Genomic DNA, 115,343 nt, shown 5'->3' with positions numbered 1-115,343 from the left:
GCAGTCTATAAAGAGCTGTATCAGCTGTTCAACGATGAACTGCCGATTATTTTCACCAATTACAAGAAAACAGTATATGCCTATAACGGCCGCATCCAGAATCTATCGGTCAGTCCGTTCATCGGTCTTGCCGGCAGCCTGCCAAACTGGACTCTGAAATAAAGAATTGTTCATCCCCTGCCTGCGTCATGGGCAGGGGATGAATCCTAAGGAGCCGATCATGAGCACTTATCTGACCAAAAGAATGCTGTATATGCTGATCATCCTGTTTGCCGCATCGCTGCTGATCTTCTGCCTGTATGCACTTACCCCGGGTGATTTCATTACCGGAAATATTAAGCTGACTGCAGAGCGCAAAGCGGAGCTGCGGGAGATTTACGGCCTGAACAAGCCGGTGCTGGAACGTTACGGGACTTGGATGAACAATGCTTTTCACGGGGATTTCGGATATTCACTTGCCCAGCAGAAGCCGGTGCTTCAGCTGTTCGGTGATTATATCTGGAATTCTTTTTTGCTGGCCGCTGTCTCTACGTTCCTCACCTGGCTGATTGCTGTGATCATCGGTGTCATTTCTGCCTATAAGCAATACTCCTGGTTCGACACGCTGGTAATGATTGCGATCTTCGCGGCGATGTCGCTCCCGTCGTTCTTCATCGGCCTGTTCCTGATCAAGATTCTGGCCGTTGACCTGAAATGGCTGCCGCCGGGGGGAATGATGACTACAGGCAGCAATGCCACCGGGTTCGCCTACTTCAAAGAAGTGGTGCATCATATGACCCTGCCGGTCATCGTCATGACGCTGCTGGGTCTGGGTTCATTAACCCGTTATTTCCGCAGCAATATGATCGATGTGCTCAAGCAGGACTATATCCGTACGGCCAGAGCCAAAGGGCTGAAGGAGCGGAAGGTGCTGTTCACCCATGCACTGCGCAATGCGCTGCTGCCTGCGATCACCCTGGTCGGCTTCGAGCTGCCCGCGCTGTTCGGGGGTTCCATTATTATTGAGCAAATCTTTAACTGGCCGGGCATCGGCCAATTGTATATGAAGTCCTTCGGACTGAGGGATTACCCGCTGCTGATGGGCTTTACGATGTTTCTGGCTATTCTGACCGTAATCGGAACACTGCTCTCGGATATTCTGTACAGGGTGGCTGATCCGCGTGTCCGGTTATAGGAGGGGGAGGATCTTATGGCAGCTGACAGCAGAGTAAGCGAAATAACGGGACCACAGGCTAACCTGAGGAAATCTTCCCTGTTCCGGCAATCCCTGCTGAGGCTTCTGCACAACAAGCTGGCGGTGGCGGGCTTCGCGGTGGTCTTATTTATGTTTGTGTTATGTTTCATCGGACCGTTCTTCTCGCCGTATACGGATAACAAAATCAATATGGCGATGATGAACAAGGCCCCGAATTTACAGCATTGGCTGGGGACAGACGCGCTGGGACGGGATATCTTAACCCGGGTCATGCAGGCCGGGCGTATCTCTCTTACGGTGGGTCTGGCTTCCATGGTGCTGTCTGTGTTCCTGGGAGCGCTGCTCGGTGCGGTTGCCGGATATTACGGCGGTCTGCTGGACCAGATCATTATGCGGATCGCCGATCTGCTGATGACCATTCCCGGCCTTCCGCTGCTGTTCATCTTCGGTGCGCTGCTCTCGGAATGGAAGATTCCAACGGATTACCGGATGTACATTGTCATGCTCATGCTGAGCATGGTGAACTGGCCGGGGCTGGCGCGGATGGTACGGGGACAGATGCTCAGCCTGCGGGAACGCGAATTCATGCAGGCCGCCGTGGTGCTGGGTCTGCGCGACCGCAGGAAGCTGTTTGGCCATCTGCTGCCGAATATTGTTCCGCTGCTGATCGTTATGGCTACGCTGAATATTGGCGGTGCGATTCTCAGCGAATCGGTGCTCAGCTTCTTCGGGCTGGGGGTTATGCCGCCTACGCCGACCTGGGGGAACATGATTGATGCGGCGAATAATATCCTCGATTTCCAGGACCGGCCATGGCTGTGGATTCCGCCGGGGTTATCGATTTTTGCAACGGTTATTGCGATTAATATCTTTGGTGACGGCCTCAGAGACGTGCTTGATCCTAAACAGAAGAGGTAGGTGGCCATAACGATGAAGCCTTTAATGAATATAGACCGTCTAAGCACCGTGTTCTTCACAGAGGACGGGAAGGTGACCGCAGTTGATGAGGTAAGCTTCAGTATCCGGGAAGGCGAGACGGTCTGCATTGTCGGTGAATCCGGCTGCGGCAAAAGTGTCACCGCCATGTCGATTATGGGGCTGGTGGAAGAGCCGGGCGGTAAGATTGCCGGGGGAAGCATTGATTTCCGGGGAGAAGATTTACTCCGGCTGGACAAAAATACACTGCGCAGCATCCGCGGCAATGAGATCGCTATGATTTTTCAGGAGCCGATGTCGTCACTGAATCCGGTCATGAGAATTGGCGAGCAGATTATGGAGCCGCTCCTGGTTCATCTCAGAATGAACAAGAAGCAAGCCCGGGCCCTGGCCATTGAACTGATCACCCAGGTGGGGATATCCCGTCCGGAACAGATTATGGGCAGCTATCCCCACGAGCTGAGCGGAGGCATGCTGCAGCGGATTATGATTGCAATCGCAATCTCCTGCGGGCCCAAGCTGCTGATTGCGGACGAGCCGACGACCGCACTGGATGTGACGATTCAGGCGCAAATCCTTGATCTGCTGCGCGGGTTCAAGGAGCACTCGGGCATGTCAATCCTGCTGATTACCCATGATCTTGGCGTAGTGGCCGAGATGGCCGATTATGTCATTGTCATGTACTCCGGCCAGATCGTTGAGGAGGGCGGTGTGGTAGAGCTGTTCCGGAATCCCAAGCATCCGTATACGCGGGGGCTGCTGAAGTCCAAGCCCGTCATGGGCCAGCGCCTGGAGGAGCTCTATTCCATTCCCGGCCAGGTGCCCAGTCCGCTTGCGCTTGAGCCTTCATGCTACTTCCATGACCGGTGCGGACATTGCATGGACGTCTGCCGCACCCGCCAGCCGCAGCTGCAGGAAACCGGAAGCGGGCAGAAGGTAGCCTGCTGGCTGTATGAGGAGGCGGAAGTGTATGTCTGAAGCGCTGCTGGAAGTTAAATCTCTGAAGAAGTACTTCCCGGTAAAACAAGGGCTGCTGGGCCGCACAGTGGGGCATGTGAAGGCTGTGGACGACATCAGCATTACGCTTCAGCCGGGCGAGACCTTCGGCCTTGTCGGCGAATCCGGCAGCGGCAAAAGCACGGTGGGACGGACAGTGCTGCGGCTGACGGATAAAACGGACGGTGAGGTAAAGTTCAAGGGAGTGGACATCCACAGCCTGTCCGCTGCGGACATGCGCCTGATCCGGCCGCAGATGCAGCTGATCTTCCAGGACCCTTACAGTGCGCTTAATCCGAGAGTGAGGGTTGGCGATGCGATAGGCGAAGCGCTGCTGGACCATGGATTATGCACGAGGGGGGAGGTGCGGGATCTGGTGCTGGAGGCCATGAAGGCCTGCGGCTTATCTTCTTATCATATCGACCGCTTCCCGCATGAATTCTCCGGCGGACAGCGCCAGCGGATCGGCATTGCCCGGGCGCTGATCCTGAACCCGGAGCTGATTATTGCGGATGAGCCGGTGTCGGCGCTCGATGTGTCTATTCAGGCGCAGATTATCAATCTGTTCAGCAAGCTGCAGCAGAGCAAAGGCCTTGCCTATCTGTTCATTTCCCATGATCTTAGCGTAGTGGAGCATCTATGCTCCAGGATCGGCGTGATGTATCTGGGATCGATGGTGGAGACCGCCTCCAGGGACGAGCTGTTCCAGCATCCGCTGCATCCCTATACGAAGGCGCTGCTGTCTGCCGTACCCGTGCCGGTCCCCCGGCTGAAGCGGGAGCGGATCGTGCTGAAAGGCGATATTCCAAGCCCGGCGAATCCGCCTTCAGGCTGCAAATTTCATACGCGCTGCCCTTTTGCCGTAGAGGTCTGCAAGGCGGAGATTCCGCTGTTCCGGGACGCTGGCGCAGGACATTTTGTAGCCTGTCATTTAGTATAATAAATATTAAATATGGATTTAAATTGAATATCAACCTATTTTGACTTGCCTACTTCCCAGTGCTATACTGATTCCACAGCAGGCAAATATGGTTAATAAGAGACTGATTAGACTTAAGACATCTAATTGGTCTTGTTTTTTATTACCTGAGCAATAAGCCAGTTTTGTACGAAGAACCATCACTTGCAGCTATGCTGACACCACTTGGCGGATGCTTGCAGGGCCAGCTTTGTTCAGCATTAGGAGCAGCCCCTGAAAGTATGCACCGCTAAAAAACCTTTAGGAGGAATATCATGAATACCACAGTACGCTTGACAGAAAGATCCGGCTCTACCTCTTCCCAGCGCAGCAAAGGCCTTGTACCGGTCGTCGTCTACGGTGCAGGTTCAGATACCCAGTCCTTTACAGCAGAAGCCAAAACACTCAATGAGATTCTCGGCAAAAACCCGCGGGCGATCCTGAAAGTGGAATTCCCCGGTTCAGGCTCCAAAAATGCGGTCATTCAGGAAGTACAGCGCCAGCCGCTGTCACGTTCTTTGCTCCATGTAGATTTGCAGCAGATTGATATGAAGGCAGAACTCGACACCAAGGTTGCATTCCACTTCACCGGCGATCCTGTCGGTGTCAAGAGCGGCGGCGTCCAGCAGGTAGAGCTCTATGAGCTGGATATCCGTACCTTGCCGGACAAGCTGACCGCTTCCTTCGAGGTGGATATCAGCGGACTCGACATCGGTGATCAATTGCTGGTCTCCGATCTGCCGAAGCATGATGGCTGGGAGATCCTTACCCCTGAAGATACGCTGATCGTGCGGATCTCACCTCCGCTTGTTCTTGAAGAGCCTGCTGATACAGATGCTGCTGAACCAGCAGCGGCAGAAGCAGCTGACGAAGGCAAGACAGAAGAGTAACTTATTATGTATTTTATAGTCCAGTTCATTGGACAAGCCGCACCACAGCCCGTTTAGACCGGCTGATATGCGGATCATAAGCTTGATCAACCGGGAGCAGACATATCCTCATCAGGGAGTTGTCTGCTCCTTTTTGCTAAATAGCGGAATCCTGCAATCATCTATTATACATTGTGAAAGTAAGGGAGAGTGCATTCATGAATCTGAATATCGTTAAGCTGGTCACCGGCTCTAATGCCAAGCTGGATGAAGCCTCGCCGCAGGCGACGGTGAAGATTTCCTGCAGCAGTTCGCCGGCGGAGCTGGATATCAGCTGTTTCATGGTCGGGGAGAACGGCAAGGTTACGTCCGATGATTATTTCATTTTCTACAACCAGCCCGCCGATCCCAAACGGATCGTAGAGTTCAACGCCATCGACAAGTACAGCGGCGAGTTTGCCATCGATCTGCATGCGCTGCGGCAATCTGCGGTTGCCAAATGCGTTTTCGCAGCCACGCTGGACGGGCCGGGGACTTTTGCTGATGTCAGGGGCTGCAGAATCAGTGCGGCTGCGGCCAACACGGAGCTGGTGTATGAAATAAATCAGAGTAATGCCGAGACCTCGCTGGTGCTGGCAGAGTTATACCGTCACGGCGAAGGCTTCAAGCTTAGAGCCGTCGGCCGGGGATTTCACGGCGGTCTGAAGCCGCTGGCTGAAGCGCACGGAGTCGAGGTGGAGGACGAAGAGCCGGAGAACAGCAGCAAGACGGAGGCTGAAGTGATGCAGGGTCACACGGAAGCTGCTGCTACATATAGCGGAACCGAGGGAAGTGTGGCGGAGGAGACGGCTTCCCGGCCCACGCTGAACTTAACGAAGATTGACCTGCTGAAGCAGAAGGTCGGAATCTCGCTGCGCAAGAAGAATCTGGAGCAGGAGAAGGCCAGGGTGGCCGTTGTGTTCGATGCATCAGGTTCCATGTCCGGCTTGTATTCGAGGGGCGTTGTTCAGCGGGCATTTGAGCGGATTCTGGCCGTGGCAGCCAGCATGGATGACGACGGCAGGCTGGATGTATGGTTCTTCGCGACCAAGAGCAAGCGGATGCCGAGTGTAGATGAGCACGGGTACGAGGATTATGTGAAGAGAACATACCCGGGGCCGAAGATGTTCGGCGGGCTGGGCATCGGCAATAATGAGCCGGTGGTTATGGCTGATATTATCAAGAAGTATACGAAGGAAGAGCCGGGCGCTCTGCCTGCTTACATTGTGTTCTTCAGTGACGGCGGAATTTATGAGACACCGAAGATCTCGAAGCTGCTGATCCAAAGCTCGAAGCATAACATCTTCTGGCAGTTTGTCGGGCTCGGCAATGCGGACTATGGTGTGCTGCGTGAGCTCGATGATCTGCAGGGCCGTTATGTCGATAATGCCGATTTCTTTGCGCTGGACGATCTGGATGAGGTCAGTGATGAGGATTTGTATGACCGCCTGTTTAATGAGTATCCCAAGTGGCTGCGTGAAGCCCGGGAGAAGGGTGTCCTGCGCTCATAGAGCTCAGCTGATATAAGAGTAAGGCTCCGGAGCGTTAATCAACATTCCGGAGCTTTTTTTGCATGCCTTGCTGTCAAAAAATGCATATTAACGAATTCCGCAGAAACCTATTCAGGACTTTCGCTTTGTCGAAAAAAGGGGCGAACGGGTGTTTCGCCTCATTTAGTAAAAATGTCCCAGTTTTAGATTGACGAAAGCGCTATCAAAGCTGAGAATGAGGATAATTACCATGGTATGGCATAGCTTCACCCGCTTTTCCGCCCTTTGAAAACGCTTTAGTAATAGATCGACCAAGGAGGAATATGGATGAAAAGAAAGCTGATTCTCTTCCTGATGACCGCCGTGCTGATTCTGGGCGCTTCGCTGCCCGCTGCCGGTATTGCCCGCGCGGATGCGGTAAGTGATGCTTCAAACCGGGCACTGACCTGGCTGCAGGTGCAGCAGGATGCAACGGCCGGATATGCGTTTGACGGATTGGTTGACAGCTTCGAGGATTTCTGGGGTCCGAACAATCCCAAGCAAATTGTCTATACTTATGATCAGGCCGTCGCAGCCATCGCTTTCATCGTCAAAGGGGAACGGACCCGGGCGGAGAAGGTGCTGAACAAAATGCGTGACATCCAGGACCCGTCCGGCTATTGGCTGAACTCCTACTGGTATAACAATGGCTATGGGGAAGAAATCCGCAAGCATGTCGGACCTGTATCCTGGATGGCCATGGCGGCTATGGCTTATGAGAAGCAGTATAATGATACCCGCTATCGTCCGATGGCGCTCAAGGCGCTGGACTGGTGCCTGACATACTCCAAAGCAAACGGCGGGATCGCCGGTGGCTGGAGCGCATGGAGCAATTCGGATGAGCCCTGGAGCTCGACGGAGCATAATATCGATCTGTACCGCGTGCTGCAGTACTATGCTTCTGTTGATTCCGGCAAAACGGCATCCTATACAGCAGCGGCAACGGGTGTGAAGAGCTTCATGGACAATGTGGTCTGGGATGATGCGGCTAAGCGCTTCAAGGGCGGCTGGAAGAATGATACGAATCTGATCGATCCCAAAATCCCGCTGGATGTAAATCCCTGGGGAGTGCTCGCCCTCGGGCTGAACGGAACGCGCAACTACGGGGCAAGCCTGACCTATGTGGAGAACGCGGCCGGTACACCGGGAACACTGGCTAATCCGCGCTATAAGCAGACCCTGACCTATAACGATGCCGGAAATACACTTTCCGGGTATGATTTTGACTGGACGGATGAAGTGCTCCCGGCGTATGACGACAACGGCAATCAGATTGGCAATACGGGGGCGGATGTGTGGCTGGAGGGAACGGCTTTTATGTCGCTTGCCTACTACATGCAGGGAAATACAACGAAGGCGAATGCCATCAACACGGAGATTATCAAAAAACAGGGAACCAGCGGCCCGTCGCTCGGCGGAATCCCTTATTCCCTCAAGGGTACAAGCAACAGCTACTGGGTGATGGCCCAGCAGAACTGTGTATCAAGCACCGGGTGGCTGATCCTCTCGCTGCACCGTTTCAACCCGTTCACCGGCCAGTATCTGACCGGGGGCAGCACTCCTGGAGATACTACAGCACCTACGGTACCAGGGAATCTGGCCTCAACAGGTAAAACGGACACTACGGTCAGCCTAAGCTGGTCGCCATCCACCGATAACACCGGAGTCACCGGATATTACGTGTACCGCGGCGGCACCCAGGCGGCTTCTGTTACCGGAACTACAGCAACCGTCAGCGGACTGACGGCTTCAACGGCATACACCTTCACGGTAAAAGCGGCCGATGCCGCAGGCAACCTCTCCGCTGCTAGTAATGCCGTGACCGTAACCACGAACGCTTCCGGCGGCAGCGGGAATCACGTGACAGCGGATTATACGGCAGGCGTAACGAAGGTGTCGGCTGCTGAGGCCAGCATCTTCATCACACCGGTAACGTCCGCGCTGTATGTGGATGTCCACTATAAGGTGAACGGCGGCGCACAGCTGAATTACCGCATGACGCTTGCCTCGGGAACCTGGCGCCAGACCGTAAGCGGCCTCAGCACAGGCAGCAGCATTGAATATTGGTTCACCTACGAGAAATCCGGCCCGCAGTATGATTCGCCGCATTACACTTATGTGCAGTAAGCAGCATTAGCGGCGGTGCGGAATAGAGCTATTGTCATGAAGTGAGCAAGAATAGCCAGGCAGCCAATGGGTTGCCTGGTTTTTTGATGCCTTTGTCACCGGATTTCCACCGCGAACAGCGGTAATCATCAAGAAATCCGGGGGCGGGCAGCGGCCGGAAGTCCAAAAGTTCACCGCAGTGACGACTAAGCTTCATGCTCAAATCTTATGTGCGTCTTCTCTATATGGGCTATATTTAAGGGTTATCATAAGATATCAATCCTTAATGCTTGCAAATAATTGCGCTTCCGGGCGGCTGCTTTTGCCGCGGGAATTTCCCCGTTTATCCGCTTTCCGGGGCAGGGAGCTGGCAGCTTCTCCTAGCCGGATGTTTCTAGCTGACTTTTCCTGAAATCCTGCACATAATACAACTTTTCCCTCCATATGCCGGCCCAAATCCAACATTGTTGTATAAAATACAGGATTTCACCTGATTCAAGCGACTGATCGGGAGGATTGTTGTATTCCATACAACAATCCTCCCGATCAACCGGCTTTCCAGGAATCAAAGTTGCAAAACGTACAACATTTACGTCTACAGTGCTTCCTGACTCTAAGAAGTCCCAAGTCAGCCGGTAACGAATCAAGTGTAAGAAATTGAAATTGATCCGCCAGTCCCATAGCGGCTAACCGGCAACTTGTACTGACAGGGAAAAGCGGTGGAGAATTATGGAACTGGAGGAGTGGGGTGTCAGTCCTTGTCTGCTGAATTCCACTGTGAACCTCAGTATGAATTCAAGAAAGTATATAAAGCGAAAGCGATGCTTGTTTATTTACAACGTAACAGTGTTATGTTACGATGGTTGCAAGGAGTGATCGTATGGAAGAGGATTTAATCTCCAAGAAGGAGCTGCTGGATGAAACCGGCATCTCATACGGCCAGTTATACCGCTGGAAGAGGAAACAATTGATTCCTGAGGAATGGTTCATCCGCAAGTCCACGTTTACCGGACAAGAGACTTTTTTCCCGCGGGAACGAATACTGGGACGGGTGCAGCATATTTTGCAGAAGAAAGATGACCTTTCTCTCGATGAACTTGCCGGAAAGCTGTCAGAGCCGTTGTCTCAGCACCAGCTCATATTAACAGTAGCACAGCTAAGGGAACGTAACATTGTTTCGAACAGTAGCCTGGAGCGGTTCGGCAGGCCGGACAGTGAAGGGATGCAGCTAACCTTTGAGCAGATTCTGAATCTGTTCACTGTAGATCTGCTGCTGAGTAAGGGGGAGCTGAATCTGGAGGAAGCAGACCGGCTCTATCTGACACTTGGAGTGCATACCCCGGGATTTGCGGGAAAGAACTGGGAGCTGTTTTTTGTACGGAAGATGGGGGTCAGTTTCTATCTGATGGCGCTGTCCGGGGCAGAGCTGGCCTTCGATGAAGGAGTCCGGGTAGTCAGCAGGCTTAGTCTTGCCGACCTGACAGAACAATTGAAAGTAAGATTAAGCTAATGGGAGGACTGGCAATGGAGAAGAATGAGCTGCCGGATTTGCAGATGGATGGGGTCAATACAGCCGCCGGAGGCAAATATAACAAGGTGAATATCAACGGCGTAAGCAAGATTAACGGAGCGCTGAGCGCGCATACCTATAAATGTGACGGCGTAATGAAGATGAACGGTGATCTTACTGCGGAAGAGATGGAGATTAACGGTAACTTCAGACTGAAGGGCAACCTCCAGGCTGGTGTAATGAAGCTGAACGGTGTGCTGACCGGTGACGGCAGTCTGCGTGGAGAGCGCTGTGAGCTGGACGGCATGCTGAAGCTGAAAGGCAATTGTGAGGTTGAGGAACTGATTGGTGAAGGGGTATTTACTGTAGGCGGGCTGCTCAGTGCTGGTCGGATAGAATTCGGGCTTCATGGTTTGGCAGAGGCGGGCGAAATTGGGGTGGAGAGCCTGATTATCCGCAAAACCGGCTCCGCAGCGTGGGGCAGGCTGTTAGGAGGGATCATTCCCAAGTTCAAACTGGAGCTGCGGGCCAAGCTCATTGAAGGCGATTATATAGATCTGGAATATACAACGGCGGATGTGGTCCGGGGCGGCACCGTCATTATCGGGGAAGGCTGCAGCATCGGCCGGGTCGAATATAGAACGGGACTGACTGTACATCCCGGAGCCCGTGTGGAGAAGGAGGAGAAGAATGGTGCATGATTCCGTAACGCGCAATGATCTGAAGATATTGGGGACCTCCAGTTCTGTTGGCGGGCATTTCAAGGATGTCAAAGTGACCGGAGAATGTAAATTTACCGGGGATGTGGATTGCCTGAAGTTCAGCCAGACCGGAGAGATCAAAGTGGACGGCAATCTGCGGCTGCAGCATATGAAGATTACCGGAGAGTGTGAGGTTAAGGGGCGGATCGACGGAGCCAGTCTGCGCGGACAAGGTCAGCTTACGGCAGGCGGCGGACTGCGGATAGAAGAAATCAAACTAACCGGCGGGATTATGGTTACCGGAGATTGCGAGGCAGAGGAGCTGCAGCTTACCGGAATCATTGAGGTGAGCGGACTGCTTAATGCGGGGAAGCTCGAACTGGGATTGTTTGGCCCCTGCAGAGCGGATGCGGTCGGCGGCAGCAGCATTTCTATCAAACGCAGCCGGACCGGAGCCTTGCTGAGGCCCGGACAAGGCAAGAAAATGAGCTTTCAGGCCCGGCTGATTGAAGGGGACCAGATTGAGCTGCAGAGTACGCAGGCGCAGACTGTGCGGGGCGGAAGGGTTATCATCGGCACAGGCTGCGAGATCGATACAGTGGAATACCGTGATACGCTAGAGATTCATAAGAGCGCAACGGTACGGAATCCGGTGAAATTACTGCGTTAATTCTGGCGTGATACCTTGAACCTCAGCACTGTTCTCAGCTTCTCCGGCTGGACCCGGCGGGCATCCGAAATATAGATTTCCCGGTGAAGATGAGAAATCCGCTGCAGCCCCTGTTCCGCACAATATTGTTCCATCCTTGCGAAGCTGTGCGGCTCATCATCGTAGGGGCCGGTATGCATCATTTGTACACTGAGGCCGTCTTCGAAGCTATCGAAGGCAGCTTTGTGCAGCAGCGGATTCGGCTTGCTGTGCTTGACCTTCTCCAGCACTTCAGCGGCAAGCTCCGGGGTTACAAAATCCGGCTGACGGATCATCAGGGTGTACACCAATTCGTCTTTATCAAGAACTGCTTTCTTACGGCCGGCTTCGCTGAGATCCCACACACCTTCCAGCGGGAAGACCGTATAGTCGTAATACCCATCCGGTTCCGGCCCTTTTTTGGGCAGCATTTTAATGGCATAAGAGAGGGAGTACAATACGCCGACGGCTTCAGCGAAAGGCGCAGCATTCGGATTGCCTTCACCCCGCAGTATGAAATAATTATAGGCGGGCACTTGAATCAGAGCGGGTTCGGCAGCGGGCAGGTAAAGAGACTTGTCTTGTTTTCTCCATTCAACTTTCAACCGGATCACCTCATCATTATTATTCTGCTATATGAAGAATACCATGCTGAACTGGACAGGTGTATGTCATGTTGGCAGGCAGCCGGTAGTACAAATAGCGCTGCGGAGGCAAGGGCTGGGAGGGTTTCCGTTGACCGGACAAATTGAATTAGTTACCGATGCCAAGTCTGTGCTTGGTGAAGGACCGCATTGGGATCTGGTAGAAGACAAGCTGTATTGGGTGGATATTGACAGCAGGGAATTGCGGGTATATGACCCCGCTGCGGGTACGGAAGACATCCATTACTTTGATCAAAGAGTAGGGGCAGCATTACCTGACCAATGTATTACATAGATACACTGACCTTCACGGTCGATGCGATGGACTATTCGCTTCAGGATGGCTCGGTAAGCTGCCGCAGACCGGTGATCAGGTTCGCCGGATAGTATAACATCAGGTTTAAACTTGTGAGAACACTTAGGTAAATCGCTTGCTGAGGGGTTGCAGTGACCCTGATTACGGTAGTTCCTCCGGTAGACTTAACTGCACTTTGTACAACTAAAACATCTGATTTACAACCGGTTATCCGTTTAGTTGTATTTCGTGCAATTAAACTGCCATATGTTGAACGATTAGCACCCATTCGGGAGATTTAGTTGTACAGAATACAGTTAAAGGATGCCAGCAAGCTTTTTCGCTGTTTTTAATTGCACATTTTACAACTATTACATGCTGCGATAGTGGATCAACATCAACGTACATCTCCAGTTCTGATATTGTGCTAGTTGGATATGGATACCATGAATATCTCTATTCAATTCAGGTAAGGTCAGGTGTTGTCTATCGGCAGGAGTGCTGCTGATGGACAACATCTTTTTTGGCTGCTGGTTTGTGAAAATGGTCCGCTGCGCTGTGAAAATGGTCCGCTGCGCTGTGAAAATGGTCCTATAGCCTCCTACCGCTGTCACGCGCCGGGCGCCGTTCCTCTCTCCTGATAGCAGGCTGCTTTCTGTTAGACTGAAAGCGCAAACAAAATCTGGATATAGGAGATTTCGATATGGGAGTACCCTCTGGTGAACTGCTGCATGGTGTGGAGCCGGCCCCGCCGCCCCGCAGGAAGCTGCAGAACAAATACAAGCTGTTTTTCATGGCGCTTCCGTTTCTGGCGGTAACTTTTATTTTCTACTATTTGCCGATAAGCGGATGGATTTATGCCTTCTATGATTTCATTCCCGGCATTCCCCTGTCGGACACGCCCTTTGTCGGCCTGAAATGGTTCAGGACCATTGTTGCTAATCCGACTCAGACGGCTGAGGTGCTGCGGGTGCTGAAGAATACGGTTGCGATGAGCTCACTCGGGCTGGTGACCTCAGTGTTTCCCGTAATCTTTGCCATTCTGCTGACCGAGGTCCGGTCAGGCTGGTACCGCAAGCTGGTGCAGACGCTGACCACGATTCCGAATTTCATCAGCTGGATTCTTGTCTATGCGCTGGCCTTCTCACTGTTCTCCGTAGACAGCGGCGTGGTGAATCACCTGCTGGTCCAGTTCGGCTTCGCAGATGAAGGCTTCAACTTCCTGGCCTCCAGCTCTCATGTCTGGATTACGATGATCGCCTGGTACTGGTGGAAGTCGCTGGGCTGGGGAGCGATCCTGTACCTTGCGGCCATTGCCGGAATTGACCAGGAGCTATATGAAGCGGCGGAAGTGGATGGAGCGAGCCGGTTCCGCAAGATCTGGCATATCACGGTTCCCGGCATCATTCCTACCTTCTTCGTCCTGCTGCTGCTCTCCATCGGCAACTTTGTGAATAACGGCATGGAGCAGTATTTCGCCTTCCAGAATGCGATGAATAAGGACACGATCGAGGTGCTTGACCTCTACGTGTACAATATCGCTTTTGCCAACAACTTCCCGTTCGCAACGGCGGTCAGCATGCTGAAGTCGGTGGTCAGTGTTATCCTGCTGTTCGCGGCCAATACACTCTCGAAGATTGTGCGTGACGAATCCATTATTTAAGGGCGGTGATTCCACATGCGGAACAAGCTTAAACCGGGCAATGCCCTCTTTCAGGGAATCATCTATCTGCTCTTCGGATTATTCACCCTGAGCTGTATTTATCCGTTCTATTATCTGTTCATTAACACGATCAGCTCCAATGATCTGAGCGCCGGAGGGTATATCAAGTTCTATCCGCGGCAGATTCATTTCGACAACTACTTCAAGGTGCTGAAGATCAGCGGGCTAAGCCACGCGGCACTGGTCTCGGTCTACAGAACAGTAGTCGGCACGTTCCTGACGGTTGGGGCATCGGCTTTTCTCGGCTATCTGTTTACCAAGAAAGAAATGTGGGGCCGGCAGATCTGGTACCGCAGCATTGTGGTCACGATGTATTTCAGCGCGGGGCTGATCCCCTGGTACATCACGATGCACAATCTGCATCTGACCAACAATTATCTGGCCTATATTCTGCCGACGATTATTACCCCGTTCAACATTATTCTGGTCAAAACCTTCGTGGAGGCAATTCCGCCTTCCCTGGAGGAATCGGCAGCGATGGACGGTGCTGGATACCTGCGGGTATTCTGGAGCATCATTGTGCCGCTGACCACGCCGATTCTGGCGACGATTACGATTTTCTCGGCGGTTAACCAGTGGAACTCCTTCATTGATACGGCGTTCCTGATGACCGACACGAAATATTACACGCTGCAGTTCCTGCTCTGGCGGTATTTGAACGAATCCAGCTCGCTCGCCGCGCTGATCCGCAATTCACCGGATATGGCGGCCAGCATTCAGAATATGCAGACTCCGACGTCGGTACGGATGACGGTCACCATGATCGTAGTGATGCCGATTCTGATTGTGTATCCGTTCTTTCAGCGTTTCTTCGTCAAAGGCATCATGATCGGGGCCGTCAAAGGCTGACCGAACTAATATATCAGGGGGTATGAAGCAATGAGATTCAGATTTAGACAAGTATCGCTACTTCTGCTAAGCACGATAATGGTGCTGGTTCTGGCAGCCTGCGGCGGAGGCAACGGAAATTCAGGCAATTCGGGCACGGCGGCCAGCACGGATAAGCCGGCGGCCGAAGCCACGCCAGCCGCCGGCACAGAGGCCACAGCGGCTCCGGCAGACGGGGCGCTGGACCATTCCAAGCCGCTCAAGCTGACCGTATTCTCGACAACGGCTAATTACGCCGGCCCGCAAATCGGCTGGTTCGCCAAAGTCATCAAGGACAAATTCAACATTGAGCTGGATATTGTCGCCTCCAACCTGACTGGCGGGGATACCAAAATCTCAGCCATGATGGCCTCCGGCGATCTCGGCGATGTCATCATCTTCGGGGATGACAAGAACCATTATCCGAACGCGATCAAAGGCAAGCTGCTGCTGGACTGGACACAGGACGGCCTGCTGGACAAATACGGCGCGGATATTGTGAAGCAGTTCCCCAAAGCGGTAGAGAAGGCTAAAGTGGCCTTTGGCGGCGGAAGCTCCGTCTTCGGTATCGGCAATAACGTGGCAACCAACCCGTCGGGACCTTCCGAGGGCAAGGACATGACCTGGGGACCCGACTTGCGCTGGGACCTGTATCAGCAGCTAGGTGCACCTGAAATCAGCAAGATCGAGGATTATCTCCCGGTGCTGAAGCAGATGCAGGAGCTGGAGCCGAAGAATGAGCAGGGGAAGAAAACCTATGCTTTCTCCTTATGGTCCGACTGGGACGGCAACTATAAAATGACGCTGGCGAAGCAGTTCGCCAACATGATGGGCTATGACGAAATAGCGGATACCGCGCTGTATGTCAAGGCGGATGAAGAGAAGTACTATGACTTCCTCTCCGAGGACAGCTGGTATATGAAATCGCTCAAGCTCTACTTCGAAGCGAATCAGATGGGCCTGCTTGACCCGGACTCGCTTACCCAGAAATTCGATGATGTGGTGGCGAAATACAAGGACGGCCGCCTGCTCTTCTCCTGGTTCCCGTGGCTGGGCGCAGCCAACTACAATACACCGGAGAGAACCGCAGAAGGCAAAGGGTTCGCGCTTGTACCGTTCAAGGATGAGCTGATGTACTCCACAGGCTTCAACGTATACGGCGGCAACGGAATTATCGCCATCGGCGCCAAGGCCAAAGAGCCGGCACGTATCATGGAGTTCATCAACTGGATGTACACACCGGAAGGCGCAATGATCTCGGCAGGCAGCGGAACGGCAGTCTCCAATGGACCGCAGGGACTGGCCTGGGATATTGACAGCAGCGGCAAGCCGGTCGTGACCGACTTCGGCTGGAAGGCTTATGCCGATCAGCAGAACACGCAGGTTCCCGAGGAATACGGCGGCGGCGACTACTATTACGGCTCGAATCAGATGAACTTCTCCTTCGTGGTTCCGGCGATGGTGAATCCGGCTACGAATGAGCCGTATGACCACAATCTGTGGCAGACCACACTGGAACGCAATCCGTCGAAGCTCGACAGTGACTGGAGAGCGAAGATGGGCGTGCTTACGGCCAAGGAATATTTTGAGAAAAATAATCTGCTCGCTGTAGCGCCGCAGGGCTTCACCGGCAAAGAGCCGCTGACGATGGACAAAACGCTGGAGCAGAAGAACAAGCAGATCGGTACTGTGATCCAGCAGATCTCCTGGAAGATGGTCTTCGCCAAAAATCAGGCGGAATTCGATAAGCTGAACAAAGAAATGCATGACAAAGTTAACGGTCTCGGCTATCAGGACGTGATGGACTTCTCCGTGAAGAAAGCGGAAGAGCTGTTCGAAGCCCGCAAAAGTGTGAAGTAAGCGGAAGCGGATAGGGAATAGGCAGGGCAGCGACCGCGCTGTTCTGCCTTCTTATTTTCAGAACAAGAAAAATCTGGTATTCTGATTCTATATATTGAAACGCTTTCATTAAGAGATGAGGTCCGGCCCCATGCCTGGAAAGAAGCAAGCAGGCCATCCGCCGAAGGGGAAGTCCCTGCGGACTACTTTGGTGATTTATTTGCTGATCGGTACGCTGCTGCCGCTGCTGATTGTCGGCTTCATATCCTACACTTCCATCTATTCCATTCTGTCCGGCAAAATCGGCAGCGGCATCAGTGCCAGTCTGCGCCAGGAAGCGCTGAGCCTGGAGAATGCCATCGACAATCTGGATTTCGCCTCCAAGCAGTTTGCGCTGGACGGACAGATTGTGGAGGAGATGTCTTCTTTTCTGCAGGAGAAGCAGATCTACCGCAAGTCGCAAATGATGAATTCGATTAATCAGAAGATCAACCTGGTCAACTTCACCAATCCCTATATCGGTCTGACCGCCTATATCATGCCTGACAGTGATGATCCGGTGCTGTTCACCAACATGAGTACGCGAAGGGGCTTCGATCTCAGCAGCCTGCCTTCGTTCATGCGCTATAACGGGGCTGATTATTATGGTCCGCATGGCACGATGTATGCTGTCGGCGATAATGTCGTCTTCTCGGAGCGGCGGATCGTACGGGTGAGCGGGCAGCATGAGCTGTATATCTATCTGGAGACCAATTACAGTCTGCTGCGCAAAATTTTCAATCAGGAAGCCTACGGAATGAAGGTTAATCATCTCCTGGTGAATCAGAGCGGCACCCTTACGCATGTCATTGACGGTGAAGTGCCGGAAAGGATCATACAACAGGCCAGCCGGAGCGGCGGTTCTGCGCATGAGGTGCTGAATGGCTATCATTTGTTCCGCTATGAGAGTCCGCAGGGCTGGAAGCTTGTAGCCGTGGTCAAACGGTCGGTGTTCAACAGTGAGATTTACACCTGGATCTACAAAATGATTCTGCTGGCGCTGCTCACCCTCCTGTTCGCAGGATTTCTGGCCTGGCTGATCTGGAGAAGGGTCTATGGTCCGCTGCGCAAGGTCAATCTCGAAATTATCCGCATGGCGGAGAATGTCACCACGCCGGTAGCATTCACGAATGTGGAGGAATTCGATTCTGTCCTGAGCAACTTCCAGCAGATGAAGGATCAGGTGAATGAGCTGATTCTGGCTGTGGCCCGCAATGAGAAGCAGAAAAGCCAGTTCGAGATTGAGAAGCTGCTCAGCCAGATCAATCCGCATTTCCTGCATAATACGCTCAATACGGTGCAGTGGCTCGCCCGGCTGAACGGACAGAAGGAGATTGACAAGCTGGTTACCCTGCTGGTGAAGGTGCTGCATTATAACCTCGGCAAGCAGAGCATCATCGTCACCATCGGGGAGGAGATTGAAGCGATCCGTAATTACATGGAGCTGCAGCGTATCCGTTACGATTATGAATTCGAGTTCAATGTAGAGACCGATCCGGAGGTGCTGTCCGCTGCGGTTCCCCGGTTCCTGCTGCAGCCGCTGGTCGAGAACTCCATCTATCACGGACTGAGTGACAACGGCAAGGTGGATGTAATCATTACCGCGCAGGGTACGAGTGAAGTGCAGCTCATTGTGCAGGACAACGGTGCGGGAATGGATCAGGCGAAGATTGAGGAGCTGCTTGCGGAGGAGACCGTACGGAGACGGGGGCTTGGTATCGGATTCGCTTATGTGATGCGGATGCTGCGCATGTATTACGGGGAGCAGATGAGTCTGGAGATTCTCAGCGGGGAGAGCGGCGGTACAACGGTATCCATCATCATACCCATTATGAGCAAGGAGGACTTCAATGATTAAAGCTGTGGTCGTGGATGACGAGCGGCTGGTGCGCAAAGGCTTCATCTCGCTGATTGACTGGCCGTCCTTCGGGGTGGTGATTACCGGTGAAGCGGGGGACGGCAATGCTGCATTGGAGCTGCTCCGCCAGCAGGAGACGGATCTGCTGTTCGTGGATCTTACAATGCCGGGCATGACCGGGTTCGAGCTGATCCGCCAGGTCAGGCTGCGCTTTCCGGCTGTCCGCTGTGTGGTGCTCACCTGCCACCATGAATTCGATTATGTGCAGGAGGCACTGCGGCTGGGAGCGGTCGATTATATTGTTAAAACGCTGCTGGAGGTGGAGAATGCCGACGAAACCATCCGCAGGCTGGTGGAGCGGATCAGGTGGGAGGACGGCAACCGGGGCGCCCTGGTATCCGGCGAACTGAAGGTTATGTCTGCAGACAAGGCTCTGCTCTATCTGCCCCTGGAGCCTGAAGGGAAGGAAGCGGAGCTCTTTGAACTGTCACTGGTCAAGAACCATCCGCTGATCTCATTCCAGAACCTGTGGATGACCCCGCTTCCCTGCCGTGTGGCCGTGGAAGAAATCCGCCGTGAGCTGGAGGCCGTGCTTGGAGCAGGCTGGGCAGCTGTACTTGTAGAAGGGGTGCGTGATCAGCCGCTGAAGGAGCTGGAGGAGGTTCTGGAACGGACGGTTCCGCAGGCACTGTTCTATTATACCGGTGAATCTGAGTTGCCCAAGCTGAGCTATGATGAACTCAAAACGGTTGCCGGAAGGCATCGTCCCGCTACCGCTGCAGAGGAACCGGAGCCGCTGGTGCGTGCAGTGAATCTCCGGTGGACGCTTGAGCGGGGAGCCTGGGAAGACTTCAACGCAGCCGTTCTGTCCCGGCAGCCGCGCCAGGAGGCGGTTGCTGAGTTTGGAAGGGAGCTGCTGCGCAACTGGAGCGGGCTGCTGATGAAGCCGGAGGCGGCGGCGGAGCTTGCACTATCGGCACACCGCAACCGGAACTGGTGCCAGTGGAAAAGCTGGCTGCGCCAGTTCTCCGCTCAGGTTCAGCAGCGGATGATTGAGCTGGGCATGAGCAAAGAAGTGATGTTCTGCCTGATCAGCGCTGTGAACTATATGAAGAGCCATGCCGGGGATAAAATCAATCAGGGCGATGTAGCCGCCGCCATTAATATGAGCCGCGGCTATTTCAGCCAGTGCTTTGCCCGCTTTGCCGGGGAGACCTTCGGGGACAGTCTGCGGAGCATGCGGCTGGAACTGGCCAAATCCCTGCTGCGCGATACCCATGCGCCGGTCTGCGAAATTGCCTGCCGGTCCGGCTTTGAGGATGACCGCTATTTCAGCAGGCTGTTCCGTGAGCATGTAGGCAAGCTGCCCAGTGAATACCGTGCAGAAGGGATGGGGGAGCGGTGAACCGGGTCATGAGATATTCCTTGCCTCTATTGCTGCTGCTCAGTCTGTCCGCCTGCCGCAGCAGCGGTGCAGGGGGGCCTGCGGAACGGACAGCGCCGGCCGCTAATGCTGCCGATGCCGCTGCTTACGGCCGGTATGAGGAGCCGGTCGTGATGCGGATCGGCTTCAAGGTGCCGGATTCCCGGCTGACTACAGGCGACAGCAATGATAATAATCCGATCTCCCGCTATCTGGAGAGCCTGACGAACATCAGAGTCATTCATTCCTGGGAAGCGAAAGGCGAAGAGCCGTTTACTCAAAAAGCGCAGCTGGCCATAGACAGCAATGATCTGCCGGATGCGATGGTGGTGGACCGGGATCAGCTCAGCAAGCTGATCGCAAGCGATATGATTGAGGATCTTACCGATACGTATGAGCAGTACGGCTCCGGACTGATCAAGGATATGTACGATTCGACTCATGGCGAAGCTCTAGCCGATGCGCAGCGGGGCGGAAGATTGTACGGACTGCCGAATGTAGCCATTCATGCAGATTCGACCTCCCTGCTGTGGGTCCGCCAGGACTGGCTGGACCGGCTGGAGCTGCCGGCTCCGCGAACGCTTGGGGATATTGAGGCGATCGCCAGAGCTTTTATCGACAAGGACCCGGACGGCAACGGCAAGCGTGATACCGTGGGCATTAGCGCCTACAAGAATATTGTGTACGGGACCAAGCCGTATGTGAACGGTCTGGACGCCGTGTTCAGCGCCTTTCATTCCTTCCCGACCAACTGGATTAAGGACAGCAGCGGTAACGTAGTCTATGGTTCGGTTACCCCGGAGACACGCAAAGCGCTGGGCCAGCTCGCCGCATGGTACAAACAGGGATTAATTGATCCTGAGTTTGCGCTGTACAAAGAAACCCAGGAGCCGATTATTGCCGGCAAAGCCGGAATTTTCTTCGGGCCCTGGTGGATGCCCTTCTATCCGTTGTCGGAAGCGGTTGCCCAGGATACCAAAGCCGAATGGCGGGCCTACGCCGCACCGCTGGATGAGTCCGGCAAATTCGTAGCCCATATAGCCCCGGTCACGGACCGTTATCTGGTTGTCCGCAAAGGATACGCGCATCCCGAGGCTGTAGTGAAGCTGCTGAATGTGTTCACCCGGCTGGAAAGAAGACGGGATCCGAACGTGGAGGAGGTCGGGAAGCTGGATGATTTCGCAGCGCAGACCGGTATTCAGCCGCGGGCCTATTATCCGTTCGATCTGCTGATTGATTATAGCGATGCCATCGAGAAGCATTATGCGGATATCCAGCAGGCGCTGCACGGCAAGATCGACCCGGATGCGCTCGACCCCGATACCCGGCTGATCTATGACCGCTGGCAGGCGGAGGAAGAGCAGCCGAAGAAGAATCTGGAGGGCTGGAAGGCGGCCAACGCCTACAAATACGGGGTAGCCGTATTGTCCACAACAGCCGTTGAGGGAGTGCGCAGTGTGTATTACGGAAGTACGCTGCATATGGCGGCGAAGTGGCCGGCGCTGCAGAAGCTGGAGAGTGAGACGTTCCTTAACATTATCGTCGGCGATGCGCCGCTGAGCTCTTTTGATCAATTCACCGTGAAATGGATGAACATGGGCGGCGGACAAATCACGCGGGAGGTCACGCAAATTGTGAACATCCGGGAGGCAGAGAGTAAGCAGGATGACAGCAACAGCCAGTGAACAGGAATCGTAAAGAGGAAACGGTGAACAGGGATCAGCATATCCGCAAAAGATGCAGGTAACATAAATTAGAGGCTGTCCCAAAAGTAGATATTATACTGACGAGTCAGATTCTCGAATTTCTCTTGCTATTCCTGCTTTTCGGCTGCTTCAATTTCAGCGAACAGGGAACGTACCTTATCCTCCAGTTTGGCTTTGTGTGTACTGACCGCTTTCCCCAAAACAATGTGTAACGATTGGAGTTCACCTCAATTTTGGTGCCGTTTACAAAGTAATACTCAAAGGAAACGTATTTTTCGTCTGTCACGGCCACCCCCAGGGAAAACCGCGTTAAAGATAGAGTTGTCCAGCCGGTTGACGAAGGTATTTACAATACGAACGAGGTGATCTTCCGGGATATCTTCATCGGGATCCATTGGCAAGCAAAGTTGGCCCAGGGATTATTGAATGTACAAAGGAATCGCTCCTCTGAAAATGGTTGGGGGTACCTCCATTTTACCAAAACGAGCAATTTCTTTGTTTGTTTTTAAGGTTAAAAATACAATTCCCGCTTAAACAGCGGAGCGGACGGAACGATTGTGGAAAAGCGAATGCGGTCGCCTTGGTCTCCGGATTTTCACCGCTAAGGGGAATGAAAAAAATCTGGAGAGCACAGCGATTGGAACAACGGTCCGTTCGCGCAGCGTCCACCCAAGTGCTCACGTTGATCTTACTCCAAAATAAATAGCTGTCCAAGGATAAGCCTGTGGCTTCCTCAGGCAGATTTGCCGATCTCAGCAGCGAGTCCATGCTCCGCCCGATTCGCCCGGGTGGAGCGATAGCTGAGCCATGCTCCGCACAGGGCCAGAACGGCAAGGCCCGAGGCCAGCCACGGAATCGTGGCGATTCCCAGTGTGTTGATGGTCACCCCGCCGAGATAAGCACCGGCGGCATTGCCCAGATTCAGCGCCGAGTGGCTGGAGGTGGTGGCCAGCAGCGGTGCTTTATGTGCCAGATTCATGATCCGCAGCTGAATGCCGGGCATTATTCCGAATGCGGCGATCCCCCAGAGAAAGACGTTGGCAACGGCAAGGACCGGATGATGCAGCGTCAGCGGGAATAATGCGATAATGCCGGCCAGCACGGCGAAGTTGACGATCAGGGAAGGCATCAGCTTCCAGTCGGCCAGCTTGCCGCCGGCGATATTGCCAAGGGTAACGCCAACTCCGAACAATACCAGAATCCAGGTGACACTATGCTCGGCGAAGCCGGTGATGTCTTCAAGAATTGGCGTGATATAGGTGAACAAAGCGAACAGGCTTCCGCAGCCCAGCGCTCCCGTAAGCAGAATCAGCAGTACCTTGGGATTCATCAGCCCGCGCACCTGCTCGGCAAGATTGGCTGTCTGCTCCTGAACAATAACAGGAATGAAGCGGATAATCCCAAAGAGGGAGATAATGCCCAGCACGGTGATGGCGCCGAAGGAAGCCCTCCAGCCGAGCTGCTGCCCGAGGAAGGTTCCGTGGGCGAAGGCGGTCAATACCCGGGCAATAATCAGCAGCGGATAGGTAGGCGCTATAACGGATACGGCGTTGCCGAAGATGAAAATACCCATGAGGATGACGAGCAGCTTTTTCTGCGGCAGCCGGTGGGTGAAGACAGTCAGCACAGGCGCTCCGATGGCTACGCCTAGCGCATAGCTTGTAATCAGCTGGCCGGCCTGGGAGATGGTTACGCCGAGATCACTGGCGACATTGGGCAGCAGCCCCATGATGATGAATTCGGTCATGCCGATGGCGAAGGCGCCAAGTGTAAGGACCAGCAGGGATAACGGGAAACGTTCCTTGCCGGGTGAAGGTACAGATTTAGTTGCAGCGTGTTTCATAATCAGGTGTTGTCTCCGATCTGAGATGGTGTAGGTTCTTCCTTCCAGCCTTTGCAGACATCGACCCATGCCCGGTTTCCGGAGTATTCGGCAAGTTCAGCGCAGGTTAGTTCAATGGCGGAATTGGTGCTGCCGCAGGCCGGGAAAAGCGTGCTGAACCGCTTCATGGATTCATCCAGATATACATCCAGCGGACGGGCCAGCCCGAAGGGACAAACCCCGCCGATCTCATGTCCGGTCTGTTCGAAGACTTCATCCGGACTTAGCATCCGTGCCTTGAACCCGAAGGTCTCGCGGAATTTCCTGTTGTCAATCTTGGCATCTCCAGCCGCAACGATGAGTATGGCATCTTCCTGTGCACCGCGGAAGGAGAGGGTTTTGGCAATTCTGGCCGGAATGACGCCAATCACAGCGGCTGCCATCTCTACAGTAGCGCTGGAGGCAGCAAACTCCTGTACATCCTGCTCGCGGGAGAATTTACGAAAATGTTCTTTAACAGTGGCAATCGACATGATCTTGGCATCCTTTCTGAAATTACATGGTTTTCATATTGGGTTACATTCTAACCTGTTTCACCAGACTCTGCAAAACATTCCTCATCTATGATCCAAACATTTCAATTACCGGCGGCATTTAATATAGAAATAAGGGTGAGAGGTGAGCGCGGATGAAATTTGAGGAAATCAGGGGAGGATATGATTGCATTGTCAGTCTGGGAAGCTCATGCGAGCCTGCAGCCCATTTGCGCCGCAGAGGCCTCCGGGTATTTTCTTCGCCGCTGGACTGGGTGGTGTCGTTATCGCTTACGGATGTGAACCGGCTGCTGGGCCAGCGTTTCTCGGGGTATATGGAGCTTCCGAATATGGGTGTGATCGATGGCAATGATGTGTTTGTGGACAATGAAGTCGTCCAGCCGGTCAAATCCTATTTTGTGAAGGACTTTCATTATAATGTAATTTCAGTGCATGACTTTCCGGTGCTGGAGGGGCTGGAGTGGAGCCACGTCTACCCGGATTTCAAGCAAAAAATTAATATGCGTTCCCAGCGCCTGCTGGACACCCTGCTGATGAGCCGGAAGGCGCTGTTTATCCGCTGGGGGAGCACGTATGAGGAAGCCTGTGAGCTTCAGACAGTGCTGCGCACCTTAACCGGCGGGGATTTCCATATTCTGATTGTAAACGGTGTCGATGGACTGGAGTCCGTGCTCGACCGTGACTGGCCGCTGCCCGGTATTGCGTCTCTGGGAATTCCGAACCGTGCGGGGGATGCGGAGAGCTGGAATTATATTCTGGACGGTATATATCTGCTGTAGGGATTATAAGCAGACTATAATATAAGCGAACAGCAGAGCAGCGGCTCCCTGGAAGACGGGAGAGCCGCTGCTCTGCTGTGTTTTACGGATAATAACATCCTATTTAACCTGAGCTGGATAACTTGCACAGCCGCTGGAGAAGCTGCTGTCAATTCTGCCCGTTCAGCAGCTCTGAATTCCGCGTGACCTTATGGAGCAAAGTAATCAGAGTGTCGATTTCTTCCCCGGTTAAATCCGCAGACAGCTTGCGGTTGAAATCATTTAACAGTGACTGGAATACCGGGGCGAATTCGAGCGCTTTGGCCGTCGGGTAGAGCAGGGAGGAGCGGCGGTCCCTGGGATCGGTCCGGCGTTCGATATATCCCGAGGCCTCCAGATGTTTCACGGAGCGGGCGGTGGTGGCTTTATCACATTTTATTTCACTGGTCATCTGATCCTGTGTGATCCCCGGGTGGCTCAGAATCAGCTTAAGAAAGCTATGCTGCCCTCCGCTGCCGATACCATAGGGCAACAGCTCTTTGGCCAGGATTTTTTGATTCTGGCGGTGCAGATGGGAGATCAGCTTGCCGATCGGTTCTTTGTTTGAAGTCACAGGCGGACACCTCTTCAGGGGATAATGACGTCTTCCGGATAACCTGGAATATCGTCTGCCTCAAATACTACAACAATATGGTTGCGTGCGCAACTAATTTGCAGTACACTGGGATTGGCTGTTTTGTTGCGCATGCAACTAGTTTTGAAATATGACGCAAGAGGGTGTTTGCAGATGAGCAGTATAGGTGCTACATACCAGGAGGATGCAGTGATTCAGAGGAAACGCTGGATTATTCTGATCGTCCTGAATTTATTTACATTTATGTCAACACTGGACGGAAGTATTGTGAATATTGCGCTGCCGGTGCTGGTGAAGGAGCTGCAGCTGCCGGTTGCTCAAGTAGAATGGGTGACTACCGGATATTTGATGGCCATCTGCACTGTCATCCTGTTCTTCGGGAAGCTGGGCGATATTGCCGGGAAGATCAGGATTTTTAAATTAGGCATGATTATATTCACCGCCGGCTCCCTGCTCTGCGGTCTAAGCCACAGTCTGCCGCTGCTGATTGCGGCGCGCGTGGTTCAGGCGGTCGGCGCTTCGATGACTATGGCGAACAGCCAGGGGATTGTTACGGATATTTTCCCGTCCACCGAACGGGGCAAGGCATTGGGGCTGATCGGGACCTTCGTATCACTGGGCAGTATAGCCGGGCCAAGTCTCGGGGGGATCATTGTTTCCACTATGGGCTGGGAATATATTTTCTGGGTAAATGTTCCGATTGGACTGATTGCGATTATGCTCGGCTGGAAGGTGCTGCCGAAGGATCTGGTCCGGGTGAAGTCCAGAATCGATCTTCCCGGCAGCATGCTGTTTGCTGTCTTTATTGTTACTTTATTCGCCGGACTGCTGCTTGGCCAGCAGCTTGGGTACAGGGATAACCGGATTCTGGCCTCCCTGATCGCGGCTGCTATAACCTTTATTGCTTTTGTGATGGTGGAGCTGCGCCGCAAGCAGCCGCTGCTCCAGCTGTCGCTGTTTAAGAATCCGCTGTTCTCACTGAGTATTTTCTGTGCATTTCTGGTATTTGTCTCCAACTTCTGCTTCAACATTATCGCGCCGTTCTACGCACAGAATATGCTGAATATGTCACCCTTCAGTGCAGGCTTCCTGCTGATGCTCTTCCCGATCTCCATGGTCATTATTGCGCCGCTTAGCGGGGCGTTGTCCGATAAGATTGGTTCAGAGCTGCTGACCTTTGCCGGGCTGATTGTTATGGTCATTGCCCAGTTCGGGCTGGCCCGGCTGCATGAAGGCAGTCCGGTTCTGCTGGTCGGCGTATGGATTGCCATGCTCGGAATCGGCAGCGGTTTGTTCGGCTCGCCGAACAATTCACTTGTGATGTCGACCGTGCCGCGTACCCAGCTTGGCTCCGCAGGCAGTGTGAATTCGCTGGTCCGCAATGTAGGGATGGTCGTGGGAATCACTGTTGCTACGTCCATCCTGTTCAACGTGATGAGCAGCAGGGCAGGCTACCGGGTGACCGGACTGATTGAAGGACGACCGGATATTTTCCTCTCGGGGATGCATGTTGTCTTCATGACCTCGTCTTCCATCTGTCTGTTATCGGCGCTGCTGACAGGCTGGCGGCTGTTCTCGTCCCGCAGGGCTAAGAGGTTGAACGCGTGAAGCTGACTACTCCTCTTTAGAATCCTGCACAAAATACAACATTTCCCTCATAATCTCGGCCATAATCCATAATTGTTGTACAAATGGCAGCAATTTTCTTCTTCCAAGCTGCTTAGTGCGAAAATTCCTGTATTTTCTGCAACAATCCTACCAAACACACAGATTTCTATGTGTCTAAGTTGCAATATGTACAACATTAATGCTATTTTGATTGAACTTGACCGGGTGTAATCCAAAATAACATTTAGATATCTGTCACAAACCACAGCCCCGTCTTGTCTACAGTAATGTAGAACATTAATGGAGGCGATTGGACATGAGTCTGAGAATGAATTATCGTGAGGTTAACGCGCCGGCTTTCCGGGCAATGATGATACTGGAGCAGCATGCAGGAAGCCGCAGCAAGGATAAAGTACTGTATGAACTGGTCAAAATACGGGTCTCCCAAATTAACGGCTGTGCGTTCTGTCTGGATATGCATGCCAAGGATCTGATGAAGCTGGGCAACTATGCCGATCATATTCTGCTGCTGAGTGTCTGGCGTGAAGCGCCGATATTCACTGATAAAGAACGGGTGCTGCTGGAATTCGCCGAGCATGTAACCCAGATCAGCCAGGCAGGTGTTCCGCCGGAGCTGTATCACAAGGTACTGGAGCATTTCAGCGAAGAGGAACTGGTAGACTGGATTATGGCGATCAATACGATCAACAGCTGGAACCGGATTGCCATTACCACGGGGATGTTCCCCGGATGCTTCAACTGAGCTTGAATTAAGATAGCCGTAAGGGTGAAGGAGGGGCAGCGCGTGGAGGTCCGGGATAAAGAAGGCATAGAGGCTGAGAGTCCGTCTGCGGAGAGTTTAGGTATGGAGGAGCTGTATCAGAATTATAAAGGTTATGCATTCTCCATTGCCTACCGGATGTTAGGTGTGGTTGCGGATGCGGAGGATGCTGTTCAGGATACGTTTGCTGAGCTCCAGCGCCGGGACCGGAGCGGTATCCAGAATATCAAAGCCTATGTGGCCAAGGGCGTAACCAACCGCTGCCTGAATATGCTGAATTCTGCGCGGAGCCGGAGAGAGACCTATATCGGAGAGTGGCTGCCGGAGCCGGTCAGCACAGGGTATGATGGTCCGGAAGCGGAGGCGGAGCGGAAGGATAGCCTATCGTATGCTTTTCTGGTGCTGCTGGAACGTCTGGCGCCAACGGAGCGGGCCGTATTTGTGCTGCGTGAGGCATTCCAGTACGACTACGAGGAAATTGCCGGGATGGTGGGCAAGACGGAGAGCAACTGCCGGCAGATCTTCAGCCGGGCGAAGCGCACACTGCAGGCGGAGCGTGCGGCTACATCGCCTTCCCCTTCTCCCGGTTACGGAGCTGTCAAAGAGAATCTGCTGCGGAGCTTCACTGCCGCATTCACCTCTTATGATGTCGGCGGCATGCTGAAGCTGCTGGGGGAACATCCTGTGCTGGTTGCTGACGGCGGCGGACAGGAAGTGCATACGATTCTCCGGCCGATGACCGGCCGCAAAGGCGTGCTGGCGCTGCTGACCTCACGCAGGGTGATGCATTATCTGCGGGAATGGGAACAGCATTATGGAATAGTCAATGGCGAGCCAGGCCTGATCTTCACCCATCAGGGGGAGATCAAAGGAGTGATCTGTCTGATTCCGGACCGGAGCGGCGAGCAGATCCAGAACATCTACCTAATGATGGACCCGGCCAAAATGAGCCGTATTACAGTTCATCCGGAGACGCCGCGGAGTTAATCCGGGGGCAGAACATAAAGACCCGTTATCCATCCCTGCCGGGAGAGGTAACGGGTCTTTATGTTCTTAAGTTCTTAAGGGCGGTGCTCAATCAGCCGTCCTGTCTCTATTAGGGTGTACTAGTTCTTGAAGCTGTGGATCGGCGCCGGAATACGTCCGCCGCGGTTAACGAAGCCTGCACAATTGAACGGGTTGACCGCCATGACCGGTGCATAACCCAGCAGGCCGCCGAACTCAACCATTTCGCCGACTTCCTTGCCGATAACCGGAATGACGCGGACCGCGGTTGTCTTGTTATTGACCATGCCGATCGCCGCTTCATCGGCGATGATACCCGAGATGGTCTCCTTGCTGGTGCTGCCCGGAATGGCAATCATGTCGAGGCCGACGGAGCACACGCAAGTCATTGCTTCGAGCTTCTCCAGCGTCAGTGCACCGCGCTGAACAGCCTGGATCATGCCGTGGTCTTCACTGACCGGGATGAACGCGCCGCTTAAGCCGCCGACATAGGAGGAGGCCATGACCCCGCCTTTTTTGACATTGTCGTTAAGAATGGCCAGCGCAGCCGTGGTGCCGGGAGCTCCAGCTTCTTCAAGACCCATGACCTGAAAGATCTCGGCGATGGAGTCGCCGATTTCAGGTGTAGGAGCCAGCGACAGATCGATGATGCCGAAGGGCACATTCAGCCGTTTGGAGGCTTCCTGGGCAACGAGCTGCCCGACGCGGGTAACCTTGAAGGCGGTACGCTTAATGGTCTCGCACAGCGTCTCGAAGTCCTGTCCCTTCACCTCTTCCAGCGCCCGCTTGATTACGCCGGGACCGCTGACGCCTACATTAATGACACATTCCCGTTCGCCGACACCGTGGAAGGCTCCGGCCATGAACGGGTTATCCTCAACGGCGTTACAGAAGACGACCAGCTTGGCGCAGCCGATGGAATCGCGGTCTTTCGTGCGCTGTGCAGTCTGGATGATAATATCGCCCATCAGCTTCACGGCGTCCATGTTGATGCCGCTGCGCGAGGAGCCGACATTCACGGAGGAGCAGACACGTTCCGTCACTGCCAGCGCTTCCGGGATGCTGTCGATCAGAATCCGGTCGCCTTTGGTACAGCCTTTCTGAACCAGTGCGGAGTAACCGCCGATAAAGTTGACGCCAACCTCCTTGGCCGCCTTGTCGAGAATCTTTGCTACAGGAACATAAGTATCGGTATGTACGGCGCCGGCAGCAATTGAGATCGGAGTTACGGAAATACGCTTGTTCACAATCGGCACGCCGAATTGACGCTCCAGATCTTCACCCGTCTTCACGAGCTTTTCGGCGGAACGGGTAATTTTGTCATACACATTGCGGTTAAAGATCTTCATATCCGTATGCGCGCAGTCCATCAGACTGATGCCCATGGTAATCGTACGCACGTCCAGGTTCATTTCCCGGATCATTTTATTGGTTTCCTGCACTTCTCCAATTGAGATCATAGTATGGTTGTTCCTCTCTTTGCCGCCCGGCTAGATCCGGTGCATAATATTGAAGATATCTTCATGCTGAAGCTTGATTTCCACACCGATGTCCTCACCGACATGCTGCAGATCCCGTGCAATTTCCTCGAAGGACTTAGAGGGTGCGGAAATGTCCACAATCATCATCATATTGAAATAGTCCTGCACAATCGTCTGGGAAATATCCAGAATATTCAGATTGTGTTCTGCGAGGTATGTACATACTTTGGCAATAATTCCTACTTTGTCTTTTCCCAGTACCGTAATAATCCCCTTCAATTGAAAGCCTCCTATTATAGATTCCTCTGTTTTCTCCGCCCGCTGCCGCTTTAACGGAATGAACGGTTTCAATTATTATGTCAAATGAATAGAAGGTTATCAACCAAAGCTTTTTTGTAGGGCTGATCAGAGATTTGAGCTTGCAATTCGACAAAAACAGATTAAAATTGACACCGCCTTAAAAATATGATTAATTGAAGGTTTGAATGAACTATTGATATGAAGGAACGAACTGAAGGAGCTATTATGACAACGAGAAAATATAAAGAGCTGGTTGAACAGCGAACCAGACAAACCTTGCAGAAGTGGTCGCAGCAGCCGGCAGTTGAGGAAAGGGATATCTATCGCTTTCTGCATAATTTAAAAGGCACTTCCGGGACAGTGGGCCTTGACGCGGTGGAGGCGTTCTCCGGCAATTCTCTGCTCTATTTCTCGGATGATAACCATAGAAGCTGGACGGAAGCCGAGTGGGGGGACTATTTATATCCGCTGCTGGAGCTGTTTGATGAGCCTGAAATTACAGGTGCAGTGCCTCCCCAGATTCCGGGAATTGCGTTGTCCCATGGCAGCACCCACCAGCAGTACGAAATTCTGGTCATTGACGATGATGTGGAGCTGGTGGCTTTTTTGCGCGAGTCGCTGGAGAAGCAGTCATACTATGTAAGCATTGCCCTGTCCGCTGAACGCGGACTTAAGATTTTTTATGAGACCAAGCCGGATTTAATTCTGCTGGATATTCTGCTGCCGGACCGCAGCGGGATTGATGTGCTCAACCAGATTATCGGCAAAGCCAAAAAAGAGCGGATTCCGATCATTATCATCAGCGGTGAACACTCCAAGGAAGTCCAGAAATATGCCTATTCGCTCGGTGTGATGGATTACATCCGGAAGCCGGTGGATATCGACCTGTTCCTGGTGCTGATCAAGAACCGGTTTGAACTGAAAAAAGAATGGCAGGAGTCCATCATTGTAGATGAGCTGACGGGTGCTTTTAACCGGAAATATTTCAATCAGACCCTGAAGATGCTCTCATCTGACTTCAGACGGACGGGCCGGACGTTCTCGCTCGCGCTGCTGGATCTGGATTACTTTAAGCATGTCAACGATACGTATGGTCATCTTGTGGGGGACGAGGTCCTGCAGACTTTTTCGGAGCTGGTCAGAGATTCAATTCGTACGGAGGATACACTGTGCCGCTACGGGGGAGAGGAATTCGCCCTGTTCATGCCAAATACCTCTGCGGACTCAGCGCTGCTTGTCATTGAACGGATTCAGGAGAAATTCGCTTCCAGGGAATTCTGTGCCAAACGGGAAAACTTCCATGTTACCTTCTCCTGCGGCATTACAGAGATAAGCGAACGGCAGCAGGATACCGATAAACTAATTGACGAGGCAGACCAGGCTTTGTATTCCAGCAAGTATAGCGGACGAAACCAGACAACCTTGTACAGCGAGGGAATGTTAACGGGCCAGAGGGAAACGGTACTCAATGTAATTATTGTTGATGATGATCCGCTGATCCGCAGAATTATTACCGGCAATTTCGCCTCCTGGGAGCCGGGGAATATCGCCGGAATGAAAGTGAACAGTTATGCCGACGGCGAGCTTTTTCTGAAATCGGACTGGTATGTTCCGGAGGAGAAGTACATTATTCTGCTGGACGGGGTGATGCCCGGCCTCGACGGGCTTGAGGTTCTGGAGAAGATCCGCAGCGGCTATCCTGAAGTGAACATCCTGGTGATTATGCTGACAGGCCGCAATAATCAGCGCGATATTATCCATGCCCTGCAGCTGGGGGCGGACGATTATGTGATTAAGCCGTTTCATGTGCCGGAGCTGCTGTCCCGGATTGAGCGCCTGGCCCACAGATTCTTGTTCTAATAGCAATGTATCCAGCCGTGGATGAACTGAAAGTGAGAGTGAGTGTTTATGCAAAAAATACTGATTGTGGACGACGAAGATGTACTGCGCATGCTGATTGAAGATACGCTGGAGGATCTGGAGGACGTAGAGATTCATACCGCCGAGAATGGGGTTGAGGCGCTAACGCGGCTTACTTCAGACCCCTATGATCTCGTGATTCTGGACTATATGATGCCGGAAATGACCGGAATTGAAGTGCTCGGTGAGCTGAATGAAGAGCTGAAGAACAAGACCCCTATTATGATGCTGACAGCCAAAGCACAGGAAATGGACCGTAACAGGGCGAGGGAAGCCGGAGCGCGTTATTTCATGCCTAAACCGTTCAGCCCGATGGAGCTGCTGCAGATCGTGGAGGGCATTCTTAGTGAGAAACCATAAGCTTGCGGATGTGAGCATCAAAACCAAGTATTTCCGGATTATCTTTATCCTGTTTATTGCAATTATGTTATCTGGTATTGGCCTGTTCTTCTACATCAATAACCAGCAGGACAAGCTGAAGCATGACCGCGGTGTATTGCAGCATAAGACTGAGACCATCAATGAGCTGGCGGCGACGCTGAATGATGTCTTTTTCCGGGCCAGAGGTTATGTTGCCCTCAAAAGCGACGGTGAGCTTAAGCTGCTGAATGCTGCACTCACGGGCCTTGACGGAATTCTGGAGCAATATTCGGCTCTGAATCTGTCGCCTGAAGAAGCGCAATACCGGGATGATCTGAAGTTATTCTATGAGCAGTACAAAACCAAGACCCTTCCTGAAGCGATCCGGCTGGTGGAGAACGATGATTATACCGGTATCCGCAATCTCTCTCAAGGCGGCAGCACCCAGGCTCTGAATGAATTTCTGGCCTATACCCAAGAGTTCAAAACAAGCTCGGACAGCAAGCTGAACGCCATGGCTTCTCAGTCCATCAGGCAGGCGGATACCTTCACATTTATCGCCTTCGGGCTCAGCGCTGTACTGCTGTTATTCTTCACCCTGATGATCTGGCGGATGCTTAGAGTGGTGCTTGATCCGATTGTTAAGCTGGAAGAAGCAACGAATTCGCTGGCGGCAGGCGAGGCTGTTCTGCTCGGTAAGCTGCATAAGCAGGATGAGATCGGCCGCCTTTATGAGGCCTTCCTTAATATGGCCCGGAGTATCCAGGATAAAGAAGAAGAGCTGATGATGCAGAATGAAGAGCTGCATGCCCAGCAGGATGAGCTGCAGGATCAGCAGTTCAAGCTGGAGCGTTCACTCAGCGAAATCGAAAGTATGATGAAGGCGCTGAACCAGACCTCCGCCGTAGCCATTCTGTCCAGCAAGGGCGTATTCACGTATGCCAATGATAACATTAGCGTCTACACCGGCTACAAGAACGCCGAGATTGTCGGATACACCTTCCGTTTGTTTGAGCTGCATAATATTTCGGATACTTCGATGGAGCAGATTATACGCAAGCTGTCGACTGGCGGTGTATGGAGCGATGAGTCGCAGATTGTGGCAAAAGATGGTTCTGCTGTCTGGCTCCAGCTGACGGTCATGCCGTATCTGAATGATGAGGGTCAGATTTACCAGTACATTCTGATTGCCAACAACATTACCTCCATGAAGAGTGTCCAGCAGGAGCTGGCCGAGACGCTGAAAAGCACGGAGCAGACCACCATCATGCTGGAGCTTAACAACCAGCTCAATCATGAAATTACCTACACGCTGGACAAGCAGGAATTTGCCGAGAAATTCAGCAGGTTCATGAACCGGCTGTACTCGTTCGACAGCAGTCTTTTTCTGCTGGTCAAAGATAAGATATCGGTGGTCAAAGGGGTTCCGCAGGAGAATGTGGAGCGCTATATTGATGCAAACAACAAAGATATGTTATACCGGATGAGCACGGAGAAGTCCTATATTGTGAAACGGACCGGAGTCCCGAGAGAGCAGGGGATCTCCGCCAAAGAAGTTTACTGCTATGATTTCTATACAACTGTAGTCAATGCCGAGGATGAGATCCTGGCGATCTTCTGCGGTACACGAATCGGGCATTCCTTCACCGAAGAGGAAATCAGCGAAATTCAAGGGATGATGAACCGGGTGGCGCTGGCCATCGAGCGTTTGTTCATGTATGAGGAAATCGAGAATGGCCGCAAGCTGAACCGGGATATTGTCAACAATGTCAATGAAGGCATCCAGTTCGTCAACACGGAAGGCGTCATCCAGCACATCAACAAGGCTCTCAGCCAATTGTTCGACTATGATGAATGGACCGAGGGGATGCTGATTCCCAAAGAGCGCTGGATGGACCACTTCATAGAGCGCGTTAATGAATCGGAAGAGATGGGGCAGTTCTATCAGAAAGCGATGTCCTTGCACTCCGTGGATTCCAGCACGATGAAGTATTCCCTGGGCAAGGAAGCGATGAAGCATGTCGACGTCTATGCGATTCCCGTGTTCCGCCGCGAAGCGCGGGTGGGAACTCTGTTTGTACACCGGGATATCACCCGTGAATACGAGCTGGATCTGATGAAGTCGGAGCTGGTCAGTACCGTCAGCCATGAGCTGCGGACACCGCTGTCCAGTGTTCTGGGCTTCACCGAGCTGCTGTTATCCAAGACAATGAAGCCGGAGAAGCAGCTGAAATATCTGGAAACGATTCATAAAGAAGCCAAACGTCTGACCGAGCTGATCAATGATTTCCTTGACCTGCAGCGCATGGAATCCGGCACACAGCTGTACAATGCAGAGCCGGTCAATCTCAGCGAGACCGTTCTAAGTGTAATTGACCAGTACAAGCTTAGCGGTACCCACCATATCCTTCTGGAGGATGAGGCGCTGAACGCCGAGGTCGAGGTGGATAAGGACAAGATTATCCAGGTGCTGACCAACCTGCTGAGCAACGCCATCAAGTTCTCTCCAGGCAGCAATGAGATTAAGGTAACGCTGCATAATGAGCGGGATTCGGTTATGGTCCGGATTCAGGACCATGGACTCGGGATTCCGAAGAATCAGATCGGACAGCTGTTCCAGAAATTCCGCCGGGTGGATAACAGTGCATCCAAGCGGATTGGCGGAACGGGTCTCGGACTTGCGATCTGCAAGGAGATCATTGAGAAGCAGAAGGGTATGATCGGAATTGATTCGGTTGAAGGGGAAGGCACCACGGTGTGGTTCAGCCTGCCGGTCCTCCATGCGGAGAGCAGCCGTCATGAAGAGGAGCCGCATAAATGGAGTGCCGACAAGGAGCAGAAGCCGAATGTGATGATCGTCGAGGACGATTACAGCCTGTCCCTGCTGCTCTCTGAGGAGCTTAAGGGCAAAGGCTTCAGAGTGACTCACCACTATCATCCGCAAAAGGCATTTGATCAGGCGGTGAAGACGCCTTTTGTAGCTATCGTCGTGGATCTGATGCTCGGCGAAGAGCTGGACGGCTGGGATCTGATCCGTATGCTGAAGAATGATCCCCGCACGGAGAATGTGCCGATTGTCATCTCCTCGGCGCTGGATAAGGAAGATAAGAGCATGATGGATAAAGTGCAGAAATATCTGACCAAACCGTATCCGCCGGGCGAGCTGTCGAATACCTTGCAGGATATTGTGCAAATCGAGCTGAAGACGGGTGAGGTTCTTTTCCCGGACAGCGGGGGAACTGAGCAGTAGGCGTATAATAGAGAACATAGTTATATAGAGTGAATGCAATCTTAAGCTGATTATATATATTCATTGAACAAGTCCTTCTTCGCGGAGGGCTTATTTTTTGTCCGGCCCAGTCATACTGCATTTTGAAGTTTGTTCAACAAAAAGCTTGCCTTAGAGCCTACTCTAAGGATTATATTAGACCCGATGCAGACAACCTAACCGAAATGAATGGGAGGAAATGCGATGAAGTACAGCTATTTGGGTAAATCCGGTTTGAAGGTCAGTCAATTATGTCTGGGCACGATGAATTTCGGGCCGGAAACCGAGGAGAAGGAAGCGTTCAGGATTATGGATGCCGCATTGGATGCGGGAATCAATTTCTTCGATACGGCCAATGTGTACGGCGGCCAGGACCGCCGCGGCTGGACCGAGGAAATTATCGGCCGCTGGTTTCAGCAGGGGGACGGACGGCGCGAGAAGGTTGTGCTGGCCACCAAGGTGTACAATGACATGTTCGACGAGCAGGACGGACCCAATTCCGGCTCCGGCTTGTCCGCTTATAAGATCAGACGGCATTTCGAAGGCTCATTGAAACGTCTGCAGACGGATCATATTGAGCTTTACCAGATGCATCATATTGACCGGAATGTATCCTGGGAAGAGCTGTGGGGCGCATTTGAAATTCTTGTCTCCCAGGGCAAAGCTGATTATATCGGCTCCAGCAATTTCGCCGGCTGGCATATCGCCGCTGCGCAGGCTAAGGCCAAAGAACGCCATTTCCTCGGCCTTGTGTCCGAGCAGCATTTGTATAACCTGCTGGAACGGACACCGGAGCTTGAAGTGCTGCCGGCATCCAAGGAGCTGGGGCTGGGCGTCATTCCATGGAGTCCGCTGGCCGGAGGCTTGCTCGGCCGCAACGCCTTGTCCAAGACGGGTGTGCGCAGCGCCCGCTCGGCCAAGCTGGAGCAGCACCGCAGCCAGCTGGAGCAATTCTCCGCGCTCTGCAAGGAGCTTGGCGAGCATGAGGATCAGGTTGCTCTGGCCTGGGTACTCGCCAATCCGGCTGTAACAGCGCCGATTATCGGGCCGCGTACGATAGAGCAGTTCGAGGATTCGCTGCGTGTTACGGAGATAGTACTGGAAGAAGCTGTGCTGAAGAAGCTGGACGAGATTTTCCCCGGACCGGGCAAGCCGGCACCGGAAGCTTATGCCTGGTAAGATTGTAATTGCCATAATTCAATACAAATTCAAGTTATTAAAGTAAAAAGGGCCGGACTATCCTTTGGGAGGTAGTCCGGCCCTTTTTTGTTAAAGTCTTTTCACTGTTTGGGTCTAAGAAGCTGTTCAGAATTCACCGGGTTTTGCCTGATGCGTGGCGGCTTCGATGACGCACAGCTCCCCTTCTTCATTCAGTTCGGCATAAGCCACTGACGTAAGCTCAGGATAACCCTTCTTCCGCAGCTCCTGCAGCAGCCAGCTTTCGTGTTTCCCGAGACTCTCAAGCGCCGGACGCTGAATGCTGCCGGATTCAACGAGGCATTGCGGAAGACAAACTCCCTTCGCGTCAATATCCAGATCTTCCCGGGTTACCGGTTCATATTGCGGCTTCTTCAGAATGCTGAGCGAGCCGTTCGTTTCATAGATCGCATAAGCGACCTCATTGATAGAAAAGGTGTCCTTCGCCCGCAGCATCATCCGGAGCTGCTCGAAGTCCAGATTGTTCTTGCGCAGCTTATGGAGATCAATGGCACCATCCCGGATGAGAATCTCCGGCTCCCCCTCCAGCGGCTTGCGCAGCTTGCTGACATGTTGGGTAATCTTCTCGAAGGTGATGGACAGTACCGTCCAGACGGCTAGCGCAAACAGCAGCTTCAGTACCGAATGATCCTTCTCGTAAATCGTGTCACCGACCAGATCGCCTAGAATAACTGCAGAAATGAAGTCAAAAGGCGTCAGGGCGGAAATCTCTTTCTTGCCCAGCAATCGGGTCATTGCCCATAGTCCGATAAAACCGGCAATCAGCTTAACCAATATCGATCCGTACTCCATTGGCTACCACCCTCCAGATATGAATGAATCTAAGAGTGTTTAACCAATGCACCATATCGTGTAACAAGCAACTTCTGGCCGGGACAGCGGCCTGTCCGCTGGAGCTGGCAGGATGATTCCCGGCTCCGACCTGTGATAGACTAGAAGGTGAGAAGTGAAATCATTCTGATGATATCACAGGGGGATGAGGTGGCGGCAAATGCTTTTTTATCTGATTTCCATATTGGTAGTGCTGGTTGACCAAGCCGCCAAATGGCTGGTCCGCACTCATATGGAGCTTGGGGAGAGGATTCCCTTCTGGAGTCCGCACCTGCAGTTCGTCTATTATGAGAATAGCGGGGCAGCCTTCAGCTCCTTTCAGGGCTACGGAAAGTATTTCTCCATAATCGCTGTTGTTTTTGTAGCGGCAGTGTTCTATTACCGGCGGCAGGGCAAGATTCGCGGGCCTTTGCTTGAGGCAGCCAGCGGTTTTCTGGTCGGCGGAGCGCTCGGCAATGCGATTGACCGTGTGATCTACCATCAGGTAACGGACTTTCTAGTATTCGGTAACCGCGGGGGGATTCTCAATCTGGCGGATCTGGCGATTAATGCCGGGGCAATTCTGATTGCAGTCTACCTGCTGGTCGACCACTTTGGACACAAAGCTGCCCGGTCAGGGGAAGAAAAGCGGTCCTAAGGCTATTCCGGTTTATCATTTTATCTAATACAAGTTATCATTATTTGTAATGAACCCGCCTAAATCAGAGCTTTTTACTATGATTTAGGCGGGTTTTGTGTGTTTTTTACCTTTATTATGCTTTGTGACCATAAAATGCCTGTTATCTGCTTCGTTGATCGTTTCTTATTAATGTGTTAGCCTGAATTCATGATGTTAAGAGGATAGAAGATTGCACGTTAAGGAGAGGTCGATATTGTTGCAATTACAAGTTACGAACAGTCCCTTTAATGAGAGCCAGGCTGAGCTTCTGAACCGGCTGCTGCCGACGCTGACCCATTCGCAGCAGGTATGGTTAAGCGGTTATTTATCCGCGTTGTCTCTGCTGGGAGACACCGGTCAAGCAGGCCCGGCGGTGCTCCCCCTTGCTGCTGAAGCGGCAGCAGGAGTGTTAATGTCCACAGCCACAATACCACAGCCGGAGGTATCCCGTGAGGTGACCGTATTGTTCGGCTCCCAGACCGGCAACTGCCAGCGGCTGGCGGCGAGCCTCTCGCGCAAGCTGGAAGAGCAGGGCTTCAAGGTTACGGTTGCCGCAATGAACAGCTTCAAGCCGAATGGACTGAAGAAGATTGAGAATCTGCTGCTGCTGGTCAGCACCCATGGTGAAGGCGAACCGCCGGATAATGCCCGCGCCTTCCATGAATTTCTCTACAGTAAAAGAGCCCCGCAGCTTCCGCAGCTGCGTTACTCGGTACTTGCACTCGGCGACACTTCCTATGAATTCTTCTGCCAGACCGGGAAAGATTTCGATCAGAAGCTGGAAGAGCTGGGCGCACAGCGCTTAACGCCGCGTGCGGACTGCGATCTCGATTATGATGAGCCTGTGGCCGAATGGTTCGGGCATGTTATCCGCTCGCTAAGCGGTTCCGGTTCGCAGCAGGCTGCGGCGATCGCGGATGATGCTGTACTGGCAGCCGAGAGCGCAGAATCGCTGGAATCGGCATATTCACGGAATCATCCGTTCCATGCCGAGGTGCTGGAGAATCTGAATCTGAACGGACGCGGCTCAGACCGTGAGACCCGCCATCTCGAGCTGTCGCTGGCCGGTTCGAATATTACGTTTGAGCCGGGTGATTCGCTCGGAGTCTATCCGGAGAACCACCCGCAGCTTGTGCAGGAGATCATTGCTGCCATGGGCTGGGAGGCGGGTGAATCCGTTCCCCTGAACAAGAAGGGGGAAGAGGGCACGCTGCATGAAGCATTGCTGCGGCATTATGAAATTACCGTACTGACGAAACCGCTGCTGGAGCAGGCAGCCAAGCTGAACTCTGCGCCTGCCCTGCAGGAGCTGCTGTCCCCGGACCGGCAGCAGGAGCTGAAGAATTACATCCATGGGCGTGATCTGCTGGACTTGATTCAGGATTTCGCACCGTGGGAAGTTCCGGCCCGCAGCTTCGTGACGATTCTGCGCAAGCTGCCGGCAAGATTGTATTCCATTGCCAGCAGCTACAATGCCAACCCGGATGAAGTGCACTTCACGGTACGGGCTGTGCGCTATGAGTCGCATGGACGTGAACGCTACGGGGTCTGCTCCGTACATTGTGCGGAACGTGCAGAGCCGGGAGCTACACTGCCGGTCTACATCCAGAGCAATCCGAACTTCAAGCTTCCGGCAAATCCGGATACGCCAGTGATCATGATCGGACCAGGCACTGGAGTCGCCCCGTTCCGCTCCTTCCTGGAGGAACGGGAAGAGCAGGGGGCACAGGGCAAGTCATGGCTGTTCTACGGCGACCGGCATTTCGTCACAGACTTCCTCTACCAGACGGATTGGCAGAGAATGCTGAAGGACGGTGTGCTTAGCAGGCTGGACGTTGCCTTCTCACGCGATACGGACGAGAAAGTTTACGTACAGCACCGCATTCTGGAGAAGAGCCGGGAGCTGTACACCTGGCTGCAGGAGGGTGCACATGTCTATGTATGCGGAGACGAGAAGCATATGGCCCATGATGTACACGCAGCGCTGGTTACAGTAATCCAGCAGGAAGGCGGACTGAGCCCGGAAGGGGCAGCCGCTTATCTGGAGACTCTGCAGCAGGAGCAGCGTTATCAGCGTGATGTCTATTAAACGATATTCAGTGGAGGGATCTCCGCTGGGCTTACGATACAATTCTTGAAGAGCGCGAGGCAATGCGGAAGGAGAGGATCAATAGTGGCAAACAATGAACCAGCGGTGAAGCCGATTGGCGGACCCCCGAGTGATGTAGAACATATTAAGCTGGAGAGCAATTATCTGCGGGGTGCGCTTGTCGAAACCCTCAGCAACCCGATCACCGGAGGGCTGCCGGAGGATGACAACCGCCTGCTGAAATTCCACGGCAGTTATATGCAGGATGACCGGGATTTGCGCAGTGAGCGTGAACGCTCCAAGCTGGAGCCTGCTTACCAGTTCATGCTGCGTGTTGTAGCGCCAGGCGGAGTGGCGACACCGGCGCAATGGCTCGTAATGGACGATCTGGCCCAGAAATACGGCAACGGCACACTGCGAATTACAACAAGACAGGCTTTTCAAATGCACGGTGTACTCAAGTGGAATCTGAAAAAGACGATCAAGGGAATTAATGATACGCTGATGACTACGCTCGCAGCCTGCGGTGACGTCAACCGCAATGTCATGAGCGGCCCCAATCCGTATCAGTCGGAGGTTCATGCCGAGGTAAACGAGTGGGCCAGAAAAATCAGTGACCACTTAGCCCCGCGCACCGCGGCTTACCATGAAATCTGGCTGGATGGCGAGAAGGTAGTGGACAGCAAGGTCGTTGAACCGATTTACGGGCCTGTGTACCTGCCCCGCAAGTTCAAGATCGGCCTGGCGGTGCCGCCCTCCAACGATGTAGATGTATTCTCCCAGGACCTGGGCTTCATTGCCATTCTGGAAGACGGGAAGCTGGCCGGCTTCAATGTCTCGGTCGGCGGCGGTATGGGGATGACGCATGGTGATACCAGCACATATCCGCAACTGGGACGGATTATCGGCTTCTGCCGTCCGGAGCAGATGATTGATCTGGCGGAGAAGACCGTCACCATTCAGCGCGACTACGGCAACCGTTCGGTCCGCAAGAACGCCCGCTTCAAGTACACGATCGACCGCCACGGTCTGGACTGGTTCACGGGCGAGCTGCATGAGCGGCTGGGCTGGACGCTTGAGCCGGCACGTGAATATCATTTCGACCACAACGGCGACCGCTACGGCTGGGTGAAAGGCTTCGACGGCAAATGGAATTTGACGCTGTATATCCAGAGCGGACGGATTCAGGATGTCCCGGGGTATCCGCTGATGACAGGCCTGCGGGAGATCGCCAAGATTCACGGCGGGGATTTCCGCCTGACGCCGAATCAGAATCTGATCATTGCCGGAGTCAGCCATGCGAAGAAACGCAAGGTAGCCGAGCTTGCCAAGCATTACGGGCTGACCGACGGAGCTCATCATTCCGCGCTGCGCAGAAGCGCTATGTCCTGCGTGGCGCTGCCGACCTGCGGTCTTGCGATGGCGGAGGCTGAGCGATATCTGCCGCTTCTGCTCGATAAGCTGGAAGTCATCATTGATGAAGCCGGCCTGCGTAATGAAGAGATCATCATCCGCATGACCGGTTGCCCGAATGGCTGCGCCCGTCCTGCGCTTGGCGAGATTTCGTTCATCGGCAAAGGCCCGGGCAGATACAATCTGTATCTGGGTGCCGGCTTTACCGGAGACCGGCTGAACAAGCTGTACAAGGAGAACATTGACGAGAAGGAGATTCTGGACACTCTCGGTCCGATCATTCACCGTTATGCCAAAGAACGCAGTACCGGTGAGCATTTCGGAGACTTTGTGATCCGCAGCGGATATGTCAAAGCCGTTACTTCGGGACTTAACTTCCACGACTAATTTTCCATATAATAAAAGAACCTGTTCCCTAATGACATAGGGACAGGTTCTTTTATTATTTCTATGAAATGTATGGTTGTACCATACCCATCTACTGATTATCACATATAGTATAGTATCACCAATTGAAAGGGATGATAGCCTTGCCAACCTTCGACAGCATACTTGTCACAGGGAATCAGACAATTCAGCAGGACCTGCAGGTCAATGGAAATCAAACAATAATGGGAGCCTTAAACATTGTAGGCAATGAAACAGTTTCGGGAGATATGCAGATCAACGGCAACCAGTCCATTGTCAACAGCCTGGCAACCGGCGGAGATGTCGATGCAGGCGGAAATGTGCTGGCGGTAGGCCGGCTGTCAGCCAGTAACCAGCCCTCCTTACCAGCAGGCGTGGCAGTAATCCAGCAGGTCAGACATTATTTCCTGCCAGTGCCGAATCAGCCGGGTCTGGTGCTAAAGGGCACAGATGGTCTGGATTATGTTGTTTTTATCGATGTCAGCAGCGGGACACCGAGCCTGGCTATTCATCTGGCGTAGTGTAATGCAGACTGCCTAGCTGCGGGAATTTATAGAAGGAAGGCTCCCTGTCTGCTCCAGCGCTTTCTTGACCTCTTCTAGATAACGGAAGCGATGCTGCTGGTCCGGTTCCAGAAACGCGCCTTCAGCCCATTCATTCCATGCATTAATGAAGAGGAATTCACTCTGATACAGGGTTCTGGCTCTCTCGATCTGCTTCGCTAGATACCATCCGAACTTGTGCGGCGAAGCCCCTATACAGCTCTGTCCCCTTTTGCCAAGCCGCGGGGTGTTATCCCAGTTCACGTAGGCTCCCGGAAATATTTTACCTCCGTTCCGGTGGGGTGACCGGCTTAGGATTGACAGCCAGACCTGGTCATAGTCGAAGACGAGATGCTCCTGACCGTCGATAATCATGTAATTCCACAGACGTTCTGTATTGCCGTGGGCAAAGGTGTAATGCGGCTCGAATTCCACATTGGCATCGAAGCCGCCCTGGCCCGGAATTTCGAAGCCGCCCAATGTGCGGACAAAATAAATGCCGTCCAGGCCATTCTGCAACGCGAGTGTATTCCAGAAATGCAGCATCTCTTCGCAGCGGGGAATATTTCCCGGTCTGTATATGATGAATAACGGTTTGTTGCCGATGCGGATATAACGCTTATCCCTAAAGGCGCCCAGCAGCTCATGAAAGTGATTCTCCCAATCCTGTTCATCTCCATAATCCTGGCGGATCAGCACCTCATGCTCTCCGCCGTCCCATTTGCGGGTCCAGGATTCATTAGCCCAGGAGAGGCAGAACGGAAAGTCCGGCTCGCCGGACTTCATAATCTGCTTCAAGGGCTGCTCCAGAAGCGGCTTGCCTCTGAACCAGTAATGGTAGTAGCAGAACCCATAGATGCCGTAGGATTTGGCTACTTCTGCCTGCCAGTTTCTCGCTGCAGCGTCCGTCAGGTCATAATAATACTGTTCAAGCGGTTCCTTGGGCTGCTGATGTCCTGAGTAGAGCGGAACAGCTTTCCTGGTGTTGGTCCATTCTGTGAAGCCTTCCCCCCACCACAGGCTGTTCTCGGGAATCACATGAAATTGCGGCAATAAAAAAGCGATGAGCTTCAATCCACCTACCTCCCAATTCTGCTGCAGGTAATCACTGGTTATTGTTGCAGGCTCCCCGTTTAGCTGTTAAAAACAGTATGCAGCAGCTTCGCTGCCATTTGCATAAATGAGTAATCGTAGGTGCTCCTCCATAAGGCACGGGTAGCTAACGCCCTTGCGGACTCCGGGTGATTTCGGTAGTAGCTGACCTTCTCATTCAATTCCTGGCCGGTGTGAAATGTGATGATGTCTTCACCGGGATTCATATATGCATACAGATTGGAATGATCCTCCGCCAGCTGGACAGCCCCGCAGGAAGCGATTTGAAAAGCCCGAAGCGGCGGCTGCCCCCAGTGGATAATAATCTCGGCGCCATTGTAATAATCCTGCAGCTCTATACCAGGAGACACTGGGGTAATTCCGGGATATTCCTCCCAGCCTTTGCCGGCTGCATATACCTTACAGCCGCTGAGCAGCGGAGAGAGCTCGTGAAGGTAGGCTATACCGGCTGGAAGTGCGTCGCCAAGCAACAGCACATCGCAGCGGCAGGCTTCATCCACATATTTTGGACTGAACAGGTTCCGGTCTGCAGCAAAAGGCAGATACATAACAGAACTGCTGCCGGAGTGCTGATAAAATGGGATATGGTACATATTTTGCGTAAAGACATAGTTAAACAGAGCTGCCAGACGCCCGGTTGAGCCGCTCGTGCCGGAGCTGTCGGTGAGCCAGATTGCCTTTTGGAGAGTGGCTCTGCGGATCACCTCCAGATCATTGTCCGAGAAGTCTGTATCGCCTCCGACGACCAGCAGCAGATCCGGATTGAGCTGGACCAGCGCTGTAGAGAAGCTCTGGAATGCCTTAATGGCTACAACTTCTTTGGTAAGCAGCCTGAACTGGTCGGCAATCAGCTGTTCGGTCTGCCACAGCTCCTCTTCCGGCATGGCGGATACGAGTAGAACCCGCAGTTTTTTGAACTCAACAGCCTTGGCAGGCTGCGGAAGATTAGCGGATACATTCTGTTGATTTATATTTATATTTTTGAGTGCCCGGATTACCGTATGAGCAATAAGCTTTCTGGATCTGGGATGCAGCCGAATGGTTTTGCCGGTGGTTCTGATACGGTGTTTCGTTTTCTTGTTCATGCGCTGCCGAAATCCCTCCCTACACAACCCTGCACTGTTTTATTTTATGAGAAAGCAGTGAATTTGCTACAATTCACAGAATGAATTTGGATTTCCGGCGGTTTTCTTACATAATATAGAGTAGCACTACAAAATCATAACCAAGAGCCATTGCTGTGAGTAGTGGCTTCTGTACAGAAGAGGCGAATTTAATGATCATCATGAAAACGATGGAAGAGATCGAAAAAATGCGTGCGGCCGGCAAAATATTGGCCGAATGCCACCGGCAAATCGCTCAGATGCTGAAGCCCGGAATTACGACCTGGGAGATTGACCAGTTTGCTGAGAAGTTCATTCTCTCCCAGGGGGCTACCCCTGAACAAAAAGGCTATCATGGTTATCCATATGCGACCTGCGCATCTGTGAATGATGTCATCTGCCACGGCTTCCCCAAGCACGAGGAGCTGAAGGATGGAGATATTGTAACAATTGATATGGTAGTCAACTTGAACGGGTGGCTGGCAGATTCAGCCTGGTCCTATGGCATTGGCACCATTAGCGAGCAGGCGGACAAATTGCTGGCTACCACCAAAGAGGCTATGTTCAAAGGCATTGAGCAGGCTGTGGCCGGCAACCGGATTGGTGATGTCGCCCATGCCATCCAGGTATACGCGGAAGCTAACGGCTTCTCCGTAGTCCGTGATTTCATCGGGCATGGCATCGGCTCTGAAATGCATGAAAAGCCTGATGTGCCTCACTATGGCCCGGCAGGCAAAGGCCCGCGCATCAAGGAAGGTATGGTGTTCACCATTGAACCCATGCTGAACACCGGCAGCTACCGGACCAAGGTTGATGCGGACGGGTGGACAGCGCGTACCTTTGACGGCGGATTGTCGGCACAATATGAGCATACGCTGGCGGTAACTCCGCAGGGCACCATTATTTTGACAGAGCTGTAAGAATCAGCTGCTGCCTGCTATTTTAATGAAGGATGTTAGGTTAGAACCCGGACTGTGGTCATGTTTTCATGCCGCAGGCCGGGTTTTTCTGTCTAACTGTGTCGGAATTCACGGCTTATCTCCATTTTATTGAATATAATGGGGAGACTTTAAAGCTGAATAGAATAGAGGCTTGTGAAATGGCAACAGATAAACCGTGTAAGAATCTGCATCGCTCCCCCAGTCCGGCGCAGTGCATGGAGCATTATGGCTGCATCTATGAGAATAATCATCTCATTACATTGCTGGTGGACCCGGAGAACGGCGGAATTGCTGATGCCAACCGGGCAGCATGCGAGTTCTACGGCTACAGCATCCGGCAATTCAGGCAGCTTCTGATCTGCGATCTGGCGGCTGACCCGAAATCAGGGGTTCAGGAATTTGTAGAGAAGGCGCTGCCTGAGGGCGGTGACCAGAAGAACCGTGTGTTCATTGACCGGCATGTTCTGGCCAGCGGGGAGCCCATTGATGTGGAGGTTCATACCGGCATGATGACGATGCTGGGCAAAAACTGTGTATACACCGTAATTCACGACATCAGCGAACGGGTCCGTTCCGAGCAGCGGCTTCGAGAAAGTGAAGAACGGTACAGAGATCTGGTCGAGCTGTGCCCCGAGGCTATTCTGGTCTATAGCAGCGGCACTATCCTGTTCGCCAATAAGCAGACAGAGCGGATGTTCGGCGCCAAGAAGCAGGAGCTGACCGGCAAAAGAATTGAGGATTTCTTCAATGAGGTGTACTTCCAGAGTGCAGAGCATAACAAGCTCAAGACAACAGGTCTGCTGAAAGAACGCTTCCGCATTGAACAGCGGCTGATCAGGCGGCAGGACAACCGTAGCTTTGATCTTGAAGTTTCCGGGGTGCCGGTCATATATGAAGAAGCGAAGGCGCTGCAGCTGGTGTTCAGGGATATTACCGAGAGTAAAAGGGAAGTGGAGCGGGCGGTCCGGCTTCAGGAGCACCGGCATGCGGTGTCCTTCCCGCTGGACAGCAAGGCGGTTCTGGAGAAGCTCTACATCCCGGCCCGAACCTTAAGCGGCGATTTCTTCATCTTCCATAAGGTCAACGAAGAACAGGTCATTGGCATTATCGGTGATGTGACCGGTAAGGGGATTACTGCAGCGCTGAATATCTCGGCCCTACGGGTGCTGTTCATGGACAGCCTGTCATGTACACAGGACCCCGTACAGGTACTGCGCGATCTGAATTACAAAGCGCTGCAGCATCTGGGTGAGGATTATATCGCGGGCTGCTGCTTCCTGCTCGACTTCGGGACAGGACTGCTCAAGGCAGCCGGAGCCGGAATTAATGAGTTTCTCTATGTTCCCCGCGGCAGGGACTGCCAGAGAATTACCGTTAAGGGTGCACCGCTCGGCATGTTTGAGAGCAGTGAATTTGAGGAGAAGACCATCCCGTTTGAATCCGGGGACCGGTTTTGTTTTTATAGCGACGGGATGGAGCTGCTGTTTAACAGTGATGAGCTGGGGCGGGAGTACGGGTATCTGCTCGAGAGATTTGCCGGAGCAGCGCTGCAGGATGACTGCACCTGGCTCGGCCTGAACATCCAGTAACGGACGGGGTGCTGCCTGCAGGGCGGATTCATGGCGTGTACATGCGCAGGACGATGATTTCAGAACTTATAAGGAGTGAGTCATGGGAGCTATTCATAAGGAAGTGATGCTTCACGGTCTGGAGCGTCATCAGATGATCATTGACGGAATCATTCAGGAGCTTGACTTAGAAGCCTATGCGTTTGATATCCGCCTGATTCTGATCGAAGCGGTAACCAATGCTTATTACCACGGGAACCTCAGCGATTGCAGCAAACCGATTACCATCCGTTATCTGCTGATGGATCAGCTGCTTAAGCTGCAGATAGAGGATTCGGGGGCCGGGGACAGCGGATTGGTGTTCCCGGAGGCTATCGGGAGCGATGAGTTACTGGAAGAAGGGGGAAGGGGATTATACCTGATCCGCTGTTTCTCGGACAGTGCAGAGATGATACATAATACGATGTACATCAGCAAGAGTATCTGTCCCTCATAGAATTACAAAGGGGAGAATTCGGTGAAATTAAGTTTGAAAGTCAAAATGAGTATCCTGTTATTTCTGATTATCAGCGTACCGCTGGGCATATCCGGGGCTGTATCCTATCAGCTGGCTTCGGGAGCCTTGCAGAAGACGATTGAAGAGGAATTAAGGGGGACTACTAATTCTACAGCCAGAGCGGTGGATGCCGAGCTGGAAGCGGTAGGCAATGATCTGGGCATCGCCAGCAGGAACAGCACGCTGGCCGATTTCGCCGGGAATCCTTCTGCTGCATCCTTAAGAAACACAGCATTTAATTACATATCCGGTGTGCAGAAAGACAATGCCAAGCTATTGGAATCGCTGATCATCGCCGATACACACGGTAAGGCGCTGATTACCAGCAGCTCCGAATCGCCCGGGCTTGATGTGTCGGACCGTGCATACTTCCAGGAAGCGCTGCAAGGCAAAGACGCCGTCAGTGAAGTTATTCTGTCGCGGGAGACGAACCAATACATCGTAGCGATCGCGAGACCGCTGCGGGTAAATGATCAGATTACAGGCGTGTTAATCGGTACCGCCTTGTTTGAGAATATCACTTCCCCGGTAACCGGGGTGAAGATTGGAGAGCACGGATACGGATATATGATTGACCGCACCGGCCTGATCGTCTCGCATCCTGAGCAGGACAAGGTGCTGAAGGAGAATCTGGACGGCAACAGCAATGCTGAACTGAATGAGCTAGTCCGGCTGATGAAGGCCGGAGAAACCGCACACGGCTTCTACACCTATGAAGGCGTGCGTAAATATGTTTCCTTTCAGCCCGCAGGCAATTGGGTAGTAGCTACAACGGCCAATGTAGAGGATTATATGGCTCCGGCGGACGAAATCCGTAATACTACGATAATCATTATTCTGGGCTTTATCGTCGTTGCCATGCTGGCCGCATATTTCTTTACCACCCGCAATATTGTGAATCCGATCAAGAAGCTGGAGAGAGCCATGGGCCGGGCTGGTGACGGGGATCTGACCGTTCATACCTCAATCCGCTCCGGAGATGAGCTGCAGACGCTGAGTGAATCATTCAACACCATGATTGACAAGCAGGAGGCCATTATCGAGAAGGTAAGAGCAGGCTCGGTATCCTTAACCTCCATGTCCGAGGAAATGGCAGCCTCTTCAGAGGAGATCAGCGCATCGATTCAAGAGATCAGCTCCAGTACCCAGGAGATTGCTTCCGGAGCCGAGAACAACAACCAGTCGGTAATCAATGCTTCCCAGGTGCTTGTGCAGCTATCCAGTCTGGTGCAGCTGGCGCAGAGTAAAGCGTCGGCTACCTCCGGTAATGCCGATAACACGAATCAGGCAGCGCAGGAAGGCAGAGCCAGAGTTATCAGTACAGTACAGGCGATGGATACGATTCACAGCAGCACCAAAGAGACGGAAGAGCTATTGCTGACGGTCAGCGGGTTGTCAGAGAAGGTATCCACAATGATCGGAACAATTAACAAGATCGCCCAGCAGACCAATCTGCTGGCCCTGAATGCTGCCATCGAAGCAGCGCGTGCCGGTGAGCATGGCCGCGGCTTCAGTGTAGTGGCCGGTGAAGTACGGAAGCTGTCGGATGAGACGCATACCCAGGCCGGCGAGATTACAGGTCTGGTCAGTGAGATGGTCACGCGGATTACCCAGGCTGTAGATTCCATGAGAGGCGCTGCAGAGGCGGTAGAGAGCGGCGTAAGCATTGTGAATGAGACGGACCGCGCGTTCGTGCATATCATTCAATCTGTTGAGAGGATTACAGAGAATGTGCAGGAGATTCTGGATATTACCAGAGATGAAGTAGCAACCTCCGATCAGATTATTAAGCTGATTGATTCCATGGGCACGATCTCGGAGCTTGCGGCAGCGAATACAGAGAATGTATCCAGTGCCACGGAAGAGCAGGCGGCAACGGTCAATAATTTCGCGGCTTCCGCGCAAGAGATCAGTGCCATGGCTAATGAACTGGAGATTCTTGTTGAGAAATTTATAATCAGGGGTGAGTAGCTTGAGCGAGATTGTTATTGAGATGCCGGAGCTGTTCTCGGTTGAGGAAGCCGGACATTTCAGAGAAGAAGTACGGAATTATATTCTTGGCGGCCATTCAAGCTTCCTGCTTGATTTCGGGACCTGCCGTTTCATTGACAGCACCGGACTTGGCGTGATTGTCAGCTCCTACAAGAAATGTGTAGAGACTGGCGGCACCATTAGGCTGACGGGGATGAATGACAATGTCCGCAAGATTTTTGAGCTGACCCGGCTGACTCATGTGTTTGAGATTATATAGACTTGCTGACTTGAACAAAGGCAGGGCCGTCCTTCGGAGGACAGTCCTGCCTTTGCCTTTGCTGCGGATGAAACGGATCACTTAATGCGGCATTATGAGGTTAATCGGTAATATTCCGGGTGTAATACTCGATGATATCCTTGCGGCGGATGATGCCGAGGAAGATCCCGCTGCCGTCCACCACAGGGACGAAATTCTGGTCTGCGGCCAGTGTCAGCATATCCTCCATCTGTGCGTGAATCTCTACACTCTCGTTATGCACATGACGCTGAATGGTGCCTACAGTCACCCCGGTCATATTCTCAAAGCTAAGACCCTCGGTGTTCTTCAGTTTCCATAGCAGATCGCCCTCCGACAAGGTCCCAACATATTTGCCTTCTTCGTCAATAATCGGAATGGCTGAGTAATAATGATTCTCCAGCTGCTCCAGCGCTTCCCGCATTGAGATCGAGGAAGTGATATACGCCACCTGATCTTTGGGCAGCAAAAAAGAGGATATTTCCATAAGTTAGTCTCCTTTACAGTAGGATGTGTACATAAACGTTAGTTCAATTAAAACACATAACATGATGTAAGCGCATTAACAATTGGGTTACAACTTCGTAAGGGAAAGGGCTAAGAGCAAATAATAAAAGGATATGCCGCCCTCCCAAGGGGAAGATTCAACATATCCTTACCGGTTTTTTTGTATATAAAAGATATGTTAATGCTGGAATTGTTAGCCGTTCTGGCCGTTATCGTGGCTGAGCTGCCAGTAGATGCCGAATTTGTCCTTCAGGCTTCCGTAACATTTGCTCCAGAACGTCTCCTGCAGCTCCATGCTGACCTTGCTTCCTTCCTTGAGCTTATGGAACCAGTCTTTGATCTTATCTTCATCCGTATCCATCAGCGTCAGGTTAATATTATTGCCTTCCACAAAAGGCATTCCGGGAAATACATCCGAGAACATTACCGTGCTGCCGGCAATTCTCAGATTGGCATGCATCACCAGGTGCTTGGCCTCTTCCGGCAGAGGGTGGGAAGGATCGGGAGGAGCTTCGCCGAAAGTCATAATATGCGGAGGTTCGGTCCCGAATACTTCAGCATAATATTCAACAGCTTCCCGGGTATTTCCGTTGAAATTCAAGTAAATATCAATTGCCACATGCGTCACTCCTCTAGTGTTAAATTAAGGCAGGCACGGTTCTGTCATATTGTATCATGTGCCTGTCTATTTACAAATATACTTGGCAGACTCTAAGATAGGGAAACAAGTGGAGACAAGAATTACAGGAGGACTATGCTGTGAAAATATATGGCTGTGATTTCAGCGGAGCGAAGAATCCGGAGGGCAAAATTTACGTGACTGAAGGGAACCTGGAGGCGGGGGGATTAACGGTAGAGCGGGTGTTCAGCTGTGAGGACAGGCTGGATCTGGCGTATTATATCCGCTCAAGCCAGGCCCCCTGGGGCCTCGACTTTCCATTTTCCATACCGGACTATTACTTGCAGGAACAATATCATTCGTCATGGATCAGCTTCCTGGAGGGAGCCTATGACGATACCCGGGAGTCTTTCAGGCAGCGGTTTGGCGTCATTCACAGCGGCAGGAACAGCCGGGATATGCGGGTGACTGACATTGCGCTGCAGGCCAAAAGCCCGGTCTCTTCGACACCGATTGCCATGCACGGAATGCTGTATGGCGGACGGAAGCTGCTGTATAATCTGCGGGAGGCCGTATCTGTGTACCCCTTCGATGAAGTACGGGATCTTGCTTCGCGGCTGTATGAGGTATACCCGAGTCATGGCTGGAAGACCCTGCAGCTGAAAAGCAGTGATCCGGCAGCGCCCGCGGAGATCGGCCTCCGCTTCAAAGCGCTGGTGGATGAAACATTCTCGATAACGGTCACGGCGCAGGCTGCGCTTGGAACACTAGATGCGGCAGGGAAGGCCAATCCGCATGCCAGAGATTCTATGATGGCCTGCATACCGCTCGCGTATTGTATCTACAAATACAATCTGGAGAAACACTGGCCTGTCCGGCCGCCATTCGCCACGGAAGGGGAATGGGCGAGCAGGGAGCGGGAGGGACTAGCAGTCAGACTCTTTTAAATCAAAATCAAACTCCGGATAGAATCCCATCCACCCATGCATAACAACGCTCCAGCTGCTCTGTTGTGATGAGATCTGAGCGGTGCTCGAACATGATTTTCACCCCGCTGTTCTCCTCACGGATGATGCGGAGATAGTCTTCAATGGGTGCCAGCCGTCTGCGGGACTCAGTTCCGGCAGTGCCGGGTAATGGCTGTGCCGGACAGTGTCCTTGACCTGAACACTCGACAGATGGATTAGTGCTGCGTATTTGGTGTATCTTCTCAGGAGCGTCCCGGCATCGAAATTGGGGTCAAACCTATCCTGCTGATACAGCCGGGCTGTATCCAGACACAGCTTAATATCAGGATACCTCACTAATAGACGTTCCAAAAAATCCTGATTATAGACATAGCTGTTCAGTCCGTCGAATTCCAAAATAGGCTGGAAATGATACTCTCGTCCTTTCCGGCTGAGCCAGTCAAACAGATACTCACTGTGCCGGATCAGCTCTTCCAGAGAGGTTTCGCTCTCATAGATGTACTCCCGGCGGTCACCGAACCGCCACTGCTGCCAGTCCACGCGGTCATCCAGAATGACCGGCTTCGGATAATGAAACAATACATATCCGGGACGCAGGGTGACCATATAATCCAGCTCTTCTTGAATATGCTCAAAAGCAGCCGCGCGCTCCTGCCCATCCGGCGAGAGGAACAAGGCGTCCCGCAACCGCGCATGATCGGCGCGCAGCGGGAAATGGACACCGGTGTGAAACTGGTGTTGCTGCGCTTCCGCGATCAGATTCCGGCAATCTTCCTCTGACTTGAAGGAACAAGCCTCGATCCCATAAAATCCGGCTTTGAAATCCTTGTGAAATTAGCTGTAATCGAATCCTCCGTATTGACCAATCATAAATTGCTGCAAACGATTCACCCCGTATGTCTTCGTGATTATTAACCTTCACCTAGCGAAATATCCGGACTTCCGGGCGGCTGCTGAGGCCGCAGGAACTCCTAGATTCATTGACTTTCTGTGGCAGAGATCAGGAGGTTGTTTATAGAATCCTGCACATAGTACAACATTTTCCTCATCCTATCGTTCAAAATCCAAAATTGTTGTATAAAAAGCAGGATTTCACCGTCTCCAAGCGGCTTAGCAGGATTATTCTTGTATTTCATACAACAATCTTCCCGACACCCGGCTACCAGTGATTCAAAGTTGTAAAACGTACAACATTGTTGTCTACAGTGAGGTTTATTTAGAATGTATAATTCGCCATAATACAGTTTTTACCTGCAAAAGAGTTATACTTGCGGATGCAAATTGCCGGCCGCTCTACCATCAGCTTACTTATTGGAGATGGACAGCAGATAGGCAGATACCTATACTGGAGGAAAGTACCAGGGACAGCAGAGGAGAATGATTGTGATGAGCAAGCGTATTGCCGATCAGCGGCTGATGCATCAGCGGATTCAGCAGCCTCCATCCCTTCAGCCCGGAGAAGTGGTGCGTGCGTTCGGTGCGATGCAGGCTCAGGATTATATGCAGGCCGTCTGGGCTATAGGCCTGCGAACACCATCAGCAGGATTAATAGAGGTTGAGCAGGCCATCGCGGACAGGAAGCTGCTGCTGACCTGGACGCTGCGCGGGACGCTTCACTTCGTGCCGCCGGAGAATGCGAAGTGGATGCTTCAGCTCTGTGCCCCGCGCATTCTGCGTCAGGCGGCAGCCAGACTGACCCAGCTTGAACTTGACGACAAGATCCTGGAGCGCTGCCGGAAGATCATCTATAACGCACTGAAGGGCGGACGCCAGCTCCCGCGTCCCGAGCTGCTGAAGCTGCTGGAGGAACAGGGCATCAGCATCTCCGGCCAGCGCGGCTATCACATTCTATGGCATAGTGCGTATAACGGCCTGATCTGCTTTGGTCCGCGTAGCGGCAAGCAGCAGACATTCGTTCTGCTGGATGAATGGGTGGAATACTCGCGTGAACTTTCTTTTGAGGAATCATTGAATGAACTGGCCTCGCTGTATTTCACAGCGCATGGGCCTGCAACTGTGCAGGACTTTGCCTGGTGGGCAGGGCTGACGTTAACGGATGCAAGAGCAGGTCTTGAGGCAGTGCGGAGCAGTCTGCAACCGGAAGTGATTGACGGCAACGAATACTGGAGGCCTGATCCTGCGGCAGTAACGGCAGCTGAGCCTGCCGGTGTTCATCTGCTGGCCGGGTTCGATGAATATATTCTCGGCTATAAAGACCGGAGTGCCGTGCTGGAGCCGGAGTCGTTCCCGCTGATCGTGCCGGGCAATAACGGCATCTTCCTGGCGACGGTGGTAGCTGACGGGCGGGTAGCCGGAACCTGGAAGCGGACGATTAAGAAAAAAGGTGTCGAGCTGTTTATAACCCCTTTCGCCCCCTTGGATCACAAGGGAATAGAAGGAGTGCAGCAGGCCGCTGAGCGTTATGCGCTGTTCCTGGGTCTGCCCTTAACCAAACTTGAATATCTCAAATGACCCGATTAACTGCAGCAGATCCATCTACTACAACAACTATAACCGGACTAAGGAAGTGTTAATTATGGAAGACTACACCCCAATATTGGAGCAGATACTTAAGCAGGAACAGGAGCTGCAGTTCAGCGCGTTCAGCAATCAGACAGCCATCCAGGTGGGCAGCGCAATTCTGGCAAGAGCGCAGAGTATGGACAAGCAGATTACGGTGGATATCCGGAAGAACGGAACCGTGCTGTTTCACGCCAAAATGGATGAGAACGGCCCCGGCAATGACCGCTGGATCACCCGCAAAATCAACGTAGTGAATCATTTCGGACACAGCTCTTATTATATGAATGTGCTGTATAAATCATGGAATACCACAATTCAGGATAATGCTTTTGTAGATCCGATGGAATACGCAGCCGAAGGCGGGTGCTTCCCGCTTCTGATCCGGGGTGCCGGAGCAGTCGGAACCATATCTGTGTCCGGACTTTCCGGTGAAGAGGATCATGAGATGATCGTTGCCGTGCTGGAGCAGATCATTAAGCCGCAAGCCAGCTAACCCGCACAACAATTTGAATTATCGCTTAGATCATGGAGGAAATGGTGTATGATGGGCAGTTTCCGCAGGAAGAAGCGGACTGTCTTTTCTATTGCTTAATTACTGGGCGAATTTCCCAGCAACCAGTAAGAATAAAGGAGACTTGCCGTATGACAGCTATAGCAATCAGACAGTTGATGCCCGGTGAGGAGAAGCTGATCACTCCATTAATCCGCGAGGCGTTTGATATACATATTTCCGTTAACTATTCGGCGCAAGGGGTTATTGAATTCTACAGGTATATTGAACTTGCTGCCATCCGGAAGCGCATGCAGCAGGATCACGAGATATTCATCACCACCTCCGATCAGGGAGTTACAGGAATTATAGAACTGCGCAACAACAATCACATCTCGCTGCTGTTCGTGAAGAATGTGTACAAAGGAACCGGGATCGGCCGAATCCTGCTGCAGCATGCGGTTGACAAGATGAAGGCAGACGGGGTCCGGCAAATTACCGTGAATTCATCCCCGAATTCAATTGGTTTCTATGCTTCCCAAGGCTTTGTGCCGGTTGGTGAAGAGGAAGAAGAGCGCGGGATACGTTCGCTAAGCATGAAGCTCGATCTGGAGGGGTAATTGTATAGAAACCTCACACGGGATGCTCCATACGTCATGGAAGTGGACGTTGGGGCATCTTTTTGTGTGCCGTCAGCAGGAATAATCTGGAGGGTTATCGAATAGTAGCGAATATCAACAAATTTCGACTTTTCAACTACATACATAAGCGGGGTATTGCACAATGAAAACATGGAAAAAAACATTGTTTCTGATCGTTACTTTTGGATTGATCTTCTTGCTTCCGTTATTCGGGAGTCTGGCGAAATGGCACGGATTGCCCCCCGGCTACGGCGACTTTCCTGCCCAAAAGGTGGAAGCGGACCCCGGATTCAGCCTGCTTTATTTCTCCCTGGCCTGTGTTGTTGCGCTGATCATTACGCTGGTTTTTGTATTCCCCCGGCTGTTTGGCTTCAAGAAAACCCCGGAGGCCCCACGGCAGAAGGGAGCAGCTACACCTTTTCCAGTCTGGTTCTGGTGGAGTCTGCCGGTCCTCGCGGTCAGCTGGTTTCTGATGTGGGCACGGCTTAAGCTGCATGTTTCCTTGGAGTATTACACGTTTGTTCCGCTTTGGTGGTCATTCATTCTGATTCTGGACGGACTGGTGTATAAAAGAAATAACGGGGCCTCGATTATCTCGCGCAAGCCCAAGGTAATGCAGCTGCTGGCTGTGGTCTCCTGCTTCAGCTGGTTTGCCTTCGAATATCTCAATTTCTTCGTACTCGAGAACTGGTATTATCCCAATAATGAAGTGTTCTCCAATTTCGGCAATGTGTTCTGGTTCTCCTTATCCTATACGACTGTTCTTCCGGCCATCTTCGAATGGTATCTGCTCCTGAAGACCTTCCGCTTTTTCCGTACCCGGTATAATAACGGCCCTAAACTGAAGGTATCCGGAGTCTTCCTGATCATTTATTATATCCTCGGACTGATCCTGGCATTTGGGATGGGTTATTATCCATACCTGCTGTTCTGGGTGCTATGGGTCGCGCTTGTTCCCATGCTGTCTGCAGCAATGGCGCTTGCCGGCTATTGGACGCCTTTTACACCGATTAAGAACGGGGACTGGTCCAAGGTCATGCTGGTTGGTCTGGCTACCGTATTCAACGGCTTCTTCTGGGAGTTCTGGAACTTTGGCAGTGAGTGGTTCCATGACGATGCCCCTACCAATCCGAATTATTGGAAATATTCCGTGCCTTATCTGGACAAGTTTCATATTTTCTCCGAGATGCCGCTTCTCGGATACTTCGGTTATTTATTCTTTGGGCTGAATTGCTGGATTATTTGGCTGATTGCCGCGTACGTGTTTAAATTCGACGCCGATATCGAAGTCACGGGAGAACAGAGCTAAAGGTGGAGTAGGAATGATTGTTAACGACAACTATCAGATACTGGAAACCATTTCAGATAATAATATAAAAGCGGTTTACAGATGCAGCGACGCTACAACCGGAGCAACAGTCATTCTAAAAGTATTAAAATCGGAATTTACCGGAGCCGAGGCGGTCATGCGCTTCAAGCAGGAATATAAGCTGCTTACAGAGCTTAGCCACACCGTACAGGGGGTCATCCGGCCCATTAAGCTGGAAGAGCGGAACGGCTTGTATGTCATGGTGCTGGAGGATATCCACGGGCGTTCGCTCAAGAAGGTTCTGGCGGAGGAGAAACCCGGGCAGGAGGCGCTGCTGAAGCTCGCCGTCAAGGTTGTGGATATACTGGCTTCCATTCATGAGCAGAATGTGATCCATAAGGATATCAAGCCGTCCAATATTATCTGGAACCGGGAACAGGATATTGTGCAGGTGATTGATTTCGATCTTGCGGTGAAGCTGTCCAAGGAGAAACGGGAATTCCAGAACAGCGGAGTGCTTGAAGGCAGCCTGCTGTACATCTCTCCTGAACAGACGGGACGGATGAACCGCAATATTGATTACCGGAGCGATTATTACTCGCTGGGCGTCGTACTCTATGAGATGATGACCGGCATTAAGCCCTTTAATTCACAGGAAATGCTTGAGCAGATCTATTCCATAATTGCCAAAGAGGCTATTCCTCCCTATAAGGCAAGCGGGGGCCGTGTATCCAGCGGCTTGTCGGCTATAATTATGAAGCTTATGGAGAAGTCCTCGGAAGACCGGTACCGCAGCGCTCACGGAATCAAGGCGGATTTGAAGAAATGTCTGGCCGGGCATGAGGATTTCGTGATAGGTACGGAGGACCTCTTGAATACCTTCCGCATTCCGCAAAAGATTGTAGGCAGGCAGCAGGAGCTGTCCCGCCTGGAGGATGCTTTCCGCAGCAGCCTCAAAACAAGCTCGCAGCTGATGCTGGTATCCGGCGATGCCGGTGTCGGCAAAACGGCACTCGTCCATGAGCTGCACCAGACCATCAGCCAGGAGAAAGGGCTGTTCGCGGAAGGGAAATTCGACCAGTATAACAAGAACATTCCGTACAGTGCGCTTATCCAGGCCTTCCGGAGATTGATCAGCCAGCTGCTGGAGAGCCCGGATGAGGATTACAAGAGTTATATCGGCCGTTCGCTGAACAAGGCGCTGGGCGGAAATGGCAGTGTAATTACCGGGCTAATCCCTGAGCTTACTGCCTGGATCGGTGTTCAGCCGGAGGTTGAGCCGCTGAATCCTGCCGAGGAGACGAACCGCTTCTTCCTGACCTTTGCCAAGTTCGTGGAAGGGATCACCCATAATGACAAACCGCTCGTCCTGTTCCTGGACGATGTCCAGTGGGCGGATTACTCCAGCCTGCAGCTGGTGGAGAAGCTGGTGCTGGATAACCATCTGCAGAGGCTGTTTGTAATCTGCTCCTACCGGCAGAATGAAATTCATGAAGGGCATCCTCTGTTTGCCTCCATCGCCAGAATAGAGAAGAGCCGTGAGGTTTCACGCATCCACCTGAAGCCTCTGAACGAGGAGGATGTGCAGAGTCTTATCGCTGACACATTGTACAGCAGTAAGGAGAGAGTGCAGAAGCTTACCGGACTGATCTTCAAGCGGTCCAAAGGCAATTCCTTTTTCCTGACGGAAATTCTGAAGGATCTGCATAAACGCGGATTTTTTGTTTTTGATAAGCTGAGCGGGGAATGGAACTGGGATCTGGAGCGGATTGAGGCGCTGCCGGTCAATGAGAATGTCGTTGATTTCCTTGTGGGTCAGCTGCAGAATCTGCCTGCGGATGTCCGCAGGATCTTAATGTTAAGCTCGGCCGTCGGCAATGTATTCGATTACGGCATGCTTACCCTGATCGGTGAAGAACCGCCGGAGGTAATTGCAGCTGCCATCAGCCGGGCCGTACACGAGGAGTATATTCTTCCTGCGGACCACCGCTATGCCATATTCTCCGGGACGCTGAGTGAGGCAGGGACGGCACCGCTGCAGACGGAAATCCGGCTGAAATTTGCCCATGACCGGATTCAGCAGGCCTTCTACCAGATGCTTGACGCTGAGCGGGGGAAAAGGCTGCATCTTAGCATCGGACGTCTTCTGCTGAAGAATTATGGCAACGGGGATGCCGAGGACAAGATCGTAGATATTGCAGCACACATGAACAAAGGCCTGGAATTTATCAGCGAGCGCTCTGAAATTGAGGATGTGATTGCTCTAAATCTCCGTGCAGCGCAAAAAGCGAAGGCTGGCTACGGGTATGATTCTGCATTCATCCTGCTGGAGGCGGCAATAAAGCTGCTGCCGGAGAATTCTTGGCTGGCGGACAGGGAGCAGACTGCGGAGATCTACAGACTGTATGCGGAATGCGGTTATCTCACCCACCATGTAGAACAGGCGGATCAGGCCTGCAGCCTTTTGCAGAAACATACTACAGACCGAATCGCACTCGCGGAAATTTACGAAATGCAGGCCAATCATTATATGTATCTGGGTATGATGCCGGAATCGATCGCTGCAGGCAGACAAGGGTTGCAGGCGCTGGGAATCCGGATTCCCGCCAAGGTGGGAATGGCCTCCGTACTGAAGGAGCTGCTGGTGATCAAGGCTGCGCTGCGGGGAAGAACACCAGAAGGGATTTTTACATTGCCCGAAATGAAAGATCCGGAGATGAAGCTGGTCATGCGGCTGCTGATTAATTTTATCCCGCCATCTTTTATTTCAGGTGAGACTTCGCTGTTTGGTCTTGTTGTCCTCAAAAAGGTCGGCCTGACCCTGAAATACGGCAACTCCCCCGAGTCGGCGCTTGCTTTTATCGGATACGCCATGCTATTGTCCGGCTTCGGAGATACCAGAGGGGCCTTTGAATTCGGGCGGCTCGGGATCAGGATTAACGACAAGTTCAATGATTTGCAGTGGAAAGGCGCGGCACATGTATTATATACGCTGTTCAGCCATTCCTGGACCGAGCCCTGGGATACCTTGCAGGACTGGTTCGGCACCTCGATTGAAGCCAGTCTGCGGACAGGGGATCTGCTCTATCTCGCCCATTCCGCATTCTATGTGAATCTCTGGAACCCGTCGATGGACATCGCGACCATGCTTCAGGAGAGTACGCGTACAATTTCTATGATTGAGAATACGAAATATAAGGAATCGCTTGCCACAGCGCAGCTGGCCCGCCAGTATTTCCGCAGTCTCGCAGGCGAGCTGCCGGACCGGACATCCTTCAACAGTGAGTCATTTAGTGAAGAGGCCTATTTGATCCAGCTGGAGGAAGCGCGGTATTATTCAGGAATTGCGATCTATTATATTTATAAAATGAAGCTGCTGTTCACTTATGAGAAACACCATGAAGCACTGGAGTATATCGATAAAGCCTACCCGATCATCGGAACGCTGGCCGGTTCTGCTTTTATGGAGGAGTTCGCCCTGTATACTTTCCTGAATCTGGCTTACGCCTATAAGGATTTAAGTGTGAACGGCAAACGCAAAGCCAAATCCAGAATGCGCAAAGAGTACGGGCGAGTCCGTAAATGGGCCAGGAATGCGCCGGGAACCTTCCGCCAGCATGAATATCTGATGAAGGCCGAATGGGCCAGAATCAGCGGGAACGATAATCAGGCAAGCCGCTATTATGATTTGGCGATTGAGACCAGTGAGCAAGGAAGCTTTGTACGCTATAAAGCGCTCAGCAATGAGCTGGCAGCCCGGTTCTATTATCATAAGGAGTTCAATGAGTTCGCCGCTTATTTGCTCAGACAATCCGTATACTATTATTCGGTCTGGGGCGCCAAGGAGAAGATCAGGTTCATTAACGAGCGTTACTCTTCCATTGTCAAAAAAATTAATACGAAGGAATTCCTCCATGGCCAGACGGTTACGGACTACACCGAGAGCATTGATCTGAATTCAATGATTCTCGCTTCCCAGGCAATCTCCAAGGAGATTGAGCTGAACAATCTGCTGGAAGCGCTCATGGAGATTGTCATCAAGAATGCCGGTGCCCAGCGGGGCTGCATTCTGATGACCTCCCAGGCGAATCTTCTGGTGGAGGGTGAATATAAAGCCGATGCTGATAGAATCTCAGTGGCTGTTCATGAATCGTCAAGGCTGGATAACCTGCCGGTCTCGATTATTAGACAGGTGGAGGAGAGCCGGGAGAGCCTGATTTACAATGATGCTTTTTCGGAGACACCGTTTGTGAACGATCCGTATATTGTGAAGCACCAGCCGAAATCCATGGTATGTATGCCGCTGATCAACCAGAATAAGACGATTGCGATTATCTATCTGGAGAATAACCTGGTTACCGGCGTGTTCACCAAGGAACGGATGAAGATCATTAATCTGTTATCCAGAGAAATGGTATTCTCGCTGGAAAATGCCAGCCTCTATACAGAGCTGGAGCGGTCGGAAGAGAAATACCGTGAACTGGTGAACAATCTGCAGGACGGGGTATTCATTACCCAGGACAAGCGGTGTAAATATGTCAACGAAGCCCTGGCGCAGATGCTGGGGTATGAGATGGATGAGATGCTGGATCAGCCCTTCGAGAACTTCCTCAGCCCCTCCGAGAAGGAGAAAGTATCGCACTATTATGCAAGAAGGGTTGAAGGCAAGCAGGTGCCTGATGAATATGAGACCCGGCTTGTTCACAAGGACAAGACCCGTGAAGTCATCGTGATCCACAAGGTCATCCGGATCATGTATATGGACGAACCTGCCATTCAGGGGACCGTGAAGGATATTACCGAGCGCAAGAAGGCGGAAGAGGAGCTGCTACGGCATAAGGAGCATCTGGAGGAGCTCGTGGCGGAACGGACCAAGGAATTGGAGTTCAACAACGAGGAGTTAAACAAATATATCGGACTGATCGAGCAAATCTCGATTACCGACGAGCTGACCGGGCTGTACAACCGCAGATACTTCAATAAGCTGTTCCTGGACGAGGTAGAGAAGGCAGCTGCGTACAAACGGCATTTGACCTACCTGATGCTGGACATAGACTATTTCAAAAAATACAATGATACCTACGGCCATTACGAGGGCGATACCGTACTGCGGAGAGTCGGCCAGCTGCTGAATGAGCTGGCTGAACGGGCGGACGGAGTTGCGTTCCGCCTGGGCGGAGAAGAGTTCGGCATTGTGGTGGCCGGGTTCACCCCTCAGCAGTCGCGGGAATATGCCGAAGCAATCAGAAGAAGCATCGCGGAGCTGCGGATTCTGCATGAGCTTAGCCCGGAATACGGAAGAATTACCGTATCCATCGGCGTAGCGGCCGTTCTTGTCGACGGACTCCGCGAGGAGGATATCTACAAGCTGGGCGATGATGCGCTCTATCAATCCAAAGCGGAAGGCCGCAACTGCGTCACGCTGTTCGAGCGGTAATGCAATGAAGTGTGGGCTGACCTGGTAGGCTATGATATGGCTGCCTGGGTCAGCCTTTGTTGTGTTCGGATTGAGGGTTTCGGCATGGTTTCTTGTTTTATCTAAAGTGGGAAATGATATTATTCATCTGTGATGGATAAGATACATTGAAATTTGGAGCAGATCTGTCCAAAGGATGAATATGATTTAATAATCCAATTCTTACAAGGAACATGTTTTAGACGCGAAAGGCAGGATGTCACTCGGTGACCGGTATGTCCAAAAACTGAATTGGGGCGCTCTACATTCTTTAAAAAGCGGTTCTGAGCCGCCTGCCCAGTGTGCGATCTGATTCGTACGTCTTGCTCGGGGGCTTAAGAGAACGATAGGGTAGATGAGCCAAATGTATGAGAAAAACCGAATACAATGTGCAAGTGATAGAGTAGACGAGCTAAATGAGGCAATGCCCCCGTTTGATTCACCTGTCAGAGTGATTATGCTGCTGGGCCATAGAAGCCGCTGTGTCAAAAGATTCCTCCCCGGCATAAAGTATCTGGGCGATTGCCCAGCTGAATTACAGGTTCACAAAACTTGAGCTTATGCAGCTTCCGGCGATCCGGAACGGGTTCTTCAATGCACATATGAGCAAAGGGTTTATTGTACAGCCGCATTGGCACACGAACGTCACGGAGATGGTGTTCGTCATCAGCGGCGAGCTGATTACCTCCTTGTTCGATCCGTTTACCCAGAAGCTGATGACCTATCATCTGAAGCCCGGACAGGTCTCCATCTTACCCAAAGGCTGGTTTGGCTAATTTCCCCGGAATATGCAGATACTTCTGTTATCTCAAACCGGGAGGCAGGATTATGGAGGAAGGAAAACAAGGTAGTCAGGTGAAGCGTGAGAAGGTGGAGAAGCTGGCGAGGCTGGATAAGCTACAGAAGCTGGAGAAGCCGCGGAAGTCCGGGAACCCGGGCAAAAAAGGATTATCAGTATGGCAGCTGACGATGCTCGCACTGGGGACCGTGGTCGGCGGCTCTTTCTTCCTGGGGTCTTCCGTGGCGATCCGGGCGGCTGGCCCGTCTGTGCTGCTGGCTTATGTAATCGGAGGGGTTCTGGTCTATCTCATCCTCTCCGCGCTGTCGGAAATGACGGTGGCGAATCCGGCACCCGGCTCATTCCGCACGTACACCGAGCAGGCGTTCGGCCGGGGAGCGGGATTCACGGTCGGCTGGGTATACTGGACAGGCCTTGTACTCGCGATGTCCAGTGAAGCGACGGCAGTATCCATCCTGCTGAGGGGCTGGTTTCCTGCGCTTCCGCTGGCGCTGGCGGGCTCGGGGATCATTGTTCTGGTAACACTGCTCAATCTGCTCGGAGCAGAACGGCTGGGCAAGCTGGAGAGCGGACTGGCTGCCTTCAAGCTGCTGGCCATTGTTGCATTCATCGTGATCGCGGTGGCTATAGTAGCCGGATTTGGAACCAGGGGCGAAGGCGCGGCTGGTATTCAAGTTGTGCGAGGCCAGAGCCTGTTCCCCGGGGGAATTGCCGGTATTGCGGGCAGCATGCTCATGGTGATGTTTACCTATGCGGGATTTGAAGTGCTGGGACTGGCAGCCTCGGAGACAGTCAATCCCGGAGTCACCATCCCCAGAGCGATCCGGCGGACGATCCTGCTGCTGGTCAGCCTCTATCTGGCTGCCATGATCGCATTGTTTCTGCTGCTGCCCCAGGCTCTGGTCTCTGAACAGATCAGTCCGTTTGTGTCTGCCCTCAGCCTGTATGGCCTCGGCTGGACCGGGACGGTGATGAATATCGTCCTGGTGTCCGCTATTTTGTCAACGATGCTGGCCTCCGTATTCGGCCTGGGCCGGATGCTCCGCTCATTGTCGGAAGAAGGGCATACTCCGGCCTGGATGCGGGACCGTACAGATATCCCGTACCGGGGCATCCTCATTTCCGGCGGTGCAATGCTGGCCGGGCTTGGACTGGGTATGCTTTTGCCGCAGGGAGTCTACCTGTTTCTGGTCAGCTCCGGCGGCTTCGCGCTGCTGTTCTCCTACTTCATCATCATGGCCAGCCACTACCGGCTGCGCCGGCGCCACGGAGGACCCTTCAAGGGCCAGCGCGGGTTACGCGGCTATCCGTACAGCTCATGGATTGCAATGGGAAGTCTGGTCACCATACTCGCCAGCATGCCGCTGATTCCGGGACAAGGGGGAGGTCTGGCCGCGGGAATTATGTTTGTTCTGGTCTTCTCAGGCATTTATGCGGTGGGGGCACTGCGTAAGGGGAGAGAATCCGGGCGCAGGCGGCAGCCCTCCCTGCAGGTTAAGGTGCCTGGAGGCAGAGCGCAGATGGAGGCTGCGGAGGAATGGACGGATCGTCATCAGGGACGGTTGGAGGAACGTCATAACCGCCCGGATCAGAGCGGCAGGCATTCGGGCCAGGGCGGGACAAAAGGCGGCGGCAAGCGGAAGAAGCGGAAGCGGAAGTAGCGGTGGAGGTACGGAGCTCAGAACGGCTGCGCTCCTTTTTGGTTATGCAGGAAATTATGATATTCGTCTGCTGTGGATATAACGTGCATAATGCCCCAGATACTTTTCTTTGGAAATTGGAGCAGATCCGTTTCCTACTGAAGGAAGAACTTGTCCTTGTATCAGGGGTCCCACTGCATCCTCCAGAAGTCGGCAGCATGGTGAATTCAAAGGGATAAATCCCTCTAATTCCGCCGAAAGTGGGCTGTATGCGGAAATCAAAGGGATAAATCCCACTAATTCCGCCGAAAGTAGGCTGTATCCGGAAATCAAAGGGATAAATCCCTCTAATTCCGCTGAAAGTGAGCGGTACGCGGAAATCAAAGGGATAAATCCCTCTAATTCCGCCAAAAATGCCGCCAAATGCCGCCAAAAGGAGGAAATGAAGAGCAAAATTAGTGCACTTGATTTCACCGGGACTGCCTGGGGCTGGAAAGAATATGCTGCCTTCCGGGCGGGGGACAATCATCCGAACGCGTTTAACGGAACCGTGCTTCTCACTCTCCGCCAGCGGGAGTCAGCAACGATACTCCGTTGTTCATCAATGGCACGAATCTGCCGGCCAGCGCAGCAGCGGATTCATGACGGCCCTCCTTATTCCAGCGATAGGTCACCCCGTAGATTGACCAGCTGAGCAGGGTTGCAGCCGTTTGCAGTGTGCGGCTATCCGCTGTGCTGTCTACTCCGGACAGCAGCCTTTGCAGCAGCTGCTCCAGCTGCAGCTTAATATTCTCTTCAATAATCAGCGCCAGGGAATCATATTTCTTCAGGCAGTGATGGCTGGATTCGTGATAATCGCAAAGAGCGGCAACCAGTGTATAGAGCGTTTCCTCGGTCAAGGCTGCCTGGTCATCGATTTTGCGGAGGACAAGCTCCGTGAAGGCATCTGATAAGAACGATTCAAGCAGTGCGTATTTATCAGGGAAATGAGCATAGAATGTGGCCCGGTTAATCGTGGCTTTTCGCGTGATATCCTGTACGGTAATTGCGTTGAAATCCATGGTATTTAACTGCTCGGCAAATGAGTCCAGAATTAACTGGCGTGTCCGGATGACGCGCGGGTCGTTCGGGTTCGGTGAAAGTATACTGGGCATTCTCTATCCATGCTCCCTTCAGTAACTAATGCTTTATCTATTATAAACATCTGCGGCTGCGCCAACCAAGGTATCCCTGGATAACCAACAATATATTTTTCATTTCGCTTAAGCAACAGATGGTGCGGATTGTTGGTTGAATGGGGCAGGTGGCATTGCTAATATTGCATTCGTACCCCTTAACTGCGGGTGCCAAAATAATATTGGAGGTGCGGTTCATGAGTCATCCGCAGAACAATAATCATTCCATCCAAGCCTTGTTTCAGCCTTATACGATCCATCAACTGACCTTGCCGACACGAATTGTCATGTCGCCGATGGCCCGTGCCTTCTCGCCTGAGGGTGTGCCGGGACCCGACGTAGCCGCTTATTACCGCCGCCGTGCCGAGAACGGTGTCGGTCTTGTGATAACCGAAGGAGCCCTAATTGACCATCCTTCAGCAACCAGTGAGTCCAGATTGCCTAGGCTTTATGGGGAAGCAGCATTGAACGGCTGGGCGGAAGTGGTCAGACAGGTGCATGAAGCAGGGGGCAAAATTTTCCCGCAAATCGTGCATATGGGCATGATCCGGCCGAATGGTTCCCAGCCTAATCCGGAAGCCCTGTCCATCGGTCCGTCCGGACTGGATCTGGAGGGGAACAAGGCAGGCGAGCCGATGTCAGAGGACGAAATAGCGGATGTAATTCAGGCTTACGCGGCTGCAGCGCTTCATGCCAAAGAAGCCGGGTTCGATGGTATAGAGCTTCACGGAGCCCATGGCTTTCTGATCGATCAGTTCTTGTGGGCGAAGACCAATCAGCGGACAGACCGTTACGGCGGCGATCTGGTGAAGCGCGCCCGGTTTGCTGCTCAGATAGTCGAAGCTGTACGTGCTGCGGTAGGTCCGGATTATCCGGTAGCCATGCGTCTGTCCCAATGGAAAATGGGCGATTACGCTGCCAGACTGGCGGACACACCGGAACAGCTGAAGGACCTGCTGGGCGTTCTGGTGGACGCCGGGGTAGATATCTTCCACTGTTCAGTACGCCGTTTCTGGGAGCCCGAATTTGCCGGCTCGGATCTAAGCTTTGCCGGCTGGGTGAAGAAGCTGACAGGTAAGACGACCATTACGGTCGGGGCGGTTGGCATGGACAGTGATCCCGCCGAAGGGGAAGGACAGGCTCATCCGGGACTGGAGGGACTAGTGGAGCGGCTGAACAACAATGAGTTTGATCTGGTGGCTGTGGGACGGGCGCTGCTCGGAGATCCAGCCTGGGCGGTCAAAATCCGTGAGGGACGGCTGAGTGAGCTTCAGGCATTTACCCCTGAATCGGTGGCCGCGCTCTCCTGACGATAGATTGTCTAAACGAAAAGCAGGCCAAAGGTACCCGCCCTTGGCCTGCTTTTTGTATCTACTGCTGCTATAGAGGCGTTATTCCGTGCTTACTTCGCTTCTTCAAGCTTTTTGGTAAGGTCCTTGTACTGTTCCAGCAGCCCGCCCAGTGCGTGCTTGACCGCACCGGCATCTTTGGATTCTACGGCTTCAGCCAGTGCAGCCTGTGCCTTGAAGAATCCGTTATCTTCTGTCATCTGGAGCAGAGCCGGGGCTGCAGCAGCTGTTATGGAGCCAGAGCCTGTGAGTTCGGCGGACGAGAGGCTGTCAGGTGCTGCAAACACGGCGAAATCTGCAGTGGATGAAGCCGTTGTTCCTGTAGCGAAGGCACTGAGGGTTCCGTCTGTTACGACAAGCTGAAGATCGGCTGACGGCGCTGAAACGGCAAGGGAAGGTGTTACTGCTGCTGTCAAGGCTACAGGTGTGGCCAGTTGCACGGCTGGAGCGGTAACTTCTCCTGTTGCATCCAGGGTAAGCACCTGTACATTAAGGCGGATGGCCTTATTGTATCTGCTGAGCGTGTCGGTCCAGTCCTGAACGGTTTCCGGCGCGTAGCGTTCTGCAAGGTCCAGCAAGTCTGGAATACGTGCAGTAATCAGGATACTTCCCTGCAACGGGGCTGAGGCTGCACTTAAGGTAACGGCGGCGTTCCCGGCCTGTGGCGGCGTGCGGTCTGCATCGGCGAACACCGGGGTTGCGATGGAGGACAGCAGCAGGGTGGAGAGGGCCATTCTTCTCAAGATTAAACGGTTCATGAACTAACACTCCTTATGGGTGAGGTTTGTCTTACAGCTCCCAATATAGCGTTCTACTGTGGCAGGAAATTGGTGGCTTTGTGGAAAAACAATGGCAGGGCCCTACCGCCTCCGGCAGCTTGTTATAATGGAGCAGACAAAACTGTGGAGGGCTACGATGAACAATCAAACGGTCATTGCCGTTGTGGACGATGATGAGAATATACGCAAGCTGGTCGAGGCTTATTTACATAAGGAGAATTTCCGCACGATTGGCCTGGGAAGTGCCGAAGAAGCCTGGGCCCTGTGGACAAGCGATCCTCCCGGCATGTGGGTGCTCGATATCATGCTTCCGGGGATGGACGGGTATGAACTATGCAGGCGCATCCGTGATGAAGCAGAGGTGCCGATCATTATGATCTCTGCCAAAGATAATGAAGTCGATAAAATACTGGGTCTTGAGCTGGGCAGCGACGATTATCTGGTCAAGCCGTTCAGTCCCCGTGAGCTGGTGGCCCGGATCAAACGGCAGCTGGAAAGGTGGGAACGGCTCCAGCAGCCTCAGCCCGCAGCTGCGTTGCCTTCCCCTTCAGGCATAGAGCTGGGCGGACTGCTGCTGCTTCCGGAAGAAAGGAGGTCCTTCTGGCACGGATCAGAGGTGGAGCTGACGAGTAAGGAGTTCCTGATGCTGAAGGTTTTTGCCGGACATCCAAACCGGGCGTTTACGCGGGAAGAGCTGCTTGGTTATGTCTGGGGGGATGATTATTTCGGCAGTGACCGCGCAGTGGACCATCTGATCAAACGCATCCGCAAAAAAATAGACGGCTTGCCGCTGGAATCGGTCTGGGGACACGGCTACCGGATGAGAGAAGGGCAGGAATGATGAATATGCGGATGAAGCTAAACGGGCAGATGAAGAAGCTGAAGCTGGTGCATCAGATCAACTTCGCCTTCGGATTGTCTCTGCTGCTTGTCCTGTCCATCACGGGAGTGATGATACATTTCGTACTGATGGATCATTTCATCGGTAAGGAACAGGAGGGATTGCGGACGCTAGGCGCAACACTGACCGCCAGCATGCAGCAGCTGCCCGCCGCAGCAATAAGTGCAGTCCCAATTGAAGAAAATAAGTTGTTTCCGGTTCAATATGCTACGCTTTCCAGCGGAGTACAGGCCATTGTGACGGATCAGCAGGGGAAGGTGGTGTCGGGCACCCTCCCGGCGATACCCGGACAGGCACAGGCAGTTACCGGCATAGCTGCAGTAGAGACAGGCAGCCTGCAGAGCTTATGGGACGGCAACGACCCGCGTTATCTGGTGCAGGTAAATGCGCTTCCCCAAGGCAAGCTGACCCTGCTGACCCCTGTCAGCAGAATCAAAGCGATTGAGCAGGCACTGCTCAAACGTCTGATTCTTGTCTTTGCCGCCAGTGCAGCCGTGATGTTCCTGTTCAGCCTGTTTATCACAAGGAAGCTGATTGATCCGCTGATCAGCCTGCGCGAGGAACTCAAAAAAGTGAAAAACCGCCGGTTTGCCGACGTGAATCTGCTCCGGGCGGGTGGGGAGATCGGTTCTGTGGCCCGGACCGTATACGAAATGGCCGGAGAATTGCACAGGTTCAACCGGGTACAGAAGCAATTCTTCCAGAATGCCTCGCATGAGCTGAAATCACCGCTGATGTCGATATCCGGTTATGCGGAGGGCATCAGGGACGGGATATTTGAAGGTGAGGATGTCCGTAGAGGGCTGGATATTATCCTGGGCGAGAGTGGACGCCTGCGGGACCTGGTGGGCGAAATGACGCTACTGGCCAAGCTGGACAGCGAAGAGGATATATTCCGGGCGGTAGAATGCGATCTGGAAGAGCTGCTCTCAGAGGCGGTAGAACGGATCAATCCGCAGCTGGCTGCAAGAAAGCTGTCGCTCAAGACTGTAATCTCCGGAGACCGCGGGCTGATGCTGAGGGCTGACCGTGATAAGCTGCTGCAGGCACTGCTGAACGTATTATCCAATGCTGCGCGTTATGCAGACAGGAAGATTGATGTCCATGGCTATGTAAGCAAGGGGTTGATCACATTAACAGTTTCGGATGACGGCCCCGGCATTCCGCAGGAGCTGCTGCCCAGTCTGTTTCACAGGTTCGTCAAAGGGAAAAATGGTGATTCCGGGCTGGGTCTGGCCATCTCGCGCGCCATCGTGGAGCGCTGCGGCGGTAAGATTACCGCCCGGAACTGCCCGGAAGGCGGTGCCGTCCTCACGTTTGAATTTCCATCCGCAGCCGGGTAATAGCTGCCTGCAGACAAAAAAGTGGCGTCTTATAAGTAGAGTCTATAAATAGATTCTATAAGTAGAGTCAGAGCATATCTCTTGTTATTGGAAGATCGCCGCTTTGCGTTTTTGGTCATTTGCAGCTTGTTTTAATACTCGCCTTAGTCTACTGATTTTCTAAGCTGGAGAGCAAAGCGATTGTAACAACGGTCCGTTCACGCAGCGTCCACTCAAGTGCACGTTGATCTCATTCAAAAAAAGGGGGTGTCCCGGAAGCCATTATAAGGCTTACGGGACACCCCCTTAGAGTGATGTCTAATGTTTAATATTCGTTGAACATTGCAGCGATTTCGTCGTAGCCGGTTGTTTGAGTCAGCGCCAGGGAGAGCAGAATCCGTGCTTTTTGCGGCACCAGACTGTTGCAGGGAATGGAGTTGGCGGACAGGTCAATGTAGGAGTCCTTGAGCGTAATTCCGCTTGAGATCCGCGAGCAGCGGACCACAGGGATGTTATTATTCTTAAGCTCGCCGACTTTATCTATCCACGGCTTGCTGTAGATGCCTCCGCCTGCTCCGGCAATCACAATGCCCTTGGAGATCGTGGCGAGATAATCCAGGATGCCGGGATCGGCGTCGACATGGAAGTAGGCTACGGATACTTCCGGCAGTCCGGTCATGGCCGATACATCGAATTGTGAAGCAGTCGTATGTCTTTTGAGCGTCCGGGTATAGAAAAAGGCATGACTGTCGCGCATGTAGCCCAGGCAGCCGAAATCACGCTCATCGAAGGCATTAGCCTTGAAGGTGTTCACCTTCTGCACATCCCTTCCGCTGTAGATGCCTTCGGCGAAGACAACCATCACGCCCTGTCCGGATGCATCCGGATTGGCTGCCAGTGCAACGGACTGATACAGATTGAGCGGACCGTCGGCACTGATTGCCGTTGCGGGGCGCATGGAGCCGGTAATGATCACCGGTTTGTCAGTCTTGATCACCAGGTTCAGGAAATAGGAGGTCTCATCCAGGGTGTCGGTGCCGTGGGTAATTACGAAGCCGTGCACATCCTCCCGGAGAGCGAGCGTGTTGATGTACGCTGCCAGTGTAAGCCAGTGTTCGCTGGTGATATCTGCACTGCAGAGATTGCTGACCTGCACGCCGGCACAATTGGCAAGCCGTTCCAGGTGGGGCACACTATCCAGCAGATCCTGCACGGGCAGGGCACCGGGTTCGTAGTTCAAGGTTTTATGCGCTTCGCCGCTGCCGGCAATGGTGCCGCCGGTAGCCAGAATAACTACATTTTTGAGGCTGGGATTATAAAATGGGGATGCTGTGAAGTTCAATTCAGGTGCTGGAATAATCATAGATCGTTTCCTTTCAGGTCGAATCAGAATGAAGGCTATGGAATTACATTGAATGTATTATAACATACGATTTCAGGGGACAATGATCTGTTTTTACTCCTGTTTTTCCCTGCAAATAATTAGTCAATAAGTGCATGCCATATTAAGGTATAATAAGTAAAAATATAAATGGGAGGATATGTATGTTCACGGTAGAGGAAGTAGCACAGGGAGTGTGGGCAGCGATTGTTATTCCGGGCCGGGGCGCGGTAGGCAATGCGTCCATTATAGATCTTGGGGATACCACAGTCGTGGTGGATACCTTCAGCCTGCCCGGGGCAGCGAAGCTTCTGCGGGAAACGGCTGAGCAGCTGACGGGGAAGCCGGTCAAATACATAGTGAATACCCACTATCACGGGGATCATCATTACGGGAATATGGAGTTTGCCGACTGTGTCATCATTTCCACGGAGCTTACCCGTGAAGTGCTGACAACGAATGGTCCGCCTGAGCTTGGGGAATGGCAGGAAGGGCTGCAGAAGCAGATTGAAGCGCTTCAGGAGGCTCACAGTACTGCTGTGGACACCTGCCTGCAGGCAGCGCTGGGATATGAAATATCGGAAAAGCAGGCCCTGCTGGAGGCAACGCCTGCGATCCGCAGAGTAACAGCTGCTGTGACATTCAAGGATACGCTTGATATCCACGGGTCAGAGCGGTCCATACAGCTGTTTACATACGGCGGCGGCCATACCTGCAGCGATGCCATGGTATATATTGCTGACGTTAAGGTGCTGATCGCCGGGGATCTGGTGCTGAACCAATCCCATCCGGCTATGCTGCACGGTTTCCCTGAAGCATGGGCTTTAATCGTGGAACGGATTGGCCGCGAGATTGACTTCACCCGGCTGATCCCCGGTCATGGAGGGGTTGCCGGACGTGAGAGCATCGCTGAAATGTTAAGTTATCTTCAAGAGATCCAGGCGTATGCCGCAGCGGCTGCCCGGAGCGGGGATAGCGCGGATTTGTGGCTCGCCAAGGGAATTCCGGCACCGTTTGATACATGGGAGGGTTCCCATATCTTTGAGTGGAATTTCCGCTGGCTGTACAACAATACATATAATCAATCCTGAGAAAAGAGGAGAAAATGATGCTGAAGCTGGATAGCCGTGACTATGCCCTGGCTCTGCCGCTGTTAAGCCAAGTGAAGATCAACACCCTGTTCGCCGAAGCAGTGCTCAAGGGCCAGACTACCGGCACTGTTTATGTGGATAATGTGCAGAACCCCCGTACCTTTTATGTGGCCCATGATTACGGGATGTCACTGGTCTATGGCGATTCGGGCAATGAGGCGTTTAACCGGAGCTTATATGATTATATTACCAACAAGTCAGGGGACAGGCAGTCCCCGGAATGGCTGCAGGGTGATCCGGCAGGAGGCTGGTCTCCGCTGGTGGAGTCCATAATTACTGAGCATAACGCACTGTTAAATGCGGTCGAGCCCGGTCCTGAAACAGCTGATACACGGAAGATATACACCCATACCAGAGTGAATTTCACCTTTGACCCGGAAGTCTACCACAGTGCGAAGGAGCAATGGTTCCGGCGGGATGCAGTAATTGTTCAGATGACTGCCGGGCTGTTTGACGGGCAATCAGGTGCTGTGATTCCGCGCTATTTCTGGAGAGATGCAGAGCATTTCCTAAGTACGGGCATAGGATACACCTTGCTCTGGGAGGGGGAGAGCGCCTCGAGTGCGTTCTCGGCGTACCGTACAGCGGATCAGCTGGAGATTGGGATTGAATCGGCAGCAGGCCACCGGGGGAAGCATTTTGCCTTCTCTGTATGTTCCGCACTGATTGATTACTGCCTGGAGCACGGGCTGGAGCCGGTGTGGGGCTGCCGCCGGGAGAATGAGGGTTCTTACAGACTGGCTCAGAAGCTGGGCTTCAAGTCATCGCTGTACATCCCCTATTACCGGTTGGCCGAGTGAATAACAGATTTAGCAGAATAACATATTCAATTGTTTAAGTTTTTAACCGATCAATCAAAAGAAGCAGCGGCAGTCTAAGACTTGATAAATAAAGTCTTAGACTGCCGCTGCTGTTGTTAAATAAACGTTTCCCGTTAGTGTCATGACCGAATCAATCCATTTCCTTTAAAAGCAGTGCTTCAATAGCTGACTGTATTTCAAATGGTTCCGTCGATGTTTCGTATCTATCATGTACTTGTCCGTTCCGATCGATCAAAAACTTAGTGAAATTCCACTTGATCCCATCCCCAGTGTATATGTCAGGATAATTTTCTTGCAGAAATTTCTGCATCCATTCACCGTTCGGATTTCTTGTATCAAAGCCTTGAAATGGCGCTTGCTTCGTCAAAAATTGAAATAATGGATGAGCGGTCTGACCCCTAACATCCACTTTCTCCAATAACGGAAACGTCACTCCAAAGTTCCTCTCACAATATTCCTGTAATTCCGAGTTTTCCCCTGGCTCTTTCTCATTGAATTGGTTGCAAGGAAAACCGAGTATTTCAAACCCCTGCTCACTGTGACTTTCGTAAAGCTTCTGAAGACCAGCGAATTGGCGTGAATAACTACACATACTTGCAGTGTTGACAATAAGGAGTACTTTTCCAAGGTATATTGACATATCAAGGGTATTACCATTGATTGTGTTTACTTGAATATCATAAATAGACATCAGAACATTCCCCCTTCGTTAGTATTATATAAATACATAGTATGATGTAATATCTTATTGGTCTAATATATAAATGTAATTAAATCTATAGGAAAAACCAATGTGAATCTAATACTTTATTTTTCAGTCTAGAACTTTATTGATTTTTGACATCAATCCAGAGAAGAGTACCCGGTGGCGTTCTTTTTTATTGAGTTTTATACAGATAATGATTATCATTATCGCTGAAGAGCTGATATTCTGCAGCCAGCCGCATCTGCTGCGGTCTGCATTACAATATAACACTATATAAGAAATATAAGAACGGAGGAATACGTATGGAGCGGGAACAGCTGCTGGAGGGCAGTCTTCATCCGGAAGGCGGGCGGTTTAACCTGGCAGCCGTCCGGGAATATATAGCGGAGCATTATCATGAACCGCTGTCCATTGATCAACTGGCAGGCATGACAGGATTGCGGCCGAAGTATTTTGGCGAATTGTTCAAAAAAACGTTCGGACAGAGCACGATGGACTATCTGACAGAGCTGAGAATCAGCCGGGCCAAGCAATACTTGCAGGAATCGGAATATCTGCTCCGTGAGATCGCTCATAAAGTCGGCTACAGCGATGAATTCTATTTCAGCCGCAAATTCAAAAAGGAAACCGGAGTCCCTCCTTCGTCGTTCATCCAGCAACATAAACGGAGGGTTGCCGCCTGCTCTGCAGCTGCGGTCGGGCAACTGCTGGCTCTGGATATTATCCCGGTGGCCGCTCCGCTGGATTCCAAATGGACTTCCTATTATTTTAACAAGTATTACGACCGGATTGAAACACATCTTAGGGTAGACCTGATGGACCAGGAGCTTGAGCGGGCTAAGCTGATCAATGCCCGGACGGAGGCAATTATCGGCCACGATGCCTGGGATTCGGCATGGGAGGAGCATCTGCAGCGCAATAGCCATAACCTCTTCATCCCCCGCGAACAGGACCGCTGGGATGTCCAGCTCCGGGAGATCGCTGCTTTTCTGGGCAGGGAACAGCAGTGCAGCCAGTGGCTGCAGCGGTTTGAACACAAAGCCCGCCATGCCAGAGAGCAGGTGGCCGCCGCCGCGGGTGAAGAGAGCTGTATGGTGCTCCGCCTATACGAAGATCAATTGCATGCTTACTGCAACAGGGGAATCCGTGATGTGATCTATGGCGAACTTGCCTTGAAGCCGGCATATACCGGCTCCGGTACGCTGTATAATGAGCCGATTTCGCTTGCGCAAGTCAGATTGCTGAATCCGCAGCGGCTAATGCTGATCATCTGTCCTGATTTTGCCACGAGGCGGCATTGGTTGTCCCTGCAGCACAGTGAGAGCTGGCGTAATCTGCCGGCAGTACAGTCAGGCAAACTGGACCTGCTCCCCTCTGATCCCTGGTTCGAGTACTCGGCGGTAGCACTGGACCGGATGCTGGAGGAGGCCGTTCTGATGTTTACAGGAAATAGTCCAAGCCCGGAACAGGAAATTGTCCATGGTTACCCTTCTGTTTATCCTCTATAATCCCTAGTAATGAGAATGATTATCACTAGGGGGAGATAAAACATGCAAGATCATAAGGTCAATTCAGCCAAGAGAAAGAAGTCAGGAATCCCGGCCCTGTTAGCGCTAATCTTCGTGATTATGCTGCTGGCGGGCTGCGGCAACAATTCGGCGGCTGACAGCGGGGCCGGGAATGAAGCCGCTCAGACAAACACCGCAGAAGCGACACCGTCAACGTCTCCTGAAGTGGAGCCGGCAGTGGCTGAAGCTGCAGAGGCAACCGGCTATCCGCTAGTGGTTCAGGACGAACTGGGACATGAGGTTACATTAAACACTGCTCCAACGAAAGTATTTGCTCCATATATGGAAGACTCTCTGGTAGTGCTCGGCGTAAAGCCGGTGGGACAGTGGTCCAATAAAGGCCAGGGACAGCAGTATCTTCAGGATCAGCTTGCCGGGGTTCCGCTTGTTGATTTCACCAGCGGCTTGCCTTCGCCGGAGGTTGTCATGGCGATGCAGCCTGATCTCATTGTGCTGCATAACTCCTACTATGCGGAGAATGGTGTCTATGAGCAATACTCCAAAATTGCCCCGACCTATGTCTTCCAGCAGGCGGCAGGTGACCTGGACAGCTCCGTAACGATACTGGGTGATCTCCTCGGCAAGCAGGAGGAAGCGGCTAAAGGCCTTGCAGATTACCGCAAAAAGGTAGAGGAGGCCAAGACAACCCTGGCTCCGCATATCCAAGACAAAAAGGCGTTGATTATCCGGTTCAATTCGCGGGGGATGTTCCTGATGGGCGGTGTTTACGGCGGGTTTGTACTGGCGGAAGAGCTGGGAATTACCAAGAGCGATCTTGTCGCTACAGAGAACAGTGTAGAGCTGTCGCTTGAGGTTTTGCCGCAGATCGATGCCGATTACATCTTCCTGGCTAACGATACAGCTAATACCGGAGAAACCTTTTATAAGGAGCTCACAGAGAGTGCACTCTGGAAAAGCATCCCTGCCGTCCAGGCCGGCAAGGTCTATGATGTGGACGACCGTTACTGGCTGGGCGGCGGTATCGTTGCCTACAGCAATGTCATTGACGATGTTCTGGAGATCCTCGGCCATGACTATAACGAATGAACGGAGCTACCCGCATCTTGGCTGCGAGGAACATGTCATTTATGCCGGGGCAAAACGCCAGGAGTACCGGATTCTGATCTCGCATCCAACCGGAGAAGCCCCGCCGGAGGGGTATCCGGTCATTTACGCACTGGATGGCCATGCCGTATTCCATACCCTGGCCGAATCTGCACGTCTGCAGTCCCGCAAACCGCATGGTTATGATCCGGTGGTAGTGGTGGGGATCGGCTATCCTTCCGGTGAGCCCTTCGATATGAAGCGCCGCTGCTATGATTTCACCATGCCGGCTGAGGAGCAGCAGCTGCCCAAGCGGCCGGATGGCAGCCAGTGGCCGGAGAGCGGCGGGGCAGACGAATTCCTCGATCTGCTGCAGCTGGAGATTATGCCGATGATCGCCAGCCTGTTCCGGGTAGACACAAAGCGTCAGGCGCTGTTCGGCCACTCCCTCGGCGGTTTACTTGTACTGCACGCACTGTTCACGCGTCCCGAGCTGGTAACCCGTTATACGGCTGGCAGTCCTTCAGTCTGGTGGAATGATTATGCCCTGCTGGCTGAACTGGAGCAGTTCTTGGAAGCATATCCTTCTAAGGCTCTGCAGCGTAAGCTGCTGATTACGATCGGTGCCGACGAGCTGGAGCATATGGTCGAGGATGCCGGGAAGCTTCCAGGACGGCTGGCATCTCTGGCAGAACATGGCCTGCAGACGAGTCTTAATGAATTCGCCGGTGAGAGCCATGTTAGCGTACTGCCTGCGGCGCTGAGCCGTCTGCTGAGATTCGCCTTGGAGAAGGAATAAGATCCTGGAACAAGCCTAAAGTTCATAGATTCCACGTAAAGAAGAGCAGCAAATCTCCCGTTTAGGTGAGAAGTGCTGCTCTTCTATATGTTAATACACTTTAGATCAGCCGGGCATCCACGAAGCAGTGCAGATGCAGCGGGGACAGCAACTTCAGGCCTTCACCAAGCTCGAAGTCTTTGCCTTCAGCGAGCTGGCGGCCTTTTTCACGGAAATAGATCCGGTACATCGCCAGAGTCTCCTCACTGAATTGGCTGCTGTGCAGGGCTAGGGCTGCGAACTTCCGCTCGAAGTGGTCTGTAATGTCGATCACCGTATTAGGCTCCGAGGTGAAATAGAAACCAATCGCCTTCGGCTGCCAGGGGCGGGTGCTTGTCCCTCGGGGATACAGCGGAAGTCCGGACGACAGGAAGGCCTGGGCTGCGGCTCTGCCGGTAACGATATGATCATAATGTGCCTCATAGCTCAGCCACGGATCAGGACAGAGGATAACATCCGGCTGCACGGTGCGGATGATCCCGGCAATCTCTTCTGCCAGCGCCGGAATATGCTCCAGGGTGCCGTCGCCGTGGGCCAGCTGATGGAACACCGTAGCACCCAGCGACCGCCCTGCGGCCTCCAGCTCACGTGCGCGGACGGCTGCAATCTCGGCAGAAGACAAATGCTCGTCCAACGCACCAAGATCCCCGTTCGTCACAGTCAAATAATGAATCTCGCAGCCCTGCTCCGCCAAAGAGGCGATTGTCCCGCCGATGCCCACCTCATTATCATCCGGATGCGGCTGTACACATAATATTCTGCGGCAGCCTGTCAGATCGGGAGGGGACATCAGTGCTGCCATTGTGGATATATCCATGTTCATGATCACTCCTTATATCAATAAATGCTTGAGTTCCTTTCTATACGGACCGGGTATTCTCCAAATCACTCAGCGTCTGCAGCCGCTGCTTGTCACTTATATTGTAGAACAGAATCGGCAGGATTGCGGCCAGGAAACAGAGGGCGGGCAGGAGAAACATCACGAAGCTGAGCCCATGCTGGAGCGTTGGAGTCGACGGCTGATTCTCAACATAGCTGAGCAGGCCCAGACTTGCACCGATAATGAGCCGTGACAATGCCCCGCTGAATTTAGTGACAAAGGTGTTCGTGGAGAACACAATCCCCTCGCCCCGGAAGCCCAGCTTCCACTCCGAATAATCAATGGTATCCAGCAGCATGGACGTGCTCACAATGGTTGTCATGCCCGAGAAGAAGAAGCTGACCGCGAAGAACACCAGTGTGGTCATAACATTGTGGTCACCGAGAAGGTAAGGCAGGATGCAGGACAAGCTCCCCAGAATGCAGGATAGGATGAATACCTTCTTCTTGGAGAAGCGGCGCAAAAGCGGCGGCGTAGCCGTCATGCCCAGCAGCATGCCTACAACAAGGCTAATCCCGACCTGGGTTGCATAACCGGCATCTCCCCAGACATAGACCACATAATACAGCTGGATGCTCTGCCGGATGCCGTTGACCAGGTTGATAATCAGCAGCGAGGCAAGCAGGGTGAGCAGCGGTTTGTTTTTATACACCGTTTGCAGATTTTGCCGGAAGGAGATCTTCACGGGTGAAGGGGCGACTCTTTCCCTGGTAAGAATTCCGGTCAGCAAAATAGATAACGCAGCAATGATTCCTATAATAATTGCAGAATACAGATAAGCTTGCGTGCTCCGTTCACCGCCGAAGGCCAGCAGCAGCTGGATGCCGCCGACTGTGATCACGACCGCACCGAGGGTCCCGCCGATTTTGCCTAAAGTGACGAACAATGTCCGTTCACCCGGATCTGTAGAGATAACGGACGACAAGGCCCAAAGCGGCGTATCACAGACCGTATACAGCATACCCCAGAGCAGATACGATACGGTGGCGATCACCAGCGTCGTCCTAGAGGAGCCGCCGAAGTCCCAGAAGCAGACGATGGTTGCCAGTGCAATCAGGAAGGGGGCAAACAGCAGATAAGGCCTGAATTTGCCCCACCTGGAGCGTGTTTTGTCGGTAATCATACCCATCAGCGGATCAAGGCAAGCATCGAAGATGCTCGCTGCTACCAGTATGACACTGGCGGTAGTCGCCGGAATGCCCAGCAGATCCGTGTAGAAGAACAGAATATACATCGACATGAAGCTGTACAGCATATTCTGGCCCAGCAAGCCGCCGGAGAACACCATTTTCTCAGCCAAAGGTACTTTTGTTGTCAATGGGCAGTCCTCTTTTCGTTGTGTATATGTAGGGTTGTACCATTTGCTAATTATGTTTATTTATAACTTTTTTTGATGTTCTGTCAAGCTGAATATGGCTAACGCAGCCGGCTGGATAACCGTTACATATAGACAATGTGGAAGCGCATTACAGAAAATAAATTAAAAATTTATTAATGCAAAATAATTATATTAACTATTTAACGAAAAATGTCGAAATATAGCTGATGTGTCCGGCTGATGGGAGAGTGTTATGGGAGAATACAACAGGATTACGGCAGGATGGACACTAAGAAGTTAACCACAGGGGGAAATCACATGAAATGGTTCGGAAACATGAAGACAGCAACAAAAATTATCTCAGCTTTTATGGTGGTCTCTTTAATTTTGGCGGGACTCGGGGTGTATTCCATTTTCTCGCTGAGCAGCAGTAATCAGAATATGAAAGGCATGTATAACAACAATCTGATTTCGGTCAGAGATCTGTCTGCTGCCAAAATCAATTATCAGGTCATCCGGGTATATATGCGCGATATGAGCAACACCACCGATGCAACCCAAATTGCCGGTTATCAGGACAAGATTGCATCCACCCGGCAGGATCTGATCCAGAAGGTGGACAATTACCGTCCGCTGGCCACGACCGGCACGGAGAAAGAGCTGCTGAACGATTTTGACAAAGAGTATGAGCTTTATCTGAAGCTGTTTGAGGAAGCGCTTGTTCTGGCTGAACTGGATGATCCGGCTCAATTTAATACATTCCTGACCACCCAATTGACTGCGCAGGGAGAGAAAGTGCTTGCGAACCTGGATGGTCTGATCGAATTTAACGTGGAGCTGGCCGAGGAAGCGAACCGCCACTCCCAATCAGCATATTCCTCCTCGCTGGTGCTCACCATCTCAGTTGTCTCGGCTGCTGTTATCATCAGCATTCTTATTGGTTACCTGATCGCCAGATCCATCTCCAAACCGCTTATGCAGATGCTGCGGCTGGCCTCAGAGGTGGCGAACGGTGATCTGACCCAGCAATCCGATATTTCCACCAAGGATGAAGTAGGCCAGCTGGCTGCTGCCCTGAACCGGATGGTTCATAACCTGAAGGATCTGATCAACGGGATTGTTATGAATTCACAGAGTGTGGCTGCGTCTTCCGAGCAAATCTCGGCAAGTACCCAGGAAATCGCCGGGACCAGCACGAACCAGTCTGCGGCGGCAACGAACATTACCGAACTGTTCAAGGAGCTGTCGCTGGCTATTGATTCCGTAGCCTCCAGTGCAGAGGAAGCGGCGGAGCTGTCGAATGAGACGGTGCGCACGGCCCGGGAAGGCGGATATGTGGTTGAGACCTCGCTGCAGGGAATGCAGACTGTCAATCACCAGATGAAACAGCTCGAAGAGGATTCCGGCAAAATCGGAGATATCATCGAAGTAATTGATGATATTGCCGAGCAGACCAATCTGCTGGCCTTGAATGCGGCGATTGAAGCTGCTCGCGCCGGAGAGCAGGGCCGCGGCTTCGCAGTGGTGGCGGATGAGGTCCGCAAGCTTGCCGAGCGCAGCAGTGATGCCACGAAGGAAATCACGAAGATCATCAAGGCCATGCAGGAGAATACGAAGCAAAGCGTCCGGGCAGTAGCGGAAAGCGTTGAGCAGTCTTCGATGACCAGCCAGGCCTTTGAACAGATTATCAGTATGGTTAATACGTCTTCACTCAAAGTGAATGAAATTGCTGCCGCCTGTGAAGAGGAATCCGCCCAGGCAGCCGAAGTGATGAGCTCGGTCCAGTCCATCGCCGCCTCCAGCGAGGAATCTGCAGCGGCTTCAGAGGAAACGGCAGCTACCTGCCAGGCCCTGGCCCTGCTATCCGAGGATTTAGCCCAGTCCGCAGCCGCGTTCAAGACTCATTAATTCTACAGACTGAAGGTGAAGCCATGTCATCCTTACAGAAGGAACAGTATATCGAGCTTGCTGTAGGAGCCGAAACCTGTGCGATCCGTATCGAAGAAATTCATGAAATTATCAAAATGCTCAGCATTACAGACATCCCGTTCACCCGGAATGAAGTGAAGGGTGTGGTCAATCTGCGCGGTAAAGTGGTCTGCGTGATGAGCCTGCGCAATTTGCTGGGGATGGCGGATGAGCCGTACACCCGGAATACAAGAATTATTGTGGTCAACTACCGGGAGGAATTCGTGGGCCTCATTGTGGATAAGGTCAATAAAGTGACTACGTATGCCGAGATCCACCCTCCGGCGGGCGGACATAACCGCAGCCGCGAAGCGGTCTTCCACGGGATTGGCCAACGGGATGACCAGCTGATTGGCATTCTGAAGCTCGAGGAAATATTGGGCGGTTAGGAAGGGGAACAAGTAATGATGATGGAACTGTCTGCCTACCGTGATATTTTCATAGAAGAGCTGAATGAGCAATTGGAGCGGATCGACCAATCCCTGCTCACGCTGGAGCATGCTCCGGCACCTGAGCTGGTCCAGACGATATTCCGCGCAGCCCATACGATCAAGGGCTCAGCCTCAACCATGGGCTTCCGTGAAATGAGCGATCTGACGCATGAGGTTGAATATGCCCTTGAATGGGTCCGGGAGAAGAAACCGGAGATTACCGCAAAGCTGATTGATACGCTCTTCCGGGCGCTTGACGCCATGAAGCTGCTGCGCACGCAATATATCAGCGGCGGGGATTACGCCGACTGCAGCGCCGTCGTTGCAGAGATCAAGGCATTGATTAATCAGCCGGCTGAACCACAGCCGGTCCGGTTGCCCGTCTTAAGTCCGGCGGAGATGCTCCTGGCCGAAGAAGCCGTGGCTGCCGGGTACTCGCTGCTGTCCCTCGCGGTAACGCTCAAAGAGGAGTGCCTGATGAAGGCGGCACGGTATTATATGCTGCTGCAGCGTATGGAAGATGTATGCGGAAAGGTCATTGCTGTCGCGCTGCCGACAGCTGAGGCCGCCGGAGCAGACGAAGACTCGCGTTATATCCGGTTTGCTGTAGTGGCCGCTGCCGGCAAAGAAATTCAGCAGATATCAGAACAGCTGGCAGGTGATTCAGATGTCCAGGGTATTGTCATCACTCCATTTGTGCCTGGTCCTTCTAGCGTTATTGGCGCAGCAGCGGCGGTTGAACCGTTACTGGCGGGGCCTCCGTCATCTCCGAACAAGGAACAACGGGGGAACAGCGCCCAGCCGACAGTCCGGGTCAGCGTGGAGCGTCTGGATCATCTGATGAATCTGGTAGGCGAGCTGCTGATCGAGCAGACCTCCCTGGCCGATCTGAGCGCAGCCGGCCAGCGGAATGATCCGGCTAAGGTATTGCCGGGTATAGGCGGAGTGTCGGATCATATGGGGGCTATAATTAAAGAGCTCCAGGAAGGTGTAATGAAGACCCGGATGCTGCCGATGGATCAATTGTTCAACCGTTTTCCGCGCCTGGTCCGGGATCTCGCCCACAAGCTGGGGAAGGAGATTGAACTCGTGATCCAGGGCGGCGAGACCGAGCTCGACCGGATGATTATCGAAGAGCTGAGTGATCCGTTGATCCATTTGATCCGCAACAGCACCGATCACGGGATTGAAAGCCCGGAAGTCCGGGCAGAGCGGGGGAAATCTCCCAAGGGAACGATTACGCTTACCTCGTTCCACGAGGAGAATCAGGTGGTTATCCGTCTGGAGGACGACGGGCAGGGCATAGATGCTGCCAGAATCAAAGCTTCTGCACTTAGCAAAGGCATCATCACTGAAGAACAGGCCGGGTTCTTAACCGCTCAAGAAGCCATCCACCTGATCTTTGAGCCCGGCTTCTCAACGGCTGCCGAAGTAAGTGAGGTATCGGGCCGGGGGGTGGGGATGGATATCGTACGCAGCCAGATTGGACGGCTTAACGGTATCATTGATATTGAAACGGTACCGGGCCAAGGGACTGTGTTCATTATCCGTCTGCCGCTTACACTCGCCATCATTAAGGGGCTGCTGGTGAATGTATCCGGCCGGGTGCTGATCCTTCCTATGTATAATGTAGCGGAAATAGTGCGGATCTCCCCCGAAGACATTCAGATCGTTCAAGGCGAACAGGCGATTATTAACCACGGGCGGATTGTGCCGCTCTCCTGGCTTAGAGACAAGCTGCATTACCCGCGGACCGAGCGCAGCTCCAAGACTATCCCGCTGGTGATTGTCCGGTCTGTGGACCGGATCGCCGCCTTTGCCGTTGATGAGATCATTGGTAATCAGGAGGTGGTCATTAAGTCGCTGGGTGCGTATTTGGGGACGATGAACCATCTCTCCGGGGCAACAATTCTGGGGAACGGGCGGGTTGCACTGATTCTGGATGCCTCCTATCTGGTCAGCCATTAATTTCATTGCTGCAGGTTTTGTATAGAACACGCAGGAGTTGTGAAAAATATGGAAAGACGTACCAGAAAGGGGTGGAGAGTTGGATATTACACTGGCTTCAGATGAAGTAATCAGTCGGATCAAGCAGCTTCAGTCTGGTGGAGGTACCGTAAACAAGAAGCAGGTTAAGCAGCAGGATCCGGAGTTAATGCGCAGTGCGCTGCATTATTTTCCGAGCTGGGAACATGCCGTGAAGAACGCCGGATTGCTGTAATTGAATCAGATACACAAAAAACCGGAAGATCCGCAGCACACTGCGATTCTTCCGGTTTTTTGCGTGCCGCCAGCATAAATAGGGTTACTTCTTGTGCGGGACAGCCTTGGGGCTCTTGATCTGCAGCTCGATGGCCTGCTGGTTCAGCTGCAGCTCATCCATATAAGCATTGACCTTCATCCGCAGCTTGTGTAGCATTTCGATATGCATATCATGAATACGGTCTTCGATACAGAATGCCGAACAAGCCAGATATCCATCTGTATAGGATTTGGTATCATCCACTACCGTATTCAATTTCTCTTTGTAAATCCGCTTCACAGGGCCGCTTTCGGGTTTGATCTCATAGTAGCGGTTCGTTTCCGTCAGCAGTCTCCAATGACTGGCCTCGACATCGTATTCATCCTTCTCCAGCTGTACGGTCACTTTAAAAATTTTAATAGGACTGTTCATGTTGAGCGAAACCTCCTGCAACCCCCATACTTATGTTCAATTCTCACTATAGGACTCAGAGATTATAGCATGCGTCAGCCGTATTTCCCACTGGAATATTAGGTAAAGTGATGTGATATATTGCAGTAGCTATTACAATGTAGGATATGACAATACGGTTATTTTAAGGAGGGAGAGATTGTAATGAAAAAGCTCATCATCGTAAACGGTACAATGGGCGTTGGCAAGAGTTCAATATGTAAACAGCTATTCAAGTCGCTGGACCGCTCCGTATGGTTGGATGGGGACTGGTGCTGGATGATGCAGCCTTGGACTGTGAATGACGAGAATATCATTATGGTTGAGAATAACATTAACTACTTGCTGCACAGCTTCTTAACGAATACGTCGTTCGATTACGTAATCTTCAGTTGGGTTCTTCACCGTAAAGAGATGATTGACCGTTTGCTCGCTAGGCTGTCAGATCTGGAATTTGAACATCAGGTAATTACACTGACCTGTTCGGAATCAGCACTCAGGCAGCGGATGCAGGAAGATCATAGAACGGAGGAGCAGATCAATCGGAGTCTGGAACGGGTAAGCACTTATGCAGGAATGCCTTCACATTCAGTGGATACAAGTGAGATCGGACTGGATGAAGTTGTTCTGCAGATTAAAGACAGACTGTTGTAGAGGACGGCAAGTCAGCGGATGAATCTGTCTCTGTGCTCCTGAATGGAAGGGGTAGTAACCGCAGTGAAAACTGTAGTATATTTCCAAGCGATCGTTTACAATAAATCCATTATTGTCCTTGAATGGCAATGATGAAACCAACTACATAAAGGAGCTAACAAATGAAGAACACCGCTGCAAAAGGACATCCGGTTATATTCTCGCTGATGCTTGGGGTTGTCCTGACCCTGCTCGTATCCGTAGCATCCGCAGTAGCTAGCATTCAGGAGTTCGGGGATATGGGGGTCAGGAATGCCCAGGCCTGCGCCTTCCTGGTTATGGCTATTATCGTTACGGTATATATGAAAAGAAAGGATTCCTCGCTGGTAAGCTTCGGCTTCCGCAAGCTTGAGGCCAAGCAGGCCAGGCCTGTGCTGTTCTACATCCCCCTGTTGATTCTTGCGGTAGCCCAGCCGGTTATATCTGGAATCAATGTGGAGACGACGGCGGCTGAAGTGATCAGTATCGTGATCATGACTATGATTGTGGGGTATACTGAGGAATCCATTTTCAGAGGAATCATCAGAGATAAGCTGAAGCATAAGGGGCCTGTATTTTATATTGTATTCTCGTCCGTAATCTTTGGTGCTCTACATATGGCCAACGCGTTTGGCGGAAATGATATCATAAGCACACTTCTCCAGGTTGCCAATGCACTGCTGCTGGGCTGCGTACTCGCCCTGCTGATTGAGGCAGGCAACAATATCATCCCGCTGATCGCCTTTCATTTCATTTATGATGCTCTGGCTTTGGTCAGCAATGAGAACTTGGAGCATGAGGTTTTGATAGTGGGTATTCTGAATATCATGTATCTGCTGTATGGCATTTATTTAGTTATTGAATTAACCCGGCGGAATAAAAATCATAGCCTGTCAATGTAAATTAACCGGCCGGCATTCAGGAAGTTATCCCGAATGCCGGCCGGAAATCCGATTAATGATAACGCATACATAACATGAAACCAGCAAGCCGGAGCAAATTATCCCTAAAAAGAGTAATCGTTAGGCATGGGCATTCTGCTTATAAATAGCAGGGAATTTCAGGGATTATGCCGGGATATGCAGGTTTTTGAAGTTTTAAATTTTATTGTTTCTGGGATATAATATAGACATCACCAAAGGAGCCACAGCAACAGTCCACAGGTGGTAACTACAGGTGATTGCCTCATTCCTAAATTTAGCAATGAATGAAGGAAAGGAGAGAATCCCGATGTACTAGCGTTAGCGAAGCGTGCCGGAATCGGCTGCTGATGAGGAAGGTGGATGATAACATCTTCTGGCAGATCGTGGGTATGCGGGAACCCAAGAGCAAATCTTTGAAGTTGAACCAAAGCTATTCATTCAAGCAAGAGTAATCTTGCGGAAGAAAGAGCGTGATTCCGTTGAAAAAGGTTAGCGAAGCGTACTAAAACGATTCTTCACAGCAGGGAAAACGTCCGTGAAAACGTTTTTCGTGAAATCGTGTACGCGGGAATTCACCCCATATGCAGGACATGGAGCAACACTCCGAAGAGGAGCGAACGGGCAACACGGTAACATGAAATTTGAACAATCACCATGTCAGGGATATGGCTTTGTTAGCAGGAGGAAATGATTGAATTGAATACAGGAATAAACACATAAATCCCCGTGCCTCAAGTAATCAGGCAGCGGGGATTTATGCGTATATACATAAGGTACTCCATTTCGCCAGTGCGGCTGAAATGGAGTTTTTTGAATCTTTTCAGCGTACAGAAAGAAGGCGGGAAGCTGCTTGGTTTCACCGGAGAGGCAGCTTATTTGGAGGCTGCTAAAGTCCGCTTGGATTCATAAGCTGCGGTACAATATACTCGCCGAATGCATCAGGCGGAGGGTTGTTACGGCCCCGCATGTTGTCCCGGGTCAGCACGACCACCGTCTTAAGCTCCGGAAGTACATACACAAATTGCCCAGCGTACCCGCGTGCATAATAATAATCCACAGCAGCAGACCCCCCGGTTCTGGTATCACCCGTTATTGAATCTGTCCACCAGTGCCAGCCGTATCCGCCATGGCGGGGAGGTTCAGCCGGCAGAGCCGGCTGCGCCGAACATGCGACCCGTTCGCCGGATATAATCTGCGAATTCTCCCATACACCCTGCTGCAGATAGAGCTGTCCGAATTTCAGCAGGTCGGCGGGCCTCAGCTTCAGCCCGTAGCCGCCCGTATGGATGCCTTGGGGATCTGTCTCCCACTCATACTCCGTAATTCCGAGAGGTCCGAAGAGATATTGCTCGGCGAATCTTGCTGTGCTCATTCCTGAAGCCTGCACCACAATAGACGACAGCAGTTGCGAGATCCCTGAGTTATACTCCATCCGGGTTCCCGGTTCATCCGCGAGCGGCTGCTCCAGTACATAGTTCACCCAATGGGAGGAACGGGTCATCTTGGGGAAGGAATTCGCTCCGCCGAATTCGTTCCAGCGAAAGCCGGCCGACATGGTTAACAGCTGTCCGATTGTAATTTGCTGCTTGCGTGTATCAGCGTCACGGCTGAGCTGCGGGAAGTATTCGCTGATAGGAGCCGAAGGACCGGAAAGCTGGCCTTGGTCCATCGCGATGCAGACCAGCGCGGAGAGTATGCTTTTGGTGCAGGAGTTGATCTTGGCAATCTCGGAAGAAGTGCGCTGATCTCTATAATGTTCAAAGATCAGACTGCCCTGCTGCTGGATCAGACAGCTCCGCAGATTCAGCGGCTTTAGGGAGTCGGAAAGTGCTGACAGGTTCATAGTTGTGTCCTTTCGGTATGTCATCCGGGCAGCTCTTATATCATGCTGCCCATACTGCTGGCTTCCTTGCTTTATGGATTTGCAGTAATCTTTGGATGGATTGGCTTAATTATCTCAAGCTGTAGTGAAGAAGTCCAATTCAACCGTCCGGCTGGGAAGCTTCCTTGGAATGACAGCTTAATTAGGAAGTGTAATGGAATCAGAGACCACGCCGAAGGTAGAGGCTTTGATATAAGCCTGTTTCTGCAGAGCTTCCAGCTGTTTAGCGGTGCCGGTTACGACTACACCAATAATTGTGATATCATCCGGTTCCAGAATATTATTATCCCCGGCCAGGCTCTGATGAACCTGATCTGCTTCCCAGGTGAAGTTTTTGCCGTGCTTCCGCAGCTGTTCGACACTATTAATGAAGGAGTTTACACCGCCGTAGGGGGCAAACTGCTCTCCATGAAATCCGTAGATGATCATCGAATCAGCTGCGATGGTCTGGCGCGTTTCCTTCAGGTATTTTTTATAAGAGGGAGTATATGCATCCGTCCATAACCAGACAGGCTGCATCCCGGCAGGCAGAAGCTTCTGCGTCTTATCCAGCGTATAGGCCTGGTCAAAAGACAACGCCATCTCCACAAGTGTATCGTCTCCCAGCTGCTTCAGCTGGCTGATGCTGTCCTCATAGGAATCATAATCAATCTCCGGATGATAAAAGATCATTTCCCGGTCCCCGGTGGCAGAGTTGTAACGGTGTGTGGACGCTGCGCTCAGCTGTTCCGGGAGAGAAATCGCTCCAAATGCGCCATACCTGCCGGTCGAGTGGCCCAGCAGATTATAGGATTCCTCGATGGGCTGCCAGATATAAGGTTTATTTCCCAGCCATTTGTAAGTCTGATTGTAGGTCTCGCCTCCAAAGCTGTCTAATTTCACCGACTGGTTGCTGATGTGCACATTGGGTGCACTGATCTCATTTTTCCAGAGAATCTCAGACTGCACCTTGTCTCCCTGGTTCAGTCTCAAGTGGTAGAGGCCATACCAGATAACGGCGAGAATAACCGGGGTTACGATAACAATGATGCCAATGGTCTTCAGGGTGGAGCGGAGTCTGGCTTTTTTGATTATCTGCTGAGCCCCTTTCCCTCCGAAAATAAACGGGTCCTGTTCATGATTCTGTTCCATTTAATAGTCCTCCCCATAATGTTTGATGAATTGGTTTTTGGCGCGTGTAACATGAGTTTTGAGCGTGTTCTCATTCATACCGTACAGGGACGAGAGCTCCTTGTAAGTAAGGTTCAGCTCATATTTGAGAATCAGCAGCTCCTGATGCTGCTCAGAGAGCATAGACAGCGTGTCGCGGATATTCTGTGCGGTTTCCCGCCTCAGCAGCTGGATCTCCGGCAGATGGGTTAAAGAAAGAAGCTGGATATCGTCAACATCGACCGCCGGATGACGTTTGTCTTTTCGCTTGAGATCATAGAACTGATTGGTGGCGACACGGAACATCCAGCCCATGACTTGTTTCGGGCCGATACCATCCTGATAGGTTAAGTATTTATAACAGGTGTCCTGAACGATATCTTCAGCATCCTCGCGGGCGAGTCCGCGTTTCCTCAAATACCGGTATAGCAAAGTTCCGGCTTGCTGCAGAAAGTGATGAATGGTTTCTTTGGCCATGTCCTGCCCCCTTCCCCTATACAACGCTAAGTTCCGTGAAAAGTTTACAGCAGCCGTTACATTCAGTATTCCTTAATTATAAATGTTCACTACCAGCAACAGCTTCAGCAGTTCAGTTAATATAATATCAGTATGTAAAATATTAGCGGCAACGGAGGAAATCTATGTATCAGGAAAATGAATTGCAGATTCGGCCGATAGCTGAAGGGGATCTATTCAGACTGTGGGAGCTCTCACACAAAGAGGAAGCACCGGAGTGGAAGAAATGGGATGCACCTTACTACGAACACAAGCGGATTCCGTGGGAAGAGTATTATGGGAACAGAGCGGAGATTGTTGGATGCGGAAAAAATTGGGTAATAGAAGTAGAGGGCGGGGTTATTGGCGACGTCAGTTACTATTGGGAGCATGAGCCATCCCTTTGGCTGGAAATGGGTATTATCATCTATGATCCTGCCTATTGGAGCAGCGGTTACGGGACTAAAGCTCTCAGACTGTGGATCGGTCATCTGTTCAATGCGTATCCGCTGGTCCGTGTAGGCTATACCACATGGTCCGGGAATGAGCGGATGATCAGGACCGGGGTGAAATTAGGCATGACGATGGAAGCAAGACTCCGGAAATGCCGTTACTACGATGGGCAGTTCTACGATTCTATTCGAATGGGGCTGCTTAGAGAGGAGTGGGAGGCTTTAGAATTGAAAGGATCAGCCGCTGGAGCCGCTGAGGGTTCGCGAACAAAATTAGACAAATAAGCATGAAATACCTGCATTTTGCACGATATGAAACAATTAAAATGTTTCTTTGTGAAAAAAGACACAATATTGTGAAAACTATCACGTTGTTATCATAAAAATTTTAATATATAATAAAGTTAATTAAAAGAAACAGGGGGAATTAAAAATGAAATTATTCAAAGTTCTAGTAGTAGCAGGGGTATCAGCAGCATTGTTGTCGGGTTGTGGATCGAATAATAATAACGCAGCTAATAATGCAGGTGCAGCAGCAACAACAGCTCCAGCCACAGAGCAGACTGATGCAAAAAGCACAGCTTCGATTGTTAACCAGGCAGATGCCTTCACTGCTGCTGTAAGCGAAAGCGGCAACTGGATTGTAGCAATCCTGAACGATCTGACCGTTGACAAAGATGTTGTTGTAGCCGGTGAATTCCATGACAAAGGCGATGCATCTGCAGCGATCTACCGTAAGCTTGCCCTGTATGCACAAGATGCAGATCACAAGGTTACAGCTACCTACACACTGACAGCACCTAAAGTAACTGTACAGAGCGAGAACTTCCGCGTTCAAGGCGGTACAATCAAAGGTGACGTATATGTAGAAGCTAACGGATTCAACCTGTACAAAGATGCTACTATCGACGGTAACCTCTACTATGCAAGTGAAGATGTGAAGGCTACTGCTGTGATCGAAGGCAAAGTAACCGGAGCAAATGAAGTTAAATAATTCAAACCTAATATAGCAGTTACAATATTAGAATGGATTGCAAACAGCCTGTAGACAGGCCCTTTGGGGCTTGCTCTACGGGCTTTTTTGTATTCTGCGCTGAAATATTCTATAGTATTATGGAAGGTATTGTAAGCGCAAACACATGGGACAGGGGATGCAATTATTCATGAAGAATAGCCGGAGATTGGGAATGGCTGCCGGAGTGATTCTAGCTTCCGTAGCCGTACTCTATTTACTTTTGTATATGTATGAAAGACCGGGCGGATGGTCTGACCAGCGGATGTCCCGCTCACTCGGAATGGACCAGACCCTCCAGATTCCACTTGGCAAAAGTCCGGAAGAAGCTGTCCGGCTGTTCCGCGCCTCTGACACGATGACTGTAATTCATCAGGAGCCTGCAGCCAGAGGGGAGCTGGTATTTCTTACCCGGCCGGGGCAGCAAGGCAGCAGTAATCTTCAAGTAGAGTATGTCCGCAAAACCTGGCTCGGATGGAAGTGGGTATGGGGAGGCGGCTACGGAATGGGCGGAGGTCCGGAGAGCTCTGCAATAAATTATATGTGTTTTCCTGAACTGGAGCATATTTCGACTCCATTTCCCATGGTGATCGGAGATGTTCTGAACCCGTCCATTCAGCATATTACAGTCGAGCAGAAGGAGGCAGGAACGGATACATCCGAAGCAAAGCTGATTAAAGTCGGATCAGACCGGACGATTTGGTTCGCTTTTCAGCCGGTTACGGCGGGTGTCCCGTTTGAGATTGAAGGGTTTGATGAGGACGGGGAAGTGGCCGCTTCCAAAATCATAACAGACGCCAGAGACAGCGGGGCGATTCCGCTAGGTGGTTCAAAATAAAAAGTGCAGGGGCTTCGCATAACCTTCAATGGCGGGAGTGTTGCACGAAATACAACAATTCCCTTGTAATATCAGCCCTAATCGCAAATTGTTGTACACAATGCAGCATTCCTCCGTGAACAAGCCGTTAATTGGGAGAATTCCTGCATTTCATACAACAATCTTCCCGAGTATCCGGGTATCTAAGTATCAAAGTTGCAAAACGTACAACATTTCTATTTGAGTCTGAAAAGAGACGAAGACTCCGGCCGCCGTGGTGACACGGACCTTCGGGGTCTTCGTCTGTAATTGTGATTTGTTTTCCCGGGAGAACTGATGTTATGCCGGTAATACTGAAGTAAGGGATTTCGCATAGGATGCGGATTCCAATTCTTCAACCGGTGCTGTTCTAAACTGTAAATGATACAGCTCCGCATAGAGCCCATCCTGTTCAATGAGCGCATCATGTGTGCCTTCTTCAACAATTCTTCCATGATCCAGAACAATGATCCGCGAAGCCTCCCTTACCGTTGAGAGCCTGTGGGCAATCACGAGGGTGGTCCGGTCTTTCATCAACAGATCAAGCGATTGCTGAACCAGCCGTTCGGACTCGTTGTCGAGTGCTGAAGTAGCTTCATCCAGCAGCAGGAGCGGGGCATTACGCAGAAAAGCTCTGGCGATGGCGAGGCGCTGCCGTTGACCGCCTGATAAAGTAGAGCCGTGTTCACCGATCAGCGTGTCGTATCCTTCAGGCAGCCGCATAATAAATTCATCTGCACCTGCCAGGCGGGCAGCTTCCCGGATTTCTTCATCGCTGGCATGTTCATCGCTGAACGCGAGATTATCCCGGATGCTGCCGGAGAACAGGTAAGGATTCTGCGGCACATAGGAGATCCTCAGGCGCGCCGCCTCCAGGTGATCATGCACACCATAACCGCACACGGTAATACTGCCGGCCTCCGGTTCATAGAGTCCGCAGCACAACCGTACAAGTGTCGTCTTGCCCGAGCCGCTGGGGCCGACAACGGCAACCGTCTCGCCATACTTCAGCTCAAGGTGGATCCCGCTCAGACAGGTTCCCTCCCTGGACTGGGGTCCCGCGAAGCTGTAGTGCAGCCCCTGTATGCTTAGTGCAGCAGCTTCCGCCAAGGCGGTTGCTTCAGCGGCGGCTACCGCAGCGGATGCGGTAGCAGAATCCTGTTCATCGCTAGATGCTGCCCCTTCCCGGGGAGCATCAAGAATCTCAAATACACGGTCAGCTGCCCCGAGAGATTCCTGTACTCCGCCCCATGTCTGCGACATATGGACGAATGGCCACTGAACACGTCCCATCAGGATGATGAAGGCAAGCACTTCCCCTGCCGAAGTCTCCCCACGGAGCGCTGACCGGGCAATTAGTACCGCACAGCTGATCATTACTGCATTGTTGATGAAGGCTGAAGAATGCCAGAGCAGTGCGTTTAACAGAGTTTTTTGCTTCTGGAGCCGGTTCAACTGCTCGCGTTCAGCTGCATACCTGCCCAGCAGCGTACTCTCCAGTGAAAATGAACGGATAACCTTCATCCCCTGGAGGGTCTCCTGCAGGATTCCCCGCAGCAAGGCTTCCTGGGCATAGATTTCCGTGAACAGCTTACGCAGTCTGCGGTCAAAGAAACGGCCGGACAGAAAGACAACGGGGCCCGTTCCAAGTGCAAGTAGTGCAAGCCAGACATCCATGCTGGCCAAATACAGAAATGCAACCAGGCAGAGCAGAAGATTATAACCCAGATCGTAGACCAGACTGCTAATCATCCCCATGGCCGCTCCGGCATCCTTGGTATTCCGGGAGGTCAGATCCCCGGAGTGCATGGCTTCCAGCTGGCGGTAAGGCAGCCGGTGGCTCGCGTCAAACAGCTTCGCCCGGAAATCCCAGGCCATCCGGCTGTGCACGGTGAAGCGGAAGTAATGCTGCAGCATAAGACAGAGAATAATCAGGAAGCAGGCCAGTGAACAAATTAAGGTTATCCGTGTCAGTGACTGCATGTTCGTGCTGTTGATCGTATCAATGAAAACCTGCTGAATTGTAGCAAATCCGATATCCAGTGCAAGCCTGGCCATTAGCAGCACTATTGCTGCCAGAAAGCCGAGCCGGTATGGCTTGACATAAGGAAGCAGCCGCTGGAGGGCTTCCCCGAGCCGGATTCGGCCGGATGATGATGATTTAGTATTCATTTTGCAGTCCTCCTCCGGCAGCAGCCTCTGTCTGAATGCCCGCCTGGGCCATTGCGTGATATTTACCTTGCAGCGCCATCAGCTCCATATGGGTCCCTTGTTCAACAATTGCTCCGGCCTCCATGAAGTAGATATGATCAGCGTACTTAATAGTTGAGAGCCGGTGGGCGACTACGACCGTTGTCCGGTTCGTCATCAGGGCCTTCAATGCCTGCTGGACAATCTCTTCATTATGGCTGTCAAGGGCAGCAGTAGGTTCATCAAGCAGCAGCAGCCCCGGTTCACGGACGAAGGCGCGAGCAATCGATAGACGCTGGCGTTCACCTCCAGATAAGGTAAGCCCTCGCTCACCGATGAGAGTATTGTATTCCTGCGGCATCCGCATAATGAACTCGTGGATACCTGCATTCTGTGCGGCGGCTATCACCTCTTCCCGGGAGGCTTCCGGCCGTCCCCAGGCAATATTCTCGTATAGAGTTCCGGAGAACAGATAAGGCTCCTGGGATACATAGGCGATACGGCTGCGCCAGCTGCGCGGAGGAATCGTATGTAGGGGCGTGCTGCCGTGATAAATGCTTCCTCCGTCAGGTACATAAGCTGCAAGCATTAGCTGAAGAATCGTGCTCTTGCCGCTCCCGCTGGCTCCGGCGAAAGCGGTAACCTTACCTGGCTCAATCCGCAGCTGAGTTTCAGTGATTACTTTCGTTTGTCCGTACCCGAAGCTGACATTGTTGAATATGAGCGGCAGCTGTCCGGCAACGGGCAGATTAACGGTATCCCATGCTTCAGCCAGATGCCCTGCGGTACCCGAATTAGCAGGGCTGATGCCTTCTTCGGTTAAATCCATGATCTCAAATAAACGCTTCCCCTGTGCCAGCGAAGCCTGCAGTTCTGTCCACAGGTTGGCAAGCCGCGATACCGGATTCGAAATTTGTTCAAAGCAAATGAGAAAAGCAGCAACGGCGCCTACATCAATCCGCCCCCCAATTACAAGATAGCCGCCATAGGAGAGTACATACAGTAATCCGCCCAGGATAACAGCCAGAGGCATATTGTAACCTACAGCTTCTACCCGAGAGAGCGGCAGGTGGACTGTGTTGTATTGCCGGACTCTGCTGGTGAATTGCCCGAGTAGACGGGGAGCAAGGGAGAAGGCACGCACCACCTCAGCGCCCTGCATCGAATCCTGGATGAATGCCTGCTGGGCGCTCTCAATGCTCTGACGCTGCTCATTCATGGTGCGGAGCCGTGAGGTGAAGGGGAGCATAACCAGCGGAACCAGCGCACAGATGATGATTGTTCCCAGTGTCAGAGCAAATTGCAGAGACAGCAGATAAGTGAGCAGAAAGATGATTTGTAGCAGATTGCTGATCAGTTCAATCGTCTTCCGGTTTATTCCCTGCTGTGCGGCTGGAGCCGAGTCATTCATCCGGCTGATTAGATCGGCGGAATGATAGCGGTCCAGATCCTTCATCCGGACATTCAGCATTCTTGTCAGCATGGACATCTGGAGTTTCGAGGTAGATTTGATCTCAAGCAGACCTGAGAGATATGTATTCAGAAAGTGGACTCCGGCATCCGTAACTACGATGACAGCAGCAAAGGTCATTCCGGCTGTCAGACCGGAGGTGTTGTGGTTGGTGGCCGCATTGATAATCCGCCGCAGGGACTCAGCCAAACCTACAGTTGTGAGTGAGCTGACCGCTGCCAGAACACACAGAATGATATACCAGCCTGTATAAGGTTTGCCTAGCTGCAGCAAACGTATAAATGTACTCTGGGCAGCGGCGGGCGGTTCATCCAGCGGCGTTGCCGCGGTATTCGTGTTCCTGTTCAAGTGGACCCCTCCAGTTATCAACTCATGAATTGATCTTTGTCCAGCATAACTTTAGCCATCAAGGCCAGCAGATTGCGCAAAGTATCGGTTCTAAGCACGTAATACAGCCGGTGATCCACCCGTTCGACTTCGAGCAGATCCAGAAAGAACAGGAAGTTGGAATGATACTTCACAGCAGCCGGTGTAATGCCTAGCGCAGCAGCAATTTCTTGGCCGTAATGCGGGCGCTGCTTGAGTAACAGCAGGAAATCCAGCCGCCGCTTATCCGAGAAGGCTTTGAGAAACAGTTCGGTTTTCTCCCGGTCAGCGGCGGGTCCGTGCACCCGTTCATTATTAATGCCGAAGATGACCCAGCCGACCTGCCCGGCATCGGTGTGGAAATTGTAAAAGCCATTTGCCACCTGGAAAACAAAGCTGACATGGAAGGTGACGGGGAAGTCAAACAGCGAAGGTTCATTATTGTGGATTTCACGAATGAAAACCTCAGGGTTGCTGCGGAATTGAGCCTCATACCTGCGGGAAGCCTGCTCAGAAAGCTCACGGATCCGGTCTTTCCAGTGAATGAAGACATCCTGATTGAACTGACGCAATAGCTGCAGGAAGCGCAGCTTGGTCTCTTGCGGATTAGCGAGACATTCAAGCAGCGGCGCATGGGCTTCAGCAACCTCGGGCTGCGGTTTTGTTGCAGTCACCAGTTCAGAGAGCTTCTTCAGATCCTTCTTGACCATCTCCCAGTCGTTGCCCTGGAGCAGCGCTTCCAGGTTATCGTTGTAGACGCCGTAGACCATCTCTGCAACGATATGCTCCGCAGGGCTGTTATCCAGCCGGTTAATCAACGCCTCTGCAGTTAGCACTTCCCGATGAGTGAAGATGGATTCATACAACGGGAAATCAAGTGCATGATGAAGCAGGTCATAACGGAAAAAAAACAGCAGCTCACGGGTAAAGAAGGGGGATAACCGCTTGCGCGCATCATCAAGATAGGCTCCAAGCAGCTCATCTGCTTCGATTTTATAATCCTCTGCCAAATCTGAGATCTGGTCCTCACAAGCAAGCATTCCCATGGAAATCACAAGCTCGATTGCTTCGTTGTAAGCAAAGCGGATATTCTTCAGTAATGTCTCCTGCAAAGAATGGTTCATCATGTCCTCCAGTTAATTATTTTGAATACTGAATGTTGACTAACATACAACAACATTCAGTGAATACTTAATGTTAAAATAAACCATATACAAGAAATTGTAAAGTGAACATTGTGTGCGGAAGCTGATCTTCAGGATGGTGATCCTTTGATATTATGGAAGAATGAAGAAGAAGGGTGTAGAATACATAAGAGTTGTTTGTTCAGAAATTGAGTTCAAAGAGGTGTGTTCATTGAGAAAATGGTTCATTATTGCCCCTTTGCTGCTGAGTTTAACGGGGGCGGGGACAGGCTACGCAGCTCCGGCGGATCAGCCGGCGGTTACGGTTACAGTCAATGGGAAGCTGGTGAATTTTGATGTGCAGCCAGTGAATGATCAGGGTACGGTGTATGTTCCCCTCCGCTTCGTGGCGGATGAGCTGGGCGGGATGATTGTTCCGGGGAATAATAAAGCAATCATAATCTCCAAAGGAACCATTACGCTGAGTCTAACGGCGGGCTCGACCGCAGCCTATAAGAATCAGCAGCCGTTCACGCTGGCCGCGGCTCCGAGACTGGTGAATGGAAGAATGCTGGTGCCGCTCCGGGTGCTTTCTGAGGTTTTTGATGCAACGGTCACCTATGCCAACGGTCAGGTAGCAATCAAGCAGGAAGAAGCCGTACAACCCGTCGGTTCTGGTATAACCGGGAATTCGGTGGGCAATCTGAACAATGGAGGCTTGTACGCTACAGACAATCAATGGGTATATTTCAATAATCCGAAAGACTCGGGGAGGCTCTATAAACAGAAGAAGGAGGGTACTGAACTTCAGAAGCTCAGCGATGACGAATATGCGGCTTATATTAATCTTGTAGACGGAAAGCTGTATTATACGGGCGACAACAACAAGCTGTTCAGCATGAATACGGACGGCTCGGACCGGACGATGCTTAGAGATTTTGCCATCGGGAAGAACCTGGTGACGGTTGCTGATAATTGGATCTACTTCACGCAGGGAAATTCTTCGATGAACAAGCCGCTCTACCGGATGAAGACCGACGGCAGCTCCAGAACGGTGCTTGAACAGTACGGGGTATCCAGCCTGGCGGTGTATGGCGGAAAGATCTACTACACGATTGACTTCAGTAAGCTGTTTGTTATGGATCTGAACGGCAGCCACAAAAAGAAGCTGCTGGATGGCGGATACATCACTAATATAGTGATGAAAGACGATATTATGTACTTCAATTTCAAAGAGAATTTATATATTATGAACTTGGATGGAACCGGATTAAACCGAATTTCCGGTCTGAATGGCAAAGAGATGAATCTGAGCGGAAACCATCTGTACTTCAGCAATTACTCAGAGTACAGCAAGAAGCTGTACCGGCTCAATCTAACCGATTATACCAGTGAGAAGCTGGGTGATGACAAGACTTTATATATCCACATCGTGGATAACAAGCTGTATTATTTGAATGCTGTAACAAACCGTTTTGTAGAACTAGACATCGAATAGGGAGGGATGATTACAATGGCTATGGCCGTAAATGCACCTGATCTTTCATCCAGGCCGTATAACCTGAGTGTGGAACGCCTGTTGTCAGCCTCACCAGAAGACCTGTACAAGGCTTGGACGAAGCAGTTTGACCGCTGGTTTGCAGCGCCGGGCACGGTGTCCATGGAGGGAAGCGTGAATACTCCGTTCTTCTTCGAAACACGTCATGAAGGCCAGCGTTATCCGCATTACGGGCGATTCCTGAGTCTGGAGAAGGACCGCCTGGTGGAAATGACCTGGGTTACCGGTGCAGGAGGGACGAAGGGGGCGGAAACCGTGGTACGGGTTGAATTAGAGACTCGGGGTACTGATACCCTGCTTTGCTTGACGCATGCCGGTTTCCCGGATGAGGAGTCCAGGGACCAGCATGAGCAGGCGTGGCCGATGGTGCTGGAACAGTTTGAGAAGGTGCTGGCGGCAGAGTAACAGTGCGGATTCCGTAACATAAGAAGTGGACAAGGATACTGCTATGCGGGCGCCGAAGAATATGGATTAAGCCAGCTGGGACATGTATTCATAGGCTGTAAGGCCGAAGACACTTTTGAAATGCCGGTTCAGGTGAGTCAGGTCTGTGAAGCCGCATTCCGCTACTGCGAAATAGACATCTTTGGTCTTTTCGAGCGATTGTCTCGCATGCTCAACCTTGCAGTTCAGGAAGAATTGGTAAGGGGAGATGCCTGTATGTGATTTGAACTCGCGGATGAACTGGTATTTGGACAGGCCTAACTCCTGTGAGATGTGATCAAGCTTAAGCACTTGGCCGAGGCTGTAGTACATCATTTCCTTGGCCTGCTGAACAAAGGCACTATCGGTCCGCATGGCGGCTTCGATTTCGGTGTGGGCGGCCAGATGGGCCAGCTGAAGCAGCAGTTCACTGCAAAGTGCGCTGTCAGCGCCATTCTGGACCGCTTGATTCAAGGAACAGATAGATTGCGCCAGCTCCTTGTCATAGACGATAGGCGAGGTGAACCGCAGTTCCTGCTTGCCCAGAATCTCTGCAAACATGGCCGGCTTGATATAGAGCATGACATAATCAATACCTTCTCTGTCATAGGAATTGCCGTCGTGATACTGCTCGGGGTTAAACAACATGACACCGCCCGGATGGGAGGAGTGCAGGCTGCCGGCCAGATGGTATTGCTGGATTCCGCGCAGTGTTACGCCCAGGGCATATTCTTCGTGACAATGCTTTTTGTAAGTGAAATCCGTCATGCTGGCCGATAAGGCGAGAATCTCTGCAGACTTTCTATAATTGAATTGTTCCACCTTAATCACCGTCCTCTATAAAATTCCGGATACCATTACAGCAGAGTATACTAGAAAAAGTGCCATGATACTATTCATCACCCGCTGATGCCGCTGCAGAAAGCTCTTGAATATGGAGCCGAATACGACCCAGGTAGTGAATGCGAGAAAACCTATTACAGTAATTACCATAACGAAGATGAAGGCTGCTGCGGGTGAACTATAATAAGGCATAACGTAACCCGGGATAACGGTCAGCGTGAACAGCAGCACCTTCGGATTGGCGAATTGCATCAGCAGCCCGGAGACAAATCCGGAGGATTGCCGGGGATTCTCCTCGGTACGGCCCATAGTGTAGACCTGGTAAGCCAGGTAGAGCATGTACAGGCTGCCGATGATCTGCATAACGCCGAGAATATGCGGAATGATGTCCGCAAGCATGCGGTTCAGCAGGGCAGAGGCGGCAAGCAGCAGTCCAAACGCCAGAGTGGCTCCGCCAACGTATCCCATTGTTTTTCTGGCCCCGTGATGCTGTACGGAAGATAGAATCACTATATTGGTAGGGCCGGGTGTGAAGGTTACCACAATACAATAGATGATAAAAGAAACGATATTCATGATGACCTCCAGGTGAAGTAGTCACATGAATATACACCCGGCAGGGAAATGGCTATAGTACATTATTGCAGGTGCCCGCCTGAGAGGCATTATAGTCCGGAGCTGCGGTATACTAGTCAATGTGAACCTGGCTGCTTGCGGGAAGAGGGGAGAGAACACTGTTGACCTTGTTTTATTATATCGCCGCTGACCGTGAGCTTCCTGCCGGCTCCTTCGGACAGCGGGGGACCATGATGAAGCTCAAGGATTACTTGATGCAGAATGATCCTGCTGCCCTGGACAAATTTCCAGTGAAGGGTATGAGGGAGAGCGGTACGCTGGAAGGGAAAATGATTGAGGTCTTTGAGACGGCGGAGGATGCTGCCGGCCTGTATGTTTCCGGACCGCTGACACAGGAGGATTCGTCGCATCTGTTCAAGAAACCTCTGGTTTATCAGGTGAATCCTGAAGGGGGGAGCTTCCAAATGATCTCCGAAGTGGCTGAGCCCTATCCCGGTGCTGCTGTAACAGGCAGGAAATGCGTTGCGGAGTTATTCCGTTATCTGCAGGATAACCTGCTTCCTGGTGAGCAATTCGAGCTGTATTCCTGCTTTGCAGATGATACAGGACGATTCGGGGAGCTGCCCCGCAAGGAGCTTAACCGGCAGATCAGCCTCTCCGGGTTCCAGGCGGAGCCGGATTTCGAATGGAAGAATCGCCAGTTCATCGTTGTCAGCGAATAAGAGCGAGCTATTTAGACATTCATTTGGTGCGGCATCCTTCCAAACTTTTGAGAAGCATCTATTTCTTTTGGGTATATCCAAAAAAGGTGTGCAAGCCATCATGGGCCCGCACACCTTCTATTCATTTGGAAGTTTAGATATTGACTGCTACAAGATAATAAGTGTTCGTTTCTTTATCCATATCAAATTCAAAAAAGACACTGAATGAAGATATGAAGAAGCCGGGTAATTCTACTTTGTAGCACAATGTAGTAGAGGTTGAATATTTTTCAGACCAGGTTGTGTCTAATTTCACATCACTAAGTGTGGCACTCTTTAAAATACCTGCATATTTCGTGATAACTCCACTATCATTCAATTTTACTACCCCGGAAATCGATTTAGCTGCATTGTCCTTCGATGTTTTTTTGTAGCCCATGTCGTAGTCATTTAAATCGTCAATCACATATTTATCGATTAAAGCATTATAGCTTGAGTTGGATCCGGAAGTTAAGGCATTTCCGTAAGCTTGGATAAAAGCTAATGCTACCGATTTGTTATTTTCGCCTACTGCAGTGAGATCATGATTATAAGGCAGGGTGAGCAGTCCACTTGGAAGGCTGCTTGACTGAGAGGCAGGGGCGGTAGCTGCTGGAGCAGTTGTTACTGGTACGTTGGTGACTGGTGTAGTCGTAGCTGATGATGAATCATTATAAGGTTCTCCGGCGCTGGCACTTCCTGTAGTTGTAATGGCAACGGTTTTAGTACCAGCATTCCAAAGAACGGATGCATTCATTGCTTCACCGACTGCCTTGGCGGGAAGGTAGGTTGAACCATTGTATACTAGAGGGGAGAGTTTATTTCCACTAGCATCTTTAGGAGTCCACGAAACGCCATTCACAGTAAACTTAATAGTACTATTAAGGTAAGCTTGTACTAACGAAACCCCGTCTGCAGCGTAAACCCCTACAGCCCCGCATAACAATCCGGTAGCCAAAATGGAAGAGATAAATACTTTTTTTGTAATATTCATACTAAATAATTCCTCCTACTCACTATATGATATTTGACCTATGTATTAAAATCTCAATAATATATTTATTTTCCTTTCTAAGGAATTTATATTGCTTTAATATTATCGACATCTGTAATGTTATTATTTAGGGGCATTTCATAAATAGTTATTGCTATATAGAGTCAACTTAAGAATCTGACTTGTTGCATGGACGAAACCCGGCTCAGGAAGAGGTGTGTCTATCGGCTGGCCATCATTTTTAAGTTCAGCTTACACAAGTGGTGATAATGGACAGTTTTACTTATCTAATAGGAGGTTTCACACTATGGAAGAATGTTTGATTTGCAGCCGCATTAATATGATCAAAGAAGGCACAAATAAGTACTTTGTAGCCGAGCTCGAGACAGGGTATGTGGTGCTTGGAGACCATCAATATTTCGAAGGCTACACTTTATTTTTGGGTAAGGAACATAAACGCGAGCTGCATGAACTGGACAGCGGCTACAAACAGAAATTTCTGCTCGAAATGAGCATCGCAGCAGAAGCGGTGTATAAGGCATTCAAGCCGCACAAATTAAATTATGAGCTGCTGGGAAACGGCGATTCGCATATGCACTGGCATATTTTCCCGAGACAGCTAACGGAACCGAATCCGGCACATCCCGTCTGGTGGACACCCAGAGAAACGATGTACGCAGACAGCTGCAAACCAAGTGAGGAAAGGCTGGCAGAACTGAAACAGGCATTATTGACTGAACTGAATAAGTTAGTCTAATTCAGCGTACATATTGATTAACCCGGAGGCCCTGGTCCCCGGCTGCGGATCCCGCATCTTTCCCAAGTGGAAGAGGTGCGGGATTATTGATGCCCCCTATACATGGTATTACCCTCAAACAAGCTCCGAACCTGCTGCGCCATCTCTTCCGGAGCATGCGGCATCCGGTTCTGAATCCACCACTCGACAGTGCCCACGAAGGCCGAGGCCATGAAATGGGCAATGAGCTGTTTATCCATTCCTTCAGGAACAGACTTCTCCATCTCCAGCTTATGAATTACATTCGCCGAGACAATCTCCAGCAGGCGTTCACGGAAGATTGTGGTTCTCTGGTTGGCAAGCATAGCCGAGAAGAACAGGAAGTTCTGTTCGAAATAGAGAAATACCGGCTTCATTTCGCTGATTAGTCCAACATCTCCGTCCGGAGTGCGGGTCATATTGCAGGATAGGAACATTCTGCCCAGATGGTCCTCAATGCATCTGTTGAGCAGGTCATATTTGTCGGTGTAGTGCAGATAGACGGTTCCCCGGTTTACATTCGCCCGTTCCGCGATATCGTTGATCGTGATTTGTTCCAGCTCCTTCTCCCCAAAAAGCTCCAGAAAAGCTCTGTTAATCGCTTCTCTTGTTCTCAGAATCCGTCTGTCTGTCTTGATTCCGGTACCCATGATGATGAACCTCCTTCAGTTAATGAACACATAGCCTGCACTTGTTGTATATAGGACATTTCCGCTTACATTAGCGATTGAATTACCATCTCTTCTCTATATAATAATAAGCAACACCAGTCAGATAATCAACACAAGTTGAATAAAGGAGAGGTCACAAGTGGAAAATAAACAATCCAAAGTCATTATCATTACGGGAGCTTCAAGCGGTATAGGCGAAGCTGCAGCCCGGCTGCTGGCTCAAACAGGCGCAAAGCTCGTCTTGGCAGCCAGAAGAACAGAGCACCTGCAGACCATTGTCAGTGAAATTGTGCAGGAAGGCGGTGATGCCGTGTATCTGCAGACCGATGTAACTTCTGCGGAGGAGATGGAGAAGCTGGCAAGATTCGCCCTGCAGCAATTCGGACGTATTGATGTACTGGTGAATAACGCCGGGGTAATGCCCGCATCCATGCTGCAGGAGCTGAAGGTACATGAATGGGATCAGATGATCGATGTCAATATCAAAGGCGTGCTGTATGGCATCGCTGCCGTTCTGCCAGTTATGAGGGAGCAGCAGTCGGGGCATATCATCAACCTGTCCTCGGTAGCAGGTTATAGCGTGAGTCCTTCATCTGCAGTCTACAGCGCGACCAAATATGCTGTCCGGGCCATCTCTGAAGGGCTGCGCCAGGAAGAATCAGCCGCCTCCCATATCCGTTCGACCATTATCTCGCCGGGGATGACGGACACAGAGCTGACCCACACGATCAGCAGTCCGGAGATCCGGGCGATGGCAGGCCAGATGAACAGCATGGCAATATCTCCTTACAGTATTGCCAGAGCGATCGTATATGCGATTAATGAACCTGAGGATACCAGTGTGAATGAGATTGTGATTAGACCGACGATCCTGCCATAAGGCTGTGCTGAACCATCAGTAGAAGCCGGCCAGCGAAGGAATGAGACAAGCAGCGCAGCTCCTGTTAGGGGGAGGCGCTGCTTTTTGCTATATTTGCAGGGTGAGTTCTATAAAGGAATTATTGCGAGTGAAGCGAATGGTTTGAGGATAACCATAATGAAAGGGTGAGCCTAACCATGGCCTCAAGCTCTAAAGAACCCGCAGCTGGTCGCAGCAAGACTGTGAAACTGACCGGACCGGAACAGGTAGCCCTATTTCTGAAGGAGCTGGAGCATCCGCTTAAAGATGAGATTGAAGAAGTACGGAAGATAATCCTGAGTGCAGCTGATGACATCACGGAGCAGATAAAGTGGAATGCGCCGAGTTTTTGCTACAACCGACAAGACCGTGTAACCATGAACTTGCAGGGGAAAGGCTGCTTCCGGCTGATCTTCCATACCGGTGTGAAAGTGAAGGAAGCAGCTGCCACGGAACCCTTGTTCACGGATACTTCCGGACTGCTGGAGTGGATCACGGGGGATAGGGCCGTTGTGAAGATTACGGATAATACGGATCTGGAGCTCAAGCGGGCGAAATTGGCCGCTCTGGTCGCCAGATGGATGAAAGAGACTGTTCAAAGCTGACTACCCTTCTTGTACGGACATACGAAGGGGAATGTGAACATCAACAATCTATTTTTTCATCTTCTTTATTCCGGCAGGTTTCCAGCATAAGAGATGTCAGCTCACAGGATTTCACCAGCAGATCTCCAGCTTCAAGCGGGCTGGAGCAGCCGGAAAGAGGGTGTTCAATGATTCGTAGCCACTCCTGCATATGGGTTTCGTCTGCCATCAGCGGAATGTCGAAATCAAACGGCCGGGAAGCTGCGGAGTTGTCATCCAAATAGCGCATGGCCCTTTCTTCAGGCAGGAGCAGAATGAATTTCAAAGTAATCGTGTATTCAAGCATCAGGCGCAGTATACAATAAGCCTCATGGCAGAAGCCTGAATTCAGCAGCAGGCGTTCTGCCAGCAATGACGTATGGAATTTGGTCATCAGCTCAAACGAAACAAGAGACCCCATAGTCTGCGGAAAAGGGTGCTCGATCAGCTGCGCACCCATGAATCCGGCCAGAGCCTCATACGTATCCCATAATTCCCGGTGGTGATTCTTTGGATCAGCCCCGGCATCCTCGTTGTACATCTTCTACTCACCTCTTTTACAATACTTAGCCCTGATTCCGCCCTATTACAGAACCACTGTAATCTATGAAACGCCTTCCATGTCAAATGCTTTATTTGTGGTCTGAATGTAACGCATTCCAGCGGTTTGAGGTAAGATTAAGAGGAGTACAGGCTATATGCAGCAAGCATGGGAAGGTGGAATTTATGGCGAATATCAAAGATATTGCGAAGCTAGCCGGAGTCTCGGTCACAACCGTATCCCGAGTTCTTAACGGTCATCCTTATGTAAGCCAGGCAAAGAGGGAAGCCGTTCTGCAGGCTATGGAGACGGCCGATTATGAACGTAATATAAATGCAGTACATCTAAGCAGGGGAAGGACGAATCTGATTGGGGTGGTCGTTCCCTATATCACGCGGCCGTATTTCGGGATGGTCGTTGAAGGAATAGCGGATGAGGCTATCAAGGATAATTATAAGCTGGTGCTGATTCAGTCCAACTATGAAGTGGAGCGGGAGCTGGATGCACTGATGATGCTGAAGCTGAAGCAGATTGATGCGCTGATTATCTGTTCGCGGACCTGCAGCTGGGAGATTGTTGACGAGTATACGCAGTACGGGCCTATTATTGTGCTGGAGGATGGCAGGGGACATCATGTGTCATCCATATTTATGGATCACTATCAGAGCTTTACCCGTGCGCTTACCTATCTGAGGAGCAAAGGCCATTACAAGATCGGCTATTGCCTGGCTAGACAGTCCAGTCCTAACAGCAATTTAAGGGAGGCAGCCTACCGGGACTTCTATATGAACCGGCATGAAGCCTATAACCATGACTATATGTTCTACGATTGTGTGCAGCTGGAAGACGGGGAATGGATTATGCAGCGGATTCTGAAGATGGACGACCCTCCAACTGCACTGCTGGTTACCAGTGATCAGGTGGCTGCGGGAATTCTGTCCTTTTGCCGGGAGAATGGGATAGAGGTGCCGGGTCAGCTTGCCATTGTAGGGTTCGACAATCAGCCGATCGCCAGAATGATGCACATCACAACCTTCGAGATACCGCTGGTGGAGATCGGCCGGAGGGCTTTTCTGCAGGCGGTGGACGGGGGCCGGGCCCATGAAGAGATTCATTTGAACATGATTGAGCGGCAGACAGTATAAGTGAGGGACATAGCGGGTTATTTGAAATGTTCTGAAAAAGTGCGGATTCTCTCCACGAAAATTCCTTTGAGCTGATCCGCATCCTTTGCGGGAGCGGCATAGGCTTTATATCCGCCAAAAGACTCAATACAGAGAGAGGCCTGCCTTAGATCCTCAGGAATATTATCCGTGATAATCTCTTCGGTTTTCTTGGGCTTCTCATTGCAGATATAGTAGCCCATCTGCTTGTCCAGCAGGGCGGGTTTGTTTTTTTTGATGAAATCGCGGACTGGCTTGTAGAGCTTGCCGTCGCGTACACCAGCCCCCAGAATGATGTGGTCATAGTTCTCAATGTCCGGCTTCTCTGACTCCAGATTGCATAACGTGCTACCGGGAATATATTCTGCCAGAAGGAACGCACATTGCTCTGAAGCTCCAGATTTGGTAGCGTATAAGATTAGTAATGCCATTCATGAGCCCTCCCGGTCCGAAAAATATCTTCGAATTCAATTATCTTGATCATCAAGATATATTTAGTATTCTAAAACTTGCCCAAGCCTTTGTCAATTCATCAATGTGAAGTATAATTATCCAATAATTACAATTTCCAGCGGGGAGTAATGGGGATGAAGAGGCTTAAGATGATGACAGGTGTACTGGCGGTTATATGTACTGCGGGTTTGCTGGCAGGCTGCAAGAATGAGGGGAATACCGTTAATAATGCTGCTGGTGTGACTGCTGATATTACTGCGGTTACTGCAGCGGGGAATACAACGGGTAAAGCAACAGATGATTTTACAAATAATACCGCGGGAGAAGCTGCCGGTCATACAGTTGCCCTGACGCTGGACATGAGAGGTTTCTATACAGGGTTCACCGGACTGCCCGGGGATTATACAATGGAAGAGGCAGCTGCGGCTGGATATGTAGTACTGCATAACAGTGAGCTGGCTGAAGGCCAGGAAGTATGGGATAAGTTTATGAATTCGGCAGTTCAAGGCAGTAACAACGGGATTCGCATTGCCAATTTTTTTGATGATGAAACGGAGAGCCCTTTTTATTGTGATCTGTTCGTTCAGGATAAGAAGTATTATTTGTTTGATAATACCGCAGAGTCTCAGAAGCAAGAGCCCTTCGCTCATTTGTTGAGCCTTACCGGTCAGGTGGGAAACCCGCTGAAGGACAGCAGGTTTATTGTGCTGACGGATGACAGCAATCTGACGTTTGAGGATATTTGGAAGTCAATGATTTCGAGCGATACCGCAGTAATTAACAGTATTGCTCCACACCGGGTTGTCAGAATGATCTTTGAATAACGAAATATCTGCAGAAGGAGAGTCCATTTTGTTCAAAATCATGCTTATTGAAGACGACATCACCCTGTTCGGGGAGATCAAGGAAAGACTGTCCCAGTGGTCGTATGAGGTATACGGGATCACGAATTTCGGCAAGGTCCTGCAGGAATTTACGGAGGTGAAGCCGGATCTGGTGGTGATTGATATTCAGCTGCCGCAATTCGACGGATTCCACTGGTGCCGGATTCTGCGGGCTCACTCCAACGTGCCGATTATCTTCCTCTCCTCCCGCGATCACCCGAGTGATATGGTGATGTCCATGCAGCTGGGAGCGGATGACTTCATCCAGAAGCCGTTTCACTTCGAAGTGCTGATTGCCAAAATTCAGGCCACGCTCCGCCGGGTCTACAATTATAGCACCGAACGCACAGAGCTGAAGACCTGGCGCGGGGCAGCAATTGAATTCGTGAAGAATACGGTGACTAACAATCAGGGAGCAGCTCTGCTGACGAAGAATGAGATGCTGATCCTCAAAATATTAGTGGAGCGCAAGGACAGCATCGTTGACCGTGAAGAGATGATTAAGAGCTTATGGGACAATGAGCATTTCGTGAGTGACAATACCCTGACCGTAAATGTAAACCGGCTGCGCAAAAAGCTTGAACCGCTGGGACTGGATTCTTTCATTGAGACCAAGGTCGGGCAGGGGTATATGGCGACCGAAGAGGCGGCAGAATGATAAGGAAATACATAACCGAGAAGCGGAGCTGGCTGCTGCTGCTTGCCGTCCTGCAGCTCATTATTATATTCGTGGCTTATGTTGATGCTGCTATCCCGTTGCTGCCGGTATTGTACATTGTGCTGCTGAATGTGCTGCTATGTCTCGCGTTCGTATTCCTGAGATATGCCAAAGAAACCAGATTCTACAGGAGCCTGGAAGCCTGGGATCAGATCTATGACCTTCATGCTGTAATTGAGCCCGGCAGTCCGCTGGAGCGGATCGTCCATGAGGCGGTTACCGCCCAGACTGACAGGTACAAGCGGGAATCCTCCGTCAATTACCAGCTGCTGGAGTCTGAGAAGGATGACCTGCTGTCCTGGATTCATGAGGTTAAGACGCCGCTCACTGCGATGCAGCTAATGATAGAGCGGCTGCCGGATGAAACCCTGCAAAGACAGCTCATGTACGAATGGCTGCGGATTCATCATCTGCTTGACCAGCAGCTTCATCAGAAACGGATTCCTTTTATGCGCAATGATCTGTTCATAGAGAATATCAGTCTGGAGCCGGTTCTTAATAAGGAAATCCGGGCGCTGAAGTCATGGTGTATCTCCAAGGGAATCGGTTTTGATGTGGAGCTTGAGGTGGAAGAGGTGCTGACTGACGGCAAATGGCTGGCCTTCATGCTCAGACAGCTGCTCACGAATGCGGTGAAGTACAGCGAAGCCTCGGATATCCTCATCAGGAGTGGTGAAAAGGACGGCCATACCGTGCTTACTATAGAAGACAGCGGGCAGGGGATTGACCCTAGGGATCTGCCGCGGATCTATGACAAAGGCTTCACGTCATCGCGCGGGCGCCAGGATGGTGCAGCCACCGGAATGGGACTCTATCTGACCCGGCAGGTGGCAGAGCCGTTGCTGATCAGCATTCATGCGGCATCTGTACCCGGAGAAGGGAGTATATTTACGCTTACTTTTCCCCGGGAGAACGACTTTCAGAGAATTACAGGCGTGTGACAATAATGTCACATGCTTCTTCACTTTGTTCGGCGAAGCGCAGGATAATGTATATCAGCCCGCTTATGATAGATCTATAGAAAAGGAGTGGGTGAATAATGGTTATTATGCAGGCTAACAAAATCTATAAAACCTATGGCAATAAATTTAACAAGCAGGAGGTCTTGAAGGGGATCGATCTTCAGGTGAATAAAGGGGAGTTCGTAGGAATCATGGGTCCTTCCGGTTCCGGCAAAACGACTCTGCTGAATGTCCTGTCCTCCATCGACCGGGTGAGCCAGGGGACCATTGAAATAGAGGGCAAGGAATTCACAGGGATGAAGGAGAAGCAGCTGGCGGAGTTCCGCAAGCAACATCTCGGATTTATTTTTCAGGATTATAATCTGCTGGATACGCTGACTGTTAAAGAAAATGTGCTGCTGCCGCTCTCAATCACCGGGATCCCGAAGAAGGAGGCTCACCAGAAGTTCGAGCAGGTGGCGGGCGAACTGGGAATATATGAGCTGAAGGACAAATATCCGGCCGAAATCTCGGGCGGGCAGAAGCAGCGTACCTCGGCGGCGCGGGCGTTTGTGCATGATCCGAGTATTATTTTTGCCGATGAGCCTACAGGGGCTCTGGATTCCAAGTCGGCTTCCGATCTGCTGAACAAGCTCGCCGATATGAACCTGAAACGCCAGGCTACTATTGTCATGGTCACCCATGATGCCGTTGCCGCGAGCTATTGCAGCCGGGTAGTATTCATCCGCGACGGGCAAATCTACACGCAGCTGAACAAAGGCGATGAATCGCGGCAGTCCTTCTTCAACGATATTATCAATACCCAGGGCGTGCTTGGCGGTGCTGCGCAATGAGTCTGAACTATATTATCTTCCGTAATTTGAAGAAGAATATCAAAAACTATTATCTGTATGTCTTCGCACTTGTGTTCAGTGTTGCCCTGTATTTCTCGTTCGTGACGCTGCAATTCGATCCGGCTATGGATGCCGTCAGCGGTTCAATCAAAGGCGGTGCAGCCATTGGCGCTTCCTCCATACTGCTGATTGCCATTGTCGCGATCTTCCTGCTGTATGCCAATACGATCTTCATCAAGCGGCGCAGCAAGGAGATCGGGCTGTTCCAGCTGATCGGGCTGACGAAGGGGAAGATCTTCCGGCTGCTGAGTGCGGAGAACCTGATTCTGTATTTCGGGTCTATGATTCTAGGCATGGGTGCGGGCTTTGTGATGTCACGGCTGATTCTGATGATCCTGTACAAAATTCTTGCCGTAGAAGCCCAGGCGAAGCTCCGCTTCTCTCCGGAGGCGCTTGTGCGGACGATTCTGGTCTTTGCTGCCGTGTACGTGCTGATTATGATCATGAACTACACCTTCATTAAAGCGCAAAGCATCCTGTCCCTCTTCAAGGCGACATCCACCACCCAGCAGCGTATCCGTAAAATGCCGGTGTGGGAGATTATTCTCGGACTGCTCGGCATCGGATTCATTACTGGCGGTTATTATGTATCCACACAGCTGTTCAGCGGCAAATTTGTCACTATGACTGGTCTGATGGCCGCCATGATTGTCATCCTCGCTCTGGTGATTGCCGGCACTTATCTGTTCTATAAGGGCTCAGTCAGCTTCATATTTAATACGATCCGCAATAGCGAAAAAGGCTACTTATCCATCAACGAGGTCTTGTCGCTCTCGTCCATTATGTTCCGGATGAAGTCGAATTCGCTGCTGCTGACAATCATCACAACGGTCTCTGCGCTTGCCATCGGTTTGCTGTCCCTCAGCTATATTTCGTACTATTCGGCGGAGGCCACAGCCAAGCAGAGCTCCCCGGATGATTTTGGCTTCGCCAGAGCGGCCGTGAAGGAGCGGTTTGTCCAGGCCCTGGATGAGCAGCACATTAAGTACACAGAGATTGAAATGCATCCGCTTCAGATCGAAGTGGACGCACAGCATATCATGAGCAAAAATAATTTCGACAATCCCGATGACCGCATCCTCAGCACCTCTGTTGTCAGCGACAGCAGTGTGGAAGGTATCGATGTATTACCCGGGGAAGTCCGGATTATGGGTTATGACAGCACGCTGGACAAATTCATGGGCCTTGATCCCGGAGAAGTCGGGCTAATAACTGCTAACGGCAGCATTAAGCAGCAGTTAATCAGCTTATCTGCGGATGCGATCCTTCCCTTTTATTATAGCGGCGGCGCCGGTGTGTTTGTAGTCGATGAGTCCGTGTATCAGGAATTGGCTAAGTCGCTGGACCCGAAGCTGCAGATGAAGAAAGAAGCGGACAACTATTACGGCATTGAACTGCTTGACCGCTCGCAGAAAGAGAAAGCATATCAAATCTATGTGGACCAGCAGCCGGAAGCACCAAGCTTCGCCCAATATGAATATGAATTGAACCAGCGTACGAATATGGGCCTCATTATGTTCATCGTCGGTTTCCTGGGTTTGACCTTCCTCATCACCTCCGGCTGCATTCTCTACTTCAAGCAGATGGATGAAGGCGAGGAGGAGAAGGACGGATACACGATTCTGCGCAAGCTGGGCTTCACTCAGGGAGACCTGCTGCGCGGTATCCAGTTCAAGCAGCTGTTCAATTTCGGCATTCCGCTGGTCATCGGCCTGTGCCACAGCTACTTCGCGGTGAAGTCCGGCTGGTTCTTCTTCGGCACCGAAATGCTTACTCCGATGTTCGTGGTAATGGCGGTTTACACTGTGCTGTATTCGATCTTCGGCCTGCTGTCCGTACTGTATTACAAGCGTGTGATCCGGGAATCACTATAAGTCATCACCCGAAGCCAAGGCCCCACTTTGTGGGGCTATTTTGCGAAACTTTTTGTAGTGGAAGGAACTGGACAGGTGTTTGCCGAAACGGTAAAGTGTATGGTCTATACTGTTTATATTGCAGGAGGCATCTATGAGTTATAGTGAAGCATTAACAGCAGTATGTGAGCGTTACGCCAAATCAGGCGCAGACTGTAAATGGATCATCGTAGGCTCAGTCGCTTCGGTACTGCAAGGAGCGGAGATGACCCCGGGGGATCTCGATTTGTATGCACAGAACGCAGGGGATGCGGCGGTTATCGCTTCTGTCCTTGAACCCTTTAGCTTAAAGGTTAAACCTCTCTTGTCCTGGGAACAACCGGGCTGGTTATCGTCAATCGAGGAACCGTTGTTCACGCAGTCGTTTGCTTCAGGGTTCACCTGGACCAAAGGAAAATGGATCATTGAGGATTTTGTTGTGGAAGTGGTACATATTTCTGATTCAGCGGGCATTCCTGATTCCGAAGACGGTGAGGGAATCTGGGAAGGCGGGCAGGCGATCTGGAGCTATGCTAAGCTGCTGCCTTTTGCCGGATATACCGTTCCTGTAGTCCCGCTGGAGATTCAGCTGGAGTCGAATATCCGGAGAAACAGGATGGACCGGGCAGAAGCCATACTCCGTGTGTTTAAGGATCAGGGCTACAATGAAACCTTACTGCAGAAGGCATTATCGGATAAGAGCAGAAGGATAATTGAAGATTCGGAGAAAGGATGGAACATTACATTA

Annotated in this window: 105 protein-coding genes (2 of these 105 cut by a window edge); 74 read left to right on the top strand and 31 right to left on the bottom strand. The window is 51.7% G+C overall.

The genetic code is table 11. The features are described 5' to 3' along the window. The 11 genes from NSU01_RS22180 to NSU01_RS22130 all read left to right on the top strand — a co-directional run. Positions 1 to 162, top strand: partial view of an ABC transporter substrate-binding protein gene (locus NSU01_RS22180; RefSeq protein ID WP_076243318.1) — the 3' end only. It extends 1,608 nt beyond the left edge of the window; only the last 162 of its 1,770 coding nucleotides appear in the window; its start codon lies off the left edge, out of view; the stop codon is at positions 160 to 162. A gap of 58 nt (positions 163 to 220) precedes the next feature. Continuing rightward, a complete protein-coding gene (locus NSU01_RS22175) occupies positions 221 to 1,174 on the top strand; it encodes an ABC transporter permease (RefSeq protein WP_042138520.1) in 954 nt (317 codons plus the stop codon). A 15-nt stretch (positions 1,175 to 1,189) separates the two neighbouring features. Beyond that, complete coding sequence (gene opp4C / locus NSU01_RS22170; RefSeq protein WP_042138518.1) at positions 1,190 to 2,113, top strand: oligopeptide ABC transporter permease; 924 nt, start codon at positions 1,190 to 1,192, stop codon at positions 2,111 to 2,113. A gap of 12 nt (positions 2,114 to 2,125) precedes the next feature. Beyond that, positions 2,126 to 3,109, top strand: coding sequence for an ABC transporter ATP-binding protein (locus tag NSU01_RS22165; RefSeq protein ID WP_076243317.1), 984 nt, complete (start codon positions 2,126 to 2,128; stop codon positions 3,107 to 3,109). Then, complete coding sequence (locus tag NSU01_RS22160; RefSeq protein ID WP_076243316.1) at positions 3,102 to 4,067, top strand: oligopeptide/dipeptide ABC transporter ATP-binding protein; 966 nt, start codon at positions 3,102 to 3,104, stop codon at positions 4,065 to 4,067. Before NSU01_RS22165 ends, NSU01_RS22160 begins: the two co-directional genes overlap by 8 nt. Positions 4,068 to 4,360: 293 nt before the next feature. Then, a complete protein-coding gene (locus tag NSU01_RS22155) occupies positions 4,361 to 4,975 on the top strand; it encodes a 50S ribosomal protein L25 (protein ID WP_042138514.1) in 615 nt (204 codons plus the stop codon). 197 nt (positions 4,976 to 5,172) lie between these two features. Next, positions 5,173 to 6,504 carry a VWA domain-containing protein gene (locus tag NSU01_RS22150; protein ID WP_042138513.1) on the top strand — a complete coding sequence of 444 codons (1,332 nt, stop codon included), beginning with the start codon at positions 5,173 to 5,175 and terminating at the stop codon, positions 6,502 to 6,504. Positions 6,505 to 6,810: 306 nt separating this feature from the next. Beyond that, positions 6,811 to 8,649 (top strand): fibronectin type III domain-containing protein, encoded by a 1,839-nt coding sequence (locus NSU01_RS22145; protein ID WP_083705446.1) that lies wholly within the window; start codon positions 6,811 to 6,813, stop codon positions 8,647 to 8,649. A gap of 859 nt (positions 8,650 to 9,508) precedes the next feature. Next, positions 9,509 to 10,138: a YhbD family protein gene (locus NSU01_RS22140; RefSeq protein WP_076243315.1), complete on the top strand. Its 630-nt coding sequence runs from the start codon at positions 9,509 to 9,511 to the stop codon at positions 10,136 to 10,138. A 14-nt stretch (positions 10,139 to 10,152) separates the two neighbouring features. Beyond that, positions 10,153 to 10,839 (top strand): hypothetical protein, encoded by a 687-nt coding sequence (locus NSU01_RS22135; RefSeq protein WP_076243314.1) that lies wholly within the window; start codon positions 10,153 to 10,155, stop codon positions 10,837 to 10,839. Next, the gene (locus NSU01_RS22130) at positions 10,829 to 11,509 is read left to right on the top strand and encodes a hypothetical protein (protein WP_076243313.1); all 681 of its coding nucleotides are present in this window, start codon (positions 10,829 to 10,831) and stop codon (positions 11,507 to 11,509) included. The genes NSU01_RS22135 and NSU01_RS22130 overlap by 11 nt, the downstream gene beginning before the upstream one ends. On the opposite strand, the gene NSU01_RS22125 is transcribed toward NSU01_RS22130, so the two are convergent. Then, positions 11,506 to 12,141 (bottom strand): GyrI-like domain-containing protein, encoded by a 636-nt coding sequence (locus NSU01_RS22125; RefSeq protein ID WP_305954193.1) that lies wholly within the window; start codon positions 12,139 to 12,141, stop codon positions 11,506 to 11,508. The genes NSU01_RS22130 and NSU01_RS22125 overlap by 4 nt on opposite strands. Before the next feature lie 121 nt (positions 12,142 to 12,262). On the opposite strand from NSU01_RS22125, the gene NSU01_RS22120 reads away from it, so the two are divergent. From NSU01_RS22120 to NSU01_RS22085, 8 genes are all read left to right on the top strand, one after another. Next, entirely contained in the window at positions 12,263 to 12,466 is a 204-nt protein-coding gene (locus NSU01_RS22120) for an SMP-30/gluconolactonase/LRE family protein (protein ID WP_076243311.1), read from the top strand. Further along, the gene (locus tag NSU01_RS22115; protein WP_144026031.1) at positions 12,454 to 12,558 is read left to right on the top strand and encodes an SMP-30/gluconolactonase/LRE family protein; all 105 of its coding nucleotides are present in this window, start codon (positions 12,454 to 12,456) and stop codon (positions 12,556 to 12,558) included. Before NSU01_RS22120 ends, NSU01_RS22115 begins: the two co-directional genes overlap by 13 nt. Positions 12,559 to 13,169: 611 nt before the next feature. Further along, on the top strand, positions 13,170 to 14,129 hold the full coding sequence (locus NSU01_RS22110; RefSeq protein WP_042138501.1) for an ABC transporter permease subunit: 960 nt from the start codon (positions 13,170 to 13,172) through the stop codon (positions 14,127 to 14,129). A gap of 15 nt (positions 14,130 to 14,144) precedes the next feature. Continuing rightward, positions 14,145 to 15,038 carry a carbohydrate ABC transporter permease gene (locus NSU01_RS22105; RefSeq protein ID WP_076243310.1) on the top strand — a complete coding sequence of 298 codons (894 nt, stop codon included), beginning with the start codon at positions 14,145 to 14,147 and terminating at the stop codon, positions 15,036 to 15,038. 30 nt (positions 15,039 to 15,068) lie between these two features. Then, complete coding sequence (locus NSU01_RS22100; RefSeq protein WP_076243309.1) at positions 15,069 to 16,916, top strand: ABC transporter substrate-binding protein; 1,848 nt, start codon at positions 15,069 to 15,071, stop codon at positions 16,914 to 16,916. 130 nt (positions 16,917 to 17,046) lie between these two features. Continuing rightward, complete coding sequence (locus tag NSU01_RS22095; RefSeq protein WP_076243308.1) at positions 17,047 to 18,792, top strand: histidine kinase; 1,746 nt, start codon at positions 17,047 to 17,049, stop codon at positions 18,790 to 18,792. After that, entirely contained in the window at positions 18,785 to 20,197 is a 1,413-nt protein-coding gene (locus NSU01_RS22090) for a response regulator (RefSeq protein ID WP_076243307.1), read from the top strand. Before NSU01_RS22095 ends, NSU01_RS22090 begins: the two co-directional genes overlap by 8 nt. Positions 20,198 to 20,205: 8 nt before the next feature. Continuing rightward, the gene (locus NSU01_RS22085) at positions 20,206 to 21,900 is read left to right on the top strand and encodes an extracellular solute-binding protein (protein WP_144026030.1); all 1,695 of its coding nucleotides are present in this window, start codon (positions 20,206 to 20,208) and stop codon (positions 21,898 to 21,900) included. 754 nt (positions 21,901 to 22,654) lie between these two features. On the opposite strand, the gene NSU01_RS22080 is transcribed toward NSU01_RS22085, so the two are convergent. Together NSU01_RS22080 and NSU01_RS22075 are read right to left on the bottom strand one after the other, a co-directional pair. Continuing rightward, complete coding sequence (locus NSU01_RS22080) at positions 22,655 to 23,764, bottom strand: MFS transporter (protein WP_076243305.1); 1,110 nt, start codon at positions 23,762 to 23,764, stop codon at positions 22,655 to 22,657. A 2-nt stretch (positions 23,765 to 23,766) separates the two neighbouring features. Beyond that, the gene (locus tag NSU01_RS22075) at positions 23,767 to 24,276 is read right to left on the bottom strand and encodes a YbaK/EbsC family protein (RefSeq protein ID WP_076243304.1); all 510 of its coding nucleotides are present in this window, start codon (positions 24,274 to 24,276) and stop codon (positions 23,767 to 23,769) included. Between the two features lie 155 nt (positions 24,277 to 24,431). On the opposite strand from NSU01_RS22075, the gene NSU01_RS22070 reads away from it, so the two are divergent. Further along, positions 24,432 to 25,076 carry a DUF1796 family putative cysteine peptidase gene (locus NSU01_RS22070; protein WP_076243303.1) on the top strand — a complete coding sequence of 215 codons (645 nt, stop codon included), beginning with the start codon at positions 24,432 to 24,434 and terminating at the stop codon, positions 25,074 to 25,076. A 148-nt stretch (positions 25,077 to 25,224) separates the two neighbouring features. On the opposite strand, the gene NSU01_RS22065 is transcribed toward NSU01_RS22070, so the two are convergent. Further along, complete coding sequence (locus NSU01_RS22065) at positions 25,225 to 25,668, bottom strand: MarR family transcriptional regulator (protein ID WP_076243302.1); 444 nt, start codon at positions 25,666 to 25,668, stop codon at positions 25,225 to 25,227. A gap of 174 nt (positions 25,669 to 25,842) precedes the next feature. Between NSU01_RS22065 and NSU01_RS22060 the strand changes: the two genes are divergently transcribed. The 3 genes from NSU01_RS22060 to NSU01_RS22050 all read left to right on the top strand — a co-directional run bounded on the left by NSU01_RS22060 (position 25,843) and on the right by NSU01_RS22050 (position 29,065). Next, positions 25,843 to 27,297 (top strand): MFS transporter, encoded by a 1,455-nt coding sequence (locus tag NSU01_RS22060; protein ID WP_076243301.1) that lies wholly within the window; start codon positions 25,843 to 25,845, stop codon positions 27,295 to 27,297. 316 nt (positions 27,298 to 27,613) lie between these two features. Next, on the top strand, positions 27,614 to 28,060 hold the full coding sequence (locus tag NSU01_RS22055) for a carboxymuconolactone decarboxylase family protein (RefSeq protein ID WP_076243300.1): 447 nt from the start codon (positions 27,614 to 27,616) through the stop codon (positions 28,058 to 28,060). A 102-nt stretch (positions 28,061 to 28,162) separates the two neighbouring features. Then, complete coding sequence (locus NSU01_RS22050) at positions 28,163 to 29,065, top strand: sigma-70 family RNA polymerase sigma factor (RefSeq protein ID WP_042141329.1); 903 nt, start codon at positions 28,163 to 28,165, stop codon at positions 29,063 to 29,065. Between the two features lie 119 nt (positions 29,066 to 29,184). Here the strand turns inward: NSU01_RS22050 and NSU01_RS22045 are convergent, their stop codons facing one another. Together NSU01_RS22045 and NSU01_RS22040 are read right to left on the bottom strand one after the other, a co-directional pair. Next, positions 29,185 to 30,540: a PFL family protein gene (locus tag NSU01_RS22045; RefSeq protein ID WP_256703807.1), complete on the bottom strand. Its 1,356-nt coding sequence runs from the start codon at positions 30,538 to 30,540 to the stop codon at positions 29,185 to 29,187. A gap of 33 nt (positions 30,541 to 30,573) precedes the next feature. Continuing rightward, positions 30,574 to 30,843, bottom strand: a complete 270-nt coding sequence (locus tag NSU01_RS22040; protein ID WP_039293974.1) for an ACT domain-containing protein — start codon at positions 30,841 to 30,843, stop codon at positions 30,574 to 30,576. A 246-nt stretch (positions 30,844 to 31,089) separates the two neighbouring features. On the opposite strand from NSU01_RS22040, the gene NSU01_RS22035 reads away from it, so the two are divergent. From NSU01_RS22035 to NSU01_RS22020, 4 genes are all read left to right on the top strand, one after another. Then, positions 31,090 to 32,724 carry a diguanylate cyclase gene (locus NSU01_RS22035; RefSeq protein WP_042138478.1) on the top strand — a complete coding sequence of 545 codons (1,635 nt, stop codon included), beginning with the start codon at positions 31,090 to 31,092 and terminating at the stop codon, positions 32,722 to 32,724. Between the two features lie 48 nt (positions 32,725 to 32,772). Next, positions 32,773 to 33,144, top strand: coding sequence for a response regulator (locus tag NSU01_RS22030; protein WP_042138476.1), 372 nt, complete (start codon positions 32,773 to 32,775; stop codon positions 33,142 to 33,144). Then, positions 33,131 to 36,394 (top strand): ATP-binding protein, encoded by a 3,264-nt coding sequence (locus NSU01_RS22025; RefSeq protein ID WP_076243298.1) that lies wholly within the window; start codon positions 33,131 to 33,133, stop codon positions 36,392 to 36,394. The genes NSU01_RS22030 and NSU01_RS22025 overlap by 14 nt, the downstream gene beginning before the upstream one ends. 222 nt (positions 36,395 to 36,616) lie before the next feature. Beyond that, a complete protein-coding gene (locus tag NSU01_RS22020; RefSeq protein ID WP_042138474.1) occupies positions 36,617 to 37,591 on the top strand; it encodes an aldo/keto reductase in 975 nt (324 codons plus the stop codon). Between the two features lie 126 nt (positions 37,592 to 37,717). Here NSU01_RS22020 and NSU01_RS22015 read toward each other — a convergent pair whose 3' ends face one another. Further along, positions 37,718 to 38,422, bottom strand: a complete 705-nt coding sequence (locus NSU01_RS22015; RefSeq protein ID WP_076243297.1) for a DUF421 domain-containing protein — start codon at positions 38,420 to 38,422, stop codon at positions 37,718 to 37,720. A 199-nt stretch (positions 38,423 to 38,621) separates the two neighbouring features. Between NSU01_RS22015 and lspA the strand changes: the two genes are divergently transcribed. The 4 genes from lspA to NSU01_RS21995 all read left to right on the top strand — a co-directional run bounded on the left by lspA (position 38,622) and on the right by NSU01_RS21995 (position 43,550). Beyond that, the gene (gene lspA, locus NSU01_RS22010) at positions 38,622 to 39,098 is read left to right on the top strand and encodes a signal peptidase II (RefSeq protein WP_076243296.1); all 477 of its coding nucleotides are present in this window, start codon (positions 38,622 to 38,624) and stop codon (positions 39,096 to 39,098) included. 238 nt (positions 39,099 to 39,336) lie between these two features. After that, entirely contained in the window at positions 39,337 to 41,208 is a 1,872-nt protein-coding gene (locus NSU01_RS22005; protein ID WP_076243397.1) for an assimilatory sulfite reductase (NADPH) flavoprotein subunit, read from the top strand. Between the two features lie 84 nt (positions 41,209 to 41,292). Further along, positions 41,293 to 43,008: an assimilatory sulfite reductase (NADPH) hemoprotein subunit gene (gene cysI, locus NSU01_RS22000; protein WP_076243295.1), complete on the top strand. Its 1,716-nt coding sequence runs from the start codon at positions 41,293 to 41,295 to the stop codon at positions 43,006 to 43,008. Positions 43,009 to 43,232: 224 nt separating this feature from the next. Next, a complete protein-coding gene (locus tag NSU01_RS21995) occupies positions 43,233 to 43,550 on the top strand; it encodes a hypothetical protein (RefSeq protein ID WP_231575170.1) in 318 nt (105 codons plus the stop codon). Between the two features lie 15 nt (positions 43,551 to 43,565). Here the strand turns inward: NSU01_RS21995 and NSU01_RS21990 are convergent, their stop codons facing one another. Further along, entirely contained in the window at positions 43,566 to 44,645 is a 1,080-nt protein-coding gene (locus NSU01_RS21990) for a glycoside hydrolase family 99-like domain-containing protein (protein WP_042138467.1), read from the bottom strand. A 59-nt stretch (positions 44,646 to 44,704) separates the two neighbouring features. Further along, positions 44,705 to 45,769, bottom strand: a complete 1,065-nt coding sequence (locus NSU01_RS21985) for a glycosyltransferase (RefSeq protein WP_076243294.1) — start codon at positions 45,767 to 45,769, stop codon at positions 44,705 to 44,707. 191 nt (positions 45,770 to 45,960) lie between these two features. On the opposite strand from NSU01_RS21985, the gene map reads away from it, so the two are divergent. The 5 genes from map to NSU01_RS21960 all read left to right on the top strand — a co-directional run bounded on the left by map (position 45,961) and on the right by NSU01_RS21960 (position 51,103). After that, the gene (map, locus tag NSU01_RS21980) at positions 45,961 to 46,707 is read left to right on the top strand and encodes a type I methionyl aminopeptidase (RefSeq protein WP_042138464.1); all 747 of its coding nucleotides are present in this window, start codon (positions 45,961 to 45,963) and stop codon (positions 46,705 to 46,707) included. Positions 46,708 to 46,886: 179 nt separating this feature from the next. Continuing rightward, positions 46,887 to 48,317 carry a PAS domain S-box protein gene (locus NSU01_RS21975; RefSeq protein ID WP_179093472.1) on the top strand — a complete coding sequence of 477 codons (1,431 nt, stop codon included), beginning with the start codon at positions 46,887 to 46,889 and terminating at the stop codon, positions 48,315 to 48,317. Between the two features lie 82 nt (positions 48,318 to 48,399). Continuing rightward, positions 48,400 to 48,792, top strand: a complete 393-nt coding sequence (locus NSU01_RS21970; protein WP_042138462.1) for an ATP-binding protein — start codon at positions 48,400 to 48,402, stop codon at positions 48,790 to 48,792. Positions 48,793 to 48,813: 21 nt separating this feature from the next. Then, positions 48,814 to 50,823 (top strand): methyl-accepting chemotaxis protein, encoded by a 2,010-nt coding sequence (locus NSU01_RS21965; RefSeq protein WP_042138460.1) that lies wholly within the window; start codon positions 48,814 to 48,816, stop codon positions 50,821 to 50,823. 1 nt (position 50,824) lies between these two features. Next, entirely contained in the window at positions 50,825 to 51,103 is a 279-nt protein-coding gene (locus NSU01_RS21960; protein WP_218639440.1) for an STAS domain-containing protein, read from the top strand. Between the two features lie 100 nt (positions 51,104 to 51,203). On the opposite strand, the gene NSU01_RS21955 is transcribed toward NSU01_RS21960, so the two are convergent. Both NSU01_RS21955 and NSU01_RS21950 read right to left on the bottom strand, forming a co-directional pair. Continuing rightward, complete coding sequence (locus NSU01_RS21955) at positions 51,204 to 51,608, bottom strand: CBS domain-containing protein (RefSeq protein ID WP_076243292.1); 405 nt, start codon at positions 51,606 to 51,608, stop codon at positions 51,204 to 51,206. Positions 51,609 to 51,821: 213 nt separating this feature from the next. Further along, a complete protein-coding gene (locus tag NSU01_RS21950; RefSeq protein WP_076243291.1) occupies positions 51,822 to 52,247 on the bottom strand; it encodes a VOC family protein in 426 nt (141 codons plus the stop codon). A gap of 140 nt (positions 52,248 to 52,387) precedes the next feature. Between NSU01_RS21950 and NSU01_RS21945 the strand changes: the two genes are divergently transcribed. After that, positions 52,388 to 53,194 (top strand): hypothetical protein, encoded by an 807-nt coding sequence (locus NSU01_RS21945; protein WP_042138457.1) that lies wholly within the window; start codon positions 52,388 to 52,390, stop codon positions 53,192 to 53,194. A gap of 99 nt (positions 53,195 to 53,293) precedes the next feature. On the opposite strand, the gene NSU01_RS21940 is transcribed toward NSU01_RS21945, so the two are convergent. Beyond that, positions 53,294 to 53,974: a TIM barrel protein gene (locus NSU01_RS21940; RefSeq protein WP_305954194.1), complete on the bottom strand. Its 681-nt coding sequence runs from the start codon at positions 53,972 to 53,974 to the stop codon at positions 53,294 to 53,296. 627 nt (positions 53,975 to 54,601) lie between these two features. On the opposite strand from NSU01_RS21940, the gene NSU01_RS21935 reads away from it, so the two are divergent. The 7 genes from NSU01_RS21935 to NSU01_RS21905 all read left to right on the top strand — a co-directional run bounded on the left by NSU01_RS21935 (position 54,602) and on the right by NSU01_RS21905 (position 66,093). Continuing rightward, the gene (locus NSU01_RS21935; RefSeq protein WP_256703799.1) at positions 54,602 to 55,687 is read left to right on the top strand and encodes a winged helix DNA-binding domain-containing protein; all 1,086 of its coding nucleotides are present in this window, start codon (positions 54,602 to 54,604) and stop codon (positions 55,685 to 55,687) included. 64 nt (positions 55,688 to 55,751) lie between these two features. Further along, positions 55,752 to 56,231, top strand: coding sequence for a heme-degrading domain-containing protein (locus NSU01_RS21930; RefSeq protein WP_076243289.1), 480 nt, complete (start codon positions 55,752 to 55,754; stop codon positions 56,229 to 56,231). Positions 56,232 to 56,380: 149 nt separating this feature from the next. Beyond that, positions 56,381 to 56,848, top strand: coding sequence for a GNAT family N-acetyltransferase (locus NSU01_RS21925; protein ID WP_052421936.1), 468 nt, complete (start codon positions 56,381 to 56,383; stop codon positions 56,846 to 56,848). Between the two features lie 163 nt (positions 56,849 to 57,011). Then, positions 57,012 to 58,178, top strand: coding sequence for a small-conductance mechanosensitive channel (locus NSU01_RS21920; RefSeq protein WP_076243288.1), 1,167 nt, complete (start codon positions 57,012 to 57,014; stop codon positions 58,176 to 58,178). A gap of 13 nt (positions 58,179 to 58,191) precedes the next feature. Further along, positions 58,192 to 63,615 (top strand): diguanylate cyclase, encoded by a 5,424-nt coding sequence (locus tag NSU01_RS21915; protein ID WP_076243287.1) that lies wholly within the window; start codon positions 58,192 to 58,194, stop codon positions 63,613 to 63,615. 578 nt (positions 63,616 to 64,193) lie between these two features. Further along, a complete protein-coding gene (locus tag NSU01_RS21910; protein WP_052421935.1) occupies positions 64,194 to 64,409 on the top strand; it encodes a cupin domain-containing protein in 216 nt (71 codons plus the stop codon). A 52-nt stretch (positions 64,410 to 64,461) separates the two neighbouring features. After that, positions 64,462 to 66,093 carry an amino acid permease gene (locus tag NSU01_RS21905; protein WP_083705437.1) on the top strand — a complete coding sequence of 544 codons (1,632 nt, stop codon included), beginning with the start codon at positions 64,462 to 64,464 and terminating at the stop codon, positions 66,091 to 66,093. 536 nt (positions 66,094 to 66,629) lie between these two features. On the opposite strand, the gene NSU01_RS21900 is transcribed toward NSU01_RS21905, so the two are convergent. Continuing rightward, positions 66,630 to 67,226 carry a TetR/AcrR family transcriptional regulator gene (locus tag NSU01_RS21900; RefSeq protein ID WP_076243286.1) on the bottom strand — a complete coding sequence of 199 codons (597 nt, stop codon included), beginning with the start codon at positions 67,224 to 67,226 and terminating at the stop codon, positions 66,630 to 66,632. Positions 67,227 to 67,444: 218 nt separating this feature from the next. Here NSU01_RS21900 and NSU01_RS21895 point away from each other — a divergent pair, with 218 nt between their 5' ends. Further along, entirely contained in the window at positions 67,445 to 68,557 is a 1,113-nt protein-coding gene (locus tag NSU01_RS21895) for an NADH:flavin oxidoreductase (RefSeq protein ID WP_076243285.1), read from the top strand. Between the two features lie 92 nt (positions 68,558 to 68,649). Here the strand turns inward: NSU01_RS21895 and NSU01_RS21890 are convergent, their stop codons facing one another. Continuing rightward, positions 68,650 to 69,354: a hypothetical protein gene (locus NSU01_RS21890; RefSeq protein WP_076243284.1), complete on the bottom strand. Its 705-nt coding sequence runs from the start codon at positions 69,352 to 69,354 to the stop codon at positions 68,650 to 68,652. A 157-nt stretch (positions 69,355 to 69,511) separates the two neighbouring features. On the opposite strand from NSU01_RS21890, the gene NSU01_RS21885 reads away from it, so the two are divergent. Next, positions 69,512 to 70,216 (top strand): response regulator transcription factor, encoded by a 705-nt coding sequence (locus tag NSU01_RS21885; RefSeq protein WP_076243283.1) that lies wholly within the window; start codon positions 69,512 to 69,514, stop codon positions 70,214 to 70,216. Further along, positions 70,213 to 71,619 (top strand): HAMP domain-containing sensor histidine kinase, encoded by a 1,407-nt coding sequence (locus NSU01_RS21880; RefSeq protein WP_256703798.1) that lies wholly within the window; start codon positions 70,213 to 70,215, stop codon positions 71,617 to 71,619. Before NSU01_RS21885 ends, NSU01_RS21880 begins: the two co-directional genes overlap by 4 nt. 304 nt (positions 71,620 to 71,923) lie before the next feature. Here the strand turns inward: NSU01_RS21880 and NSU01_RS21875 are convergent, their stop codons facing one another. Beyond that, complete coding sequence (locus NSU01_RS21875; protein WP_076243282.1) at positions 71,924 to 72,961, bottom strand: asparaginase; 1,038 nt, start codon at positions 72,959 to 72,961, stop codon at positions 71,924 to 71,926. Between the two features lie 182 nt (positions 72,962 to 73,143). On the opposite strand from NSU01_RS21875, the gene NSU01_RS21870 reads away from it, so the two are divergent. Together NSU01_RS21870 and NSU01_RS21865 are read left to right on the top strand one after the other, a co-directional pair. Continuing rightward, positions 73,144 to 74,070 (top strand): MBL fold metallo-hydrolase, encoded by a 927-nt coding sequence (locus NSU01_RS21870; RefSeq protein ID WP_076243281.1) that lies wholly within the window; start codon positions 73,144 to 73,146, stop codon positions 74,068 to 74,070. A 14-nt stretch (positions 74,071 to 74,084) separates the two neighbouring features. Then, positions 74,085 to 74,930 carry a GNAT family N-acetyltransferase gene (locus NSU01_RS21865; protein WP_083705434.1) on the top strand — a complete coding sequence of 282 codons (846 nt, stop codon included), beginning with the start codon at positions 74,085 to 74,087 and terminating at the stop codon, positions 74,928 to 74,930. A 151-nt stretch (positions 74,931 to 75,081) separates the two neighbouring features. On the opposite strand, the gene NSU01_RS21860 is transcribed toward NSU01_RS21865, so the two are convergent. Next, positions 75,082 to 75,642 (bottom strand): glutathione peroxidase, encoded by a 561-nt coding sequence (locus tag NSU01_RS21860; RefSeq protein ID WP_076243279.1) that lies wholly within the window; start codon positions 75,640 to 75,642, stop codon positions 75,082 to 75,084. A gap of 317 nt (positions 75,643 to 75,959) precedes the next feature. Between NSU01_RS21860 and NSU01_RS21855 the strand changes: the two genes are divergently transcribed. Genes NSU01_RS21855 through NSU01_RS21845 form a run of 3 tightly spaced genes read left to right on the top strand, consistent with a single transcriptional unit; the run spans position 75,960 to position 79,068 of the window. Beyond that, positions 75,960 to 77,165 carry an ABC transporter substrate-binding protein gene (locus NSU01_RS21855; protein ID WP_076243278.1) on the top strand — a complete coding sequence of 402 codons (1,206 nt, stop codon included), beginning with the start codon at positions 75,960 to 75,962 and terminating at the stop codon, positions 77,163 to 77,165. Between the two features lie 42 nt (positions 77,166 to 77,207). Then, complete coding sequence (locus tag NSU01_RS21850) at positions 77,208 to 78,272, top strand: ABC transporter substrate-binding protein (protein ID WP_076243277.1); 1,065 nt, start codon at positions 77,208 to 77,210, stop codon at positions 78,270 to 78,272. Further along, positions 78,256 to 79,068: an alpha/beta hydrolase-fold protein gene (locus tag NSU01_RS21845; RefSeq protein WP_076243276.1), complete on the top strand. Its 813-nt coding sequence runs from the start codon at positions 78,256 to 78,258 to the stop codon at positions 79,066 to 79,068. Before NSU01_RS21850 ends, NSU01_RS21845 begins: the two co-directional genes overlap by 17 nt. A gap of 100 nt (positions 79,069 to 79,168) precedes the next feature. On the opposite strand, the gene NSU01_RS21840 is transcribed toward NSU01_RS21845, so the two are convergent. Then, complete coding sequence (locus tag NSU01_RS21840; protein WP_042138426.1) at positions 79,169 to 79,924, bottom strand: PIG-L deacetylase family protein; 756 nt, start codon at positions 79,922 to 79,924, stop codon at positions 79,169 to 79,171. A 43-nt stretch (positions 79,925 to 79,967) separates the two neighbouring features. Further along, positions 79,968 to 81,305, bottom strand: a complete 1,338-nt coding sequence (locus NSU01_RS21835) for a glycoside-pentoside-hexuronide (GPH):cation symporter (RefSeq protein WP_076243275.1) — start codon at positions 81,303 to 81,305, stop codon at positions 79,968 to 79,970. A gap of 318 nt (positions 81,306 to 81,623) precedes the next feature. Between NSU01_RS21835 and NSU01_RS21830 the strand changes: the two genes are divergently transcribed. From NSU01_RS21830 to NSU01_RS21815, 4 genes are all read left to right on the top strand, one after another. Next, on the top strand, positions 81,624 to 83,213 hold the full coding sequence (locus NSU01_RS21830) for a methyl-accepting chemotaxis protein (RefSeq protein ID WP_076243274.1): 1,590 nt from the start codon (positions 81,624 to 81,626) through the stop codon (positions 83,211 to 83,213). A gap of 23 nt (positions 83,214 to 83,236) precedes the next feature. After that, the gene (locus NSU01_RS21825; RefSeq protein ID WP_042138421.1) at positions 83,237 to 83,662 is read left to right on the top strand and encodes a chemotaxis protein CheW; all 426 of its coding nucleotides are present in this window, start codon (positions 83,237 to 83,239) and stop codon (positions 83,660 to 83,662) included. 15 nt (positions 83,663 to 83,677) lie between these two features. Further along, positions 83,678 to 85,672: a chemotaxis protein CheA gene (locus tag NSU01_RS21820; RefSeq protein ID WP_256703797.1), complete on the top strand. Its 1,995-nt coding sequence runs from the start codon at positions 83,678 to 83,680 to the stop codon at positions 85,670 to 85,672. Between the two features lie 79 nt (positions 85,673 to 85,751). Then, entirely contained in the window at positions 85,752 to 85,925 is a 174-nt protein-coding gene (locus tag NSU01_RS21815) for a hypothetical protein (protein ID WP_171716245.1), read from the top strand. Positions 85,926 to 86,009: 84 nt separating this feature from the next. Here the strand turns inward: NSU01_RS21815 and NSU01_RS21810 are convergent, their stop codons facing one another. Then, positions 86,010 to 86,378, bottom strand: coding sequence for a hypothetical protein (locus tag NSU01_RS21810; protein WP_042138419.1), 369 nt, complete (start codon positions 86,376 to 86,378; stop codon positions 86,010 to 86,012). Between the two features lie 183 nt (positions 86,379 to 86,561). On the opposite strand from NSU01_RS21810, the gene NSU01_RS21805 reads away from it, so the two are divergent. Next, positions 86,562 to 87,050, top strand: a complete 489-nt coding sequence (locus NSU01_RS21805; RefSeq protein ID WP_076243273.1) for an AAA family ATPase — start codon at positions 86,562 to 86,564, stop codon at positions 87,048 to 87,050. A 161-nt stretch (positions 87,051 to 87,211) separates the two neighbouring features. Then, entirely contained in the window at positions 87,212 to 87,970 is a 759-nt protein-coding gene (locus NSU01_RS21800) for a CPBP family intramembrane glutamic endopeptidase (RefSeq protein WP_076243272.1), read from the top strand. A gap of 907 nt (positions 87,971 to 88,877) precedes the next feature. On the opposite strand, the gene NSU01_RS21795 is transcribed toward NSU01_RS21800, so the two are convergent. The 3 genes from NSU01_RS21795 to NSU01_RS21785 form a co-directional block, all read right to left on the bottom strand. Next, on the bottom strand, positions 88,878 to 89,858 hold the full coding sequence (locus tag NSU01_RS21795; RefSeq protein WP_305954191.1) for a serine hydrolase: 981 nt from the start codon (positions 89,856 to 89,858) through the stop codon (positions 88,878 to 88,880). A gap of 153 nt (positions 89,859 to 90,011) precedes the next feature. Next, positions 90,012 to 91,004 carry an anti sigma factor C-terminal domain-containing protein gene (locus NSU01_RS21790; RefSeq protein ID WP_042138411.1) on the bottom strand — a complete coding sequence of 331 codons (993 nt, stop codon included), beginning with the start codon at positions 91,002 to 91,004 and terminating at the stop codon, positions 90,012 to 90,014. Further along, the gene (locus NSU01_RS21785; RefSeq protein ID WP_042138410.1) at positions 91,005 to 91,499 is read right to left on the bottom strand and encodes a sigma-70 family RNA polymerase sigma factor; all 495 of its coding nucleotides are present in this window, start codon (positions 91,497 to 91,499) and stop codon (positions 91,005 to 91,007) included. Between the two features lie 164 nt (positions 91,500 to 91,663). On the opposite strand from NSU01_RS21785, the gene NSU01_RS21780 reads away from it, so the two are divergent. The 3 genes from NSU01_RS21780 to NSU01_RS21770 all read left to right on the top strand — a co-directional run bounded on the left by NSU01_RS21780 (position 91,664) and on the right by NSU01_RS21770 (position 93,819). After that, positions 91,664 to 92,254: a GNAT family protein gene (locus NSU01_RS21780; RefSeq protein ID WP_042138409.1), complete on the top strand. Its 591-nt coding sequence runs from the start codon at positions 91,664 to 91,666 to the stop codon at positions 92,252 to 92,254. Positions 92,255 to 92,402: 148 nt separating this feature from the next. Continuing rightward, positions 92,403 to 92,963 carry a polymer-forming cytoskeletal protein gene (locus tag NSU01_RS21775; protein ID WP_042138408.1) on the top strand — a complete coding sequence of 187 codons (561 nt, stop codon included), beginning with the start codon at positions 92,403 to 92,405 and terminating at the stop codon, positions 92,961 to 92,963. 169 nt (positions 92,964 to 93,132) lie between these two features. Continuing rightward, positions 93,133 to 93,819, top strand: a complete 687-nt coding sequence (locus NSU01_RS21770) for a hypothetical protein (RefSeq protein WP_256703796.1) — start codon at positions 93,133 to 93,135, stop codon at positions 93,817 to 93,819. A gap of 318 nt (positions 93,820 to 94,137) precedes the next feature. Here the strand turns inward: NSU01_RS21770 and NSU01_RS21765 are convergent, their stop codons facing one another. Genes NSU01_RS21765 through NSU01_RS21755 form a run of 3 tightly spaced genes read right to left on the bottom strand, consistent with a single transcriptional unit; the run spans position 94,138 to position 98,991 of the window. Continuing rightward, a complete protein-coding gene (locus NSU01_RS21765; protein ID WP_076243270.1) occupies positions 94,138 to 96,009 on the bottom strand; it encodes an ABC transporter ATP-binding protein in 1,872 nt (623 codons plus the stop codon). After that, positions 95,999 to 97,846 (bottom strand): ABC transporter ATP-binding protein, encoded by a 1,848-nt coding sequence (locus NSU01_RS21760; protein ID WP_076243269.1) that lies wholly within the window; start codon positions 97,844 to 97,846, stop codon positions 95,999 to 96,001. Before NSU01_RS21760 ends, NSU01_RS21765 begins: the two co-directional genes overlap by 11 nt. 17 nt (positions 97,847 to 97,863) lie before the next feature. Continuing rightward, the gene (locus NSU01_RS21755; protein WP_336101858.1) at positions 97,864 to 98,991 is read right to left on the bottom strand and encodes a hypothetical protein; all 1,128 of its coding nucleotides are present in this window, start codon (positions 98,989 to 98,991) and stop codon (positions 97,864 to 97,866) included. A gap of 229 nt (positions 98,992 to 99,220) precedes the next feature. On the opposite strand from NSU01_RS21755, the gene NSU01_RS21750 reads away from it, so the two are divergent. Both NSU01_RS21750 and NSU01_RS21745 read left to right on the top strand, forming a co-directional pair. Further along, the gene (locus tag NSU01_RS21750) at positions 99,221 to 100,486 is read left to right on the top strand and encodes a DUF5050 domain-containing protein (RefSeq protein ID WP_076243267.1); all 1,266 of its coding nucleotides are present in this window, start codon (positions 99,221 to 99,223) and stop codon (positions 100,484 to 100,486) included. 15 nt (positions 100,487 to 100,501) lie between these two features. Continuing rightward, positions 100,502 to 100,951: an SRPBCC domain-containing protein gene (locus NSU01_RS21745; RefSeq protein WP_076243266.1), complete on the top strand. Its 450-nt coding sequence runs from the start codon at positions 100,502 to 100,504 to the stop codon at positions 100,949 to 100,951. Positions 100,952 to 101,017: 66 nt separating this feature from the next. On the opposite strand, the gene NSU01_RS21740 is transcribed toward NSU01_RS21745, so the two are convergent. Beyond that, a complete protein-coding gene (locus tag NSU01_RS21740) occupies positions 101,018 to 101,791 on the bottom strand; it encodes an AraC family transcriptional regulator (protein WP_076243393.1) in 774 nt (257 codons plus the stop codon). 15 nt (positions 101,792 to 101,806) lie between these two features. After that, complete coding sequence (locus tag NSU01_RS21735) at positions 101,807 to 102,388, bottom strand: LysE family transporter (RefSeq protein ID WP_076243265.1); 582 nt, start codon at positions 102,386 to 102,388, stop codon at positions 101,807 to 101,809. Positions 102,389 to 102,549: 161 nt separating this feature from the next. Between NSU01_RS21735 and NSU01_RS21730 the strand changes: the two genes are divergently transcribed. Then, positions 102,550 to 103,110: a hypothetical protein gene (locus NSU01_RS21730; RefSeq protein ID WP_042138395.1), complete on the top strand. Its 561-nt coding sequence runs from the start codon at positions 102,550 to 102,552 to the stop codon at positions 103,108 to 103,110. 133 nt (positions 103,111 to 103,243) lie between these two features. Here the strand turns inward: NSU01_RS21730 and NSU01_RS21725 are convergent, their stop codons facing one another. Further along, the gene (locus NSU01_RS21725) at positions 103,244 to 104,122 is read right to left on the bottom strand and encodes a stalk domain-containing protein (RefSeq protein WP_076243264.1); all 879 of its coding nucleotides are present in this window, start codon (positions 104,120 to 104,122) and stop codon (positions 103,244 to 103,246) included. Positions 104,123 to 104,429: 307 nt separating this feature from the next. Between NSU01_RS21725 and NSU01_RS21720 the strand changes: the two genes are divergently transcribed. Further along, positions 104,430 to 104,879 (top strand): HIT family protein, encoded by a 450-nt coding sequence (locus NSU01_RS21720; protein WP_076243263.1) that lies wholly within the window; start codon positions 104,430 to 104,432, stop codon positions 104,877 to 104,879. 83 nt (positions 104,880 to 104,962) lie between these two features. Here NSU01_RS21720 and NSU01_RS21715 read toward each other — a convergent pair whose 3' ends face one another. Beyond that, a complete protein-coding gene (locus NSU01_RS21715) occupies positions 104,963 to 105,547 on the bottom strand; it encodes a TetR/AcrR family transcriptional regulator (RefSeq protein WP_042138394.1) in 585 nt (194 codons plus the stop codon). A 160-nt stretch (positions 105,548 to 105,707) separates the two neighbouring features. Here NSU01_RS21715 and NSU01_RS21710 point away from each other — a divergent pair, with 160 nt between their 5' ends. Together NSU01_RS21710 and NSU01_RS21705 are read left to right on the top strand one after the other, a co-directional pair. Continuing rightward, the gene (locus NSU01_RS21710; protein ID WP_076243262.1) at positions 105,708 to 106,448 is read left to right on the top strand and encodes an SDR family oxidoreductase; all 741 of its coding nucleotides are present in this window, start codon (positions 105,708 to 105,710) and stop codon (positions 106,446 to 106,448) included. A gap of 176 nt (positions 106,449 to 106,624) precedes the next feature. Then, positions 106,625 to 107,071 (top strand): DUF1801 domain-containing protein, encoded by a 447-nt coding sequence (locus NSU01_RS21705; RefSeq protein WP_042138390.1) that lies wholly within the window; start codon positions 106,625 to 106,627, stop codon positions 107,069 to 107,071. Between the two features lie 40 nt (positions 107,072 to 107,111). On the opposite strand, the gene NSU01_RS21700 is transcribed toward NSU01_RS21705, so the two are convergent. After that, a complete protein-coding gene (locus NSU01_RS21700; RefSeq protein ID WP_042138388.1) occupies positions 107,112 to 107,630 on the bottom strand; it encodes a hypothetical protein in 519 nt (172 codons plus the stop codon). Positions 107,631 to 107,815: 185 nt separating this feature from the next. On the opposite strand from NSU01_RS21700, the gene NSU01_RS21695 reads away from it, so the two are divergent. Then, positions 107,816 to 108,775, top strand: a complete 960-nt coding sequence (locus NSU01_RS21695) for a LacI family DNA-binding transcriptional regulator (RefSeq protein ID WP_076243261.1) — start codon at positions 107,816 to 107,818, stop codon at positions 108,773 to 108,775. 17 nt (positions 108,776 to 108,792) lie between these two features. On the opposite strand, the gene NSU01_RS21690 is transcribed toward NSU01_RS21695, so the two are convergent. Then, positions 108,793 to 109,224, bottom strand: a complete 432-nt coding sequence (locus NSU01_RS21690) for a flavodoxin domain-containing protein (protein WP_042138384.1) — start codon at positions 109,222 to 109,224, stop codon at positions 108,793 to 108,795. Positions 109,225 to 109,380: 156 nt separating this feature from the next. On the opposite strand from NSU01_RS21690, the gene NSU01_RS21685 reads away from it, so the two are divergent. From NSU01_RS21685 to NSU01_RS21660, 6 genes are all read left to right on the top strand, one after another. Then, on the top strand, positions 109,381 to 110,070 hold the full coding sequence (locus NSU01_RS21685) for a hypothetical protein (protein ID WP_144026029.1): 690 nt from the start codon (positions 109,381 to 109,383) through the stop codon (positions 110,068 to 110,070). A 28-nt stretch (positions 110,071 to 110,098) separates the two neighbouring features. Next, the gene (locus tag NSU01_RS21680; RefSeq protein WP_076243259.1) at positions 110,099 to 110,788 is read left to right on the top strand and encodes a response regulator transcription factor; all 690 of its coding nucleotides are present in this window, start codon (positions 110,099 to 110,101) and stop codon (positions 110,786 to 110,788) included. Then, the gene (locus NSU01_RS21675; RefSeq protein WP_076243258.1) at positions 110,785 to 111,789 is read left to right on the top strand and encodes a sensor histidine kinase; all 1,005 of its coding nucleotides are present in this window, start codon (positions 110,785 to 110,787) and stop codon (positions 111,787 to 111,789) included. The genes NSU01_RS21680 and NSU01_RS21675 overlap by 4 nt, the downstream gene beginning before the upstream one ends. A 98-nt stretch (positions 111,790 to 111,887) precedes the next feature. After that, positions 111,888 to 112,643, top strand: a complete 756-nt coding sequence (locus NSU01_RS21670; RefSeq protein WP_042138379.1) for an ABC transporter ATP-binding protein — start codon at positions 111,888 to 111,890, stop codon at positions 112,641 to 112,643. Beyond that, complete coding sequence (locus NSU01_RS21665) at positions 112,640 to 114,577, top strand: ABC transporter permease (RefSeq protein ID WP_076243257.1); 1,938 nt, start codon at positions 112,640 to 112,642, stop codon at positions 114,575 to 114,577. The genes NSU01_RS21670 and NSU01_RS21665 overlap by 4 nt, the downstream gene beginning before the upstream one ends. Positions 114,578 to 114,710: 133 nt before the next feature. Then, a protein-coding gene (locus NSU01_RS21660) for a hypothetical protein (RefSeq protein WP_076243256.1) crosses the window boundary here: on the top strand, positions 114,711 to 115,343 show its 5' portion. The gene runs 3 nt beyond the window's last position; only the first 633 of its 636 coding nucleotides appear in the window; it begins with the start codon at positions 114,711 to 114,713; its stop codon lies off the right edge, out of view.

It is taken from the genome of Paenibacillus sp. FSL H8-0259 (genome assembly GCF_037963255.1).
Lineage (GTDB): Bacteria > Bacillota > Bacilli > Paenibacillales > Paenibacillaceae > Paenibacillus_AQ > Paenibacillus_AQ phytohabitans.
The sequence above is the reverse complement of the archived record's forward strand: the minus strand, read 5'-3'. Positions and strand labels throughout refer to the sequence as shown.

What these genes read in the sequence shown, in the direction of transcription:
- NSU01_RS22175 (WP_042138520.1), top strand. Translation starts at nt 221, where the DNA reads ATGAGCACTTATCTGACCAAAAGAATGCTGTATATGCTGATCATCCTG.
- opp4C (WP_042138518.1), top strand. Translation starts at nt 1,190, where the DNA reads ATGGCAGCTGACAGCAGAGTAAGCGAAATAACGGGACCACAGGCTAAC.
- NSU01_RS22165 (WP_076243317.1), top strand. Translation starts at nt 2,126, where the DNA reads ATGAAGCCTTTAATGAATATAGACCGTCTAAGCACCGTGTTCTTCACA.
- NSU01_RS22160 (WP_076243316.1), top strand. Translation starts at nt 3,102, where the DNA reads ATGTCTGAAGCGCTGCTGGAAGTTAAATCTCTGAAGAAGTACTTCCCG.
- NSU01_RS22155 (WP_042138514.1), top strand. Translation starts at nt 4,361, where the DNA reads ATGAATACCACAGTACGCTTGACAGAAAGATCCGGCTCTACCTCTTCC.
- NSU01_RS22150 (WP_042138513.1), top strand. Translation starts at nt 5,173, where the DNA reads ATGAATCTGAATATCGTTAAGCTGGTCACCGGCTCTAATGCCAAGCTG.
- NSU01_RS22145 (WP_083705446.1), top strand. Translation starts at nt 6,811, where the DNA reads ATGAAAAGAAAGCTGATTCTCTTCCTGATGACCGCCGTGCTGATTCTG.
- NSU01_RS22140 (WP_076243315.1), top strand. Translation starts at nt 9,509, where the DNA reads ATGGAAGAGGATTTAATCTCCAAGAAGGAGCTGCTGGATGAAACCGGC.
- NSU01_RS22135 (WP_076243314.1), top strand. Translation starts at nt 10,153, where the DNA reads ATGGAGAAGAATGAGCTGCCGGATTTGCAGATGGATGGGGTCAATACA.
- NSU01_RS22130 (WP_076243313.1), top strand. Translation starts at nt 10,829, where the DNA reads ATGGTGCATGATTCCGTAACGCGCAATGATCTGAAGATATTGGGGACC.
- NSU01_RS22115 (WP_144026031.1), top strand. Translation starts at nt 12,454, where the DNA reads ATGTATTACATAGATACACTGACCTTCACGGTCGATGCGATGGACTAT.
- NSU01_RS22110 (WP_042138501.1), top strand. Translation starts at nt 13,170, where the DNA reads ATGGGAGTACCCTCTGGTGAACTGCTGCATGGTGTGGAGCCGGCCCCG.
- NSU01_RS22105 (WP_076243310.1), top strand. Translation starts at nt 14,145, where the DNA reads ATGCGGAACAAGCTTAAACCGGGCAATGCCCTCTTTCAGGGAATCATC.
- NSU01_RS22100 (WP_076243309.1), top strand. Translation starts at nt 15,069, where the DNA reads ATGAGATTCAGATTTAGACAAGTATCGCTACTTCTGCTAAGCACGATA.
- NSU01_RS22095 (WP_076243308.1), top strand. Translation starts at nt 17,047, where the DNA reads ATGCCTGGAAAGAAGCAAGCAGGCCATCCGCCGAAGGGGAAGTCCCTG.
- NSU01_RS22090 (WP_076243307.1), top strand. Translation starts at nt 18,785, where the DNA reads ATGATTAAAGCTGTGGTCGTGGATGACGAGCGGCTGGTGCGCAAAGGC.
- NSU01_RS22085 (WP_144026030.1), top strand. Translation starts at nt 20,206, where the DNA reads ATGAGATATTCCTTGCCTCTATTGCTGCTGCTCAGTCTGTCCGCCTGC.
- NSU01_RS22080 (WP_076243305.1), bottom strand. Translation starts at nt 23,764, where the DNA reads ATGAAACACGCTGCAACTAAATCTGTACCTTCACCCGGCAAGGAACGT.
- NSU01_RS22075 (WP_076243304.1), bottom strand. Translation starts at nt 24,276, where the DNA reads ATGTCGATTGCCACTGTTAAAGAACATTTTCGTAAATTCTCCCGCGAG.
- NSU01_RS22070 (WP_076243303.1), top strand. Translation starts at nt 24,432, where the DNA reads ATGAAATTTGAGGAAATCAGGGGAGGATATGATTGCATTGTCAGTCTG.
- NSU01_RS22060 (WP_076243301.1), top strand. Translation starts at nt 25,843, where the DNA reads ATGAGCAGTATAGGTGCTACATACCAGGAGGATGCAGTGATTCAGAGG.
- NSU01_RS22055 (WP_076243300.1), top strand. Translation starts at nt 27,614, where the DNA reads ATGAGTCTGAGAATGAATTATCGTGAGGTTAACGCGCCGGCTTTCCGG.
- NSU01_RS22050 (WP_042141329.1), top strand. Translation starts at nt 28,163, where the DNA reads ATGGAGGAGCTGTATCAGAATTATAAAGGTTATGCATTCTCCATTGCC.
- NSU01_RS22035 (WP_042138478.1), top strand. Translation starts at nt 31,090, where the DNA reads ATGACAACGAGAAAATATAAAGAGCTGGTTGAACAGCGAACCAGACAA.
- NSU01_RS22030 (WP_042138476.1), top strand. Translation starts at nt 32,773, where the DNA reads ATGCAAAAAATACTGATTGTGGACGACGAAGATGTACTGCGCATGCTG.
- NSU01_RS22020 (WP_042138474.1), top strand. Translation starts at nt 36,617, where the DNA reads ATGAAGTACAGCTATTTGGGTAAATCCGGTTTGAAGGTCAGTCAATTA.
- NSU01_RS22015 (WP_076243297.1), bottom strand. Translation starts at nt 38,422, where the DNA reads ATGGAGTACGGATCGATATTGGTTAAGCTGATTGCCGGTTTTATCGGA.
- lspA (WP_076243296.1), top strand. Translation starts at nt 38,622, where the DNA reads ATGCTTTTTTATCTGATTTCCATATTGGTAGTGCTGGTTGACCAAGCC.
- NSU01_RS21995 (WP_231575170.1), top strand. Translation starts at nt 43,233, where the DNA reads ATGGGAGCCTTAAACATTGTAGGCAATGAAACAGTTTCGGGAGATATG.
- NSU01_RS21985 (WP_076243294.1), bottom strand. Translation starts at nt 45,769, where the DNA reads ATGAACAAGAAAACGAAACACCGTATCAGAACCACCGGCAAAACCATT.
- map (WP_042138464.1), top strand. Translation starts at nt 45,961, where the DNA reads ATGATCATCATGAAAACGATGGAAGAGATCGAAAAAATGCGTGCGGCC.
- NSU01_RS21975 (WP_179093472.1), top strand. Translation starts at nt 46,887, where the DNA reads ATGGCAACAGATAAACCGTGTAAGAATCTGCATCGCTCCCCCAGTCCG.
- NSU01_RS21970 (WP_042138462.1), top strand. Translation starts at nt 48,400, where the DNA reads ATGGGAGCTATTCATAAGGAAGTGATGCTTCACGGTCTGGAGCGTCAT.
- NSU01_RS21955 (WP_076243292.1), bottom strand. Translation starts at nt 51,608, where the DNA reads ATGGAAATATCCTCTTTTTTGCTGCCCAAAGATCAGGTGGCGTATATC.
- NSU01_RS21935 (WP_256703799.1), top strand. Translation starts at nt 54,602, where the DNA reads ATGAGCAAGCGTATTGCCGATCAGCGGCTGATGCATCAGCGGATTCAG.
- NSU01_RS21930 (WP_076243289.1), top strand. Translation starts at nt 55,752, where the DNA reads ATGGAAGACTACACCCCAATATTGGAGCAGATACTTAAGCAGGAACAG.
- NSU01_RS21925 (WP_052421936.1), top strand. Translation starts at nt 56,381, where the DNA reads ATGACAGCTATAGCAATCAGACAGTTGATGCCCGGTGAGGAGAAGCTG.
- NSU01_RS21920 (WP_076243288.1), top strand. Translation starts at nt 57,012, where the DNA reads ATGAAAACATGGAAAAAAACATTGTTTCTGATCGTTACTTTTGGATTG.
- NSU01_RS21915 (WP_076243287.1), top strand. Translation starts at nt 58,192, where the DNA reads ATGATTGTTAACGACAACTATCAGATACTGGAAACCATTTCAGATAAT.
- NSU01_RS21910 (WP_052421935.1), top strand. Translation starts at nt 64,194, where the DNA reads ATGCAGCTTCCGGCGATCCGGAACGGGTTCTTCAATGCACATATGAGC.
- NSU01_RS21905 (WP_083705437.1), top strand. Translation starts at nt 64,462, where the DNA reads ATGGAGGAAGGAAAACAAGGTAGTCAGGTGAAGCGTGAGAAGGTGGAG.
- NSU01_RS21900 (WP_076243286.1), bottom strand. Translation starts at nt 67,226, where the DNA reads ATGCCCAGTATACTTTCACCGAACCCGAACGACCCGCGCGTCATCCGG.
- NSU01_RS21895 (WP_076243285.1), top strand. Translation starts at nt 67,445, where the DNA reads ATGAGTCATCCGCAGAACAATAATCATTCCATCCAAGCCTTGTTTCAG.
- NSU01_RS21890 (WP_076243284.1), bottom strand. Translation starts at nt 69,354, where the DNA reads ATGAACCGTTTAATCTTGAGAAGAATGGCCCTCTCCACCCTGCTGCTG.
- NSU01_RS21885 (WP_076243283.1), top strand. Translation starts at nt 69,512, where the DNA reads ATGAACAATCAAACGGTCATTGCCGTTGTGGACGATGATGAGAATATA.
- NSU01_RS21880 (WP_256703798.1), top strand. Translation starts at nt 70,213, where the DNA reads ATGATGAATATGCGGATGAAGCTAAACGGGCAGATGAAGAAGCTGAAG.
- NSU01_RS21875 (WP_076243282.1), bottom strand. Translation starts at nt 72,961, where the DNA reads ATGATTATTCCAGCACCTGAATTGAACTTCACAGCATCCCCATTTTAT.
- NSU01_RS21870 (WP_076243281.1), top strand. Translation starts at nt 73,144, where the DNA reads ATGTTCACGGTAGAGGAAGTAGCACAGGGAGTGTGGGCAGCGATTGTT.
- NSU01_RS21865 (WP_083705434.1), top strand. Translation starts at nt 74,085, where the DNA reads ATGATGCTGAAGCTGGATAGCCGTGACTATGCCCTGGCTCTGCCGCTG.
- NSU01_RS21860 (WP_076243279.1), bottom strand. Translation starts at nt 75,642, where the DNA reads ATGTCTATTTATGATATTCAAGTAAACACAATCAATGGTAATACCCTT.
- NSU01_RS21855 (WP_076243278.1), top strand. Translation starts at nt 75,960, where the DNA reads ATGGAGCGGGAACAGCTGCTGGAGGGCAGTCTTCATCCGGAAGGCGGG.
- NSU01_RS21850 (WP_076243277.1), top strand. Translation starts at nt 77,208, where the DNA reads ATGCAAGATCATAAGGTCAATTCAGCCAAGAGAAAGAAGTCAGGAATC.
- NSU01_RS21845 (WP_076243276.1), top strand. Translation starts at nt 78,256, where the DNA reads ATGACTATAACGAATGAACGGAGCTACCCGCATCTTGGCTGCGAGGAA.
- NSU01_RS21840 (WP_042138426.1), bottom strand. Translation starts at nt 79,924, where the DNA reads ATGGATATATCCACAATGGCAGCACTGATGTCCCCTCCCGATCTGACA.
- NSU01_RS21830 (WP_076243274.1), top strand. Translation starts at nt 81,624, where the DNA reads ATGAAATGGTTCGGAAACATGAAGACAGCAACAAAAATTATCTCAGCT.
- NSU01_RS21825 (WP_042138421.1), top strand. Translation starts at nt 83,237, where the DNA reads ATGTCATCCTTACAGAAGGAACAGTATATCGAGCTTGCTGTAGGAGCC.
- NSU01_RS21820 (WP_256703797.1), top strand. Translation starts at nt 83,678, where the DNA reads ATGATGATGGAACTGTCTGCCTACCGTGATATTTTCATAGAAGAGCTG.
- NSU01_RS21810 (WP_042138419.1), bottom strand. Translation starts at nt 86,378, where the DNA reads ATGAACAGTCCTATTAAAATTTTTAAAGTGACCGTACAGCTGGAGAAG.
- NSU01_RS21805 (WP_076243273.1), top strand. Translation starts at nt 86,562, where the DNA reads ATGAAAAAGCTCATCATCGTAAACGGTACAATGGGCGTTGGCAAGAGT.
- NSU01_RS21800 (WP_076243272.1), top strand. Translation starts at nt 87,212, where the DNA reads ATGAAGAACACCGCTGCAAAAGGACATCCGGTTATATTCTCGCTGATG.
- NSU01_RS21795 (WP_305954191.1), bottom strand. Translation starts at nt 89,858, where the DNA reads ATGACATACCGAAAGGACACAACTATGAACCTGTCAGCACTTTCCGAC.
- NSU01_RS21790 (WP_042138411.1), bottom strand. Translation starts at nt 91,004, where the DNA reads ATGGAACAGAATCATGAACAGGACCCGTTTATTTTCGGAGGGAAAGGG.
- NSU01_RS21785 (WP_042138410.1), bottom strand. Translation starts at nt 91,499, where the DNA reads ATGGCCAAAGAAACCATTCATCACTTTCTGCAGCAAGCCGGAACTTTG.
- NSU01_RS21780 (WP_042138409.1), top strand. Translation starts at nt 91,664, where the DNA reads ATGTATCAGGAAAATGAATTGCAGATTCGGCCGATAGCTGAAGGGGAT.
- NSU01_RS21775 (WP_042138408.1), top strand. Translation starts at nt 92,403, where the DNA reads ATGAAATTATTCAAAGTTCTAGTAGTAGCAGGGGTATCAGCAGCATTG.
- NSU01_RS21770 (WP_256703796.1), top strand. Translation starts at nt 93,133, where the DNA reads ATGAAGAATAGCCGGAGATTGGGAATGGCTGCCGGAGTGATTCTAGCT.
- NSU01_RS21765 (WP_076243270.1), bottom strand. Translation starts at nt 96,009, where the DNA reads ATGAATACTAAATCATCATCATCCGGCCGAATCCGGCTCGGGGAAGCC.
- NSU01_RS21755 (WP_336101858.1), bottom strand. Translation starts at nt 98,991, where the DNA reads ATGATGAACCATTCTTTGCAGGAGACATTACTGAAGAATATCCGCTTT.
- NSU01_RS21745 (WP_076243266.1), top strand. Translation starts at nt 100,502, where the DNA reads ATGGCTATGGCCGTAAATGCACCTGATCTTTCATCCAGGCCGTATAAC.
- NSU01_RS21735 (WP_076243265.1), bottom strand. Translation starts at nt 102,388, where the DNA reads ATGAATATCGTTTCTTTTATCATCTATTGTATTGTGGTAACCTTCACA.
- NSU01_RS21725 (WP_076243264.1), bottom strand. Translation starts at nt 104,122, where the DNA reads ATGAATATTACAAAAAAAGTATTTATCTCTTCCATTTTGGCTACCGGA.
- NSU01_RS21720 (WP_076243263.1), top strand. Translation starts at nt 104,430, where the DNA reads ATGGAAGAATGTTTGATTTGCAGCCGCATTAATATGATCAAAGAAGGC.
- NSU01_RS21715 (WP_042138394.1), bottom strand. Translation starts at nt 105,547, where the DNA reads ATGGGTACCGGAATCAAGACAGACAGACGGATTCTGAGAACAAGAGAA.
- NSU01_RS21705 (WP_042138390.1), top strand. Translation starts at nt 106,625, where the DNA reads ATGGCCTCAAGCTCTAAAGAACCCGCAGCTGGTCGCAGCAAGACTGTG.
- NSU01_RS21700 (WP_042138388.1), bottom strand. Translation starts at nt 107,630, where the DNA reads ATGTACAACGAGGATGCCGGGGCTGATCCAAAGAATCACCACCGGGAA.
- NSU01_RS21695 (WP_076243261.1), top strand. Translation starts at nt 107,816, where the DNA reads ATGGCGAATATCAAAGATATTGCGAAGCTAGCCGGAGTCTCGGTCACA.
- NSU01_RS21690 (WP_042138384.1), bottom strand. Translation starts at nt 109,224, where the DNA reads ATGGCATTACTAATCTTATACGCTACCAAATCTGGAGCTTCAGAGCAA.
- NSU01_RS21685 (WP_144026029.1), top strand. Translation starts at nt 109,381, where the DNA reads ATGAAGAGGCTTAAGATGATGACAGGTGTACTGGCGGTTATATGTACT.
- NSU01_RS21675 (WP_076243258.1), top strand. Translation starts at nt 110,785, where the DNA reads ATGATAAGGAAATACATAACCGAGAAGCGGAGCTGGCTGCTGCTGCTT.
- NSU01_RS21670 (WP_042138379.1), top strand. Translation starts at nt 111,888, where the DNA reads ATGGTTATTATGCAGGCTAACAAAATCTATAAAACCTATGGCAATAAA.
- NSU01_RS21665 (WP_076243257.1), top strand. Translation starts at nt 112,640, where the DNA reads ATGAGTCTGAACTATATTATCTTCCGTAATTTGAAGAAGAATATCAAA.